The sequence below is a fragment of the Streptomyces sp. P3 genome, from assembly GCF_003032475.1.
Lineage (GTDB): Bacteria > Actinomycetota > Actinomycetes > Streptomycetales > Streptomycetaceae > Streptomyces.
In genome coordinates this window covers 3,783,980-3,895,211 of the sequence record NZ_CP028369.1, presented here as the reverse complement: position 1 = coordinate 3,895,211, position 111,232 = coordinate 3,783,980, and the positions used below count along the sequence as shown (strand labels likewise).

The 111,232-nt window shown below is 70.7% G+C and carries 113 protein-coding genes, 1 other RNA gene, 6 pseudogenes and 1 riboswitch (2 of these 121 cut by a window edge); of the genes and pseudogenes, 70 read left to right on the top strand and 50 right to left on the bottom strand.

The annotated features are described in order from the left end of the window. From C6376_RS45275 to C6376_RS17440, 18 genes and pseudogenes are all read left to right on the top strand, one after another. Positions 1–1,193, top strand: partial view of a hypothetical protein gene (locus tag C6376_RS45275; RefSeq protein ID WP_254075981.1) — the 3' portion only. Its footprint begins 334 nt before the window's first position; only the last 1,193 of its 1,527 coding nucleotides appear in the window; its start codon lies beyond the left edge, outside the window; the stop codon is at positions 1,191–1,193. A gap of 167 nt (positions 1,194–1,360) precedes the next feature. Beyond that, a complete protein-coding gene (locus C6376_RS17510) occupies positions 1,361–2,035 on the top strand; it encodes a hypothetical protein (RefSeq protein WP_107444269.1) in 675 nt (224 codons plus the stop codon). Positions 2,036–2,149: 114 nt separating this feature from the next. Continuing rightward, on the top strand, positions 2,150–3,934 hold the full coding sequence (locus C6376_RS17505; protein ID WP_173985667.1) for a type IV secretory system conjugative DNA transfer family protein: 1,785 nt from the start codon (positions 2,150–2,152) through the stop codon (positions 3,932–3,934). Further along, complete coding sequence (locus C6376_RS17500) at positions 3,931–4,947, top strand: hypothetical protein (RefSeq protein WP_107444268.1); 1,017 nt, start codon at positions 3,931–3,933, stop codon at positions 4,945–4,947. The genes C6376_RS17505 and C6376_RS17500 overlap by 4 nt, the downstream gene beginning before the upstream one ends. A 258-nt stretch (positions 4,948–5,205) precedes the next feature. Next, a complete protein-coding gene (locus C6376_RS17495; protein ID WP_254075980.1) occupies positions 5,206–5,451 on the top strand; it encodes a hypothetical protein in 246 nt (81 codons plus the stop codon). Then, positions 5,448–6,617 carry a DnaB-like helicase N-terminal domain-containing protein gene (locus C6376_RS17490; protein ID WP_107444267.1) on the top strand — a complete coding sequence of 390 codons (1,170 nt, stop codon included), beginning with the start codon at positions 5,448–5,450 and terminating at the stop codon, positions 6,615–6,617. Before C6376_RS17495 ends, C6376_RS17490 begins: the two co-directional genes overlap by 4 nt. Before the next feature lie 55 nt (positions 6,618–6,672). Further along, positions 6,673–7,257, top strand: a complete 585-nt coding sequence (locus tag C6376_RS17485) for a hypothetical protein (protein ID WP_107449024.1) — start codon at positions 6,673–6,675, stop codon at positions 7,255–7,257. A gap of 1 nt (position 7,258) precedes the next feature. Beyond that, positions 7,259–7,441: pseudogene (locus C6376_RS45270) on the top strand (DNA cytosine methyltransferase); the annotation flags it as partial. A gap of 115 nt (positions 7,442–7,556) precedes the next feature. Beyond that, positions 7,557–7,835: pseudogene (locus tag C6376_RS45265) on the top strand (DNA cytosine methyltransferase); the annotation flags it as partial. A gap of 312 nt (positions 7,836–8,147) precedes the next feature. Then, the gene (locus tag C6376_RS45260; RefSeq protein WP_254075979.1) at positions 8,148–8,456 is read left to right on the top strand and encodes a hypothetical protein; all 309 of its coding nucleotides are present in this window, start codon (positions 8,148–8,150) and stop codon (positions 8,454–8,456) included. Positions 8,457–8,609: 153 nt separating this feature from the next. After that, positions 8,610–9,206 carry a DUF4913 domain-containing protein gene (locus tag C6376_RS17475; RefSeq protein ID WP_107444266.1) on the top strand — a complete coding sequence of 199 codons (597 nt, stop codon included), beginning with the start codon at positions 8,610–8,612 and terminating at the stop codon, positions 9,204–9,206. After that, positions 9,203–9,970 carry a glycosyl hydrolase gene (locus C6376_RS17470; protein WP_107444265.1) on the top strand — a complete coding sequence of 256 codons (768 nt, stop codon included), beginning with the start codon at positions 9,203–9,205 and terminating at the stop codon, positions 9,968–9,970. The genes C6376_RS17475 and C6376_RS17470 overlap by 4 nt, the downstream gene beginning before the upstream one ends. Next, the gene (locus tag C6376_RS17465) at positions 9,967–10,455 is read left to right on the top strand and encodes a hypothetical protein (RefSeq protein WP_107444264.1); all 489 of its coding nucleotides are present in this window, start codon (positions 9,967–9,969) and stop codon (positions 10,453–10,455) included. Before C6376_RS17470 ends, C6376_RS17465 begins: the two co-directional genes overlap by 4 nt. Then, positions 10,452–11,120, top strand: coding sequence for a hypothetical protein (locus C6376_RS17460; protein WP_107444263.1), 669 nt, complete (start codon positions 10,452–10,454; stop codon positions 11,118–11,120). Before C6376_RS17465 ends, C6376_RS17460 begins: the two co-directional genes overlap by 4 nt. A 177-nt stretch (positions 11,121–11,297) precedes the next feature. Then, positions 11,298–11,843: a hypothetical protein gene (locus tag C6376_RS17455; protein ID WP_107444262.1), complete on the top strand. Its 546-nt coding sequence runs from the start codon at positions 11,298–11,300 to the stop codon at positions 11,841–11,843. A gap of 48 nt (positions 11,844–11,891) precedes the next feature. Further along, positions 11,892–12,455, top strand: a pseudogene (locus C6376_RS45255) (winged helix-turn-helix transcriptional regulator); the annotation flags it as partial. Positions 12,456–12,846: 391 nt separating this feature from the next. Continuing rightward, on the top strand, positions 12,847–13,791 hold the full coding sequence (locus tag C6376_RS17445) for a DUF317 domain-containing protein (RefSeq protein ID WP_107444261.1): 945 nt from the start codon (positions 12,847–12,849) through the stop codon (positions 13,789–13,791). Positions 13,792–13,862: 71 nt separating this feature from the next. Then, the gene (locus C6376_RS17440; protein WP_254075978.1) at positions 13,863–14,186 is read left to right on the top strand and encodes a hypothetical protein; all 324 of its coding nucleotides are present in this window, start codon (positions 13,863–13,865) and stop codon (positions 14,184–14,186) included. Between the two features lie 177 nt (positions 14,187–14,363). Here the strand turns inward: C6376_RS17440 and C6376_RS17435 are convergent, their stop codons facing one another. Further along, a complete protein-coding gene (locus C6376_RS17435) occupies positions 14,364–14,747 on the bottom strand; it encodes a hypothetical protein (RefSeq protein ID WP_254075977.1) in 384 nt (127 codons plus the stop codon). 102 nt (positions 14,748–14,849) lie between these two features. Between C6376_RS17435 and C6376_RS17430 the strand changes: the two genes are divergently transcribed. The 5 genes from C6376_RS17430 to C6376_RS17410 all read left to right on the top strand — a co-directional run bounded on the left by C6376_RS17430 (position 14,850) and on the right by C6376_RS17410 (position 19,819). Next, the gene (locus C6376_RS17430) at positions 14,850–15,191 is read left to right on the top strand and encodes a DUF317 domain-containing protein (protein WP_107444260.1); all 342 of its coding nucleotides are present in this window, start codon (positions 14,850–14,852) and stop codon (positions 15,189–15,191) included. 96 nt (positions 15,192–15,287) lie between these two features. After that, a complete protein-coding gene (locus C6376_RS17425) occupies positions 15,288–15,500 on the top strand; it encodes a hypothetical protein (protein ID WP_046915963.1) in 213 nt (70 codons plus the stop codon). Positions 15,501–15,591: 91 nt separating this feature from the next. Continuing rightward, positions 15,592–15,921, top strand: a complete 330-nt coding sequence (locus C6376_RS17420) for an esterase (protein ID WP_107444259.1) — start codon at positions 15,592–15,594, stop codon at positions 15,919–15,921. Between the two features lie 221 nt (positions 15,922–16,142). Further along, positions 16,143–18,335 carry an ATP-dependent endonuclease gene (locus tag C6376_RS17415; RefSeq protein WP_159083221.1) on the top strand — a complete coding sequence of 731 codons (2,193 nt, stop codon included), beginning with the start codon at positions 16,143–16,145 and terminating at the stop codon, positions 18,333–18,335. After that, positions 18,332–19,819, top strand: coding sequence for a UvrD-helicase domain-containing protein (locus C6376_RS17410; RefSeq protein WP_107444257.1), 1,488 nt, complete (start codon positions 18,332–18,334; stop codon positions 19,817–19,819). Before C6376_RS17415 ends, C6376_RS17410 begins: the two co-directional genes overlap by 4 nt. A 285-nt stretch (positions 19,820–20,104) precedes the next feature. Here C6376_RS17410 and C6376_RS17405 read toward each other — a convergent pair whose 3' ends face one another. The 9 genes from C6376_RS17405 to C6376_RS17365 all read right to left on the bottom strand — a co-directional run bounded on the left by C6376_RS17405 (position 20,105) and on the right by C6376_RS17365 (position 27,173). Next, the gene (locus C6376_RS17405; RefSeq protein ID WP_107444256.1) at positions 20,105–20,509 is read right to left on the bottom strand and encodes a hypothetical protein; all 405 of its coding nucleotides are present in this window, start codon (positions 20,507–20,509) and stop codon (positions 20,105–20,107) included. A 105-nt stretch (positions 20,510–20,614) separates the two neighbouring features. Beyond that, positions 20,615–22,384, bottom strand: coding sequence for a relaxase/mobilization nuclease domain-containing protein (locus C6376_RS17400; protein ID WP_107444255.1), 1,770 nt, complete (start codon positions 22,382–22,384; stop codon positions 20,615–20,617). Then, complete coding sequence (gene mobC / locus C6376_RS17395) at positions 22,384–22,842, bottom strand: plasmid mobilization relaxosome protein MobC (protein WP_254075976.1); 459 nt, start codon at positions 22,840–22,842, stop codon at positions 22,384–22,386. Before mobC ends, C6376_RS17400 begins: the two co-directional genes overlap by 1 nt. Positions 22,843–23,045: 203 nt before the next feature. Beyond that, positions 23,046–23,270, bottom strand: coding sequence for a hypothetical protein (locus C6376_RS17390; protein WP_107444253.1), 225 nt, complete (start codon positions 23,268–23,270; stop codon positions 23,046–23,048). 105 nt (positions 23,271–23,375) lie between these two features. Continuing rightward, positions 23,376–24,443, bottom strand: coding sequence for a DUF2637 domain-containing protein (locus C6376_RS17385; protein WP_107444252.1), 1,068 nt, complete (start codon positions 24,441–24,443; stop codon positions 23,376–23,378). Continuing rightward, on the bottom strand, positions 24,440–25,006 hold the full coding sequence (locus tag C6376_RS17380) for a WhiB family transcriptional regulator (protein ID WP_107444251.1): 567 nt from the start codon (positions 25,004–25,006) through the stop codon (positions 24,440–24,442). Before C6376_RS17380 ends, C6376_RS17385 begins: the two co-directional genes overlap by 4 nt. A gap of 118 nt (positions 25,007–25,124) precedes the next feature. Then, positions 25,125–25,832 carry an ATP-binding protein gene (locus C6376_RS17375; protein WP_107444250.1) on the bottom strand — a complete coding sequence of 236 codons (708 nt, stop codon included), beginning with the start codon at positions 25,830–25,832 and terminating at the stop codon, positions 25,125–25,127. Next, the gene (locus C6376_RS17370; RefSeq protein WP_107444249.1) at positions 25,832–26,851 is read right to left on the bottom strand and encodes a hypothetical protein; all 1,020 of its coding nucleotides are present in this window, start codon (positions 26,849–26,851) and stop codon (positions 25,832–25,834) included. The genes C6376_RS17375 and C6376_RS17370 overlap by 1 nt, the downstream gene beginning before the upstream one ends. Before the next feature lies 1 nt (position 26,852). Beyond that, entirely contained in the window at positions 26,853–27,173 is a 321-nt protein-coding gene (locus C6376_RS17365; RefSeq protein WP_107444248.1) for a transcriptional regulator, read from the bottom strand. A 388-nt stretch (positions 27,174–27,561) separates the two neighbouring features. Here C6376_RS17365 and C6376_RS17360 point away from each other — a divergent pair, with 388 nt between their 5' ends. From C6376_RS17360 to C6376_RS17345, 4 genes are all read left to right on the top strand, one after another. Continuing rightward, entirely contained in the window at positions 27,562–28,002 is a 441-nt protein-coding gene (locus C6376_RS17360; protein ID WP_107444247.1) for a helix-turn-helix domain-containing protein, read from the top strand. 354 nt (positions 28,003–28,356) lie between these two features. After that, on the top strand, positions 28,357–28,827 hold the full coding sequence (locus C6376_RS17355) for a hypothetical protein (protein ID WP_216825590.1): 471 nt from the start codon (positions 28,357–28,359) through the stop codon (positions 28,825–28,827). A gap of 12 nt (positions 28,828–28,839) precedes the next feature. Beyond that, positions 28,840–30,033 (top strand): MAB_1171c family putative transporter, encoded by a 1,194-nt coding sequence (locus tag C6376_RS17350; protein ID WP_107444246.1) that lies wholly within the window; start codon positions 28,840–28,842, stop codon positions 30,031–30,033. Next, positions 30,030–30,608, top strand: coding sequence for a phosphatase PAP2 family protein (locus tag C6376_RS17345; RefSeq protein WP_107444245.1), 579 nt, complete (start codon positions 30,030–30,032; stop codon positions 30,606–30,608). Before C6376_RS17350 ends, C6376_RS17345 begins: the two co-directional genes overlap by 4 nt. 15 nt (positions 30,609–30,623) lie before the next feature. Here C6376_RS17345 and C6376_RS17340 read toward each other — a convergent pair whose 3' ends face one another. Next, positions 30,624–31,400, bottom strand: coding sequence for a phytanoyl-CoA dioxygenase family protein (locus C6376_RS17340; RefSeq protein WP_107444244.1), 777 nt, complete (start codon positions 31,398–31,400; stop codon positions 30,624–30,626). Between the two features lie 108 nt (positions 31,401–31,508). Continuing rightward, positions 31,509–31,904: pseudogene (locus C6376_RS45250) on the bottom strand (GNAT family N-acetyltransferase); the annotation flags it as partial. 148 nt (positions 31,905–32,052) lie between these two features. On the opposite strand from C6376_RS45250, the gene C6376_RS17330 reads away from it, so the two are divergent. Beyond that, the gene (locus C6376_RS17330; RefSeq protein WP_107444243.1) at positions 32,053–33,561 is read left to right on the top strand and encodes an AAA family ATPase; all 1,509 of its coding nucleotides are present in this window, start codon (positions 32,053–32,055) and stop codon (positions 33,559–33,561) included. 47 nt (positions 33,562–33,608) lie between these two features. Further along, positions 33,609–34,460 carry a hypothetical protein gene (locus C6376_RS17325; RefSeq protein WP_254075975.1) on the top strand — a complete coding sequence of 284 codons (852 nt, stop codon included), beginning with the start codon at positions 33,609–33,611 and terminating at the stop codon, positions 34,458–34,460. A 221-nt stretch (positions 34,461–34,681) separates the two neighbouring features. Here the strand turns inward: C6376_RS17325 and C6376_RS17320 are convergent, their stop codons facing one another. The 11 genes from C6376_RS17320 to C6376_RS17270 all read right to left on the bottom strand — a co-directional run bounded on the left by C6376_RS17320 (position 34,682) and on the right by C6376_RS17270 (position 46,489). Then, positions 34,682–36,652 carry an ABC transporter ATP-binding protein gene (locus C6376_RS17320; RefSeq protein ID WP_107444242.1) on the bottom strand — a complete coding sequence of 657 codons (1,971 nt, stop codon included), beginning with the start codon at positions 36,650–36,652 and terminating at the stop codon, positions 34,682–34,684. A gap of 198 nt (positions 36,653–36,850) precedes the next feature. Next, positions 36,851–37,897, bottom strand: coding sequence for a phosphotransferase enzyme family protein (locus C6376_RS17315; protein ID WP_173985666.1), 1,047 nt, complete (start codon positions 37,895–37,897; stop codon positions 36,851–36,853). Positions 37,898–37,902: 5 nt separating this feature from the next. After that, the gene (locus C6376_RS17310) at positions 37,903–38,715 is read right to left on the bottom strand and encodes a trans-aconitate 2-methyltransferase (protein ID WP_254075974.1); all 813 of its coding nucleotides are present in this window, start codon (positions 38,713–38,715) and stop codon (positions 37,903–37,905) included. Beyond that, positions 38,703–39,590 carry an aminoglycoside phosphotransferase family protein gene (locus C6376_RS17305; RefSeq protein WP_107444240.1) on the bottom strand — a complete coding sequence of 296 codons (888 nt, stop codon included), beginning with the start codon at positions 39,588–39,590 and terminating at the stop codon, positions 38,703–38,705. Before C6376_RS17305 ends, C6376_RS17310 begins: the two co-directional genes overlap by 13 nt. A 136-nt stretch (positions 39,591–39,726) precedes the next feature. After that, complete coding sequence (locus C6376_RS17300; RefSeq protein WP_159083220.1) at positions 39,727–40,227, bottom strand: LuxR C-terminal-related transcriptional regulator; 501 nt, start codon at positions 40,225–40,227, stop codon at positions 39,727–39,729. A gap of 34 nt (positions 40,228–40,261) precedes the next feature. Next, positions 40,262–41,593 (bottom strand): glutamine synthetase family protein, encoded by a 1,332-nt coding sequence (locus tag C6376_RS17295; RefSeq protein ID WP_254075973.1) that lies wholly within the window; start codon positions 41,591–41,593, stop codon positions 40,262–40,264. Positions 41,594–41,685: 92 nt separating this feature from the next. Further along, positions 41,686–43,215, bottom strand: a complete 1,530-nt coding sequence (locus C6376_RS17290; protein ID WP_107444238.1) for an amino acid permease — start codon at positions 43,213–43,215, stop codon at positions 41,686–41,688. A gap of 74 nt (positions 43,216–43,289) precedes the next feature. Further along, positions 43,290–44,294 (bottom strand): hypothetical protein, encoded by a 1,005-nt coding sequence (locus C6376_RS17285; protein WP_107444237.1) that lies wholly within the window; start codon positions 44,292–44,294, stop codon positions 43,290–43,292. Positions 44,295–44,507: 213 nt separating this feature from the next. Next, positions 44,508–44,702 (bottom strand): hypothetical protein, encoded by a 195-nt coding sequence (locus tag C6376_RS17280; RefSeq protein WP_107444236.1) that lies wholly within the window; start codon positions 44,700–44,702, stop codon positions 44,508–44,510. After that, positions 44,702–45,142, bottom strand: a complete 441-nt coding sequence (locus C6376_RS17275; RefSeq protein ID WP_107444235.1) for a hypothetical protein — start codon at positions 45,140–45,142, stop codon at positions 44,702–44,704. The genes C6376_RS17280 and C6376_RS17275 overlap by 1 nt, the downstream gene beginning before the upstream one ends. Positions 45,143–45,250: 108 nt before the next feature. Further along, the gene (locus tag C6376_RS17270) at positions 45,251–46,489 is read right to left on the bottom strand and encodes a helix-turn-helix domain-containing protein (protein WP_107444234.1); all 1,239 of its coding nucleotides are present in this window, start codon (positions 46,487–46,489) and stop codon (positions 45,251–45,253) included. 741 nt (positions 46,490–47,230) lie between these two features. On the opposite strand from C6376_RS17270, the gene C6376_RS17265 reads away from it, so the two are divergent. The 9 genes from C6376_RS17265 to C6376_RS17230 all read left to right on the top strand — a co-directional run bounded on the left by C6376_RS17265 (position 47,231) and on the right by C6376_RS17230 (position 55,147). After that, positions 47,231–47,665: an NUDIX domain-containing protein gene (locus C6376_RS17265; RefSeq protein ID WP_107444233.1), complete on the top strand. Its 435-nt coding sequence runs from the start codon at positions 47,231–47,233 to the stop codon at positions 47,663–47,665. A 35-nt stretch (positions 47,666–47,700) separates the two neighbouring features. Further along, complete coding sequence (locus C6376_RS17260; RefSeq protein ID WP_107444232.1) at positions 47,701–49,590, top strand: radical SAM protein; 1,890 nt, start codon at positions 47,701–47,703, stop codon at positions 49,588–49,590. Next, positions 49,587–50,228 carry a hypothetical protein gene (locus C6376_RS17255; RefSeq protein ID WP_107444231.1) on the top strand — a complete coding sequence of 214 codons (642 nt, stop codon included), beginning with the start codon at positions 49,587–49,589 and terminating at the stop codon, positions 50,226–50,228. The genes C6376_RS17260 and C6376_RS17255 overlap by 4 nt, the downstream gene beginning before the upstream one ends. Beyond that, positions 50,225–50,953, top strand: coding sequence for a hypothetical protein (locus C6376_RS17250; RefSeq protein ID WP_107444230.1), 729 nt, complete (start codon positions 50,225–50,227; stop codon positions 50,951–50,953). The genes C6376_RS17255 and C6376_RS17250 overlap by 4 nt, the downstream gene beginning before the upstream one ends. After that, positions 50,950–51,594 carry a hypothetical protein gene (locus tag C6376_RS17245; protein WP_159083219.1) on the top strand — a complete coding sequence of 215 codons (645 nt, stop codon included), beginning with the start codon at positions 50,950–50,952 and terminating at the stop codon, positions 51,592–51,594. The genes C6376_RS17250 and C6376_RS17245 overlap by 4 nt, the downstream gene beginning before the upstream one ends. An 11-nt stretch (positions 51,595–51,605) precedes the next feature. After that, positions 51,606–52,502 (top strand): protein kinase family protein, encoded by an 897-nt coding sequence (locus C6376_RS17240; protein WP_107444228.1) that lies wholly within the window; start codon positions 51,606–51,608, stop codon positions 52,500–52,502. A gap of 112 nt (positions 52,503–52,614) precedes the next feature. After that, positions 52,615–52,764: a hypothetical protein gene (locus C6376_RS44460; RefSeq protein WP_173985664.1), complete on the top strand. Its 150-nt coding sequence runs from the start codon at positions 52,615–52,617 to the stop codon at positions 52,762–52,764. A gap of 104 nt (positions 52,765–52,868) precedes the next feature. Next, the gene (locus C6376_RS17235) at positions 52,869–53,789 is read left to right on the top strand and encodes an HEXXH motif-containing putative peptide modification protein (protein WP_159083218.1); all 921 of its coding nucleotides are present in this window, start codon (positions 52,869–52,871) and stop codon (positions 53,787–53,789) included. Next, the gene (locus C6376_RS17230; RefSeq protein WP_159083217.1) at positions 53,786–55,147 is read left to right on the top strand and encodes a serine hydrolase; all 1,362 of its coding nucleotides are present in this window, start codon (positions 53,786–53,788) and stop codon (positions 55,145–55,147) included. The genes C6376_RS17235 and C6376_RS17230 overlap by 4 nt, the downstream gene beginning before the upstream one ends. Positions 55,148–55,291: 144 nt before the next feature. Here C6376_RS17230 and C6376_RS17225 read toward each other — a convergent pair whose 3' ends face one another. Continuing rightward, positions 55,292–55,858, bottom strand: a complete 567-nt coding sequence (locus C6376_RS17225) for an ATP-binding protein (RefSeq protein ID WP_107444225.1) — start codon at positions 55,856–55,858, stop codon at positions 55,292–55,294. A gap of 249 nt (positions 55,859–56,107) precedes the next feature. Here C6376_RS17225 and C6376_RS17220 point away from each other — a divergent pair. Beyond that, positions 56,108–56,327: pseudogene (locus C6376_RS17220) on the top strand (IS5/IS1182 family transposase); the annotation flags it as partial. Here C6376_RS17220 and C6376_RS46405 read toward each other — a convergent pair. Next, positions 56,272–56,619 (bottom strand): transposase, encoded by a 348-nt coding sequence (locus C6376_RS46405; protein WP_159083216.1) that lies wholly within the window; start codon positions 56,617–56,619, stop codon positions 56,272–56,274. The pseudogene C6376_RS17220 and the gene C6376_RS46405 overlap by 56 nt on opposite strands. A gap of 6 nt (positions 56,620–56,625) precedes the next feature. Between C6376_RS46405 and C6376_RS43850 the strand changes: the two genes are divergently transcribed. Beyond that, positions 56,626–56,829 (top strand): hypothetical protein, encoded by a 204-nt coding sequence (locus C6376_RS43850; RefSeq protein ID WP_159083215.1) that lies wholly within the window; start codon positions 56,626–56,628, stop codon positions 56,827–56,829. A gap of 58 nt (positions 56,830–56,887) precedes the next feature. Here the strand turns inward: C6376_RS43850 and C6376_RS17210 are convergent, their stop codons facing one another. Both C6376_RS17210 and C6376_RS43845 read right to left on the bottom strand, forming a co-directional pair. Then, positions 56,888–57,322 carry a hypothetical protein gene (locus C6376_RS17210; RefSeq protein WP_107444223.1) on the bottom strand — a complete coding sequence of 145 codons (435 nt, stop codon included), beginning with the start codon at positions 57,320–57,322 and terminating at the stop codon, positions 56,888–56,890. Continuing rightward, positions 57,319–57,747 (bottom strand): hypothetical protein, encoded by a 429-nt coding sequence (locus tag C6376_RS43845; RefSeq protein WP_159083214.1) that lies wholly within the window; start codon positions 57,745–57,747, stop codon positions 57,319–57,321. Before C6376_RS43845 ends, C6376_RS17210 begins: the two co-directional genes overlap by 4 nt. A gap of 261 nt (positions 57,748–58,008) precedes the next feature. On the opposite strand from C6376_RS43845, the gene C6376_RS17205 reads away from it, so the two are divergent. After that, the gene (locus C6376_RS17205) at positions 58,009–58,269 is read left to right on the top strand and encodes a hypothetical protein (RefSeq protein ID WP_107444222.1); all 261 of its coding nucleotides are present in this window, start codon (positions 58,009–58,011) and stop codon (positions 58,267–58,269) included. Positions 58,270–59,023: 754 nt separating this feature from the next. Here the strand turns inward: C6376_RS17205 and rnpB are convergent. The 5 genes and pseudogenes from rnpB to C6376_RS17170 form a co-directional block, all read right to left on the bottom strand. Continuing rightward, positions 59,024–59,424: RNase P RNA component class A (gene rnpB, locus C6376_RS17195), an RNA gene on the bottom strand. 145 nt (positions 59,425–59,569) lie between these two features. After that, a pseudogene (locus C6376_RS46400) lies at positions 59,570–60,397 on the bottom strand (DMT family transporter); the annotation flags it as partial. A 25-nt stretch (positions 60,398–60,422) separates the two neighbouring features. Next, complete coding sequence (locus C6376_RS17180; protein WP_107444220.1) at positions 60,423–61,244, bottom strand: AraC family transcriptional regulator; 822 nt, start codon at positions 61,242–61,244, stop codon at positions 60,423–60,425. Positions 61,245–61,474: 230 nt separating this feature from the next. Beyond that, positions 61,475–61,996, bottom strand: a complete 522-nt coding sequence (locus C6376_RS17175) for a TetR/AcrR family transcriptional regulator (RefSeq protein WP_107444219.1) — start codon at positions 61,994–61,996, stop codon at positions 61,475–61,477. Continuing rightward, positions 61,989–62,444 (bottom strand): DUF4260 family protein, encoded by a 456-nt coding sequence (locus C6376_RS17170; RefSeq protein WP_107449019.1) that lies wholly within the window; start codon positions 62,442–62,444, stop codon positions 61,989–61,991. The genes C6376_RS17175 and C6376_RS17170 overlap by 8 nt, the downstream gene beginning before the upstream one ends. Positions 62,445–63,007: 563 nt before the next feature. Between C6376_RS17170 and yaaA the strand changes: the two genes are divergently transcribed. After that, positions 63,008–63,790, top strand: a complete 783-nt coding sequence (gene yaaA, locus C6376_RS17160) for a peroxide stress protein YaaA (protein ID WP_107444218.1) — start codon at positions 63,008–63,010, stop codon at positions 63,788–63,790. A gap of 212 nt (positions 63,791–64,002) precedes the next feature. Next, positions 64,003–64,728 (top strand): bifunctional 4-hydroxy-2-oxoglutarate aldolase/2-dehydro-3-deoxy-phosphogluconate aldolase, encoded by a 726-nt coding sequence (eda, locus tag C6376_RS17155; RefSeq protein WP_301554698.1) that lies wholly within the window; start codon positions 64,003–64,005, stop codon positions 64,726–64,728. Between the two features lie 39 nt (positions 64,729–64,767). Here the strand turns inward: eda and C6376_RS17150 are convergent, their stop codons facing one another. Genes C6376_RS17150 through C6376_RS17140 form a run of 3 tightly spaced genes read right to left on the bottom strand, consistent with a single transcriptional unit; the run spans position 64,768 to position 68,064 of the window. Continuing rightward, positions 64,768–66,447 carry a bifunctional RNase H/acid phosphatase gene (locus C6376_RS17150; protein WP_107444217.1) on the bottom strand — a complete coding sequence of 560 codons (1,680 nt, stop codon included), beginning with the start codon at positions 66,445–66,447 and terminating at the stop codon, positions 64,768–64,770. Positions 66,448–66,466: 19 nt separating this feature from the next. Then, complete coding sequence (locus C6376_RS17145) at positions 66,467–67,210, bottom strand: zinc ribbon domain-containing protein (RefSeq protein WP_107444216.1); 744 nt, start codon at positions 67,208–67,210, stop codon at positions 66,467–66,469. Further along, on the bottom strand, positions 67,207–68,064 hold the full coding sequence (locus C6376_RS17140; RefSeq protein WP_107444215.1) for a Nif3-like dinuclear metal center hexameric protein: 858 nt from the start codon (positions 68,062–68,064) through the stop codon (positions 67,207–67,209). Before C6376_RS17140 ends, C6376_RS17145 begins: the two co-directional genes overlap by 4 nt. Before the next feature lie 176 nt (positions 68,065–68,240). On the opposite strand from C6376_RS17140, the gene C6376_RS17135 reads away from it, so the two are divergent. Together C6376_RS17135 and C6376_RS44455 are read left to right on the top strand one after the other, a co-directional pair. Next, positions 68,241–70,103 carry a hypothetical protein gene (locus tag C6376_RS17135; RefSeq protein WP_319594046.1) on the top strand — a complete coding sequence of 621 codons (1,863 nt, stop codon included), beginning with the start codon at positions 68,241–68,243 and terminating at the stop codon, positions 70,101–70,103. 97 nt (positions 70,104–70,200) lie between these two features. Continuing rightward, on the top strand, positions 70,201–70,368 hold the full coding sequence (locus tag C6376_RS44455; protein ID WP_173985663.1) for a hypothetical protein: 168 nt from the start codon (positions 70,201–70,203) through the stop codon (positions 70,366–70,368). Between the two features lie 152 nt (positions 70,369–70,520). On the opposite strand, the gene C6376_RS17130 is transcribed toward C6376_RS44455, so the two are convergent. From C6376_RS17130 to C6376_RS17120, 3 genes are all read right to left on the bottom strand, one after another. Continuing rightward, complete coding sequence (locus C6376_RS17130; protein ID WP_107449018.1) at positions 70,521–71,459, bottom strand: 3-oxoacyl-ACP reductase; 939 nt, start codon at positions 71,457–71,459, stop codon at positions 70,521–70,523. 42 nt (positions 71,460–71,501) lie between these two features. Continuing rightward, the gene (locus tag C6376_RS17125; protein WP_107444214.1) at positions 71,502–72,578 is read right to left on the bottom strand and encodes a Zn-dependent alcohol dehydrogenase; all 1,077 of its coding nucleotides are present in this window, start codon (positions 72,576–72,578) and stop codon (positions 71,502–71,504) included. A gap of 182 nt (positions 72,579–72,760) precedes the next feature. After that, a complete protein-coding gene (locus C6376_RS17120; RefSeq protein ID WP_107444213.1) occupies positions 72,761–73,618 on the bottom strand; it encodes a MaoC/PaaZ C-terminal domain-containing protein in 858 nt (285 codons plus the stop codon). Between the two features lie 500 nt (positions 73,619–74,118). On the opposite strand from C6376_RS17120, the gene C6376_RS17115 reads away from it, so the two are divergent. The 3 genes from C6376_RS17115 to C6376_RS17105 are packed head-to-tail and all read left to right on the top strand — an operon-like array spanning position 74,119 to position 77,870. Continuing rightward, a complete protein-coding gene (locus C6376_RS17115) occupies positions 74,119–75,621 on the top strand; it encodes a sensor histidine kinase (RefSeq protein WP_107444212.1) in 1,503 nt (500 codons plus the stop codon). A gap of 29 nt (positions 75,622–75,650) precedes the next feature. After that, complete coding sequence (locus C6376_RS17110; protein ID WP_107449017.1) at positions 75,651–76,283, top strand: response regulator transcription factor; 633 nt, start codon at positions 75,651–75,653, stop codon at positions 76,281–76,283. A gap of 30 nt (positions 76,284–76,313) precedes the next feature. Next, complete coding sequence (locus C6376_RS17105) at positions 76,314–77,870, top strand: hypothetical protein (protein WP_254075969.1); 1,557 nt, start codon at positions 76,314–76,316, stop codon at positions 77,868–77,870. A gap of 112 nt (positions 77,871–77,982) precedes the next feature. On the opposite strand, the gene C6376_RS17100 is transcribed toward C6376_RS17105, so the two are convergent. Further along, complete coding sequence (locus tag C6376_RS17100) at positions 77,983–78,633, bottom strand: class I SAM-dependent methyltransferase (RefSeq protein WP_107444211.1); 651 nt, start codon at positions 78,631–78,633, stop codon at positions 77,983–77,985. A gap of 212 nt (positions 78,634–78,845) precedes the next feature. Then, on the bottom strand, positions 78,846–80,588 hold the full coding sequence (locus C6376_RS17095; protein ID WP_107444210.1) for an MFS transporter: 1,743 nt from the start codon (positions 80,586–80,588) through the stop codon (positions 78,846–78,848). 254 nt (positions 80,589–80,842) lie between these two features. On the opposite strand from C6376_RS17095, the gene C6376_RS17090 reads away from it, so the two are divergent. The 6 genes from C6376_RS17090 to C6376_RS17065 all read left to right on the top strand — a co-directional run bounded on the left by C6376_RS17090 (position 80,843) and on the right by C6376_RS17065 (position 85,766). Then, on the top strand, positions 80,843–81,385 hold the full coding sequence (locus tag C6376_RS17090; RefSeq protein WP_107444209.1) for a SigE family RNA polymerase sigma factor: 543 nt from the start codon (positions 80,843–80,845) through the stop codon (positions 81,383–81,385). Beyond that, the gene (locus C6376_RS17085; protein ID WP_107444208.1) at positions 81,385–82,212 is read left to right on the top strand and encodes a hypothetical protein; all 828 of its coding nucleotides are present in this window, start codon (positions 81,385–81,387) and stop codon (positions 82,210–82,212) included. The genes C6376_RS17090 and C6376_RS17085 overlap by 1 nt, the downstream gene beginning before the upstream one ends. Positions 82,213–82,395: 183 nt before the next feature. Then, on the top strand, positions 82,396–83,274 hold the full coding sequence (locus tag C6376_RS17080) for an N-acetylmuramoyl-L-alanine amidase (RefSeq protein WP_254076388.1): 879 nt from the start codon (positions 82,396–82,398) through the stop codon (positions 83,272–83,274). A gap of 178 nt (positions 83,275–83,452) precedes the next feature. Next, positions 83,453–84,298 carry a DUF5336 domain-containing protein gene (locus tag C6376_RS17075; protein WP_107444207.1) on the top strand — a complete coding sequence of 282 codons (846 nt, stop codon included), beginning with the start codon at positions 83,453–83,455 and terminating at the stop codon, positions 84,296–84,298. A gap of 102 nt (positions 84,299–84,400) precedes the next feature. Continuing rightward, positions 84,401–85,411, top strand: a complete 1,011-nt coding sequence (locus C6376_RS17070) for an LLM class F420-dependent oxidoreductase (protein ID WP_107444206.1) — start codon at positions 84,401–84,403, stop codon at positions 85,409–85,411. A 64-nt stretch (positions 85,412–85,475) separates the two neighbouring features. Beyond that, complete coding sequence (locus C6376_RS17065; RefSeq protein WP_057583141.1) at positions 85,476–85,766, top strand: hypothetical protein; 291 nt, start codon at positions 85,476–85,478, stop codon at positions 85,764–85,766. Between the two features lie 64 nt (positions 85,767–85,830). Here the strand turns inward: C6376_RS17065 and C6376_RS17060 are convergent, their stop codons facing one another. Genes C6376_RS17060 through C6376_RS17050 form a run of 3 tightly spaced genes read right to left on the bottom strand, consistent with a single transcriptional unit; the run spans position 85,831 to position 89,101 of the window. Next, positions 85,831–86,901, bottom strand: a complete 1,071-nt coding sequence (locus tag C6376_RS17060) for a prenyltransferase/squalene oxidase repeat-containing protein (RefSeq protein WP_107444205.1) — start codon at positions 86,899–86,901, stop codon at positions 85,831–85,833. Beyond that, positions 86,898–87,632, bottom strand: a complete 735-nt coding sequence (locus tag C6376_RS17055) for a class I SAM-dependent methyltransferase (protein ID WP_107444204.1) — start codon at positions 87,630–87,632, stop codon at positions 86,898–86,900. The genes C6376_RS17060 and C6376_RS17055 overlap by 4 nt, the downstream gene beginning before the upstream one ends. Next, entirely contained in the window at positions 87,626–89,101 is a 1,476-nt protein-coding gene (locus C6376_RS17050) for a glycosyltransferase family 4 protein (RefSeq protein WP_107444203.1), read from the bottom strand. The genes C6376_RS17055 and C6376_RS17050 overlap by 7 nt, the downstream gene beginning before the upstream one ends. A 241-nt stretch (positions 89,102–89,342) precedes the next feature. Between C6376_RS17050 and C6376_RS17045 the strand changes: the two genes are divergently transcribed. Next, positions 89,343–89,972, top strand: coding sequence for a TetR family transcriptional regulator (locus C6376_RS17045; RefSeq protein WP_107444202.1), 630 nt, complete (start codon positions 89,343–89,345; stop codon positions 89,970–89,972). A 329-nt stretch (positions 89,973–90,301) separates the two neighbouring features. On the opposite strand, the gene C6376_RS17040 is transcribed toward C6376_RS17045, so the two are convergent. Both C6376_RS17040 and C6376_RS17035 read right to left on the bottom strand, forming a co-directional pair. Continuing rightward, positions 90,302–90,535, bottom strand: coding sequence for a ferredoxin (locus tag C6376_RS17040; protein WP_107444201.1), 234 nt, complete (start codon positions 90,533–90,535; stop codon positions 90,302–90,304). 6 nt (positions 90,536–90,541) lie between these two features. Continuing rightward, positions 90,542–91,999 (bottom strand): aldehyde dehydrogenase, encoded by a 1,458-nt coding sequence (locus C6376_RS17035; protein ID WP_107444200.1) that lies wholly within the window; start codon positions 91,997–91,999, stop codon positions 90,542–90,544. Between the two features lie 326 nt (positions 92,000–92,325). On the opposite strand from C6376_RS17035, the gene C6376_RS17030 reads away from it, so the two are divergent. The 4 genes from C6376_RS17030 to C6376_RS17015 all read left to right on the top strand — a co-directional run bounded on the left by C6376_RS17030 (position 92,326) and on the right by C6376_RS17015 (position 95,479). Next, positions 92,326–93,273 (top strand): DUF1648 domain-containing protein, encoded by a 948-nt coding sequence (locus C6376_RS17030; RefSeq protein ID WP_107444199.1) that lies wholly within the window; start codon positions 92,326–92,328, stop codon positions 93,271–93,273. A gap of 2 nt (positions 93,274–93,275) precedes the next feature. Next, positions 93,276–93,668, top strand: coding sequence for a GntR family transcriptional regulator (locus C6376_RS17025; RefSeq protein WP_107444198.1), 393 nt, complete (start codon positions 93,276–93,278; stop codon positions 93,666–93,668). Positions 93,669–93,878: 210 nt separating this feature from the next. Then, positions 93,879–94,940 (top strand): MBL fold metallo-hydrolase, encoded by a 1,062-nt coding sequence (locus tag C6376_RS17020; protein ID WP_107444197.1) that lies wholly within the window; start codon positions 93,879–93,881, stop codon positions 94,938–94,940. An 80-nt stretch (positions 94,941–95,020) separates the two neighbouring features. Beyond that, on the top strand, positions 95,021–95,479 hold the full coding sequence (locus tag C6376_RS17015) for a nuclear transport factor 2 family protein (protein WP_107444196.1): 459 nt from the start codon (positions 95,021–95,023) through the stop codon (positions 95,477–95,479). Here the strand turns inward: C6376_RS17015 and C6376_RS17010 are convergent. Then, entirely contained in the window at positions 95,460–96,119 is a 660-nt protein-coding gene (locus C6376_RS17010; protein ID WP_107449014.1) for a phosphotransferase, read from the bottom strand. The two genes, C6376_RS17015 and C6376_RS17010, sit on opposite strands and share 20 nt — an antisense overlap. An 83-nt stretch (positions 96,120–96,202) precedes the next feature. Next, a riboswitch (cobalamin riboswitch) is annotated at positions 96,203–96,298 on the top strand. A 93-nt stretch (positions 96,299–96,391) separates the two neighbouring features. Here C6376_RS17010 and C6376_RS17005 point away from each other — a divergent pair. The 7 genes from C6376_RS17005 (at position 96,392) to C6376_RS16975 (ending at position 103,815) form a co-directional block, all read left to right on the top strand. After that, on the top strand, positions 96,392–97,627 hold the full coding sequence (locus tag C6376_RS17005; RefSeq protein WP_107444195.1) for a prenyltransferase/squalene oxidase repeat-containing protein: 1,236 nt from the start codon (positions 96,392–96,394) through the stop codon (positions 97,625–97,627). Beyond that, positions 97,624–98,364, top strand: a complete 741-nt coding sequence (locus C6376_RS17000) for an SCO2322 family protein (protein WP_107444194.1) — start codon at positions 97,624–97,626, stop codon at positions 98,362–98,364. Before C6376_RS17005 ends, C6376_RS17000 begins: the two co-directional genes overlap by 4 nt. Next, the gene (locus C6376_RS16995; protein WP_107444193.1) at positions 98,357–99,430 is read left to right on the top strand and encodes an energy-coupling factor transporter transmembrane component T; all 1,074 of its coding nucleotides are present in this window, start codon (positions 98,357–98,359) and stop codon (positions 99,428–99,430) included. The genes C6376_RS17000 and C6376_RS16995 overlap by 8 nt, the downstream gene beginning before the upstream one ends. Further along, positions 99,427–101,202 carry an ABC transporter ATP-binding protein gene (locus C6376_RS16990; RefSeq protein WP_107444192.1) on the top strand — a complete coding sequence of 592 codons (1,776 nt, stop codon included), beginning with the start codon at positions 99,427–99,429 and terminating at the stop codon, positions 101,200–101,202. The genes C6376_RS16995 and C6376_RS16990 overlap by 4 nt, the downstream gene beginning before the upstream one ends. Continuing rightward, positions 101,199–102,134, top strand: a complete 936-nt coding sequence (locus tag C6376_RS16985) for an ECF transporter S component (RefSeq protein ID WP_254075968.1) — start codon at positions 101,199–101,201, stop codon at positions 102,132–102,134. The genes C6376_RS16990 and C6376_RS16985 overlap by 4 nt, the downstream gene beginning before the upstream one ends. 336 nt (positions 102,135–102,470) lie before the next feature. Further along, entirely contained in the window at positions 102,471–102,893 is a 423-nt protein-coding gene (locus tag C6376_RS16980; RefSeq protein ID WP_107444191.1) for a transglycosylase SLT domain-containing protein, read from the top strand. A gap of 160 nt (positions 102,894–103,053) precedes the next feature. Then, a complete protein-coding gene (locus C6376_RS16975) occupies positions 103,054–103,815 on the top strand; it encodes a YoaK family protein (protein WP_107444190.1) in 762 nt (253 codons plus the stop codon). A gap of 85 nt (positions 103,816–103,900) precedes the next feature. Here C6376_RS16975 and C6376_RS16970 read toward each other — a convergent pair whose 3' ends face one another. Further along, the gene (locus C6376_RS16970) at positions 103,901–105,139 is read right to left on the bottom strand and encodes a cytochrome P450 (RefSeq protein WP_107444189.1); all 1,239 of its coding nucleotides are present in this window, start codon (positions 105,137–105,139) and stop codon (positions 103,901–103,903) included. Between the two features lie 193 nt (positions 105,140–105,332). On the opposite strand from C6376_RS16970, the gene C6376_RS16965 reads away from it, so the two are divergent. Continuing rightward, positions 105,333–106,502 carry a steroid 3-ketoacyl-CoA thiolase gene (locus tag C6376_RS16965; protein WP_107444188.1) on the top strand — a complete coding sequence of 390 codons (1,170 nt, stop codon included), beginning with the start codon at positions 105,333–105,335 and terminating at the stop codon, positions 106,500–106,502. Between the two features lie 63 nt (positions 106,503–106,565). Here C6376_RS16965 and C6376_RS16960 read toward each other — a convergent pair whose 3' ends face one another. Beyond that, complete coding sequence (locus tag C6376_RS16960; RefSeq protein WP_319594058.1) at positions 106,566–106,727, bottom strand: hypothetical protein; 162 nt, start codon at positions 106,725–106,727, stop codon at positions 106,566–106,568. A 31-nt stretch (positions 106,728–106,758) separates the two neighbouring features. After that, the gene (locus C6376_RS16955) at positions 106,759–107,538 is read right to left on the bottom strand and encodes a hypothetical protein (protein WP_107444187.1); all 780 of its coding nucleotides are present in this window, start codon (positions 107,536–107,538) and stop codon (positions 106,759–106,761) included. Between the two features lie 517 nt (positions 107,539–108,055). Between C6376_RS16955 and C6376_RS16950 the strand changes: the two genes are divergently transcribed. Continuing rightward, positions 108,056–109,192 carry an acyltransferase gene (locus C6376_RS16950; protein WP_107444186.1) on the top strand — a complete coding sequence of 379 codons (1,137 nt, stop codon included), beginning with the start codon at positions 108,056–108,058 and terminating at the stop codon, positions 109,190–109,192. A gap of 6 nt (positions 109,193–109,198) precedes the next feature. Here C6376_RS16950 and C6376_RS16945 read toward each other — a convergent pair whose 3' ends face one another. Next, on the bottom strand, positions 109,199–109,630 hold the full coding sequence (locus C6376_RS16945; RefSeq protein ID WP_107444185.1) for a hypothetical protein: 432 nt from the start codon (positions 109,628–109,630) through the stop codon (positions 109,199–109,201). Between the two features lie 222 nt (positions 109,631–109,852). Here C6376_RS16945 and C6376_RS16940 point away from each other — a divergent pair, with 222 nt between their 5' ends. Together C6376_RS16940 and C6376_RS16935 are read left to right on the top strand one after the other, a co-directional pair. Further along, on the top strand, positions 109,853–110,251 hold the full coding sequence (locus C6376_RS16940) for a hypothetical protein (protein WP_159083213.1): 399 nt from the start codon (positions 109,853–109,855) through the stop codon (positions 110,249–110,251). Further along, a protein-coding gene (locus tag C6376_RS16935; protein WP_107444183.1) for a hypothetical protein crosses the window boundary here: on the top strand, positions 110,248–111,232 show its beginning. It continues 1,148 nt past the right edge of the window; 985 of the gene's 2,133 nt are visible here — the first part of the coding sequence; it begins with the start codon at positions 110,248–110,250; the stop codon falls past the right edge of the window. The genes C6376_RS16940 and C6376_RS16935 overlap by 4 nt, the downstream gene beginning before the upstream one ends.

Below are 111,232 nucleotides of genomic sequence, written 5' to 3'. Positions count from 1 at the left end.
ACCACACCAACCCCCGCCTGATCGCGGGGGACGGCCACGGCGCCCCGATCGAGATGCTCGCCCAGACCGACGCGCCGGCGTACCTGGCCCACGCCCTCGACGCACCCGTCGAGCGCCTCGGGGCCCGAGCTCCCGAGCGGCCAGTGTGGGTCCGCTCCGATCCCCGGCACCCCGACCTGACCGACTCGCAGTGGGCCTGGGTGGCCCGCCGGGTGGTGGCGGCCACCGGCATCGCCCGGGAGGGCGATCCGGACGCCTGCCGATGGATCGCCGTGCGCAACCAAGCACGGCAAGTGCACGTCGTGGCCACCCTCGCCCGCGAGGACGGCAGCCTCCACAAGGCCTACCGCGACGCCTTCCGTCTCCAGACCGAGTGCCACCGCATCGCCACCGAACTCGGCCACCTGCCCCCGGCCCCGCGCCCGACACCCCGCGCCCAGGAGACCCACGTGCCAGCCCCCTACATCACCATCAGCGCAGAGCCCAGCGGCAGCGTCTCAGCGAAAGGCGCCAGCGACGACCTGTCCGCCACGCTCCTCAAGCACGCCGGATTCCAGCAGATCGAGGACTGGTACGGCCGCCGCCACCGCCTGGCCACCACCACCCCGCAGGCAGAGCGCGTCGCCATCGCCTCCCACGCAGCCGAGATGCTCCGCGCCGCCCGGTACAGCGTCGATCTGGACCCCCACCTCGACACGAGCCGGTTGACCAGCCCGGCCAACCCTCTCGGGCTCTACACCGCCGGAGCCGAAGTCCTGCGGCTGACTGACCAGATCAGGGCCGCCGAGAACGGTGCAGGCCTTGCCCAGGCGGTCGATCACCTCCTTCATCCCGAGCACGGCGTCCTGGAACGCCTCCGGGAAGCTCTGGAGACGGCAGGCGAACAGATCACCGACCTCGACGACGAGGCATACGCGCTCGCCGACCGGTTCGGCTTCGCTGCGGAGTTCGTCAGCGCGGCGCAATCAGAACTCGTCGGAGCGGGACGCGAACTGCACCGTGTCAACGAATCGCGGCAGGACCACGCCGGGGCGCAGACGCAGTCTCCCGCCCCACCCGACGCCCGGAGCGCGGCTCTCGCCACGTCGCCCGCGGCGGACAGGGCCAAGGCGTCTTCGGCGCTCGGAACTCCGCCTCCGGAGGTCGGTACCGCCGTAGGTGCGCCGCAGGTCGCCAGCCCTCGGACCCGTTGATCCCGATCCTCTCCTCTCGTACCCCTCCGGCGGTCTGACGCGCACCGGCCTCATGCGGACAGCCATCGACGCGCTGGCCAGCGCATCCGCCGTCAGACCGAACCAAGTTCCGAGGGGTCTGTCCCACCCACCCGGCACCGACCCAACACCGCGCCCAAGGAGGAACAGTGCCCGAGTTCTACCCGAGCATCGGGGAGGCCGTAGGCGCCGCGATGCAGCACAACATCCGGCTTGCCTACGGTGACAAGGCGCCCGGCTCCGACACGCCCCTGCAGGTCCGACACCTGTCCCACCCGTCGGCCGACCCGTACTCCGTCCCGGGGATGATCTCCCGGCTCACCGAGACGGCAACTCCCCATGAGGTCGCCGGAATCATCGAGGAGGTCAACGGAGCGCTCGGGGCCCTCCCCCAGCTGACCGAACTCGTAGCCGCAGCGGCCGACTGGACCCGAGCCCGGCTGACCTTCGAAAACCCGCACCACAACCCGACCTTCGAGACGTGGACACGGCTGGCCGCCGCCACCCGCATGCTGCGGGACGTCCAGGAGGAATTGGCGGTCGCCGAGGACATGATCGGCGCGTGCCCTGTGCAACTCAGCGACCCCAAGTACCGCGACGAGGTGCCCGCCCTGCGGACCAAGGAGCCGCTCAACGATGTCCTCGGCAACGACACAATCGCGGACAACGAGCCGCCCGCCGCCCAGAACCCGGAAGCGGACCGGCGCCGAGCCGCCCGCGCCTCCTCCCCACACGCCGGCAAGCAGCGGATCGCGCCCTCCGTCGGCGCGACGTCCGAACCACCTGCCAGCGCCCCGCCACCCCGGTCGCCGCGGTCCCGATGACCTCGGCCTGACGCGGCTGTCGCCCCATCCCTGAGCAGGAGCTGCCCCGATGACCACCAGCAGAGCACCGCGCACCCCGCCTCTCCTTGTCCGCTCTCCCTCCTTGGACCCGCCATGCCCGCACCGCGCACCAGCGCGCCCTCGACCACCACCGGCTCCGACGCGCTCCTCTACCTCCTGTTTGGCGTCCTCGGCGTCGGCATCGCCTTCGGCTCCCTCGCCTGGCTGACCGGCAACCTCACCAACTCTCTCGTCGGCACCGGCACCTGGGCGCCGTTCGAGGCCACCAACGCGCTGTTGCACCCCGACGTGCTGTGGCCGCACCTGAGCCCCACCGCTCTGCTGGTTGGCGCGCGGCTCGTCCCCGGGCTGCTCTCCGTCTGCCTCACCGTCACCGTCCTGGTTGTGTGGCTGCGGCTGCGCGGCGGTGCGAAAAACGGCCTCGCCTGCAGGCGGGATCTCGCCCCGCTGCTGGACAGGGAGATCGCCGCCAAGGCGAAGAGCCTGCGGCCGAGCCTCTCCGGCCTCAAACCGAAGGAGGTCGATCCCGCGGACCGCGGGATCCTCGTCGGCACGCACTCCCCGGGCCGGGCCGAGGTCCGCGCCTCCTGGGAGGACGTGATCGTCGCGATCATGGCCCCGCGCTCCGGCAAGACGTCCGGGCTGGCGATCCCGGCGATCCTCGCCGCTCCCGGCCCGGTACTGCTGACCTCGAACAAGGCGGCGAACGACGCCTTCACCGCGACAGTGGACGCCCGCGCCGAGGTCGGCACGATCTGGACGCTCGACCCGCAGCAGATCGCCCACCACCCGCGCGAGATGTGGTGGGACATCCTGGCCGACGCACGCGACCTGGCCGGGGCGAAACGTTTGGCCGGGCACTTCGTCGCCGCCAGCGTCGACGAGTCCAGCGGCGCCGACTTCTGGTCCACCGCCGCGAGCAACACGCTGGGCGCACTGTTCCTGGCCGCCGCCAGCGACCGGCGCCCGATCACCGATGTCCTGGCCTGGCTCGCCTCCCCCGCCGACCGCACTCCGGTGGACCTGCTCACCGATGCCGGCCACGAGGCGGTCGCCGCCCAGCTCCAGGGCACCGTCAGCGGGGCCACGGAAACGCGGGACGGCATCTATGAGACCGCACGGCAGTACGCGAGCTGTCTGCTCGACCCGGACATCGCCGCCTGGGTCACACCCGACAAGCGCCTTCCCGAGTTCAAGCCCTCCGCGTTCGCCACCTCCCGCGACACGTTGTACCTGCTCAGCAAGGACGGCGGCGGCTCGGCATCGGCGATCATCGCCGCGGCGGCCGACGCGGTGATGCGCGCGGCCGTGGTCGTCGCCGAGCGCTCCGGCGGGCGGCTCGACCCGCCTGCCCTGTGCGTCCTCGACGAGGCCGCCAACGTGTGCAAGATCTCCGATCTCCCCGACCTGTACAGCCACTTGGGCTCACGGGGCGTGATCCCGATGACGATCCTGCAGTCCTACCGGCAGGGCCAGCGATGCTGGGGCGAGACCGGCATGGACGCACTCTGGAGCGCCGCCACGGTCAAGATCGTCGGCTCCGGCATCGACGACATCGACTTCGCCGACAAGCTGAGCCGCGCGATCGGGGAGCACGAAGTACGGACCGTCTCCGTCTCCCACTCCGACAGCGGCAAGTCGACCTCCGTGTCAATGCGCACCGAGCGGATCCTCGCCCCCGACGCGATCCGTGCGCTGCCCAAGGGCAAGGCACTCCTCCTGGCCACCGGCCTACGCATCGCGCTGCTCGACCTCAAGCCCTGGTACAAGGAGCCGTCGGCGAAGACCATCGCGCCTGCCTCCGCCGCCGCCACGGCCACCATCACCGACCGCGCACTCGCGAAGGCGAACAACTCCGGCCTCAGGCGTGCGGCATGAGCGGGGTCTGGGACGTCCCCGCCGCCGAACGCGTCGCCGCCCTCCGGGGCGAAGCAGCCCACCACCCCGAGTCCGGAGCGCAGGAACTGTCGGATCTGGAACTCCTCAACCGGGCCTACGAGTCCGTCGTCCGCGACCGGATCGACATCCACGACGCCTACATGCGCCTGCTCACCGATCTACGCCACCACGACGACCAGGTCCGCGCCGGGGCCGTGGCCGGCTTCCGCCCCCAGATCGATCGCATCGCCCGCCACGTCGTCAGCGAACACCTCAAGCCCTACTGGCAGTTGGTCCACCGCGTGGAACAGCTGCCGGAACGGCTCTCCGCCGGGGACATCGAATCGCTGCGGTCCCAGGCGGCGTCGGTGCGGCACTGGCTACGCCAGGACGGGCCCGCCGAGGACCGGCTCGACCCCGGCGACGCCCGGGAACACCTCAGCACCCTGCGCACCGTCCTCGCCGCGCTCAAGGGACGCCAGGACGTCCCCACGGACGACGCGCTGCGGCTCATGAACGCGGCTCTCAACGACGGACCGCTGCTCGACCTGTTCGAGGTCGGCACACCCGAACTGCTGCCCGAGCCCGCCCCACCCGCCTTCGCCGGACCCGGCTGGACAGTCCGCGCCCACATGTGGACCTACCAGCCGGCACCCGACGACGGCTTCGTCACCGCCGTCCGGCTCGGCGACGAATGGCGCATCGACCTGTGGTCCCCCGCCGGTCCCCTCCTCGCCCGAGGCACCGCACCCGAGAACGACGTCGCCGCCCTCGCCGAAGCCCTCGTCGCCCGGGCGCCGACCTGGACCGCGGACCGCTCCGACTACGCCTGGCGCCGCTTCACCGACACCGCCAACGCCCTCCAGCACACCGACGACACCTCCCCACGAGTCCGAGCCGCCACCGCACGCACCACGACACCCCACCGCCCCACACCGCACACTCCACCGCCCGCCACGTCGTCCCTCCCGGCGTCCGCGCAGACGGCTCTCGACCGCAGCCGTCGCCGCTGACGGAGGGCACGCCGCTGCTCAGCCAGGCGTATCCGCAGCGCAGTCGCCAGCCTCTGGACCGGGCACCGATCGACCGGGTCACCGGCCACGAGTGGTCCGGACATGAGGGCGACATCTTCGACGCGCTGGCGGACGCCGAACTGGAGAACGGCGACCCGGACGGCTGCCCGCCCTGGTCCCGCCGCTCCGGCACCCCCGTCCAGGCCGACGTCGACCCCACGGCCTGCCCCTCCCCTCTACCTGCTCAGGAGTCCCCTCGTGTCCTCGCGCACTCCGTCCCCTCCTCTGGCGCGTTCCGAACGCCTCGCCCGGTCACCGGTCGTCCGACGCGGTGGCCAGTGGTGGCTGGTCACCGGTTCCGGATCGATCCTCGCCACCGATCCGAAGTTCACCGGCGAGCTGGACCGCTTCGCCGACGCGATGACCGCCGCCGACCAGGCCGTCGCCAATCTCCGCTCGCAGCAGGACGACCCGCCGTCTCCCCGCCCCGGGCGGCAGCGATGAACCCGCTGCTGAGTGCCGAGCAGGCGGTGCTCGGCTCGGTGCTGCTCGACCCCGGCCAGCTCACGCACCTGGACTGGCTCGCGCCCGATCACTTCTACCGGCCCATCCACCAGGCGCTGTTCGCCGCCTTGCGCAAGCTCCGGACCGAGAGCCATCCCGCCGTAGCGACCGGAGAACGCGTGCCGCTGTCCTGGGTGATGGACGCCGTCGCCGAGGCCAGCAACCATGTCCGAGGGCTGACCGCCGTGTATCCCCACATCCTGATCTCAGCCTGCCCGCGACCCGAGCACGCCCCGGTGTACGGCCGGATGGTGCTGGAGGGAGCGATCCACCGCAGCGTGACTGCGCACGCGATCCGCCTCCACCAGGCAGCCCGCGCCGCCGCCCTCCAGGGTGAGGTGGAAGGAGCGCTGCACCACGCGGACGTCCTGACCGGGGTGCTCGAAGACCTCGCACGCCGCTGGGGGTCCGAACCGCGCCCGGTCGCCCCGGCGGCACCGCCCACCACAGCTCCCGTCGCGCCGCCGCCAGCACGAGCGGACCAGGTCGCCGAGGACGAGCAGTTCCTGCTGGCGGTCCTAGTCGAGCAGCCGAAGGCGATGGACGAAGTCGTCGGCTGGCTGCGACCCGGCGACTTCGCCGATCCCGCCCACGGCCAGCTCTACCGCTGCCTGGGAGCGCTGCACCACCGCGGCGAACCCATCGACCGGATCACCGTGCTGTGGGAAGCCCAGCGGCGCGGTCTGCTCGCCGACGGCACGCTGACCACCGAACAGGTCACCGCCATCTGCGACGGCGTCGGCCCCGGCAGCGCCGCGTGGCTCGGCGAGCAGATCATGCGCTTCTCCGTCGCTCGTACGGCCGCCGCCTCCGCCCGCGCCATCCGCGCCCTGGCCGAGAACGAGACCCTGGCCCCCGGACGGCTCATCAGCCACGCCCTGCACGCGCTCGGACCGCTCGACAACGTGCGCGCTCGCTGGCAGACCGCGAACGGCCACCTCGCTCCGGCGCCGCCCCCTGCGCCGTCGGCCGAGGGGCCCCCGACGGCGCAGGTCCACGCCGCCCTCGCCCGCAGCACGGCGCGACCGGCCGCACGGCCCTCGGAATGCCCAGGCTCTGCCTCCACGCCATCAGCCGCACGACCGCCCTCACGCACCCACGGCTGAACCGTCCTCGCCCACCAACCCAGCCCATCCGACTGAACCCACCTTGGAACGCCCCGTGGACAACACCCCACTCTCCGACGCCCTGGCCCTGCGCGCCATGGCCTCCGCCTTCGACGCCCAGCGCGGCAAGCTGCCGGTGCCGGGAGACCCCCACCGCTCACCCGATGTCGTCGCCGTCGCCCGCCAGATCTCCGAGCTCGGAAAGCTGGTCACCGATCTGGGCGACGAGGTCCTCTTCCGTGCCGCCGGCCAGGACCAAGCGCCCCACACCGCTCGCGTGATCACCAACTTCGCCGCCGCCGTCGAGCCCGCGAGCGAAGCGGCTTCCGCCCTGGGAGCGGTGGCCCACCAGGTCGCCTTCCTGAACCAGCCCGAGAGTCTGCGCGACCAGCCCGACGCCAGGGATGCCCGGGAGGCAGCAATACGGGTGATGGAGGAAGCACTCGCCACCGCCGGCGCGGCACTGCACGACGGGGCCAACTCCCTGCACGCCGCGTCGGCAACGATCTCTCCCCCGTCCGCGCGGCTCCAGGCCGCCCGTAGCCGATCCGCGACCACCGCGCGTTCTCCGGGGCCTCCGCCGCCCAACGTCACCACGGCGGTGGCGGCCCCCTCAGACCGAATCGCACGTGGCCGGTGACATGGAAACCACCACCGCGCGAACGCCGTTGATCGGCTCGCTCTGCTCGGGTTACGGCGGTCTGGACCTCGGGGTCCAGACCGCGCTCGGCGGCACCGTGTCCTGGCACGCCGAGATCAACCCCGACGCCGCGCGCATCCTGGCCCGGCACTGGCCCGGCGTGCCCAATCTGGGGGACATCACCGCCGTCGACTGGGCCGATGTGCCTCGGGTGTGCGTCCTGACGGCCGGTTTCCCCTGTCAAAGACGTCTCCGTCGCCGGCCGCCGGGCCGGACTCAACCCCCACACCCGCTCGGGGCTGTGGCTGCACGTCGCCCGTGCGGTCGAAGCCCTCCGCCCCTGCTTGGTGGTGATCGAGAATGTCCGAGGTCTCCTCACCTCGCCCGCCGGTTCCCCTGGCGACGTGGAATTCTGCCCGTGGTGTCTGGGAGACGACCCAACCCAGCCTCCTGTGCGGGCACTTGGTGCCGTACTCGGATCCCTGGCCGATATCCGGTACGACGCGAGGTGGCTCGTGCTTCGTGCCTCCGACGTCGGAGCCCCCCATCGACGCGAGCGCACCTTCCTCGCCGCCTGGCCCGCCGAGCACCCTGCTCAAGACCCCGACGAGCAACATCGGCAAGAACGGCGGCTCCCAGCACCCGTCGAAGAGGAAAAGCGGCGGCCACGGCCCGAACCTGGCCGACGAGGTGGAGTGGCTGCTGCCCACGCCGAAGGCGTCGGACGGGATCAAGGGCTCGCCGAACCAGCGGCACGGCAACGGGGACATGACGCTGCCGAGTGCGGCAGCGTCGCTGCTGCCCACCCCGAGGGCGAGCGACACCGGCACCCCTGGCCGCCGTCCGGGCAAGGGCTGGCGTCCGCCCCTGTCGGCGGTGGTCCTGCCGCTGTGGGCGGAGGCGGCCCCGGAAGCGGAGGTACCGACGGGCGATGGGGAGCGTACGCCTCCGCCATCGCCCGATGGGAGAACCTCACCCGCCCCGCGCCGCCGCCCACCGACGCCGCCGGACGCCTGCGCGCCGACTTCGTGGAGTGGATGCAGGGCCTGGCTCCCGGCTGGGTGACCGCCACTCCGGGACTCGGCCGACCGGCTCAGCTCACCGCGCTCGGCAACGGCGTGGTCCCCCAACAGGCCGCCCGAGCCGTGCGGTTGCTGGCACCTCCCTTTCCGGGCTGCCCCCGCTGCACCGCGCCGTAGCGCCCCATTACCCGGTTTCCCCGGCCGCGCCAAATCGCGGAATCTCCGCATCCTCCTGCCCATGCCGACCTGCGAAGGGAGCACCGCCGTGACCTCCAGAAGAGCGCGCCGCACTTCGCCCCCGCCCTGCTCGCTCACTCCCTTGGATCCGCCATGTCCGACCCCAGCAAGGCCACCCCCGAGCCCGAGCCGTTCCGCGTTCCCGACGGCGACCTCGACGATCTCGCCAGCACCCTCGCCAAGACCATGGCGGAGGTACGCCAGCACGGCGTCATCCTCGACCGCCTCGGCTCCGAGCCCGTCCCCACCCCTCAGCCCACTGCGGACACCTCCACCGCAGGCGCCGCCGACGCCGCCAAGGCCGCCGCCCCGGCCTCGGTGTTCATCCTCGCCCTGGGCGGCGAGGCGTACGCCGTCGAGCTGGCCGCGCTCAGCGACTGGGTCAACTACCTGTTCCTGCCCGTCTACGGACGGGAGATCAGCACTACCCGACCGTGGTGCGACCAGTGGCACGAGCACCCCGAGGCCGTTGCCCGGCTGCACGCGCTCTGGCTCGCGTGGCAGCAGCTCACCGACGCCGAGGCCGGCCTGTCCGGTCCCTCGACGTGGCACCGCGATCACCTCGACCAGGCCCTGGTTCATCTCCGCGCCCCCGACGGCCCCTTCGCCGCATGCACGACGAGCCCGACCCGGCCCAACCACCGCGTGCTGGCCACCCCGGCGCCCGAGCTGACGGGAGCCACCCAGTGATCGCCGAACCCGACTTCCGCCTCGCCGACTTCGAGCCTGCCGACGCCGCCTCCGAACTCGCCGAGAGCAGCATCTGGGCCGGAGACCTGACCGTGCTGGCCGAGCACCACACCACCCCGGAGGGGACGCACAGCTACCTCGTCGCCCACGACAGGTCGATGACCTGGGGCGTCCCCGGTGATCCGGCACTCGTCGCCATCAAGATCACGCGGGACCTGCGCGAGCGCACGTTCACCTTCGAGACCGCGAACCACGCCAGCCTGGCGTTCGCCCAGAACTGGCTGATCGAGCATGGCTGCCCGCCCGAGCGGATCGCCCAGGCCAAGGGGGACTCCCTGAAGCCCGCCGACGATCTCACCCTCTGGGTCGAGCGGCAGATCCGGGAGTCAGGCTCTCGTTACAAGGTCCTCGACAGTTGGACCTCGGACTTCGCCCCGTACGAGACCTGGACGTTGACCCGTGACTCCAGCGCCGCTCAGGCACCGATTCGTGTCTTCCTCGAAGAGGGGAACCCCGACGCCCACACGTACACGATGCGCGAGGGCGCCTTCACCGACGACGCCGCCGCCCGCCACTGGCTGGAGCACCGCGGCAGTCCGCTGCCGCAGCCTCCGGACTACCGCGGTGAGGCCGCCGCCCGGCTGACCCGCGCCGCCCTCACCCGGTCATCGGGTGCCTCCGCGATCCCGAAAGCCGGCCGCGACACGGGCAACACGCCGTCGGCAGGAACGGGTCAGCGCCCGACCCCCCGGAGGCCGATGTGAGCCGCGCCCGCTTCGCCTTCGCCGCCCACACGGACGCCATCGCGGACCTGCGCCAACTCCCCGACGAAATCCGCGACCTGGCGCTGCTGGAACTGCAGAACCTGGTCCACGGCAGCGACGACTGCCTGCCGCTGACCGGCCGCCTCGCGGGCTTCCACAAGGTCTACGTCGACCCGGCCGTCTCCTACCGGATGGTCATCCAGTTCCGCCCGGCCCCGCCCACCTCGACCCACAAGCGCGAGATCTACCTCGTCGCGGCCGGTGCCCGGGAGGACTACGCGGTCTACCGCACGGCCCAGCTCCGCACCAACCGCACCGGCCTCAACCGGCACGAGGGCACCGACGCGGCGGCCGAGGCACGAGTCCAGGCTGCCCGGTCCCGATCCCCCCACGCGATCGACCCGACCGCATCCCTCCCAGCCACCGCACCGGCGGCAGCCAGCCCCTCCGCCCCGGCCACCTCCCGAAAGGCCTCCATCCGATGACCGCCGACCGTGCGTCCCTCGACCGCACCGAACTGGCCGGGCTGCTCACCGACGCCGCGCGCAGCGTCTCGGAGGTCCTCACGACCGAGTACCCCACCTCCGCCGGCCGCTCCTACCTGCATCCCGTCCTCGGCGCACTGTCCGCCGGTCCCCGGGTGGTCCGCGAACTGAACGACCGGCTCGAAGAGTTCGTCGCCGAGGAGCCGCTGCCTTCCACCCCCGCCGGTCTGTTCACCCTGGCGTCCTACGCTTCCGCGCTCGGCTGGCTCACCGAGTCCCTCGCCGAGCTGACCGCCTCCGTGGACCAGATCTGCACGCGCGTCGGCATCCCGGCCGAGCTGCCGGACCCGGCCTTCGTCGCGCCCTCGCCGACGGACCAGGACGACGAGTTCGACTTCGCGTTCAGCGCGCTGGAGTTGGCCGCCATCCGCACAGCCGCCGAGGCTGCCGACCTCAGCCCCGGCGACTACGTCGAGGTGCTCTCTCGGTCCCTGCTCGCCGCTTCCCGGATCACCGACGCCTGCATGGAGATCTCCAGCGGCCTCCTCGAAGACGCCGCGTACGTCCTCGGCGAAGCAACCGATCACGTCCGAATCGGCGAGGGCCCCGACAGCCTGCCCACCCTGGTGCGCTCCCTGCTCGCCCGGATGAACGCTGCCGAATGAACCCCCACGACAGGGCGAAGCGGCCCGGCGCGCACCTGATCGCCGAGGAGTTCGGCGTCGAAGACCCCTGGGCGCTGAGCGACGACCGTCTACCCCGCGACCCGCGTTCCCTCACCGGCCCGACCGCCAAACCCTCCCGCTCCCGCTCCCGCTTAAATCCCCAGGAGGAAGACCCCCATGTCCACCGTGAACTACACCCGCCATCTGGTCGAGCACCGGTACGGCCGCCCGTTGGAGGACCTCCAGCGCCACAACGCGCATGGCGGTTCGGGAGATCCCGTTCTGCCCATCGTGCTGCGGCGGCTCGACGGCCTGGCCACGACGAACGCCCATGCCCGTGCCGCCCGCCGCAATCTCGATGCTGCCTGGCAGCACTGCCGCTCCGGCGAACACGCCCTCGACGACCTCGTGCTGCGGTACGCGGCCGAAGTAGTGGACCTCGAACGCCGCGAGCAGTCGGAAGCCGAGGCAGTCTGGGACCTGCTGGACGTCCGCCTACTCCTGGACCAGCCTGCCGCCCGCCGGCCTTCGACCGTCCGGCGAACCGGCCCCGCGCCGGGCGACGAGGACCTCATAGCCGTATCCCGCCAGGTCGCCGCCCGTCTGCCCCGGCTCAACCGCGAAGCCTTGCGCCAGGGCCTGCGCGCCCGCGGCATCCACGTCAGCAACCGCCGCCTCGGCACGGTGCTCCAGCGTCTCCGCGCCGAGCGCGACCTCCACTGATCCGCACCCCGCCGCCCGATTCCCCTTCGCCATAACGGAGTTAGCGCCATGTCCGCCCCTGCACAACCCGCAACCTCCCAGATCGGCTTCGTCGACGCCCAGCGCGTCGAGGAGGCACTGTCCCTGATAGCGCCGAAGTGGACCACCTGGTCGTCACAGACCCTGGCCCAGCAGGACGGCCCCATGCGTGTGCGTGATGTCGCCGCCCGTCTCCCCTTCGTCAGCGAGCAGTTCGTCGGCAAGCGGCTGGCCCAGATGCACGATGACGGGCTGGTGATCCGAGCCGGTGATCGCCACGGTGCCCCGTACCAGCTCAGTGGGTTCGGCGACGCCCTGTCCCCGGTACACCGTGCGCTGTCCGACTGGTCCCACGCGCACCTATCGCTGGGCAAGGTGGCCGGTGCCGAGCGCGTCGAGGACGCCGTGCGCCGACTGCACCTTCGCCACTCGACCGCTGTGATCCAGGTCCTCGACGCGGGCGGGCCCATGCGGTTCGTCCACATCTCCGAACAGGCAGGACTGGACAACAGCTTCACCCGGCAGCGCCTGATCCGGCTTCAGCTCGACGGCCTGGTCACCCGCACCGGACCGCGCCACGGCGATCCATACGTCCTGACCGCCGCCGGACGGGCGCTGGGCCCGGTCTACGCAGCCGTCGAGCACTGGAGCAACCCCGTCGCCGCACCACGTCCCGCCCCTGTCCGGGTCGCGGCGGCCACGCACCCTCACGGGCATCCCGCCGGGATCGGACGGCATCCGTACCTCAGCGGCCCTGCGGCGGAGCACCGCCGCGCCCAGCTCCCTGTTCAGCCATGCCCCGCAGCCACAACCGCGGGTGCCGGTGGCCGTGGCCGCTCAGTCGGCCTCCTCCCGAGGCCGGTGACCCGGGTGGCGCTGAGAGTCAACCGCTTCACGCCGTTGCCACGGCGCCCCCGTGCGGTCCAGCCGTTCGTTCCTCTGCGCACGCGGGCGCGTTCCCCTCCTACACCTCGGAGTCTCGACCGTGAACACCCAGCCCTACGACCAGCATCCCTATCAAGAGGTACTGGTCAGCCCCATGTACCTGGCCGGCTCCAACGGGACCGGGGACGCTGGCTTCGCCCCTGTCAGTCACTGGCCGCACCACTATCTCGACGAGGGCCCCTGCCAGCTCCTCGTCACCTCGCCCGACCAGCGAATACGGATCGGCTGGTTCGGCGACGACTTCGAACTGTGGAAGATCACCGCCGCCGAGGACGCCGTCTCCGCACCCCGCTGGACGGCAACCTTCAACCACGTCACCCCGGCCGAGATCGTCGCCGGGCTCACCAGCGCTCTGGCCCGCGACTACGCCGAATCCGAGGCCAGCGAAGGCAACGCGCGCTTCTTGACGAACCCGTCGTTGTACTGGGCTGGTGCCGTCCGGCCGCTGACCAATGCCGGCTGGACCCGCGACGAGGCGGCCGAGCGCGGCACTGTCGAGATCATCGCCCCCGACGGACAAGCAGGCGTTCTGATCGACAACCGCCTCTCTGACTGGGACGACGAAACCGTCAGGCTGTGGGCCGGTCCTCCGGGTTGGGGCACGCGCGCGGAAGCGGTCTTCACAGCCCGCACCCCGACCCACCTGATCGCGGCGACCGCAGCCGCCATGTCGGACTCAGCCCCGGCGATTCGTGAGCGGCACCAGATCAACCGCAAGGTGGAGCACCTGGTCACGCTGGCCCCGATCGGCCAAGCCGCCGATCCTCAGATCTCTCGTGCTCCGACCCCACTCGACGTGCGCCGCACCGCTGTCGCCCAGGCCGTCCACCGCGCCGCACGCGCCCCGCAGACAGCAGCCGACCTCCGCGTGGTGGCCGCTCGCAGTCGCACCGCGACTGCGGCACAGAATCTGTCGGGCAACCTCGCACACGCAGCGGCGGCCAGGCCGCCGGCCAGCCCGTCGGCCCCACGGCACAGCCGCTGACTCCCGCCCCCAGCCCCTCCGAGACGTCGCCTCTGACCGAAGCAGCACCTCCGAATACCGGGAGTTCCGCCATGCCCGACGCCACCGCACTCGACCAGGCCGACGCGATGATCGAGAAAGCCTGGGGCCGCCCTGGCCGCCCCATCGAGGCGCTGGAAACCCTCGCGGTCCGCCGCCCCGTCGAGGATCCGCTCCTGCGCTCGGCGATGCATACCCGTTCGAGCCTCGTCGTCTCGAACAACGCGGTCGCCGTCCACCAAGACCGCCTGCACGCCATAACCCGGCCCGGTCATGTGCCGGCCTTCCACGACCTGGAGCGGATCACCAGCTCTGCGGTGGACCTGCGCGTCGCGCAGGCCGAGAGCCGCATAGCCTGCAGGCGATCAGCCACGTGATCCAGGCCCGCGAAGCCGCCATGACCACGGACCGCGCACCGTCACTCAGCCTGGCCCAGGCCGCTGTCGCCCGCTCCGCGCACGCACCGCGCGCCCTGGGCCAACCACCGGACCAGCCCGCCCCGTTGGCCGCTGTCCGCCCCACGGTGGCCACGACCGGGCCCGGACGGTAACCGGTCAGCAGGAGCCTTCGTCGCGATGGGCCGCACCGAACCGGGGGTCCATCGCGCGGGCCAGCTCCACGAACGTCAGCTCGACGCGCCGCCCGTCCGCGATCCGACGCTCCACCGCGGCTTCACCGCCACGCTGCCTCCGGGCCTGGATGCCCACGGCCCACTGGCCGTCGGCCACCATCGCTATGTCGCCCACCGTCCACGGCCGCCCGGCGCCACGGATCTTGCGCTCCAGCCCGGCACCGTCCCAGTGTCTGCTCGACTCCGCCATGGCCTGCCCCTTCTGCTCCGTACGGCCCCGCGCCGCAACCCGGTTACGACAACCGATCGCGCCGATCCATTCCCCGGCCCGCAGGCCTCCTCCCCCCTCGGCGGCCAGTTCGCCCACGGCAGACGTCACCTTCCCGGAAACGACTACGTACTTCGGCACACCGCATGTCAACGTACGGACGTCGGGAATACCCGCAGGTCAACGAAGGGACGCCCACTCGTGAACGCCTCCAGCACCCTCCTGCCAGCCGTCGTCCGCCCCGCCGTGGAGGAACGCGTCTGGCTCTCCAGCGACCACTGTGCGAGCCCGGTACTCGAACTGCTCGGCGGGCTCGGCTGGGCGATCGTCGACACCCCGGAGGCCAACGTGCACTGCACCAGCCCGGACGGGCGCGTCTACGTCGGCTGTCTCCCCGAGGACACCACCGCTTGGAAGCACGGCATCGTCTGGCAGGTCCGGGTCCACCCCTCCGACGCCGAGCCCTGGATCCAGGAGTTCGGCCCCGACACCCCTTCCGAGGCCGTGGCCGGGTTCCTCGCCGCGCTCATCGCTGGCCGCTGAACCACCCAGCAGACGGTCTTGCGCGACCAACTCTGCCTCGACGCCCCTGACGCTCTATCACCACACCGCTTCACCCTCGATCCCGGAGGCTCCCCGTTGCCCCAGCACCTGACCGTCGGCCACCTGCTCCGCCAACTTCAGAACCTCGACCCCGACCTGCCGATCCGCCTGGCCGTCAACCCCGACTGGCCCTTCGCCCACTACGTCGGCACCGACGTCGTCGTGGGCGACGGCATGGCGTTCATCGCCGAAAACGGCCAAGAGGGCTACCTCCCGGCATCGGTCCGCAACGCCCTCGCCTGGGCCTGACCCACCGTACGGACCTGTCCAGGAGGCCCCGATCTCACCGCGACCCCGCCCTTCCACCGCCCACCCGCTGCACGCCCTCGCCGTGCGGCCCATGCCGTCGGGAGTGCGCGGCGCAGTGGTCCAGCGCGTCTCCGCCCTCCCGGAGGGACCGCTCGACGTCTTCTGGCTCCCGGCGGGCACCCCTGAACTCCCGCTCGGCCGTATCCGCCTGCACTGGGAGCCCGCCCCCCACGGGAGCTGGGACGTCACCGCCCACCTCGGCCTGGCCACCACCGAGGTTCTCCTCGCCTCCTGGCCCGCCGCCCCCGACGACTGGCCGCGCCTGGTCCGCCCCACCCTCCACGAGGTGACCGGCCTGTGCACCGCCCTCGCCATCGCCACCAGCGCCCTGGACCTCTCCAACCGCCTCGCCGAGGTCTGACCGCCACCGCAGAAGGTCGGGGAGCCCGAGGGGATCTCACCCTCGGGCTCCCACAGATCCGTACGTGACAGTCTCCCGTCATACGACTCTTGTCGTTCTGGTCACCTGACTGTCGGTTTCGCCCAGGCCCACATTCGGACTGCAAGTGAGCACAAAAGGCCGGGTGTTGTCAGTGTCGGGGGCGATGATGACTACTGACGTACTTCTTGTCCATGGGGGGCATGGTGCACCTGAGTCGTATCGCGGTGAGCGGGTTCCGGGCAAGTACGGAGGGCGAGATAGTCTGCCACTTGCCCGGCCGTTTCGGCGTGCTGATCGGAGCCAACGGCGCCGGAAAGACGACCCTCACGGACGCGCTCTACCTCGCTCATCCCGGTTCCCGCTTCCCGGTCCTGCCGAGGTACGGATCTGCCACGCTCGCGCCCGAAGGCTCCAAGCGCACTATCGAGGTGGCGTACAAGCTGGCCGACAGTCTCGCCGAGGAAGGGCGCCTCGGACGCCAGCTGCACAGGGTCGGCCATCAACGGCTCGGTGAAGTCGCCCAGAGATGGGGCGTCACGCTGAGCCGCAGGCTCGGCAGCGTCGCCACCAAGATCGAGGCGGCGCACGGCAGGTCTCTGGACTTGGACCCGTACAAACTCATCTACCTGCCGGCCTGGCGTCATCCGCTGGACGAGCTGGCCCGCCGAGAGACACGGATCCTGGTGGAGCTACTCCGTGCCGAACAGCAGCGCCAGAGCGGCACCCGGAACCTGGTGGGTCTCCGGGCGCGGGCCTCCCAACTGTTGGAGGATCTGGCCAAGGAAAACATCATCGATGCGGTCGAGGCGCGGATCCGCGGCTACCTGACAGATCTGTCGGCTGGGGTGAATCCCCAGTGGCCGTACATACGTGGCCAGGTCATCGACGACACCTACCTCGCCCGCGTGTTGGAGCTCATGCTCGCCGTGTTGGAAGGACGCGCCTTCGCCCGGCCTCTCGAAGTGTCCGGCCTGGGATACGTGAACCTGTTGCACATAGCCGTGACCCTGGCGGCGATACCTGACTCCACCGAGCTTCCGCAGGACACTGCCCGGCCTCACTCGGAGTTCGCTGATCGGCCGCCCCTCACGGTGGAGGAAGAGATCCAGCAGGCTATCCGGAACCTCGAACAGGCCCAGGCCGACGCCGAGTCGGAGGAGGATTCCTTCTTCGGTACGAAGCCCTTCCACGCAACGGTCGTCATCGAGGAGCCCGAGGCGCACCTCCATCCGCAGCTGCAGCACGCCCTTGTCCGATACTTGCGCAAGACTGTCAAGGAGCGGCCGGAGCTACAGGTCATTCTCTCCAGCCACGCGACGGACGTGATCACGTCCTGTGCCCCGGAGGAACTCGTCGTCGTGCGCCGGACGGCGCAAGGAAGGGTGTGCCGCACCGTTGCCGACGTCGTGCCGGCCGAGCACCGTGACGTCACCCTGCGGAAGACCCGGCTCCATCTGGATGCGAGCCGGTCCGCCGCCCTCTTCGCGGAACGTCTCGTCCTCGTCGAGGGTGTTACCGACGCGGCTGTCCTCCGGGAGTTCGGCAGGACTTGGGCCGGTCAGGACACACTCAAACACGCTTTCATTGACGCACTCAGCATCGTGCACATGGGATGGAAAGTCGGCCAGTGGCCGGCGCATCTCCTGGCGACCCGAGGCAGCGAACTATGCACCAAGCTGGCCGTCCTCGTCGACAGCGACCTGCCCTTCGAGAGCGAGGAGCGCAAGAAACCGGGATGGCTCTCCGAACACGACCCCTCGGTCGTCGACGCCTTCGTCAGTCACCCGACCCTGGAACCGTCCATCACCAAGGGCAATGAGCGCTTGATCGTTGCAGCTCTGCGCGAGGTCGGCCTAGATGGCGAGGAAAACGTGACGGCCCGCACGATGCACGAGCTGTTTCGTAGCGCGAAGAAGGGCACGAAGGAGGAGCCCGCGATCAAGGCAGGCCGGGGCTCCAGCAAGAAGGGCGAGTTCGCGCTGGCCTTCGCCTCTCTGCTTGCGGAGGCCAACGAGGCGGACTCTGGGGAGGTGCCCGACCCGCCAACAGTCCCCGAGCACATGCGGCAGCTCTTCGACTTCCTGTACCCGTCCGATCCGGCAGCAGATGGCGCCGCGGCGGACGGCAGCGAACCTCTTGAGGCTCACGACGAACCGGACTGGTTCATGACGGCCGGCGAACGGGACACAGACGACGTCCCGACTGCTGACGTCGAAGGACTTTTCTGGCCAGACGAGTTGGAGAGCCCCGAGTGGGCCGACGAGACGACGTACGAACCGGATCCCGATGGACCAGAGGCAGAGGATCTGCCCTGGGAGAGTCTCCAACTTCAGCGTCGCTCACCCGGCGCCCTGGCCCACGGCCGCCATACAGCAGGCGACGGGCGACCATGAGTAACTTTGGGCCCCGCACCCGCATTCTCACACCCGAGCAGGTCCTCGCGGCAGCGAGCCCGCACCGCCTTCTCTACGTAGAGGCTTTTCCTGGTTCGGGGAAGACGACCGTGTCGAACCAGCGTTTCGGCCTGCACCGCTACGCACGTACGACCGATCACCGGGCGGTCGTGGCGGTCAGCTTCACCCGCTCGGCCACCGAGGAGATACGCAGCCGCGTGTCCCGGCAGTGGGGCGCGTCGGCACTGGCATGGCCTCACCGCATCGTCACGCTCGACACGATCCTGAACGATCTCCTCGCCCACCTCCTGCGCTTCGGGATCCTCCAGTGGCCCGGCGGCCACCAGGAACTCGAGGTGCTGGACACATGGCGTTCCCATCTGCCGACCACCTATACCCTCGACAAGCCGGTCCTCACCCTGAATGGCACGCGTATCGTCACCGACTCCGTACGGCAAGCGAGACGGGAGAGCTTCGTGAAACCGGACTGCTTCGCCTCGGCCGTCGGTGAAGGGCGGTGTACGCACGACAACGTACGCGAAGTACTGCAGGTTGCTCTTCGCATCGAGGGCGTCCGCGCCTGCGTGATGGCCTACTTCGCCACGACGATCCGATCCCTGCTCGTCGACGAGGTCTATGACGCAAACGACTTGGACCTAGGAGTCATCCGCCTTGCGGCAGACGCGGGCCTCGTCATCACCCTGGTAGGAGACCCCTGGCAGGCTCTCTACGGCTTTCGCGGTGCACGCCCAGAGAATGTCCCCCGCCTCCTAAGCCGACTGGGCTTCGAGCGCAGTGAACTCCAGACCTCGTTCCGCTGGCGTGGCAGCGCAGCTCAGACATCGTTGGCACGCCAGCTGCGCCGCAAGGAGAGGGCAGTCCTTCCCACAGGAGAGGCACGCGACGTCGATGTCGTCCTTGCACGGCAGTGGAGACTTTTGTGGGATGCCGACCCTCATATCCTTCCTCTGGCCGTCAGGACCAAGACAGGCCAGTTCCAGGAAGCGGTCTGCACCCTGCTCCTGAACGAACTCGCCCAGAGCACCTTCGGCCGGCCGGGCATCGACCTCGTCGATGCCCGGACCAGCCTGGGCATCATGGAGAGCGACACCCTCGCACAGCTGCGTCCGTATCTGCGTAACGCCCTTGAGCGCCTGGCAGGTCAGGGCAATCTCACCGGAATCTGGACGGACTTGGCATCCACAATGGTCGCTATGACGCCCGTTGAGCCGTCGGAAGGCCAGAAACGGACACCCCGGGCCGCCCTCTCCAAGCTGCGCACGAGGCTCGAGGTCGCCCGTGAGGGGCTGGTCCCCGGCATGACCTGCCACCAGGCGAAGGGGCGGGAGTGGAACCGGGTCGGGGTGAGGCTGGAGGAGACCGACGAGGCCGCTCTCCTGAGAGGTCTCAACCCCACTAACGAAGCCCACCGCGCGCTCTACGTCGCGCTCACCAGGGCACGGCACCTCAGTCTCGCGGTGTGAGCGGTCCTGACAAAGGCGTTGGACGTGAGGCAGGTCGCGAGATCGGTGGAGGCTTCACGGACGTCGTCGAGTCGTTCTTCTCTGTCTCTCGGCCTGAAGTTGGGCACGGCACCGACGTGTGCCAGCTGGGCCTCGTACTTGTGGGCCCAGCCGCCGCGATACTCCATCCGCAGTCGGTCGACCGTGGTCGCATCCCTGAGAACACGGCCGATGATCGACTGCCGGTGTCGCCCGATCAGGGCCGACGGCCGCCAGCAGGGTGGCCGGGCCGGCAGCGAGCACCAGTTACTCCAGGTAGGTGCCAGCGAAGGCGCCGTCGAAGCCGAGTGCGATCAGGCCCTGCTCGACACTCGGGTACGTCGTCCCGTCCGGGATGGCGATCATGGCGTCGAAGTCGGCGCGGTTGATCTCGGGCTCGAGCCACTGGTTGCTGCAGCGGCAGCGGACCCAGACGTCGCGGCCGTGGTTGATGAGCAGCCAGTCGCGCCGGGCCCGGCAGGCCGAGCACAGCACGGGGATGCCGCGCAGGGACAGCTCCGGCGAGTGGCTGAGGCATCGCGTCGCTCCCGGTCCGCTGGGTGGCTGCGTCTCGTACTGGAGTTGCAGTAGCGGATCACTTGCGGCGGGGGCGGCGGGCAGGATTGGGGTCGGCTCTACGTGGTGGTCGGTCGTTCTGAGCACGAGCGTCATCTCCCGGTCGAGGGCCTTCTCTGCATCCGTAACAGCCGGTGGTGCGGGTTGTCCAGGTGTTTCGTGCAGTCCGGCAGGCCGGTGGCGGGCCTGCCGGACTGCTGGTCAGCGGCGCGGCGGGCGGCTGCGCGGGTCCGGTGCGGCGGGCCTCGGCGAGGCCGGGGGCGCGGTCCGGACGCTGGCCGGGTTGGCGGGAGGCGTGGCGCGACCGGCGCCAGCCTGCGGGCGTCGAGTGGCTTCGCCCGGGTGGGCGGGGAGCTGGGCAAGGCGGCGCAGTCGCCAGACCAAGACGTCGTTCACGTCCTCGGCCGTGTCGAGTTCGCGCATGGCGATGGCCTCCTGCAGGAGGGCCTTCGGGTCGTGGCCTGCCTGCTCGGCCTGAGCCAGGGTGGCGGTCAGGGCGTCGTTCTTCGTGCTCGTGCCCGGTCGGGTGCGGTGCTCCGGCAGGGCGGCGCGGATCGTGGTCTCGTAGGCGCGGCGCTGGGCTTCGGGCAAGGCTCGGCCCTGGTGGCGCAGGGCCTGCATGGGTGCGGCAGCGGCTTGGCGGTAGGCGGCGCGAAGGTGCTCGGCGGTCTGACGGGAGGCTTCGGCCTGCTGGGCGTGACCGCGTGCGGAGTGCCAGCGTGCTGCGGCCAGCGCCACCAGGACGAGAGTGGAGACGAGCATGGCGGTGGTGCCGCCGTCTTCTCCTCGGCCGAGCGCGCCTCCGGCCTGGATGATGCCCCGGGCCGCCGAGCGGATCGCCCGGGTGCCGGCGCATTCGGCTCGGATGTGGCTGCGGGTGGCGCGTTCGAAGGAGCGAGCGGCGGCGCTCAGTTCGGCTCGTGTGGCGGCCGGAGAGGTCTGGGCGACGGCGTCGAGGAGTTCGCCGACTCCGACGAGTTGGGCTGCGGCTTCGTCGTCGTCGGTGTCCAGGAGGACTGCGGCGCGCTCGGCGATCCCCGTGGCGGTGCGTCGCCCCCGCGCGGGCAACGACCAGTCCGAGCGGCCACTGTCGGCTTCCGGCAGCGGGGCCGTATCGGGGCTTCCGTCGGCAAGGCGGCGCTGGATCTTGGGATAGGAGAGGTCGGGGGCCAGGGTCGAGCCCGCGAACCAGACCGGCTCGCGGTCACGGTTGCGGTCACCGGGCAGCGCGACCGTGTAGCCGAGGATGTCACCGGACGGGGCGTGCCTGAGCTTGACGCGCAGGCCCGCCTCGCGAAGGCGGGTGAAGAACTCGGCTTCGCTGGCGACTCCGGCGACGGCCTGGCGGATGGCTTCGCGCAGCGTTTCGCGCGGTGTCTCGGGTCGGCCGGTCCGCTCGGCTTTGAAGCGCTCGGCGCTGGTGGGCGTCTTGGCTCCGGTACCGTCGCCGGGCTTGAGCCGGCGCAGGCCCATCTCCTGTTCGATGCGGCGGCATTCGGCCTGGGCCTTCTTGAAGTCGTAGTTCATCCTCGGGCGGCGCAGGTCACCTCGGACCATGGTGGCCACGATGTGGATGTGGTCGTCGGCGTGCCGCACCGCGACCCAGCGGCAGCCGTCCGGATCGCCTTCGGGGGCGAGGTTGACGGCGTGGACCAGGCGGCGGGCGACGGTGTTCCACTCGGCGTCGGTCAGGGTCCGGTCGCCCGGGTCGGTACGCACCGAGCAGTGCCAGACGTGCTGGGCCGGCGCCTCGTCGCCGGCCTGCTTGACCCGCAGGTCCAGGGCGGCGGCGAGCCGGGCAAGGGTGACCTTGGGGTCGGGGTCGGGGCTGGTGTCGCGGCCGGGGTCGGGGGCGAAGCCGTCCCAACTGCCGACGAGGTGGGGGTCGGTGTGCTCGTCGCGCTTGCCAGGTCCGTACAGGTAGACGAGCAGGCCGTGGGTGCGCGAGCCTCGTCGGATCTTGGGGACCATCAGAGGCGCTTCTCCACCAGAGTGTCGGCCGCGTTGTCTACGCGGGCCAGGACGCGGTTCACGGTCGTCAGGGCGCGGTCGAGTTCGCCGGGGCGGGGCTGTCCTCCGGCGTTGTAGACGAAGGCGATCTGGTTGATGTTGTTGCCGACACGGGAGATGGCGGTGCGCAGGGCGACCAGCTCGTCGATGGCGGCGTCGAGCTGTTCGTTGGTGTGCACGGTGGTCGAACCGCGGGCGACGGCGAGGCCGGCGGCGGCGAGGAATCGGGCGACGGTGACGGCGCGCTGCTTGGCGGCGGCGGCGATCTCGGTCTTCTCGGTGTCGGACAGGCGGGTGGTCGTCTTGTGGGTGCGCTGGCTCGGGTTGCGGGTGCGGCGGCGTGGCTTTCGGTCGGGGAACGCAGGTTGGCTCGGGCTCTGCTGCTCGCGCGGCGCGCGGACGTCTGCTTCTCCTCCCACGACAGGCGCCCCCTGGTGCCGGGAGTCCGGCTGGTCACCGTGCGCCCTCGCTCGGGGACCAGCCGGACTTTCCCCGCCCCCCTGGGCGGGGGCAAGTGCGTACGACGGGCCGTAGGACCGTCGTACGCGACAACTTGCTCCGCCTGGAGCCGAGTTGGAGCCACGCGGCGGTCCGGAGGTGCTGGCCGCCGGGTCGTTGGCGGTCACCGGCCCGTCTCCGCGTCCTGCTGGTGGATGTCGCGGACGATGTCCTCGATCCAGTCCATGGCGAGGACCGGGTGGTGCAGGGTCCAGGGGCGGCTGTGTCGATGTCGTTGCACGGTCCAGGTGTTGTCGGGACCGGATTCGGCGCGGTGGAGGTGGCCGCGCTGGTGCAGGACGGTCAGCCAGGTGTCCACCTCGGCGGGTGTCGCGGGTTTCGTGCGCATGGCGGTGCTCTCCGGTTCACGGGAGGACGTCGTGGGGCGGGCTGTCCGGGGCGGGTGACCGGCCGAGGTGTCCGACCCCGGTCACCCGCCCCATGGGGTGTGCGGTCAGTTCCGGGGGGTGGTGACCGACTGTCCGTGCTGCTGGCGGAGCTGGACCATCAGGGCGGTCAGCGTGTCGCTGGACAGCGGGATCTGCTGACCGCGGATCGCCTGGGCGACCACCTTGCGGGTCAGTTTGTCCTCGGCCCTGACCGCTGACCGGGCGATCTCCAGCAGCTCCTCGGTGTCCGGGTCAGGTCGCCGGCCACCGGTTGCCCGGGGGGTGCCGTCAGTGACCGGTGCCGGAGTGACCGGCCGGTCGTTAACCGGCGAGAGGTTGTTCGGGTAACCAGTGACCGGCTCGGTGACGGTCTGTCGGTCACTGACCGCCGGGGTGGTGTCCGGCTGTCCGCCCAGGTCAGCGGCCTTGGGCTCCCGGCCATGGTGACCAGTGTCCGGACTGCTGCTGTCCGCCGGGGTGCTGTCCCCGCTCGGTGTCCGGGCATCCGGGGTTTGCTTGTCCAGCGACAGGCGGGGCCGGTCGGTCAGGGCGGTGACCGGCTGTCCGGCGCCGACCTGACCGGGCTGCGGCTGCTGCTGACCGGCCCAGTCAGTCCGAGTGACCGCGTTGAGCTCGGGCTGACCGGGGTGACCAGCCTGACCGAGGTCGTCGCGGTCAGGCCGGTCGCTGTCCTTGACCGGCCCCCGGGCGATGAGGATGTACAGGTGCACCGCTCCGGCCAGTGCCAGCGGGGCGATCGTGGACAGCACCGCGACCACCGCGTCTCCGAGCCGCAGCCCAGTGACCGAGGTGTTCTCCTCGTTGAGCCTGACCGCGTGCAGCGCGTTGGCCCAGATACTGGCGGCGGTAGCCGTGCCGAAGAGCGTCCACACGTAGAACCGGGCTCGCAGGGGGGCGTTGCGCAGGACCAGCAGGGCACGGATGCCGTACGCGATGAACCCGTCGATCACCAAGGGGAAGAGGTAGGTCAGCAGACCCCGCACGTGGATGGCGACGGCCATCTGCTGCAGGGCGTCGTAGGACAGGGCGCATCCCGCGCCGCCGAGGGCTATGACGACCGCGCGGTCCCAGCCGGTGACGTGCGCCGTACTTGGCGCGCCCGCGATACTCACGCCGCCGTCCCGAAGTCGTCGCGGCCCAGGTGCTTGCCGTCGGTCTCAGGGGGTGAGGCGGTCTTCGTGTTCTGCTCCAGGTCGCGGTTGCGCAGGGCCCGGCGGGTCTCGCGGTAGAGCTTCTGGGCGTGCTCCTCGCTGATCTTCAGGAGCCAGGCCAGACGCTGTTCGGTGAGGCCGTGGCGGTAGGCGGCGCGGACGACCGCGCGGCGCTCGGCCTTGGTGAGGTGCACGTCCCGTCCGGCGATGGTGGCGTTGACCCGGCTGTAGTCGAGGCGGCTGGCGATGTTCTCGTGCAGCGGCTCGCGCTCCTCCTCGGTCATACCGCCCCGGATGCCGTGGGTGTCGCCGCCTTCCAGGGCGGCGTCCAGGCAGGTGCGGCGGACCGGGCACTGGCCGCACAGCGTCTTGGCGGCTGTGATCTTGACGGTCTCGTCGGGCTCGGGGAAGAAGATTTCGGGGTCCACCGGGTTGTACTCGGTGCTCTGGCAGACAGCCTGGTCCTGCCAGGTGTGGTCACCGAGTGAGCGGTGGCGGGCAGGGCTGATCGTCGTGGTGGTCATGCGGGTTGCTCCGATCGCTCTCCGCGCGCAGGGGCGTCGGCGGAGGGGTGCGCTTGGTCGGGAGGTGCATGGGGGGGGCGCGCTGGAGGCGCGGCCCGGCGGTACGGCCGGCGGTGGGTCAGGCGGCGGGGCGGTGGCGTCTGCGGTCGACCGGCTCGAACTCGACCCGGGTGGTCATCTGCGCGAGCCGGGAGGTGACGCGGTCGCCGAGGTAGGCCCGGAGGTCCTTGATCGCGAGGTTGGTGGTGATCAGCGTCGGGAGCATGTGGTTGTACCGGCGGTTGATCAACCGGTAGGTCACTTCCTCGACCCACTCGGACGCCTTCGCCGCGCCGAGGTCGTCGATGATCAGCAGTGGGCACCGGCTGACCGCCGCCAGCTCCTGCTCACTGTCCGCCCCGGGGCGAGGGCGCAGGTCGGCGTACAGGTCGGCGGCCGTGGTCGCGCGCCACCGCACGCCCACTCCGGTCTGCACCAGCTGCCGGACCGCCCCGTACGCCTGGTGCGTCTTGCCCGCGCCGACCACCCCGGCCATCAGCAGGCTCGGGCCGGTGGTGACCTGCCGCCGGGCTCCCCGGCTGGGGGCGACGGCCTGCTGCGCGACGTCCCGCGCCCAGGCCAGGACCTGCGGGTGGTCGGCGACCGCGCCCTGATAGCGCGGGGGCATCGTGACCAGCAGGGCGTCCAGCGGGGAGAAGGGTTCGGGCTCGTCGGCCAGGGCAGCGACGGCGGCAGGGTCGATGTTGCGGGCGGCCAGGATCCGGGCCATCCGGTCCAGGGTGCCTGCGCCGCCGAGGGTCTGCGGGTCGCGGGTACGGGTGCGCATCACAGCTCCTCGGCGTAGGCGGCGGCAGCGTCGACCGGGTTGGTCCACGCCTGGTGAGCGGGCACGTTAGGCCGGATTCCCGGCCGCACCAAACCAGCCGATCGAGCGTTCATGGCGTCGTTGACCAGGCTCGGCAGGCGGCTGGGGTGGCCCTGGATCTCCGCGAAGCGCTTCAGCCCGGCGCGGACGTACTCCGAGGCAATGCCCTCGCCGAGGAGCTTCTTCGCGATGCGGCCAAGGTGTCCGATCACGTCGCTGGGCGGACGCTCGGCGCATGCGGCGACGTACTCGCCGATCAGTTCGTTGGCCGAGACGGTGGTGGCGGGCGCTGTGCGCCCCGTAGGGAATGAAGATCCAGGATCCAAGATCCTTGATCCAGGCGCCGAGCCCTCCGCGAGACTTCGGGGAGGCTTCGGGGAACCTTCGGCGGATGCCTCCCGACCTGCAGCTTTCTTGTCACTGCGATCAGGGGTCCCGGCGAGGCCGACCAAGGGGTCCTGCCGGGCGGCCGGGGCCCCGCTTCGGGGTATGGGAGGTGTCGGAGGGGGCTGCGTGGGCGGGTCGAGGGTTCGGGAAGCGTTCGCCGAAGTCTCGGCGACTTCTCGGGTAGGGGTGGGCGCCGCTTCGGGGTGCCGAGCGCAGGCCCCCTTGCAGGGACCACACCGGTCCGCCGCGTGGTGCTGCGGGCAGGAGGGCAGTCGGGACTGGCTGGGCTTGTCGATCTTCTGGTGCTCGGACCAGGTCACGACGTGGAGGTAGCGGCGGCCGTCGCAGCCGGTGTATCGGCAGAGCAGGCCGGCGTTGGCAAGCTGCTGGAGGTCGTCCTCGACGTGGACCGAGGTGTGCTCGGCCCGCAGGGGCCAGAGCAACCCCGCGATGATCGCGGCGTTGTCGCGATGGCGGCCGTGGTCGTCGGCCTGGGTGAGGAGGCCGAAGAAGGTCCGCTCTGCCTCGACGCTCACCTCGGCGAGCGACTCGGAGAAGAACGCCTCCGGCTTGACGGTCCGGATCCGTGCCATGTCAGCGGCCCCCGCCGACGAGGTCGCTGCGGGTGAGGGTCGCGGTGGCGATGCCGAAGGTGTGAGGGCGGGCCCAGTTCACGTCCGGCCAGATCCGCATGATCCAGCGTGCCGCGACCCTGGCGGTCGTCCGGCTCAGCTCGACCGTTGCCCCGCCCGCGCCCTTGGCGATGGTGTGGGGGTGGGGCCACGTCTGGGTGGGATCGGTGAGGCTGACGCGGATGGCGGCCGCCCCGGGGATCATGTCGGCGAGCTGGGCCGCCAGGCGGTGCTGACGGGCTGTGTCCGGGCATGCCAGCGTTTCGCTCGGCGTGGCGAGCATGCGATACTCCGTTGTTCGTAGGAGTGCGGTGCGGCGGTTCTCGTGCAAAAGCCCCGCCGCCCGCGAGATGTGAATCGGTGCCCTTCGGGGCGCTGGCCCGGCGCTTGGGAGTTGGTAGCTCCCGGGCGCCGGTTTCATGTTCGGCTCACACTGCGGCCTCACGGCCCTCTGAGCGGCGGCGTTCGCACCCGATTCCCCCTTCGCTTCGGTCTGCTCCTCGGAAGGCCACAGCCTCCTCATTCGCGCCAGTCGATGGCGACGCGACGACACTAGACCAGCAAATATGGATCACGTCAACTGAGGAGAATGGAACGGCCACAGCAGGACGTGTATCGTCCACAGCAGTCGATGCAACAAGAAACCAAGCGAGCTACCGAAGGACCCCGAAATGAGCGACGGAGCGCCCACCGAGCCGCGCACCCTCGCGCAGAAGCTCGACCATCTCTTCAAGACGGTCCACCCGAAGAGCCGCGGTGAGTACACCTACGAAGAGGTGGCGCAAGCGATCCAGGAGTCAGGGGGGGCAACCATCTCGGCGAGTTATATCTGGACCCTCCGGAAGGGCAAGAAGGACAACCCGACCATGAAGCACCTGGAGGCTCTCGCCGGCTTCTTCGGTGTCGCCCCCGCCTACTTCTTCAATGACGAGTCGTCCGAGCGGATTGCGGCCCAGCTGGAACTGATCGAGACCATACGAGACAACGATGTGGTCGAGGTTGCCACCAGGGCCTCCGGCCTGTCGGTGGAGACCCTCAAGACGATCAAGGGATTCATTGAGCGGGCCCGCCAACTGGAGGGGCTGACCGACAGCGAGGCGTCCGGCCAGTGAACGCGGGGTGACGCCAAGTTGTCGAGGTGCCGCCCGGCGCAAGGTGTGATGCAGGTCACCCGCGGGGTCCACCAGCACATTTCACGGAGATACCCGCACCCACGGCCGCGCAATTCAGCCTTGATCAAGTGATACGGCATCAGGCTCACCTTTTGATCACCATAGCCGTGAGCGCGTATTGGCATGCCTTTGGCATATTCTCTTGAAGGTTGCCATATCGTTCCTGTGCCGGAATGTTGGATTCCGGTGCTGCCTGTCGCGGACAGGTACAGGGCCACCTGCGGAGCTGAGTTGCCTTTGCGTAGTCGAAGACAGCAGTCGGACGACGGACACGACCGCCCGGACATAGGGGTCGTGCTGGCCTCGATTGACATCCCGAACCCATTCGACGTCCAGGTCCTCTGCGATCGGATCGCGGCACAACGCGGTCGTCCGCTCCATCTGCACAGTGTCCCCGGCGTCTCCGGCACCGACGCCCCGTGCGGGGTATGGATCGCCACCGAGAAGGCGGACCACATCTTCCACGAGGCGGCGACAAGCCCACTGCACCAAGATCACATCATCCTGCACGAGATCGGTCACATGCTCCTGGGCCACCGCTCGATCCTCGACGGCGTCCAGACAGACGGCGGCGGCCTGTTCCCGGACATCGACCCTGCCACCGTGGTCAGTCTCCTCACCAGGGCCAGCTACGGCACCGAGGACGAACGGGACGCCGAACGTCTCGCAGGACTGATCGCTGGCAAAGCCGCCGCCTCGAGCACCAGCAAGACCCCGCGCAGCAGTGTCCTGCGCCGCCTGGGCGACGCGCTCAGCGACTCGTAAGAGCGTCCCGGAATGATCGACGTACTTCCCGCGGTCCTGCTGTGGCTGGTCACGGCGTGGCGTACCCCGGCCGCGTGGCGCGATCCCAGCAAGAGAGTCCTCTGGATCGCCTTTCTCGCTCTCGCCGTCGCCATCACTCTCAGGGTGCCCTCCGTCGCCGCCCCGATGGACGCCGCGATCGGAGTCAACAACCTGAGCGCCCTGGGCAAGCACCTCGGCTGCATCGTTGCCGCACATGCCGTGCTGACCTTCGTCCACGACATGGCCCAGGAGAATGCATCCGGACTGAAGTCCTCCCGCCTGCACCTCGTCTCCCCGTCGGCCGCGGCATGCATCGTCACGTTGCTGTTCTTCGCCACCCCGCAGCCGCGCGAAGCGGTCGACCTGCTGACCGAGTACGCCTCCGACTGGCACATCGCCGCCTACGGAGGGGTGTGGACGGCGTACCTCGGAGCGGCCCTGTTCAGCGCCTCCCGGCTGTGCTGGCGCTGGGGCCGACAGCCAGACGCCGGCCTCCTCGGCCATGGCCTGCGTCTCACCGGCATGGGCACCACCATCGGCATCGTCTACGCGACGCAGCGCGTGGTCGTCATCGTCCTGGGATTCCTGGGGTTGAGCCCCGTTCCGGCCAGCACGAACGAGACGATCGGCGGCCTTCTGCTCTTCGGTGCGCTGCTCTTCATCGTGACTGGCAGCACGCTGCCCGCCGCCGGACGACTGCGCCGCTGGAGCCGCGAGTACCTCGACCTGCTGCAGCTGTACCCGCTCTGGCTCAGCCTCACGGAGGCCGTGCCCTCCGTACGCCTCGACCCGGCGCGACGCAGAACCATCGAAATCGTCCACCCCCGCCGCGTTCACGACCGGCTGTATCGCCGCACCATAGAGATCCGAGACGCCGTCCTCACCCTCAGTGACCACGCCCCCAGCAGCCTGCGTGCCCAGGCCCGCGCCCACGTCGCGGCCTCCGGCCTCATCGGGGCCCAGGCAGACATCGCCGCCGAAGCCTGCTGGATCATCGGCGCCCAACAAGCCCGGCAGCACAACGAGCCCTTGTCCGGTGAGGCTCTCCCGCCGGCCAGCGGCGGCCGAGACCTGCCCAGCGAAATCCATGCGCTCAAGCAACTCGCCGAGGCCTACGCCTCCGATCTCACCCGCGCCTTCGCCACCAAGCTCGACGATGCCCGAACACTGGAGACGACGCAGTGACCCTGTCCCGCACGGCCCGCCTCATCACCGACACCCTCGCGCCGGCCAACCTCGTCATCGCGATACTTCTGATCATCGGCTGGCACAGCACAAGCAGCGTCACGGGGCTCGGGTGGGGCGTGCTGGCGGCGCTGTTCTGTGGCGGTATCCCGTTCGCCGTCATCATGCTTGGCGTGAAGCGCGGCAGCTGGACCGACAAGCACATACGAGTCCGTGAGCAGCGCGCCGTCCCCCTCCTCGCCACGATGACGTCGGTGGTCGTCGGCATCTCGCTGCTTGTTGCCTTCAAAGCGCCCCGCGAGGTGTTCGCCCTGGTCGTCGCCATGCTCGTCGGCCTCATCGTGACCATGATCGTGACCGTCTGGTGGAAGGTCTCGGTGCACACCGCCGTCGCCAGCGGGGTGGTCGTGATCTTGTTGCTCGCCTACGGCATGAGCATGGCGCCGTTGCTGCTCGGAATCGCCGCCATCGGCTGGTCCCGTGTCGCCCTCCGCGATCACACCCCCGCTCAAACCGCCGTCGGCGCCCTGCTCGGCGGGCTGGCAGCTGCAGTTGTGTTCAGCCTGATGCGCTAACGAGCCCGTCGTCCCTCAGCCTGACCTCTGCATTGCTTCTGATGAGCGGAATTCGGCGAGCGGATTGGTGACGACCTCCCGCCATCGCTCCCGGTGACCGCTGGCGTGGAGCCGGTAGTACAGCGTCTCGCGTCGCCCCTCGTCGGCCACGCCGTCGTGGCCGCCGATGTTGTGAGCAAGCAGGTAGTGGGCGAACAGGACGCTGCCGGCGGGACCGACCGCCTGCCTCGGCTCGCCGAGCTCGATCTTCGGATACGGGCCCGGATTCATCTCCTCGACGCGCGCGAGAGCGTCGGCGCCGCGTTCGGCGAGGTACTGACCGAATCGTAGATGGGTGCCCGGCCACACCCACAGGTTTCCCCGGTGCCGGTGGTCGTGGCCGGTGAGCCACACGCCGGCCAGCAGCGAGAAGGACCCGGGACGTCCGTCCGGTTCGGTCGGCGTCAGGCCGTCGACGTGTGGGCCACCTGGCCGATGCGGCCAGGGCGGAATCGTGGTGGCCACCTGCGCGAAATCAGGGTCCTGCACATCCAGATCCGAACCCAGCAGCTGGCCGGCGAGGTCCCCCACGCCCGTCTCCCGGTAGAAGTCAAGCAGTTGATGGCCCTCCGCGGCGAAGCGCGGCCACAGGAAATACGGTCCGACGTAATCGTCGGCGTGAGGCTGCTGCTCCAGCAGCGCCGCGACCAGTTCGCGCCCCTCGGCAATCTGCTCGGCGCTGAGAACCTCGGGAATCACGACGAACCCCTGCTGGCGGAACGCGGTCCTCTGCTCAGCGGTGATGGTCACCATGCGGTTCAGTGCAGCAGGCGGCTCCTTCTCCAGCAATCGAATTATCGAGTGGGCGCTACCCGCTACGGGGCCCTCCGCAGCTCTTCGCCGGCTCTCCCGAGCGGCGCACTAGAAGTCGTACACCGCGAAGTCGGCGACAGGGCGGTACCCAATCCTCTGGTACAGGCCATTGCTGGTGGGGTTGGCTAGGTCCGCGAACAGGATGACCTCCGCCGCGCCCGCGGCCAGCGCGGCCCGGCTCACCTCGACTGTCGCGGCGCCCGCATAACCGCGGCCTCACAGGTGGGCCGGGGTATAGACGGGGGCCACCCGGATCTGGCCCGCCACCATCGGGGTCCTGCCCGCCATGGAGACGGGGGTGCCGTCCGGGGTTTCCCAACGCGTGACGCGTTCGTCGGCGATGCGCGTGTCCGCCCACGAGCTGTTGTCCGCAGAGGGGGCTCCTCCGATGTCGGTGACGAACTCGCGGTGTCAGAGCATGAGTCGCTCGCGGTCCTGCTCACCCACTGTTCGGGGTGGGAGAGCGGCCAAGGCACTGGGTCGAGGGGCGGTGCCACCGCGCAGCCCAGATTGCCCAGTCTGCTGATCCGTACTTCTGTCCGGTCGGGGGCAGTCGCCCGTACGGCGGGAGTGTGTTCGGTAATGTGACGCGGTGCACTTCACTACGGCGCCCAACGCGCGAGAATCAGCGCGCACTCGTCCCGGCATAGCCTGGCTCGGAAGCGACAACTGGGATGACTACGGGTTCAAGACAGTCTTCCAATTGCGTTGCTACAACGGTAGCCGGGGCGTCAACGTCGGTGCAGTGAAGATCGGCTCCTTCGGCATGGAGCCCGGCCGGACTTCCCTGCCCAAGCACTTCGAAGCCCTCGAGCCAGGGTTCTTCTCCCTGGGGATCGATGAGAGCTATTACGCCACGCTCCGTGACGAGTTCGATGACGAGACGCGCTTGGCCGTCCTCTCCGGTCTGCACGATGTCGCCTACGACGCCGAGCTCTTCGAACAAGCACGCAACGAGCCCGTCATGCGGGAATCGCTGCTGCGCGGCATCGATGCCGATACGGTCCGTACGCAGTACCGCAGGATCGTCAACGGCGGACCCACACTCTCGCGCTTCCTCATCCGCTACCGGCAGGAGGCGCTGTCCGAGAGAGCCCCGACACTCACCATCGAACTGACGGTGGACCCCGAAAAGAACCCTCCCAGCAACATCCATGCGGTCATCGGAAGCAACGGCGTAGGCAAGACGCGCCTGCTGCACAACATCGCCCAGACCACACTCACCCCACGCGGCATGCGGCGCCACAGCTCGCTGGAGGACAGGCTCGACCACCGCCAGCATCCCTTCACCAACGTCGTGTACGTATCGTTCAGTGCATTCGACTCCCAGGGCCCGCACCAGGTCAGCAAAGCTCCCAACCGCGTCGGTGACAGCGTCGACTACCAGTACGTCGGCCTGAAAACGACCGATGGCGCGGGAGTGAAGAGCTACGCGGCTCTGGGCTCCGAGTTCGCGGAGTGCACACAGAGGTGCGTGGAGGATCACCCCGCGAAGGCTCGCCGCTGGAGCGACGTCCTGACCAAGCTCGAAGAGACGGATCCCCTCTTCCATGACCTGGAGATCACGCGGCTCGCGCGCGCCCAGGACCGGCCGGACCCCGAGCAGGTCTTCGACGGACTCAGCTCGGGACACAAGATTGTCCTGCTGACCCTGGCCCGGCTGGTGCAGCACACCACCGAACGCACCCTCGTCCTGATCGACGAACCGGAGGGCCATCTCCATCCCCCGTTGCTGTCGACGTTCGTGCGAACCCTGTCCGAGCTGCTGAAAGACCGCAACGGCATCGCGATCATTGCCACGCACTCGCCCGTGGTGCTCCAGGAGACCCCGCGTGAGGCAGTCTGGGCCCTGCGTAGGGCGGGCGATGATCTGCGCGTCGATCACCCTGAGATTGAGACGTTCGGCGAGAACGTCGGAGTGATCACCCGGGAGATCTTCGGATTGGAGGTGCGCCGCACAGGGTTCAACCGACTGATCCAGTCGCTCGCCGATGGCGGCATGTCGTTCGAGGACATTCTCAACGAATTCGATGACCAGCTGGGCGCTGAAGGGCGAGCACTGGCCCGCTCCGCGACCCGCCGCCGCGAAGGCGGGCGCTGATGCGCCGACTCGACCCTCCTCAAATCGGAACGCAAGAAGCGTTCCGCATGTGCATCAGCACGAAGATCAGTCTGTCGATGCGGACTCTGCTCAACAGTTACGAGCTAAGAGTTGTGATCGCCGCCGGTGCGTATGAGCAGGCGTGCCGGACTTCCACGCTTCACCACCTGCATCCTGCCGCGTTCGCTCCCCTTCCGTCTAAGAAGCGCGACAGGGACGCGCTGATCGCCATGTACGAACGGCGGATGGGGCCGCATCATCCTGGCCGCCCCGTGTACGAAGAAGCCCGCAACCGCAAGACCAAGTGCCCAATGTGCGGTGTCGGTGCAGTGCGCCAGGTCGATCACCACATGCCCAAGTCGATCTACCCCTACCTTGCCGCCGTACCGATCAACTTGCTGCCCATCTGCTCGGACTGCAACTTCGAGAAGAAGGACCGTGCACCGACCTGCTACGCGGAACAGACCCTCCATCCCTACTTCGATGACGTCGACGACGACCGATGGCTGAGGGCGCGGCTCATAACGTGCTCGGCTGATGGCCGGGCCTATCAGGCAAAGCCCCTGGACAGCCCGGCGAGTTGGGTGATCGAGTTCTACGTGGATCCACCCTCATCATGGGATGAGAAGCTCGCGGAGCGCGTCAGATATCACTTCGATACCTTTAAGCTGGCCCGGTTGTATGAGGAGCAGGTCGCCGACGACCTGCCAGGTATCGAGCTGTCGATCGAGGAAGCCTTCCTGGCCGGCGGAGCACCAGACGTCCGTGCGCACCTGGAGGGACTCGCACGCTCCCGTGCACGTCGGCACAAGAATTCCTGGATGGTGGCCCTGTACGAAGCGCTCGCTGCCAACGACTGGTTCTGCCGCGGGGGCTTTCGCCAGGTAGCGGCCGGCTAAGAGTTCCCGATCACCCCCACAGCGTCGCACCAGAGCCACCAACCTGACGAACTACACCTCGTTAAACCCGGAGTATGGCTCGATCCACTTCGGGTGATCCACTGAAACCACCCCACCCATGCCGGGGCAAGGCACCAATCACCCCACCGGTTACGGGACTTCCTCTAGAAGCTGATCGCCGTGGGTGGACTCCGTCACATCTCCTGACGATCCGCTCCGTCTCAGAAGAGGGCGTGCTGATCCGGCGAGACGACCTCAACCGACACGGTGGGGGCGGGGACGCGTCCCGTGCGCTCGTTCTGCAGATCCCACAGTTCGCGGAACAACCCGTCGCGCTGGGCGAGGAGTTCGTCGAAGGTGCCATCCTGGACGACGCGTCCCTTGGCCAGGACAACGATGCGGTCCGCGATCGCCACGTTGGTGAGCCTGTGGGTAACCAGGACCACGGCCCGGTCAGCGGCGAGGCGGCGGAGGCCGGTGAAGATGCGGTGCTCGGCCCGCGGGTCGAGGGCGGCGGTCGGCTCGTCCAGTACCAGGAGCCCGGCCGGGCGGTGGAACGCTCGGGCGAGCGCGATCCGCTGCCACTGCCCGCCGGAGAGTTCCTGTCCACCCCACCATTCCTTGGCGAGTAGGGTGTTCAGGCCGTTGCGCAGACCGTCGACGACCTCGTCGGCGCCCGCCGCGTGGGCTGCGGCGAGTACGGCGGCGTCTCCCTCCTTGGTGGGCTGACCCAGGGTGATGTTCTCCCGTGCTGACAAGGGCCAGTTCGCGTAGGACTGCGGTACGACGGCGACCCGCTCCCAGGCTGCATGCGCGTCCAACTCCCGTGCGTCGGCGCCGTCCCACGTGATCGCTCCGTCGTCGGGGAGGTACAGCGAAGACAGAAGCTTGCTGAGCGTGGTCTTGCCAGAACCGTTCTCACCCACGAGGGCGACGACCTCGCCCCGCCGGACTTCCAGGGATACGTCACTCACGGCTGGACGATCGGCGCTCGGATACTTGAAGGTGACGTTCTCGGCGCGCACGACCGTGGGGCCAGTCGGCTTCCGGGTGCCGCGGTCGATGCGGTGGCCGCCGGCTTCGTCGATGAAGTCGGCCCAGTCGTCCAAGTACATGCCGGTACGGAAGAGTTGGGCGCCATAGCCGACGATGCCGTCCAACCCGGCACTGACACGCCCCAGTGCGAGGAACGCAGTGCCGAGGGCGGCGACCGAGATCTGACCGGCGGACACCAGCAGAACCAGGGCCGCCCAGACCACGGCATGGGCGAGGCCTCCCGTGGCGCCGCCAACCAGGGAAATCCGAGCAGCGCGCCAGGTGGCCTGGTCGGTCGTCCTGTCGATCCGCGCGCCGGCCGTGCGGTACTTGTCAAGCAGGAACGGGGCCATGGTGCCGGAGCGGACCTGGTCGGCGGTCTGCTTGTCGACCAGGTACCAGCGCAGCATCCCCAGCAGTCGACGGTCCTTCGAAGTCGCGAGTGAGGCGATGTAGCTGATGCGGGCCGCTCGCACGCTGGCCACACCCTTCGGCAGCGCGGCAAGGACGAGCAGCGGCAGCAGCACCGGGTGCACGGCGGTCAGGACGCACGCGGAGGCGATCAGCGATGCCGACGCCGCGAGGATGTACTGGGTCTGCGTCAAGAGGTCCCGGGAGACTTCCACGCCACGGTCGGCCGCATCCCACCGATCGTTGTATCCGGGGTTGTCGTACGCGGAGAGTTCCGCCTTGGTCGCGGCAACAAGGAGCTTGAGTTCGGCTTCGCGGGAGATACGGGGCGCCAGCCGGGCCGACAGCGAGGACGAGGCGATGCCCAGAAGAGCGCGCAGACCGATGGCCCCGGTCAGCACTGCCAAGGACGGTGCGGCGTGCGTGAGTTGATCACTGCTGATGTGCTGGGAGGCGATCAGCGGCTTGATCGCTCCGGTGGTGGCCATCAGTCCGAACGCTTCCAACACCCCGGAGAGGACCTGTACGACCAACAGGGCGATGACCGCGTTGCGGTCCACCTGCCAGCCCAGCGCGAGGGCGCGGCGGATCAGCTGGGGTAGACGACGAGCCATGGAGCGGCTGGTGATGGCGTTGGCGGCCTCGATACGGCGGTCGCCGGGGATGGCGAACCTCAGCTCCTCGTCTGATACCTCCGCGTCTTCGGACGGCGCGGCTTTCTGGGCACTTTTCGCAGCGGTCGTCATCGGCTCCGTCCCTCCACCGCCATCCGTCGCCGGGCCCGGACAGCCCCGGCCGCGGTCGCGACGTACGGCGCGACCGCCTCGGCCGCCCGGTGCCGACCGATCAGTGTGCGATACAAGACATCCCCCTGTAGGTGAGGTGCGGATGGGCCCACGGCTGGGTTGCCGTGCGTGCTGGCACGGTCTGAATGAGTGGGCACGTCACGTGCCGCCTCCGTCCGCCCCGAGGCGGGCGAACGCGTCGTCGAGGTCGCCCATGTGGTTCAGCAGGCGGCGGATGGTGGTCTGTCTCTCGCTCCAGTGCTGCTTCAGGTCCGTTTCGGCTTCCTGCGGAAGGTCGTATTCGGCCGTCGTGGCGCCGTAGAAGCTGAACAGCATGTACAGGAGCGCGACCCTGGCGCAGGACTGCACTTCCGCCAATGGGAGGCCGGGGTTCTCCGCGTGGTATGCCCTCAACATCGCCAGCGCGCAGGCAGCCCAGTCCGGGCTGTTGGCGACGGTGCGCGGGTCGAACGCCGCCCGGCCCAACTCCCAGACCGGCATTCCGGTCGCGCAGCGGAAGTCGATGACGCCGGTGACGGCATTGGCGAGGACGATCAGGTTGGTACGGGTGAGGTCCGCGTGCAGAGCCTGTTCCACCAACGCGTCGGGCAACTGCTCGCGCAGTCGGCAGACATGACCGTGCACGTCCTCACGCCGGTGATCGAGGTCGACCCGCAGTTGCCCGAGATCGTCCTGTCCCTGCCTCCGGGCCATGGCCATCACGCTGTCGCACTTCGCGACCGCGTCCTCAATGGCACCAGCGCGCCAACGCGACTGCTGAACACGCTTCGGCAGCGGATACGCGGCCAGCACGCGGTGCATGCGCCCCATCACGACACCGATGTGTTCGGCGAGGGAACCCGTCATCGCCGAGGTGGCCACACGACCGGGCGCCTCGTCAACGACCGCCCATACTCTGCCCTCCGAAATCGTGACGAGGTTGCCGTCCACGTCGGGCCACACTCGCGGTACGGGAAGCCGTGCAGCACGGCAGTACTCCGACATGTCCAACGCGGCCCGTGCCGCATCGACATCCGCGAGCGACCGGTACTCCTTGACGAACAACCGCAAGCCGTCCGCGGTCAGAACCCGCCGATTGATCGTGTCCGTGCCCATGGGCACCGGCTCGATCACGTCGACAACGAACCCGTACCGGTCCTCCAACACGTCAGCCGTCAACTCCCTGCCCCAGTCCGCCTCGCTCATCCCCGTCACCTCTCTCGGCGCGCGCCGGTACGGCGGGCGGTGAGCACGGTGAAGGCGTTGTCCTCCGGGAGCCGCCCACCCTCGGCGAAAGGGGCAAGGGCACCTGTGAGAGCCGCCTCGAAGGCATCCTGGCGGTCGCCGAACAAGTGTTGGGCCGCGAACGACGTCGAGTACAGGTAGCCGATGACCTGATCGACGCTCCACCTGCGGTGGACGGGCACGATCGTGGAGGTGACATCGCGGAAGGCGGACGCGCGCAGCACCTCCTCATAGGGTGGTCCCACCGTGCTGAAGAAGCCGTCGCCCGCGCGCCGGCGTTCGCCAAGGAACTCCTGGACAACTTCTCGCGCGGCCTGCTGCCAGGGGCAGTCACCTGTCCACAGGCTGCGATCGCTGAACACCGCGACGACACCATCCGGTGTGACGTACTCACTGATCCGGTCGAGGAAGCGGGGCTGGTCAAGCCAGTGGAAGACCCGACCGCAGGTCACGAGATGCGGCCGCCATCCCTCCGGGGGCACGAAGTCCTCCGCCAGCGCGTGCCGGGTCCGCAACCGGTGGTCGGTGGAGAGCACGGGGCGGAGGACGGTTTCGGCTTCAGCGAGCATCGTCGGCTCGGCATCCACCGCGAACAGATCGTCGAAGTACGGCAGGAGCGCGCGGACAACGAGCCCGGGGCCGGTACCGATGTCCACAAGGCGCCGCGGAGAACCCGTGGGAGCCGCTTGGTCGAGAAGGGCGGCGAGATCATTCGGGATGCCGGGGCGAAAGCGCCGGTAGTACGAGGAGGTGCCGGCAAAGGCGTTCACGAACTCCACCCGCCCCACGCGCGAGTGCGGTTCTCCAGGCGCAGGTTCTCCAGCATGGTGTGGGCCTCGTCGACAAGACCGACGTCGTGATGCCTGATCCCCCAGGACAGCGAGTCGAGCACGTCCAGAGCCCCGTACGCCCGGCACGCCGCCAGCTCATCCTCGGTGAGCTGACGGCCGTACCCCTGGTGGACGGCGGCATTGAGGTCGGGACGGTGGAGCAGAATCCTGTAGCGCAGGCGACTGAAGTCCCGCCGGGCGGCGGCCTGGAGTTCAGCCCGCTCGAAGTCGATGATCCGTAGCCACTGCTCGTTCTCGTCCCACACCCAGTTCTTGGGCATGTAGTCGCCGTGCGCCGCGACCTGCGGCAGACGCGGCGGAACCTCCCGGAGGAGGGCACGCACCAACGTGATCTCATACTCCGGCACGTGCCGTGCGGCACCGTCGAGCAGCTTCGCGACCGTCGCGCCCCACGCATCGTCGGTCAGGTCCGCGGTCATCGGCCCGTCCGCCGCCGCGGCGTGGTGCCGGGCAAGGAGTTCTCCGGCCTGCTCGTAGGCCTTGCGCTCCTGCTCGGCCGGAAGGCGGAGCGTGTCCAGACTGCGCCCGGGCACCCCGGTGACCAGGATGGCGCGTGTCTCCGCGTCGGAAGCGACCAGCTCGGGCGCACGGTCGGCGCCGAGGGAGATCGTCCACTTCTGGTAGGCGTCAACCTCGCGTCGGTGGAGCTTGGGGCCGGCATGTTGCTTGGCGAACCACCGCTCACCGCCGGGTTCGTTGACCTCCCAGACCGACGGCCGGATGTCGCCGGGCCGGGGATGTTCGGCTACGACGGTGTACCTGTCGGTCACCGATCCCACCAACTCGTGGAGTGCGCCGGGCATATCGGTCACGTCGCTGCGCCCTTCCGCTGGCCGAGTCGCCCAGCCGAGCCACAGTATGTGACCGGATGGGCGCGCAGGGTATTCAAGTGTGGGTGTGTAGCTTGCCAAGTGCCACTGACAATGCGCTCTGAGCTGGTCATTTGCCTGCCCGGAGGCGAAGGACGGCGCCGGAGGCCAACTCGAGGAGGGACTCGCTCAGAACTCCGTACCTCCAGCCGAGCGTCACCAGGTGCGGGTCGTTTTCCGCCTCGACGCGCTGCCGCAACGCCCGTACTCGTCCCAGGGCTTCTTCGTGGCTGATGCGGGCGCGCGCCGCGTACTCCTTTGACGTCGCACCGATGGCGACCATGCGCCACGTCTCGATCACCGCCTCCGCGAAGGCTCCCGGGAGGATGGCCATCTCGGGGCGCCGGAGCTGCTCGGTGACAAAGCAGGCGCGGACGACTGCGGCCCGGCCACGGGTGCCGAACTTCTGTCCGCAGTGCTTCAACTGCACGTTGATCGTGCCAGCCGTGATCGTGAGGTCGGAGGCGATCGCGTCGGTGCTCTTGCCCTCCGCGACCTGCTGGACGATCCGGATCTGCGCTGGTGTCAGGTCGAGCGACGTCGGGGACGGGCGCGCCTGTCGGGCACTCACGGGAGCTCTCGATCCTTTCTGGGAGGATTGGCGGTCAGGCGCGGGCCAGCCACCGACGCCGCTCGGTATCGGTGACCAGACTCCGCTCGTGGTCGAGTTCCAGCTGGGCAAGACGGGTGTAGTGCTCGACCACATCGGTTCCGAAGGCTTCCTGCGTGAGGGCGCTTTTCTGGAAGGCGACGAGGGCGTCGGCCAGGGTGGGCGGGACGGATGTGCCGCCCACCCGGTAGGAGTTGCCCGTCTCCGCCGGACCGGGGGTGAGTTTCTGTTCGATGCCGTGGTCGATGGCCGCCAGGACCGCGGACAAGGCCAGGTAGGGGTTGGCATCCGCGCCCGGCACCCGGATCTCCAGATGGAGGCCGTCGCCGTGGCCGACGACGCGGACGGCACAGGTGCGGTTGTCGTAGCCCCAGTTGAACGTGGTTGGCGCGAACGAGCCAGGCGTGAACCGCTTGTAGGAGTTGGTGTTCGGGGCGTAGAAGGGGGCCAGCTCCGGCAGGCCGGCGAGCAGGCCGGCGATGGCGTGTTGCCCTGTCTGGGACAGCCCGCCACCGGGCTCGACGAGCTGGCTTATGGCCTTCGACCACAGCGACACGTGCAGGTGCAGACCGTTGGCCCGGCCGGTTTCCGGGGCTGCCATGAAGGTGGGCGCCAGTCCGGTACGCGAGCCGAGGGTGCGTACCGCGTGCTTGAAGAGCAGGTGCCGGTCGCAGGCGGTGAGGGCGGGCCCGTACGGGAAGGTCACCTCGACCTGGCCGGGCCCGGCCTCCGTCTTGATCGCTTCCACAGGCATTCCGGCGCCCGCGAGCGCGCGCTGAAGGCGGCGGAAGAACCGGTCGGAGACCGGATCATGGTCGAGGGCGTAGTCGAGGTTCTCCGTGGCCAGCGGCTGCAGGCCCTGGTATCCGGCCTGCTCCGCTTCCGCGTATGTGCCCCTGTAGAGGACGAACTCGGCCTCGATCCCCGCCTTGGGGTGCAGCCCGTGGCGCGCCATCCGGGTCAATTGCCGGTGGAGGATCTCGCGGGGCGCGATCTCGATGGGTGTTCCGTCGTGGGCCACGGCGTCGCCGAGCACGACGGCGGTACGCGCCAGCCACGGCACCACCCGCAGTGTCGACAGGGCCGGCTGCACCGACAGGTCCTGATAGCCGGTCTCCCACGAACTCAGCGCGAAGCCGTCCGCCGGGCTCATGTCGACGTCGGTCGCCAGGACGTAGGCACACACCTCGGCGCCGTGATGCGCGACGCGCTTGAGGAAGTGGTTCGCGTCGTAGCGCTTACCCTTCAGCCTCCCCTGCAGATCGGGGATGGCCAGCAGTACCGTGTCGATCGCCCCCGCCTTGACCAGGCTTCGCAGGTCAGTCACGGAAAATGCCTTCTCGGAGCGTCCGCCCTGCTCGGGGGTGGACGGGGCAGCCAGGCGTGGCACGGCGTCGTTATTGATCGTGGATCTCGTCATCAGACGACCTCGTCTTCGTACGTGGCCGCCGAGCGGTCGAAGTTCTGGGCCGGCACTTCGTAGGAGCTGCCCTGTTTCCGCCACCAGCCCCAGGCCAGGGCGAGGACGACGAGCAGGGCGATCGGCGCGTAGTTGAAGGTCTCGACGGACAGAAGGCCGCTGTCGGCCGGGCGCGTCTGCGGCAGGCAGAAAAGGACCGTCACGAACACCACCCAGACAACTGCGATCGTGCCGACGGTCACGCCCCAGTTGCCGAGGTTCCAGGGTCCGGGCCGGAACCGGTGGCGGTTCTTGATGCGCAGGTAGATCGGGATCGCGTACGCCGGGGTGATGCCGACGACGTTGATGCTGGTGATCGCCGCGTACGCGACCGGGCTGTACAGGCTGGGCAGGGCTAGCACGGCGGCGCACACGACGGCCAGCAGCACGGCCATGCGCGGGGTGCCGGTGCGACGGTCAACCTGCCGCCAGAGGTGCGAGCCAGGCAGCGCCCCGTCACGCGAGAACGCGAACACCATCCGGCTCGCCGCGGCGGTCTCGGCGTTGCCACAGCACAACTGCGCGATGATCACCACCAGGAGCAGAGCCTTCGCCCCCGCCACGCCCAAGGCATCGAGGAAGATCTGCGCCGGCGGCACTCCTGTCGCCGTGCCGACGGTGCCCGCGTAGTCCTGGATCGCAAAGGTGAGCCCGGCAAGCAGGACGAACCCGGCCAGCCACGACCAGCCGATCGCGTGGATGATCCCGCGGGATGCGGACACCTGGGCGTCGGTCGTCTCCTCCGACAGGTGCGCGGAAGCGTCATAACCGCAGAACGTGTACTGGGCCAGCAGCAGACCGAGCACCGACGCGTAGAGGGGGCTCCAGCCGGTGTTGTTGACGAACTCGCCGAACACGAAGTCCGAGGATTGATGGTGGGAGGGGACAATCGCCAGAGCGCCGACGATCACCGTGACGCCGCCGAGATGCCACCAGACGCTGATGCTGTTGAGGATGCTGACCAGCCGGACCCCAAACAGGTTCAGGGCGAGGTGAAGGGCGAGGATGCACAGGAAGATCATCATGATCTTGCCCGGGGTAGGCACGAATCCCCACTGCAGGTTGAACAGGGCGCCTGTGAACAGCGCGGCCCCGTAGTCGATGCCGGCGATCGCCCCGAGCAGGCCCAGCAGGTTCAGCCAGCCCGTGTACCAGCCCCACTTCCGGCCGCCGAGCTGCTCTGCCTGGTAGTACAGGGCCCCGGAGGTCGGATAGGCGGAGGTCACCTCGGCGAGGGCGGCACCGATGAACATCACCATGGCCCCGACGATGAGCCAGCCCCACAGCATCACCGGAGGGCCGCCGGTGTTCAGGCCGAAGCCGTACAGGGTCATGCAGCCGGACAGGACGCTGATGACGCTGAAGGAGATCGCGAAGTTCCCGAACGGCCCCATGCGCCGGGTCAGCACGGGCTCGTAGCCCAGCTCCCGCAGGTACGCGTCATCGGATTTCCGGGACGTCGCATGGTGGTTCGGACTCAAGCGAGACACGGGTCAGCCTCCAAACTCAGACAACAAATGGACAGGTTTATGCCAAATCGGACTTGATGGGCAGCAGATGCGGGTCATGGGTGTGGCCCGGCGCGCGATCTACGGGTACGGGCGTAAGAGAGGGACTCGGCGCGCGCTCGAAGGAGCAGCGCCTCACCCGGGTCTGGCCCTGCGGCCCCTTCGTGCACCGACGCCCACGGCTCGCGGGCCGCGTACGGGCCCATCGCCTCGAACACCTCGGCTGCTTCCAGATACTGGTGGCCGGCCCACAATGCGTAGGCAAGAAGGCTCAGGTCAGCCACTGAGCGCTGCTCGCCATGCGTCTTGTGGAACCAGTCGTGGAAGGCGGTCAGCGTGTAGTCGAGCGTCGACTCCTGCGCCCACTGCCGCCGCCACAGCGGATCGGCGCGCAATTGCCGTCGCTGCTCGACCTGCGAGTACGCGGGCAGAAGCAGCAGTGACGATCCGACAGGCCGCTGTGAGGCGACGGACCGACCGAAGTCGAAGACCGCGGCCAGGGAAGCACCCGACGGGCCCTCCAGGGAGAGCATGAACTGCAGCACCCGGTGGTAGGCCTCCCGGTTGTACGGATCACGCTGGTTGACCTCGTACAACAGCCCCCACGGACCGCTGGGCAGCATCGGCTCGCCGGGGTTCACGCGGTGTTCCTGGCGTAGCTGCCGCGTGTCGATCTGCGCCAAAGCCAGGAGACATACCCACGGCACGGGATCATGCGGCGCGCGACGAGCCGCCAGCAGCGCATCACGGCGAGCCCTGAACTCGAACTCCATTGCCCATGGATGCTGTTGCCTGTGCGCGCGCAACGCCCGCTCGACGGCCACGCGGGCACCCATCAACTGCGCGTCGTAGCTGCCAGGCTCTTCGTCGAGCCACACGCCCAGCACGTCCGACCGGGCGGCTGCCACCGCCAGCAGTTGGGTGCGCGACGTTCGCAGTGCCCAATGCGTGCCCGTGGCCAGCAGCAACTCCCGTGCCGTTCTCCAGCGGCCCGCCTGTAACTCGACCAAGGCCACACCCAGGTCGTCGTCGTGGCCGGCGGGGTGGTACACGAGACGCATCAGCGTCCCTCGCAACGAACAGGGCGGCAACGGGACGCGAGGCCGAGGCTGCTCATCCTTTGCCTTCGGGCCATGCAAGGGGGCGTCGTGCTCTCTGGGTTGAACGTCGATGTCATCAAAGGCCTCAGGCAGGTTGGGGGGATGGCGCTGCGAAGTGGGTGGGATGCCCCACCGCCGACAAGTGAGGGGGACTCGCTGACCGAGTCGGGCGTCCTAGAGGCGAATCTGGCCGATCATGTCCGCGACGCTGGTGACGAAGCGGTTGATGCTCGGGGCCATAGACGTGCTCGCCAGGAAGAAACCGAAGAGCACGCAGACGACGGCGGGGCCGGGCTTCACGGACTTGCCTCGGATCAGGACGACCACGAGGATCCCGAGCAACAACACGAGGGAGATGCTCAGAGCCATCAGGAGGCCGCTCCCTCCGCGGGCCCGCGTCGTTCCCTGCGTGCCTGGCCCAATGCCCGGCACAGGGCGTCCGGTCGGGTCAGGGTTCGAGGACCAGGGGGATAGACGTGCCAGTGCATCCCCGGGGGCGTCGTGCTCTCGGCGGACGGCACGACGACGTGACACTTCTGCCCGAGCGCCACGGTCCCCGGTTCCTCCCAGCGGACCGCGGTGCCCACCGGGACCAGGAAGTACAGCCGGGGCTCCGGTCCTCCGTGGTCAAGGATCACCGGGCCGACCGGCTCGCCGCCCTCGCCGAGGATCTCGATGGCGCGCCGGCCCGCGGCCTCGACGGCGCGTACGGCATCCCACCACTCACCCGCCGAGCACAGTTCGGGCTCGTCGCCGATGGGCATCCAGCGCGGCGGGAGCGCGCGAGCTGTGGGATTGTCGTCGGACATGGAAAAGGCCTCCTCACCACTGCGTGTGAGGAGACCATTCCACTCAGCAAGCTCTCTGCGCGGACAGATTGTCCGTGGGGTTCACCTGCCAAAGCCCTTGACACAACGTCACATTGTGCTAATTCCCGTCCAACTGCCGAACGCAGACAGCTCGTTGGAGGGATGCGTGTCCATCCTGAGCAACGCCGCAGTGGTCTCACGAACGGACGGATGGAACCGCGTGTGGTTCGGTGCGACCTTGCGCGCCCGCTTGAGATCGGCGAAGGAGCCACCCCTGTCGCCCACAGCGAGCTTCGCGGATGCCACGTCGATGAAGTGGTGGCTCGACCGCTCACCGACGGTCGTCGCGGGCGGCGCCCACTCGCCACCGGAGACCGGGGACCACTCGGCCAGGCGGGCGAGAGCCTGCTCGGTGTCGCCCATGTCGATCATCGCGTGCACCTCGTGAATGCGGATGTTCGTCGGGCCGAACGACATCTCGTACGCAAGGGAGTCGCGGTTGCCCCCCATGCGCGCCACCTGCTCCGCCTCCCGCAGGTACGCCTCGGCACGATTGGAGTTGTTCTCGCGAGCTTCCAGGACCGCGAGCTTCAACAGCAGAGCGCCGTCGACCGCGAGCGCGTCCTCCGTGAAGGAGCGTTCCGGCTGCAGCCGCTCCAACTCGGTACGCAGCGCGACGAGCCTACGGCGTGCCGGCGAGTAGGCACCCTGGCGGAGCATCGCCCCGGCGACCAGATAGCCGGCCGTGAACTGCATCAGGGGGTCGCCAGAGCGGTCGGCTGCCCACCGGACACGCTCCAACGCGGTGTTCGACAGGTCGTGGTGGCCCATCTTGTGGGCGAGAGAGTTCACGGCACGGTAGGCGCGCGCGAGATGCCAGAACGCCTTGTTCCTGTCGCCGTTGCTGCCGCCAAGGGCCACATGCGTCAGCTCAGTGATGATCGGCGGCAGCAGGGGGCCCATCGGGGCGTAGCGGGCGTCGCGACGCAGGGCCGCCACTTGGTCGACCTCCGAGGCGAGCACGGGAAGCGCGCGCGGGGCGATCTCCAGGTCGTCGGGGGTGTCGTAACAGAGCAGGAGGCGGCGCAGTTCGGGAATGACGGCATGAACGCCGTCCTCGGCTTCCGGCTCACCGTAGTACGGCTGCCCGGTCAGGACCTCGGGGCCGAAGCGCAGTGCCTTGGCAAGCGCCAGCACCAGCGACGGTGAAGCCTTCCGCGCGCCGGACTCCAGCTTCTGCACGTAGCTCGGGGAGACTGCGACCTTCTGTGCCAGCTGGGCGGCAGACAGCTTCCGTGTCCTACGTGCCGTACGGAGACGGTCTCCCAGCGTCAGGTTTTCACTCATCGGTGGATCTGTCCCTTCGCGATGGAGCACTCGGTTCAGGGTACGGAAAAGGCCTTGGACCGCGACCGTGGTCGCCAAGTGTTAACAGAGCCGGAAGCGCCGCGACCAGCGGGCGAAGCCTGCTGGTGCCACGTCTGAGGCCTCCAGTAAAGCCTTTGGACTGGTGCAAATATGGGCATTTCCCTATCAAAGACCAACGCCTGGAAGCCGTTACAGCACTGCTGTCAAGAGCTCCCAGAGAAGTACCTATGGACAAACTGTCCGCGTCGCTCCAGCCCGCGACAGCCTCAAGGGCGCCGACAGCCGACCGGCAACAGGTCCATCGACACGTCACCCCGGTGCACCCGGGGCCCAGTAGACCACGCTCACGGACGCAACCTCATCCGGATGACGAAGCCACAGCCAAAGTCCCCGCCATGTATCACAACTTGACTCCAACGTAGTCGAGTTCACCAAGAATTCCTACGGACAACCTGTCCGCTCACTGTCCGCGCAGAGTTGGAAGACTCTTCGCATGGCCACCGCCCTGGGCGGTCAGGTCTGTACCGCAACTCCCGTAAGCCGTAAGTGAGTTCGACCGGTTCAGGAGTGTGCCGTGACGTCCAGTCACAAGATCTAGACTCAGGGTCGCGCACGGGCATTGAGCGGCCCGCCACACGGCGGTTCACGCGTCTGTGCACCATGACCTCGGGCGTTGCCGCGTTCACGCCCGGTTCCAACGAGTTGAAGAGGGGTGTTCCCGTGCCCGAGAAGGTCACCAAGGACAAGGTTCTCTGCTACGTCGTACGCGACGGCAAGCTGCTGGTGTTCCGTCACACCGACTACAGCTACGAGGAAGTCGGCATCCAGGTCCCAGCCGGCAGCATCCGCGAGGGAGAGACGCCGGAGGCGGCGGCCCTGCGTGAGGCCCGCGAGGAGACCGGTCTCAAGGACTTCAAGATCGTGCGAAAGCTCGGCGAAACCGAGTACGACATCAGTCCGTACCGGTTCGAGATCCAGCGCCGCCACGTCTTCCACCTGGAGCTGACCGAGCCGACCCCGGAGCGGTGGACCAGCCAGGAGGACCACGACGGCGAGCAGGAGCCCACACACTTCGAGTGCTTCTGGGTCCCGCTGGAGGCCGCCCACATCCTCCAGTCCGGCCAGGGAGCCCTGTTGGGACGCCTGTCCGACTGATCCCCTTCCGGTCTCGGCCACCCAGGAGGCAGCCGATGCGCCACACCACCGAACAGCACGGCCCGATCGCCCAGCTGTATCGCGGACTCGACACCGAGGACACCGCCAGCGCCGTATCGGTGATCCTGAAGCTACGCGGTGACACCTGCGACATCGACTGCCTCTACTGCTACGAGAAACGCAAGGAGGCCCCGGGAGGAGCCCGGATCGACGCCGGTCAGGTACGCCGGCTCGCCGAGCTCTTCCGGGGGCGCCGCCTCGCCGTCGAACTGCACGGCGGGGAACCGCTGACCGCCGGCCGCGATCACATCGCCGACGTCCTGCGTGAACTAGCCTCCCAGCCCAATGTCGTCCGCGTCTCGCTACAGACCAACGGCGTGCTGCTGGACGAGCAGTGGCTGGACCTCTTCGACTCCCTGTACCCCCGCCTACAGATCGGCATCTCCCTGGACGGCGACGCCCGGGGCAACGCCTGGCGGGTCGGCTACGACGGCAAGCCCGTCTACCCGCGCGTCACCAACGCCCTGCAGCTGCTGGGGAGTCGTGGGCGGAAGGTGGGCGTGATTGCGGCGGTTACCCCCGCCGTGCTCGGGCGCGCCGAGGCCGTCCTCGATCACCTCGCCGGCTTCGAGGCGGTGAATGCGGTCAGCTTCGTTCCCTGCTTCGACACCTCGGTCCGGCGTCCGACCGCTATCACGGGGCGCCGCGTGCCGGCGAGCCGTCTTCTCCAGCAGGCTGCCGTAGGCGACGCCGATGGTCCCGGCTGGGCCATCAGGCCGCACGAGTACGCGGAGTTCGTACTCGCCGCGACCGCCCACTGGATCAGGGCCGGTCACTTCGGCCGTGTGAAGCTGGAACCGGCCGTCTCGACCATCCGGCGGCTGCGCGGGCTGGACTCCGGCTTCTGCCACTTCTCCGACATGAAGTGTGACCACGTCTTCACCCTCTATCCCGACGGCCGACTCGGCAGTTGCGACGAACTTCCGTGGCCGCAGGCCCGACTCACCCTTCTCGACGAGAGCTCGGTGGAGTCCGGCGTCGTCAAGGCCCAGCGGGGCTCGAACCTGCTGAACCAGGGAAAGGCCCTGATGGAGAAGTGCGTCACCTGCGACTACCGGTCAGCATGCGGTGGCGGCTGCGTCGCCACGCGGTGGCGCTATGACCAGGCCGGGGACCAGGACGCCTACTGCGACTACCGGATGCGGTTGATCGACGGTATAGCCGCGCTCCTCGCTCAACCCTCGCACCCGACGGGTGTCTGGTGCCGCACGGCGCGCTGGCGTCCACGCACACCGAACAGCATGCGCGACGTCAGCGCCTTCCTCGCCCGCTGGAACCAGGCCGGCTCGTTCAGGGCCCCGGTACGCGTCCGCACCAGCGCGCACGGCAACATCAACACCGTCGGCCTGCCCGGAGTCCACGAGGCCGACGACCTGGACCCGGCCCACCCCCAGTGGCACGAGGCGATCGAGCCCGGGGTCCGGCCCTTGGTCGACGCCATCACCCGGGACTGGCAGCTGGTCACGTACGACAGCTGCCAGGGGCACTCCTACGCCGACCTGGAACTACGGCCCACCGAGCGTCGGATCGGCGTTCTCCCTCGCACCCCGGCCGAGTACGCCGCGACCGCCGCCGCTATGTGCAGGGCCGTCACCGTGGCCGCCACTTCCCTACCACCGGCGGTGCGAGTGACCATCGGGCGCGCCGAACTGACGTGCGAGACAACGAGCCGGACAACGCCCGTGTTGGACCTGACTCTGCTGCCGGCCCCCGGCCACGACTGGTCGGTGTACTTCGACACCGTGGACGCGGCCACCGCGGTCATCGCGGAGGCCTTGCGCAGCAAGCAGCCCACGGCACAGGGCGGATGCTCCTGCCCGGTGCCGCAGGCCGCCGCAGGCCCTGTCGAGGGAGTGCTGGCGTGATCAGCGCCGCGGACACGCAGACCGTTCACCAGTTACTGGGGCGGATCGTGTACTTCCACGCCCTGTTCATCGAGCCCGCGCTCCAGCCGGGTCCGCGGCCGGAGCCAGGTCCGGCGTGCTGCAACCACGGCAGCGCGGCCCACGGGCTCCGCCGCGCTGTCGACGAGCTGCTGCCCGACTCCGCCTGGGCCGCCCTCGGTGACGTCGCCGCCACGCTCCCGGATCACCATCGGCCTTGTCCCAGCGCCACCGGGGCATGCTGCGCCACCTGCTACATCGCCTCGGCGTCCGCGGCCGTGGCAGCCGGATGGGCTCAGGCCGAGTGCCGCGGATACCGGCGCAAAGATGCCACGGAAACGCTCCTGCGCGTCTGTGGGAATGCGGCGGCCGTCAGACTCGGGCGGGTCTTCGCCGTCCAGCACGAGACCCCATGCCCCACCCTGAACGGGTTCGACGAGGTCCTGGCCATGCGGGAGGCACTGCCCGGCCCGGAGCAGCTGCCGCTGACCGGCGAGCTCCTGGCCCTGTGGGCCGACCCGACCGTGACCACCCGCCAGCCCGTGGCCAGTTGGCTCAATCACTGCACCGGCCTGGACGACGTCCGCCGTGCGCTCGACACGAGGAGGACCGGCACGTGATCCACATAGCCGAGACCGTCACGGTCGGCAGCGTCGAGGGGTTCCTCAACGACGACGAGCGAGCCCGACTCGCCACCGTGATGAGCGGCTTCCTCGCAGACAAGGGGCCTGCCCACTTCGACACGGGGCGGACGACCTCCATCCACGAGATCCCCGGCCACTCCCACGAGCAGGCGATGGCCGTGTACGAGCCAGCCGGGCGGGTGGAAGTCCCACAGGTACCCGGCGAGGCCGAGAAGCTGCTGCAGCACGCCTTCGACCGCGCCCGCCCGGCCCTGTCTCGTGTCATGCCGTCGATCACCACCTGCCGCCCTTGGACGTACGTCGAATACGGTCCTGGCCAGCACATCACCGGCCACGTCGACGGCATCGCCCCCGACCCGCTGGCTTGGCCGCGGCAGATCGCCGGAATCAGCGTCGTGATCAGCGAGGCGGAGGCCGGTGGCACGTTCTACGTCGAGAGTTGCTCCAGCGACCATCTGTGGAACACCCGCCTGGAATACGGGAGAGACGGCTACGCGGATGGCATGTGGCTGGCCCACGACGGAGCGGACCACTCCGCCGACTGGTTCACGGCGATGCCTCGCACCCGGTGGAACGTGAGCCCCGCGCCGGGCACCGCGCTTCTCTACGGCTCCCAGCTCACCCACGGCACGGCGCCGGTGACCCATGGCCGGGTCTCGAAGTTCATCAGCTGGCTGATCGCCGAGAAGCCCGGGGAGTGAGCCTCGTGTTACTCGCCCTGGAGGGCATCGCAGGAGCGGGAAAGAGCACGTTACGTGACCGACTCCTGCGCTCGACCGCGGCCGAGGGCATCCACGTCGGCCATATCGGCCAGTTCTCGTGGCTGTCCTTGGACGCGACCCGGACCATCATCGGGCTGCGTTCCGGCCGACCGGCACAGGACAGCGACCAGGCGGTGGCCGCCGTCCGCCGAGATCTTGAGCTCCATGCCCGCCACAATCTCGTCCCCGCCAGGTCCGTCGGGCCACTGATCGCCGACAGACTCACCCTGTCGACGGCGTGCCTGCTCGCCCTCCTGCATGATCGTCCTGTTGCCGACTACGTACGGGAGTTGGCCGGTGTGACGGCAGCCCGGGCCGAGCTGACCGTGCTGCTGACCACCCCACCCGAGCTCTGCCGCATACGGCTGTCCCGCCGGTCCACGCCGCGCCGCTTCGGCGAGGACCTGCCGACCGCGGCCCGGCTCACCGAGCTGTACGAGGCGGCCGCCACCCCGTGGTCCGAAGCGACAGGTCTGCCCGTGCTGCGGCATTCGTGCGCCACCGAGTCAGACCTCGACCTGCTGGTTGCCGCCTGCGTGGACCGGCTGCGTGCAGCCGTCCCGCGAGCGGCCCGAACGTGAGGAGCCGCACCATGCGACTTCATCCGCTGCATCCCGCTTCCTGGGTTCTCGACCAGATCCGTTCCGCCGGGTGGGAGGTGCACGACCTGCTCTCGTTCACCCGGGCCAGCACCTTGGTGCTCGTCAGCCACGGCAGTGCGGCTCCGGTGGTCCTCAAGGCCGGCTTCGGCGGCAATCACGTCCTGGCCGAACTCGACGAGGAGGACCGCAGAGCTGCCTATGGGTTCTACTGGTACGCGGCGATGACCGAGGCCGAACGGGCTCTGACCCGGGAGGACTTCCGCCACGAGATCGACGTCGCCCGGGCCGCCACGAACGCCGACCACGTCGTGCCACTGCTGGAGGAGGGCAGCGCCGATCGGTTCGACTGGTACACGATGCCCTACTGCGCCGACGGCAACTTCCAGCCCAGACTCGCCGCCGCCACCGCTGGCCTCGGCGAGAACGTGGCCTTCGGCCTGTGCGTCCTGGCCGACGTCGCCGAAGGGCTGCGGACCCTTCACGAACGCGGGATCGTGCACCGCGACGTTTACCAGGAGAACGTACTCGTCCGCGCCGGCCACGGACTGATCACCGATCTCGGAGCCGCTCGCCGAGTCGACACTCCGCGCGGGCCGGCCAGGCGGGGCCCGGAGGTCCACTGGCCGCCGGAGTACTCGACCTCCTACGACCGCGCCACCCCCGCCGCCGACGTCTTCAGCCTCGGGGTTCTGGTCTACCGCTTCGTATGCGCTGACATCCCCCGCCACGGCCACTCGCAGCTCGACGCCGCCCCCGCCACCCTCCGATCGGTGATCTCCGCAGCCCTCGCCCACGCGCCGGAGGACCGGCCGACGATGAGCGATCTGCGCGATGCCCTCCGGCGAACAGCCACCCCAGCCACCGCGCTTGCCCAGCGCGGTCACTGACCCACTCTGCAGGAAGGAGAGCGCAGTGCCCACCGCCCGCTCGCCGCCGCACCACGCGGTGCCACCCAGTGCACGGTCCCAACATCTCCGTCTGGAAAGGACAAGCACCCTCATGGACAACGACCAGATCAGCGCCTTCCTCGCCGCCGTGGACGACCTGCGCGGCGAGGACGAGACCGTCCGCACCACCGCTCACACCTCCAGCGTCTCCGCCGAGGGATGGCCGACCACCGAGGCCTCCGCGGTCTCCGACGCGGCCTGAGCTCCACGCACCACACCGGCAGCAGAGCACAGGTGAGCACCATCTGGGGCCGGGCCACCACTTGGTCCGGCCCCAGGCCCAGCCCCGTCGGAAGGACCCGCCCCGTGGACGCATCCACCATCGACTTCTCGTTCGCGCCGATCCGGACCCTGCACCGCGACCGCACCCGCCAGATCCGCACCCTCATGCAGTCCGCCGCTCAGCATCCGGCCGAGACAGAGGTGCCGTCGGCGGTCGCCGTCGACTACTGCCTGGCCCACCACGTCCTTGAGGGTGCCGAGGCCGCCGCCCGAGCGCGCGACGTCGCCGTCTTCGACTGGTACGGCACCCGCCCGGACGCGGACACCCAGGCACTGTCCACGCACACGGTCGTCGGCCCGCGCGTCGTGGTCGCTCCCGACCTGGACCGCTTGCCTCGCTCGGGGGTCTCCGAGACCCCGTACTACGTGCTGGGCCCCGACACCACCGCTGCCCCGCCGGCCCTACGGGAACTGGTCACCGCCGCGTGCGCCGCCGGCTCCCGGAGCGGATTCGCTTCCCTGCTGGCAGACCACGCCGTCGTCGTCTGTCTGCTGCGCCGCAAGAGGATCGGCGACACTCTCGACAGTTGGACCATTACCCGTCTTCCCGGCACCATCTTCTGCGACCACGTCGGCGACCCCGTCGTCCTTGCCCGCGATCTCATCCACGAGGCAGGCCACAACTGGCTCAACGACGCCCTGGCCGCGACCGCCTGCAAGATCAGCGACGAGGCGCGGTTCCACTCCCCGTGGAAGAAAACGATGCGCCCCGCCTTCGGCTTCCTACACGCCTGCTGGGCCTTCCCCCTGACCATGATCTACACCGCCCGTGTCCTGGAGGAGACCACCGGGGACGTACACCGTTTCTTGGCCGCCTATCTGAACCAGCAACGCGGACTCCTTTCCACGACCGCCAACGACCACGCCGACGCGCTCTCCCTCGTCTCGGACCCCGGCCTGCGGCAGCGTCTATACGCCGTACACCAAGAGGCCCTCGGCCTGTGAACAACTCCCCCTCCCTTACAGCCTCCACAGCCATCAAGCCCGCAGACGGAACGTCGGAACCTGGTCTCGTCCTGCGCATCCACCCAGCCGACGAACCGGCGATGCAGGCGCACGCTGGGGCAGCCAGTCTCGAACTGGACACGCCCATCGCAGAGAAAGCCGCCTTCAACGTCGGCTCTGTCGCCAAGCAGATCACCGCGTACCTGTGTGTGCGCGCCGCCCGTGACGGGCTCCTCCAGCTCGACCGCGCCGTGGACAGCGTCCTGCCCCGCTTCCGCGTCCCCGGCGTGACCGTCGCCGAACTCATCCAGCACCACGGCGGCGTCCGCGACGCCGAATCCCTGCTCTCCCTCGCCGGCTTCCGTGACCTCGACCACTACACCGCCGACGACCTGCTGCAACTGGCCTACCGCCAGCGCGACCGGGCCGTGGAACCGGGCCGGTTCCTCTACAGCAACACGGGTTACCTCCTAGTGGCGGAGGTCCTGAGGCACGTTCACGGCGCCTCGCTGCAGGAGATCGCCAAGCAACAGGTCTTCGCCCCGCTCGGTATGTCCTCCGCCCGCTTCAAGAGTGATCCGCGTGAGGTCATCCCCGGCGCCGCGTCCAGCTACCGACGCACCGCCACCGGTTGGGTCCACCAGCAGCGCCCGGTCACTCTGCCCGGCCCAGGCTCGCTGTGGTGCACCGCCACTGACCTGGACCGCTGGCTCGGCCACCTCTGGCACGAATGGCAGACGACACCGGAAAGCACGCTCCCGTTCGGGCAACACCTCAGCTACCGGCCCAGCGACCACGCCCCGTTCACGTACGGAGCCGGCCTTTACGCCGATGGGCGCCCCGGCCGCACCGCCGTCTTCCACTACGGTCACGAGCAGGGCTTCTCCGCTGCCGCCCGCCTCACCAGCACCGGGCTCCGCATCGTCTGCCTGTCCAACCACTCCGGCGTCGCAGCCGACCACGTCACTGCCACCGCCATGGCCGACCTCACCCGCCACCCCAGGACCGCCCCGAGCCAACTCCTGTCCCGTGTCCTTCGCGCCCAGTCGACGCCGAAAATTACTGCGGCGGATGACCGCAAGGCTGAGCAGGATGCGCCGCATACACCGGTCGGCACATACGCCTGCGGGGAGGTACCTGGCACCGTGCGCCTGACCAGCAGCGGAGGATCCCTCTACCTTTGGCGGCGCGGCACCCGCGACCGTCTGGCCCGCACCAGCTCCACGACGTACACGGCGGACGGCTACACACTTGCACTGCCAATCAAACCGAGGGGCGACTCCGGGGCATTGATTGACAGTTTCATCCTCAACCTCGACCGCGCCCCCGGGCTGCACTACGAGCGGTGCCCGGACTGACTTCGTCGTTCAGAGGTCAGGCCCCGTCGTAGTGGATGATGGCGCACCTCCCCACACACGGAGGCCGCTCAGTGGCGGCGATGCGCGCCCAGCCTTCGGCGATGGCGACCGGACCGCAGGGTTCGCCCGTTTCGGACCACGGCCTCAGGCAGCTTGGCGCCGCTTCCCAGGGGCTGCTGGGACGAACGACGACCCCGAGCTGGTCGGCGACGTCATACGAGCCTGGCACTCAGTTCGTCGCACGGCGGCTTCATCCGCACGAGGCGAGGGCGGTGCATCGACGGAGTTGTCGCCCAAGCCGTCGGTCGACGGCTCCAGCATGATCTCGAACCATGTCGTCTTGCCCGGCGGTTCCGGTCGCGTCCCCCAGGCGTCTGACAATGCCTTCACAAGCTGAAGGCCCCGACCGCTTTCGTCATTCGGTCCAGCCTCAACTACGCGCGGCAACGATGCGTCCGTGTCCGTGACCTCGACACGAAGCCGCTCACCGGCCGAGGTCACAGAGACCTCACATGGAGCCTCCGTGTACAGGACGGCATTGGCGATCACCTCGCCAGCCAGCAACTCGACGGTCTCCAGGATCTGGTCCGACAACGGAAGACCCAAGTCCTGTGCCAGCAAGACAACTTGGCGACGTGCAGCCGGGACAGCGCCGACAGCAGCCGCAACCGTGAATCCGTACACCGGACGTTCGGGATTGCGACGCGCCATGACGACAACCTCACCTCGGTAGCGGCCTCAGTGGAAAGAAGCCTTCCACGCGACAAGAGCCGCGTGAGGACAGTCCGTCCGCAGGCACGTCCGGCAAGACGCCTCGACGCTTCAGCGAGTTGTGGTACGCGGGTCGACTTCTACAAAAAGGCCGCGCAGATAGAGCTGGAGGTGCCACCCCGGCTGCAAGACAGGCACAGGTCTTGGCGATCATGGAGTTGCGACGCTCTGTGATCAACGGGGAGACCTGTGCCTGTACTGCCATCATGGCTGACCGAACCACTCTGGGGCCAATTCGCAGCCCTGCTGCCCCAGCGGCCGGAGTATCCCCTGGGCTGCCACCGCCCACGCATCAGTGACCAGATCGTCATGGACAAGTGCTGCAGCTCCTGCGCTCGGCATCTTCGCCCGGCTCAAACAGATCGCGCTGGAGTCCTACGACCGGATCGTCGGCCTCCTCCTCGACCAGACTCGGCGTTCTCTTTGCGAAGTTGCTTGAGTTCTTCGAGTTCCGCCGTGCTCAGCCGGTCGTCCCGTTCCCCGGCGTCCGCCTCGGCCTGGCGGATCCACTGTCGCAGGCCCTCCTTGTGGACGCCGAGGTCCTTCGCGACGTGCGCGACGAGACGACCAGTGGCGCGGACCTCGCGGATCGCGCGCTCACGCAGCTCGTCGGGGTACTTCCGCGGTGCTGGCGACGTGGTTCTCCTCGCCAGGATCGTAACCCTGGCATCAGGGACTCTACGAAACAGGGTGCAGCTCACGCGCGGGTGTGCCGCCTGTGCGAGCGCGCCGAGCGGCTCAACACGGCCCGCGCGGACGAGAACGCCACGCTCACCGCCGACCCAGTCCCCACCGAGTCCAACACCTGGCAGGCGGCCGAGTGGCTGTGGAGCGAGGGCGGCCAGCAGCTCACGCTCGGCGGAGCGGCTGATCAGCGAACAGGCTTGCGCCGTTACCGTTCCGTGATCTAACGTTGGAGGCGCTTCCGGCGTGCGCAGGCACTTCTACTGACTCCGCACATCGCCCGATTCAGCGAACCTCGTCACTAACCTCGAAGGGGCGCGTTTCTTGGAGGTCATCGGGAGTGAGTGCATTCGCGGCGGCGATCGTGGGATCCAGGAGCTCCTCAAGCTCACTATCCACGCGATAGAGCTCAAGCGGTCGCGAGAAAACACATCGGCGCACAATCCGCTTACCCATGCTCGCACCGATCCAAAATTCGGCCGAGTCGATCGAGCCGTCGACTTTCACCAGCAAGGCCAACGAGACATGCCTATGAAATCCAGCGCTCTCGTCCGCGTCATTCTCGCGATGCCAAGTCCATTGCGTGGCGCCATGACGCTCAGCCGCTTCACTCGTTAGCTCGTACTCGTGCTTCTTAAGCATGTCACGAGGAATAGCGTTGTGCACGGTCTTTACCGTTTCCGCGACACGCTCTTCGAGATCCGCGGTGCTGCCGGTCACGTTACCTCCAGATCGAACCCTGGGTTCGCAATTGCCTCAGCCGAAAATCCTTCCGGCAGAACGTACTCGATCCCGAAACCGCCCGCGATGGCCCGAGGTCCTCGAACAGGTCTGTCGATTTTTTTGGGATCGATAAGCAGGACGTGTCTCCTCAAAATCCAAGGGAAGACAAGTGCAAGCCACCTCGACGCCTCATCCGGCGTGTACGCGGTAGGTGTCACATACTGTTTTCTACTGGTGCCAGCAAAAAATGACCCCATCTGCTCAGGGCGAAGGTACCGCAGCAGACACCTGCCGCCGATTTCATTGGCCACATCTTGACCGGATATTTCTCGCAGCTTTTCGTCCGAGATCCAGTCGGGAACGATCAATCCAGCGAGCATTTTTGCATCCAGTGTGGTGGCCGTTCGGCTGCAAGTCAACATCTTCTCTCCTCACGGTCCGACAGTTCCAGTCTCACTCAGAGTGCCCCCCTGTGCCACCGGAGAGAAACGCGTGACCATAGCCGACCGCTTGGAGGTGCCTCATAAAAAATCCGATTACCCATCAAGAGCTGGTCAGATTAAGAGAGTTGCATGCTGCCGGCCACAGCCGTAATGCCATGGCCAACGCGCTCGGACGCAGCGGGTCGACGGCTTCGAAGATCGCCATCGAATTGAGGCTGACGTTCTTCGGCGGCGCCCGAGTTGTCGCAGCCAACGTCCGCCGAGCGGCGCGAACTGCTCGCCGACGAGGCACTCGACGGCGCCCTCGGCCAGGTCGCCCGCGCAGCTGGCGCTGAGACCGCGCGGGACCATTCCACCGCCGCACGCGCACTCACCGAAGTGCTCGCCCGGGTCACCGAGTTGTCGCGCGGCAGCGGCCACGCCAGCGCGGGCGGATCGATGCTCGACAGCCTCGCCGACGCCCTGCTCGGACCGGCCGGAGGTGACAGCGGGGAGGGCTGACCGTGTCCGTGCCGCCCCGCTGTCCACCAAGCAACTCGACTCATCCGGCAGGCAACCGCCCGCATCAACCTGGGGCACGACTCCGTACGGTCCCGAAGACCATCGCCTCACTGCTGGCGTTCCTTCTTGCGGTCCGCCCCGCGCCGGCGTCCGGGCTGGTCCTGATTGCCGGGCGGTCACTGCAAACGATCGAGCGGAACATCGTCGAGCCGTTGCAAGACCCGGCGTTGTTCGGCGCAGCGGCCGGCACACCCGCGGCGCCACCACCGCGAGTACTCTCGGCCGGACCGTGCACACCGCCGCGGTCCCGCGGGCCCCCGCCCCGACTCCTGGGCTCACTTCGGGCTCACAGGAGGGCGTGAAGATCATCGCATTCCGGCCTCGCAAGGTCAGCGCATAACCCCAGGTCACGGCGATTGAGTCCCAGGGTGAGCCGCCTTCGGGATTCGAACCCGAGACCTACGCATTACGAGTGCACAGGCCCCAGACCACGAACACTCCACCGCAGACCACCTCCTACCTCACGGCAGTTGCAAACTGCGGGGTAGAGCGACAGCGTGACGTCCCATCGACCCGAACCAGCTCAGAGGCGTCATCCACCCCTCCGCTCCAGGGACTTTTCAGGGACTTTCAGCTCTGTCTGAGGGACTTCCGAGGGACTTTTTGCCGCCTAACGCGGCAAGCTCCTGAAAGATCAGAAAGGGCCTCCGTCGCAGATCAGAGGCCCTTTCCAAGGCAAAGCCCCAGGTAGCGACAGACGAGTCGGGCTGTACGCCGGGTTCTGTGCCGAGGTCTCTCGCGAGGGCCTCGGTGACGGCCATCCATCTAGGGCCGGCGTTGCCGCCGGCCTCGTGCGGTCTACCCGCAGACTCGGGCGGGCAGCCCTCGAACGTCCGCGCAGAAACACCGGGGTGCTTCCTTTTGACCTTGCTCCGGGTGGGGTTTACCTAGCTGCCCAGGTCGCCCTGGGCACTGGTGGTCTCTTACACCACCGTTTCACCCTTACCGGGGACCGAGGTCCCCGGCGGTCTGTTTTCTGTGGCACTGTCCCGCGGGTCACCCCGGGTGGCCGTTAGCCATCACCCTGCCCTGTGGAGCCCGGACGTTCCTCGGGAAGTCCCGTGAGGGACTCCACGCGGCCGCCCGCCCGGCTCGTCTGCCGTGTCGACCATGGTACCGGGCGACGGCCGCGCTTCGGGCCCGAGACCGCGTCGCGCACCTCGCCCGAGGCCACCTCTGGCCTCGGCCTCGGCCCCGGGGCCGCGTCGCGCTTCGGGCTCGACGCCGTCGCCAGGACGGAGCCCGCCAGGATCAGCGCGAACGCGGCGAGGATGCCGGCCGTCAGGCGCTCGTTCAGGAAAAGGGCTCCTGCCGCCACCGCGACCGCCGGATTCACGTAGGTGATGACCGTCGAGCGGGTGGGGCCTATCTCCCTGATCAGTTCCAGGAAGCCGACGAAGGCCACCGCCGTGCAGAGGACGCCGAGACCCGCGAGCGCCGCCAGCACCGACGGGGCAGGGAGTTCGGCGGGCCGGGTGGCTGCCGCCGCCGGGGCGTAGACGAGTGCCGCCAGGGTCAGGCAGGGGACGATGAGCTGGAGGGTGGGGACGTCCTTCAGCCGGCGGGCCGCGATCAGGGGGGCCGTGGCGTAGCCCAGCACCGTCAGCAGGACCTCACCGAGTGAGCGGGCGTCCCCTCCCGTCAGGTGCGGGACCGTGAGGACCCCGACGCCGGCCAGGCCCAGGGCGAGGCCCGCGACACGGCGTACGCCCAGCACCTCCGCGTCGCCGAGGAAGCGGGCGGCCAGCACTCCGACGATCGGGACGCCCGCGATCAGCAGGCCGGCGGTGGAGCTCGACAGGTGCCGTTCGGCGTCCGTGAGGGTGAACCACGGGCCGATGATCTCGATGCACGCGAAGGCCAGCATGGGCGCCCAGTGCGTCCGCACGGTGCTGATCAGGCCGCCCTGGCGGAGTGCGAACGGGAGCAGGAGGAGGGCGCCGAGCGCACAGCGCACGAACACCACCATGGACGGGGAGAGGTCCTCCACCGCAACCTTGATCAACAGATAGGGGATGCCCCAGATCACTCCCATCAGGGAGAACAGGAACCAGCCGCGTGCAGTCATGCCCGCAGTGTCGACGCGGCCCGGGTCAGGTGTCTTGAACGCTGTTGCGGTACGCCGCCGGGGTGACGCCTAGGACGCGACGGAACCAGCGGGTGAGGTGTGCCTGGTCCGCGAAGCCGACCAGGCCGGCGACCTCCGCGGGGCGCAGCCCCGACTCCAGCAGGCCACGGGCCCGGGCGACCCGGTGCTGGGCGAGCCAGGCGTACGGCGGCATGCCGGTCGTCGTACGGAAGGCGCGCAGGAGCTGGTAGCGGGACAGGCCCAGGTCCGTCGCCAGGTCGGCCAGTGAGGGCGGGGCGAGGAGTTCGTCGGCGAGGCGGGCCCGCACGGCGCGGGCTATGTGCTCGGCGCCGGGGATCGCGTCGCACACCGGACGGGCCGTGGAGTGACGGCGGGCGAGGGCCGTCAGCAGCCACGGGAGGCGCGACTCGGCCTCCAGCGGGTCGGGGCAGGCGGACAGGTCCGTGTGCGCCCGGCGCAGAGCGGTGGCCAGTTCGGGGTCGTCGAGGAGAGGCTCACGGAAGTGCGGCACACCGCCGAGGGTTCCCTCGGTGAGGAGGGCGGGGCCTGCGTACAACGCGCGGTAGGCGTAACCGCCGACGGCGTCGCCCGGGCCGCCGGTGTGCGTCTCGCCCGGGGCCAGGACGACGACGGAGCCGGGACCGGTCCGGATGTGGCCGCCGCGGTAGTCGATGATCTCCGAGCCGCCCACGCAGACGCCGACGGTGAACTCCTCGTGGGCGTGCGGGGCGTAGACGTGCCGCTCGAAGCGGGCGGTGAGCAGGTCGAGGGGCGGCCCGTGACGGCCCAGCCGCGCCCTGGTCCACGACGCCTGTTCACGGCCCATCCGACACCCCCTGCGTACTCTCGCGGCCCGCGCCTTCGCGACCTCGTACCTCTTGGGTACCGGGACTCCTGGGCTCCTGGACTCCAGGACTCCTGGGCTGCCGGCTCTCCCTGGCACCTGGTTTTCCCGGCTCCCCGGCACCTGGACTTCCTGGCACCTGGGCTTCCTGGCACCTGGGCTTCCGGGCCACCCAGGCACCCAGGCACCCAGGCACCCAGGCACCCAGGCACCTAACGCTGCAACGCCTTCAGGCCGCGTGTCCATGCCGCCGGGAGGTCGGCGTCGTCCGGAAACCGGCCGTGGATCTCCAGGACCACCATGCCGTGGGCGAAGGCCCAGATCGCACGCGCCAGGTCCAGGTCGCCGTCACAGGCCAGCAGCAGGGGCATCGCGGCCCGGTCCTCCAGGCCGGTGGGCAGGGCCGCGCGCGGCAGCGGGCGTTCCGTGGCCAGGCAGTAGAGGTGGGGGTGGGCGAGGGCGTAGGCGCGGTACGCCTGTGCCAGTGCGGGCAGGGAGCCCGGCTCGCGCGTCTGGGCCGCCTCCAGCGCCGCCGCCGACTCCTGCAGCATCTGCGCGACCAGTTCGACCTCTACGGCGTGCTTGTCGGGGAAGTGCTTGTAGAGAGAGGGTGCCTTGATGCCGAGGTGGTCGGCGAGCGCGCGCATCGTGAGCGCGGCGGGCCCGGAGTCCTCCAGGAGGGTCCGGGCGGCCGCCGCGATCTCGCGGGCGCGGGGCGTGAGCCGCTCAGTCACCCTGGAAGCCCTCCTTGGTGCGCAGTCCGTAGCCGAACGCGCGGTCGTACGAGATGTGGGCGAGCCAGCCGCACAGGGCCGCGAACAGCGGGGGCCAGGCGACGAACGGCCCGAATGTGTAGAGGACCATGAGAGCGAGCGGGACCACGGCGCGGTGCATCGTGTTGTAGTACGGCACCGCCCGAGGCGGGAGCTGCCCTTTCGCCATGCGGGGCGCGTCGCCGAGGCCGATCAGGAACATGAGGTCCGGCAGGATCAGGAAGACGAGGGCGAGACCGCCCGCGAGCCAGCCGTGGTTCACGGACTCCAGTACCGCGAACGCCGACCAGAACACGGCGTTCGCCAGCCAGGCCGCGCGTCGGACGCTGCGGAAGCCGGAGCCGGTGCGCAAGTTGCTGCGCGAGCCGGTGCGCGAACTGATACGCGTGCTGGTGGTGGCCGTGCTCATGTCTGCCCCCTGGACGTCGTCCACTGAATCTCGGTGGTGCGAACCATCGGGCTAACGATGTTAGCCGACTCGATGTCACGACCATACGGCTAACGCCGTTAGCCGTCAAGGGTGAGCGCGGCGAGTGGCCCCCGGAGATGCCGGGACGCCCCCACATACCTCGAACGCGGCACTGGTCCGCACCCGATGGCCGTCGGGCGGTGGGCGTCGGGCGGTGGGCGGTGGGCGTCAGGCGGTGGGCGTCAGGCGGTGGGTGGTGGGCGTCAGGCGTCAGGCGACAGGCGACAGGCGACAGGCGACTCCACCACCGATATCTCCTCGTCGACACCCCCTTCAGCCCGCAGCCGGGGCTGGCGAGCGCGGGCGATGGTGTCGGCGGGTGGTGCGGGGAGAGGGGGCAGCAGTCGGGCGACGACGGCTCCCCGCGGGACAGCACCTCGGGGAGCCGTCGTCGCCCACCCGACTGCGACTGCGACGGCGATGCGGGCGTCGAAGCGGGGCGAAGGCCGGTGTGCGGCACGCCGTACGCTGGCGCAGCAGAGCTCTACCGAAGGAGATGTCCCGTGCTGGTCCTGCTGCCGCCATCCGAAGGCAAGGCGTCCTCCGGACGCGGTGCCCCGCTCAAGCCGGAGGCCCTGTCACTGCCGGGGCTGGGCGCGGCCCGTGAGGCAGTCCTCGACGAGTTGGTCGAGTTGTGCGCGGCCGACGAGGAGAAGGCGCGCGAGGTGCTCGGACTGAGCGAGGGGCTGCGCGGCGAGATCGCGAAGAACACGCGACTGCGGACGGCGGGGGCGCGCCCCGCCGGGGAGATCTACACCGGTGTCCTGTACGACTCCCTCGGGCTGGCCTCCCTCGACGCGGCGGCGAAGCGGCGCGCGGCCAGGTCGATCCTCGTCTTCTCCGGGCTGTGGGGCGCCGTCCGCGTGACGGACCGGATCCCGTCCTACCGCTGCTCGATGGGCGTGCGGCTGCCCGGGCTCGGTCCGCTGGGCGCGCACTGGCGCACCCCGATGGAGTCCGCGCTGACGGAGGCCGCCGCGGGCGGACTGGTGCTGGACCTGCGATCGGCGGCGTACGCGGCGGCGTGGAAGCCGAGGGGCGAGGTCGCGGCGCGGACGGCGAGCGTGCGGGTGTTGCACGCGCCGACGCGGAAGGTCGTCAGCCACTTCAACAAGGCGACGAAGGGGCGGATCGTACGGAGCCTGCTGACGGCGGGGATCGCCCCGAAGGGTCCGGCGGAGCTGGTGGAGGCCCTGCGGGACCTCGGGTACGTGGTGGAGGAGCAGGCCCCCGCCCGGACGGGCACGGCCCGGACGCTGGACGTCCTGGTGGACGAGGTGCACTGACCGAGGGCCGCGGCAGCCGTGTGCCGAGAGCACGGCAGCGCGCGGCACGGCGCACTCGTCCACCCATCGCCGTCCACCCGCGGCCAGCAGACCGCGGCCCGCAGCCCACGGACCGCAGCCCTCAGCCCTCAGCCCACGGACCGCACTTCGATGTATTGCGGTATGCGCAACGACCTTTGCGCGTGCTGCATGCCGGGAGCAGGATGAGGCGCGTGACCTCGCCTGCGCCCCCCGCTGTGGCTGCCTCGGTACTGGATCTGACCCCGGCCCCCGTCGTGCCCGTCGTGGTGGTCGAGGACGCCGCCGACGCGGTGCCGCTGGCCCGGGCGCTGGTGGCCGGCGGGCTGCCCGCCATCGAGGTCACCTTGCGGACGCCGGCCGCGCTCGACGCGATCAGGGAGATCTCCGGGGCGGTGCCTGAGGCCGTCGTCGGGGCGGGCACGGTGATCACGCCGGAACAGGTGACGGCGTGCGGGACGGCCGGGGCCCGGTTCCTGGTGAGCCCCGGCTGGACGGACGTCCTGCTGACGGCGTTGCTCGCGTCCGGGCTGCCCTTCCTGCCCGGGGTGTCGACGACGTCGGAGGTCGTGGCGCTGCTGGAACGGGGCGTGCGGGAGATGAAGTTCTTCCCGGCACAGGCGGCGGGCGGCACGGCATATCTGCGTTCGCTCGCCGGACCGCTCCCCCAGGCCCGTTTCTGCCCGACGGGCGGCATCGACCCGAAGAACGCGGCCGAATACCTCGCGCTGCCCAACGTCGGCTGTGTGGGAGGGAGTTGGATGGTTCCGGCGGACGCGGTCGCGGACCGGGACTGGCCGCGGATCGAGGGGCTCGCCCGCACCGCGTCAGCCTTCAGGACCTCGTCAGCCCCCCGGTCCTCGTCAGCCTTCAGGACCGCGTCAGCCCCCAGGTCCTCGTCAGCCCTCAGGTCGTCGTGAGCCCTCGGTACCTCGTCCGCGCCGAGGACCGCGCCCGCCTCAGGACCGCAGGTGGGACGTGTCGTTGAAGAGCCGGACGCTCGCGTTCCCGTCCGCGTAGTAGGCCACGGCCGACAACGAGGCCGCCGACAGTTCCATGCGGAACAGGGACTCCGGCGGTGCGCCGAGGGCGAGCCGCACGAGGGTCTTGATCGGGGTCACATGGGTGACCATGAGGACCGTGCGGCCGGCGTACGCGGCGACCAGCCGGTCGCGGGCCGCGGCGATCCTGACGGCGGTGGCCGCGAAGCTCTCGCCGCCACCGGTCGGCTCGGCCTCAGGGTCTGCGAGCCAGGCGGTCAGGTCGTCCGGGTGGCGTTCGCGGACCTCGCCGAAGGTCAGCCCCTCCCAGGCGCCGAAGTCCGTCTCGATCAGCCCGCCCTCGACGGTGACGTCCAGGCCTAGGCGGGCGGCCACGATGCCGGCCGTCTCACGGGTACGGGCCAGCGGGGAGGCGAGGACGTGCTGGACCGTGCCGCGCCGGGCGAGCGCGGCGGCGACCCGCTCGGCCTGTCCCCTGCCGACGTCCGAGAGCGAGGGATCGGTACCGCCGCTGCCGGAGAACCGCTTCTGCGGAGTCAGGGGCGTCTCACCGTGCCGCAACAGCACGAAGGTCGCCGGTGCCCCGAGATCGGGAGCGGCACCCCAGCCGACGGTCGGGGCAGCGGCGGGGCCGACGGGGGCGGAGGTTGCAGCTGCGGGTACGGCTGCGGCTGCGGTGGACCGAGCGACCGCGCGGGCGGCGCGCACGTCGTCGCCGGTCTTGGGGCCAGGCTTGGCAACGGCTTCCACAACGGTTCTCCGCACATCTTCAGCAACGGCTTCCACACGCATTCCCGGCGCGGTGCCCTCGCGGCCTCGGGCAACCGCTTTCGAACCCGTTTCCCGGACGGCTCCAGAACCGCCTCCCGCAACCGCTTCCGAACCCGTTTCCCGGACGGCTCCGAAACCGCCTCCCGCAACCGCTTCCGAACCCGTTTCCCCGCAGCCTGCGGAACGACCTTCCGCAACCGCTTCCACGCGGCTTCCCGCGGCCGCACTCGCGCCGCTTTGCGCAGCGCCTTCCGGAACCGTTTCCGCTTCGCTGCCCGGCGACGCGTCCGCAGCACCTTCCGAAATTCTTTCCGCCGCCGCCCGGCTCAGGGCCTCGCGGGCCTTCGCCGCGCCCGCGACGGCGTCGCCGGGGGGCCCGGACGGCACCGGGACGGCCGGGGCGACGGCGGACCGGGCGTCGAGCGCGGCTCGTGACGCGCCCTCGTTCCACTGTTCGCCCCGCCTGCCCGCGTCCATCGCCTCGTTCGCGAGGCGGTCGGCGTGCTTGTTCTGCTCGCGCGGGATCCACTCGTAGGCGACCTGCCCGGACGGCAGCACCCGGGCCGCCTCCGCCGCGAGCGGCTTCATGTCGGGATGCTTGATCTTCCAGCGGCCCGACATCTGCTCGACGACCAGCTTGGAGTCCATGCGGACGCGCACCCTCGCCGAAGGGTCGAGTTCGCGGGCGGCGCGCAGTCCGGCCAGCAGCCCCCGGTACTCGGCCACGTTGTTGGTGGCGACGCCGATGAACTCGGCCCGCTCGACGAGCGTCTCCCCCGTCGTCGCGTCGATCACCACGCTGCCGTAGCCCGCGGGCCCCGGGTTGCCCCGGGACCCCCCGTCTGCCTCGACGATGAACTCCCGCACGATGCAGGCCCCTTACCGGTTACAGCCCCGACTCGGACGTGCGCACGAGGATGCGGCGGCAGTTCTCGCACCGTACGACCGTGTCGGGCGCGGCCGAGCGGATCTCGTTGATGTCGGTGATGGCCAGCTCCTGACGGCAGCCCTGGCAGGTGCGCTGGTGGAGTCTTGCCGCGCCGATGCCGCCCTGCTGCTCCCGCAGCTTGTCGTAGAGCTTGAGCAGATCGGCCGGCAGGGAGGCGGCGACGACCTCGCGCTCCTTGGTGACGGTGGCGGCCTCGCCGTCGAGTTCCTCGAAGGAGGCGTTCCGGCGCGCGGTGGCGTCGTCGATCTTCCCCTGCACGGAGCCGACCCGCTCGGTCAGCTCGGCGACCCGCTCCTGGGCGCTCTCGCGGCGCTCCATGACCTCCAGGACGACGTCCTCGAGGTCGCCCTGGCGCTTGGCGAGCGAGACGATCTCCCGCTGCAGGTTCTCGAGGTCCTTCGGGGAGGTGATGGCGCCGGAGTCCAGTCGCTGCTGGTCACGGGTGGCGCGCTGGCGCACCTGGTCGACGTCCTGCTCGGCCTTGGTCTGCTCGCGGGCGGTGTCGCTCTCCTCGGTCTGGGCGGCCACGAGGAGGTCGCGCAGCTGGGTGAGGTCCTTGGTCAGCGACTCGATCTCGGCGTGCTCGGGAAGAGACCTGCGCTTGTGCGCGAGTTGCTGCAGACGGACGTCGAGACCCTGGACGTCGAGGAGTCGGATCTGGTCGGCGGGCGCGGCGTTCAGTTGGGGGCTCCCATTGAGCTAGAGGTGGCGGTGGACGCCGCGTGGGCGGTCCAGGGGTCGGTGACCGTGCGGGAGACGTGGACCCGCAGGTCCCATCCCTTCCGGTCGGAGATCTCGTCGAGCTGGGCGGCGGCCAGCTCGCACCAGGGCCACTCGGTGGCCCAGTGCGCCGCGTCGAGCAGCGCGAGAGGACTGTGGGCGCGGGCCTCGGAGACGGGGTGGTGGCGCAGGTCCGCGGTGAGGAAGGCGTCGACGCCGGCGGCCCGGACCTGCTCGAAAAGGCTGTCCCCGGAGCCGCCGCTGACGGCGACGGTCCGCACGAGCGCCTCCGGATCGCCCGCCACCCGGATGCCCTGCGCGGTGGCGGGGAGCCGTTCCGCGGCCCGGGCGGCGAGTTCGCGGACGGTGAGCGGGTGGTCGAGCTCGCAGACGCGGCCGAGACCGCGCCGCCCCGCGGGGTCGCCGGGATCGGGTACGAGGGGCCCTGTGACCCGCAGTCCGAGCGCGCCGGCGAGGGCGTCGCTCACCCCGGGATCGGCGCTGTCGGCGTTGGTGTGCGCGACGTGCAGGGCGATGTCGTTCTTGATGAGGGTGTGCACGACGCGGCCCTTGAACGTGGAGGCCGCGACGGTCGTCGTTCCGCGCAGATACAGCGGGTGGTGGGTGACGAGCAGGCCCGCGTCGAGCTTCACGGCCTCCTCGACGATCTCCTGGACGGGATCGACGGCGAAGAGGACCCGGGAGACCTCCTGGTCGGGATCGCCCACGACGGTGCCGACCGCGTCCCAGGACTCGGCCCGCTCGGAGGGCCACAGATCGTCCAGCGCGGCAATGACTTCAGACAGACGGGGCACGAACGAAAGGCTACCTGGCCGTTCTGCGGGGAGGTACCGCCGCCTCGGCATGCACACGCCTTCCGTGACCCTCAGGAGAATCGCTTCTGCACCACTCTTACGAGGGAAGAAGACCGCCCGTGGGTCCCACGCCTGTGCGTGCGAAAACTAGCTTCGTCGCCGGAGGTGGCGGAACTATGACGATGCCGGCCTGTGTGATCGAGCCCACCGCGGCGGACGGGGAGGACCGGGAGGACCCGGAAGAAGAGGCTGACCCGAAGGGCGGGGAGGGCCCCGCGGACGGGGAGAGCCCGGAGTCCCTGAGGGCTTCGGAGCCGTTGCAGCTCCCGGAGCCGATGGAGCCTCCGGAGGCGTTGGGGCCCACGGAGCCGTTGCAGGGTCCGGAGTTCCCGGACGCTCCGGATGAGCGTGCCGCCGACCGGACGCTGTATGCCGCGGGACCGGCCGAGCCCGCGGGGCGCGTGACGGCGTCCTCGGACGTCGCATCGGCGACACCCGTGCGACACGTGGCGCCGCCCGCGAACGCCGTGGCGGGGCGCGTGACGGCGTCCGGGGCGCGCGTGATCACGGCGATGACCGCCGGGACGACGCCCCTCCTGCCCACGCGACAGGCCCAGCCCGCGCGGCAGACCCAGTCCCTGCGGCACGCCCAGCCCGCCCGACACGCCCAGCCCGCCCGGCACACGCAGCGCACGCAGCACCCGGCGGCGGCACCGGCCGACGGTTACGGCGCCACACCCCCCGCGCCCTGTGTGCTGACCGCGAACGGCGCCTACGCCGCACGCCTCGCCGGGGACGGTGACTCGCTGTTCCCCGAGCGCTGGACCCTGGACGGCCCCGAGCCGTACGCCGTGCCGCTGCCCGGCAACCAGCCGGAGGAGCCCGGCACGGAGGTCCAGCCGATGGCCGACGGCCGGGTCCTGATCCGGCGGCCGACCGACGGACGGCACGCCTTCTCCCTGCTGTACCCGACCGGACCCGGCACCGGGGAGCTGCCGCTGGGCGCCGTCGAGTGCCCGGACGACGGAGTCGAGCTGCGCCTGCTGCCGCCGGCACCCTGCGGCGAGCGCGCGTACGCCATCGCCGTCGGCCGCTGGACGACGGCCGTGTGGCTGGTCGCGGGTGGCGCCTTCGGCCCCGAGCACGTGGCCGACATCCCGGGCCGGTGCTCCGGCGGCGTGTGGCTGGACCGCACCGGCCGCATGCTCGCGCTGGACCGCGAGGCCGACGGACGGACCAAGACCGTCGCGGTGGACCTGGAGCGGGGCGGTGAGGTGTCGCCGCTGCTGCAGATCTCCGCCGACAGCGACGACCGTCTGCTGCTCGCCGACCCGGACAGCGGACTGCTGCTGATCAGCTCGGACGCCGCTTCGCCGGGAGAGGCCCGGCTGGGCTGGGGGGTCGTGGGCAGCATGCTGCCGGTCCGCTTCCCGGAGTCCCTGCGGCTGCCCGGCTTCGCGCTGACGCCCTTCGCGATCCAGCCGGGTCAGGTCCTCGTGCCGGAGGCGTGCGCGGTGGCGCTGCGCATCGACGGCCCCTTCGGCGCCTGGGTGGGCGTCTGGCGTCCCACGGAACGCCGACTGCACCAACTGGCCGCGCCTGAAGGCTGGCTGGCGGGCAGTGGACTGTGGACGCCGGACGGCGTGCTGCGGCTGCCGTACACCACGGCGGCGGAACCCTGCGGGGTGGCTCCCCTGGCGGCTCCGGCCACACCCACACCCACACCCACACCCACACCCATGACCGCCGAGGACGCCGCACCCGGGTCCCCCCGACACCCCGGTGTGGCGACGCCGTACGGGGCGATGCTTTACGGGGCGACACCGCACAGCACGGCACTGCACAGCACGGCACCGCCTGACAGGACACCGCCTGACAGGACACCGCCTGACGCGATTCCGCCGTACTGGGCGTCGTCGTACGAGGCGGAGGCGTCCGGCGGGGTCGCGTCCGGCGGGCTCCCGCCGGAGCCGGAGGCCGTCGCCGCCCGTCCCGTACCCCTGCAGCAGGCCCCGCTCAGCCGACTTGTAACGAAGTAGCGGCGGTTGGCGTGGCTGCCTGGATTCGCCCCGCGGTGTGCCGGATAAAATCGCCCGGCTGTAAAGAAAGATCATGTTGACGGGGTGAATTCTTCCGATGAGCGACACAAGCACCATGCAGGCGCCGACCGCCGATTTCCAGGAGACGGCCGGACACGGCCGCCACCGGGGCCCGGTCTCGGCCCACGAGGCCGATTCGGCCCCTCACGGCAGGCATCGCAGGCCGGCCGACAACAGGGCCGACGACACCGAAGCGGCTGCCTGACAGTACGCCGTGGGGGCCCCGCCGTCCATGGACGGCGGGGCCCCCACGCATGTCGTGGGCGTTCAGGCCCGCCCCCGCACCGGCCGGCGCGGGGATGCAGGCATCCGCGGGCATGCCCGGGCGTCGTGCGCACCGCTTCTCGACGTGGCCGGCTAACCGCGTCGCAGGCCCAGCACCTCGGCCGCCGCGAACGTCTCGCCGTCCGGCCGGTCCGCGTAGTACCCGCCGAGGACGGCGTCCAGCTCGTCGAAGCTGAAGGCGTCCTGCTTGCTGTCGAACTTCGCCGCCACCCGGGGCCGTTCGACGACCGCAACGACGCCCCCGTGCACGACGAGCAGCTGTCCGTTGATCCGCGCGGCGGCCGGTGACGCCAAGTAGCCGACGAGTGGCGCGACATGCTCGGGGGCGAGGGGGTCGAGCCCGTCGGCCGGCTGCTCGAACCCGGCGAAGACGTCCGCCGTCATCCGGGTGCGGGCACGCGGGCAGATCGCGTTGGCCGTCACGCCGTACTTGGCGAGCGCGAGGGCCGTGGAAGTCGTCAGGCCGACGATCCCGCCCTTCGCCGCCGCGTAGTTGGGCTGCCCCGCGGAGCCGGCCAGGAACGCCTCCGACGAGGTGTTCACGATCCGCCCGTACACCGGGGCGCCGGCCGCCTTGGAACGCTCACGCCAGTGCGCGGCGGCGAAGCGGGTGGTGTTGAAGTGGCCTTTGAGGTGGACCCGGATCACCGAGTCCCACTCCTCCTCCGCCATGGAGAAGACCATGCGGTCGCGCAGGATGCCCGCGTTGTTGACGACGACGTCCAGCGTGCCGAACTCGCCGATCGCCGCCTGGACGAGTTCGCGGGCCTGCCGGAAGTCGGACACGTCCCCGGTGTGGGCGAGCGCGGCGCCACCCGCGGCCCGGATCTCCGCCGCGACCTCCTGAGCCGGCCCCGCCGACGCCTCGCCGGAGCCGTCACGGCCGGGCTGTCCGTAGTCGTTGACGACGACGGCCGCGCCGAGCCGGGCCAGTTCCAGCGCCTCGGCCCGCCCGAGCCCGCGCCCGGCGCCCGTGACGATGGCGGTCAGTCCCTCGAGTGGCGGTGGCAGTGGCGATGACGGCGATGACAGTGACATCCGGACGACCGCCCCTCAGATCTCTATGCACGTACGGAGTGCCGCACCGGTGCGCATCTGGTCCAGTGCCTCGTTGATCTCGGTGAGCGCCACCCGGTGGGTGATCAGGCCCTCGAGGTCGATGCGGCCGGCCCGCCACAGGGCGATCGTCCGCTCGTAGGAGCGCAGGACGTCTCCGCCGCCGTACATCGAGGGCAGGATCCGCTTCTCGTCGAAGAACAGCTCGAACATGTTGAGCTGGAGGAAGTCGTCCAGGGCGCCCGCTCCGACGACGACGAGGGTGCCACCGCGCCGGGTGTTCTCGTAGGCGGTGCGGGCGGTGGCGGAGCGGCCGACGACCTCGAAGACGTAGTCGAACCCCTCCCCACCGGTGACCAGTTGCTTCGTCCCGGGCAGCTCGTCCGGCGAGACGGCCTTCGTGGCGCCGAACCGCAGGGCGGCCTCCCGGCGCGAGGCGACCGGGTCGACGGCGACGATCTCGGCGGCGCCCTTGAGCCGCGCGCCCTGGATCGCGGAGACGCCGACGCCTCCGCAGCCGATGACGGCGACCGACGAACCCGCTTCCACGTCCGCCGTGTTGAGGGCGGCGCCCAGTCCCGTGGTCACCCCGCAGCCGATGAGGGCGGCGATGTCGAAGGGGACGTCGTCGGGGATCGGGACCGCGCAGCCGGCGTCGACCACGACCTCCTCGGCGAAGGTCCCGGTGCCGGCGAACCCGAACACGTCGCCGCCCGGGCGGCGGAAGTTGGGGGTGCCGGCGTTCATGAAGCCGGCCAGGCACAGCTCGGTCTGGCCGCGCTTGCAGGCGGGGCAGGCGCCGCAGGCCGGCAGCCAGCAGACCACGACCCGGTCGCCCGGCTTCACCCGGGTGACGCCCTCGCCGACCTCCAGCACTTCGCCCGCACCCTCGTGGCCGGGCACGAAGGGCGCGGGCTGGGGCAGCACCCCGCCCATCGCGGACAGGTCCGAGTGGCACAGCCCGGTGGCCCGTACCCGGATCCTGACCCGTCCGGGGCCGAAGCCCACCGCCTCGACGTCGTCGTGGACCTCCAGCTTGTCCTGGCCGATCTCGTGCAGTACGGCTGCGCGCATGGTGCGGCTCCCCTCGGACCCCTGACGGGCGGTGTGACAGGCGGTGTGCTGACGGGCGGTTCCCCTGATGTGCGACGGGCGGGTGCTCTGCTGCGTGGTGGGCGGGTGCTCTCCTGCGCGACGGACGGTCCCCTGCCGGGCGAGCGCTGGGAGTGCTATGAGCGCTGGGAGTGCTATGAGTGCTATGAGTGCTGGACGACGGTGTCGGCGAGGACCGGCGCGTCGTCCCGCTCCACCGCGCTCACGGCCGCGCGCACCTCGCCCGCCCCGCGCCACATCCGGATGCGCAGGGTCTCCCCGGGGTACACCACTCCGGCGAACCGCGTGGCGTAGGAGCGGACCCGGCCGACGTCGCCGTCGAGCAGGATGTCGACGACCGCCTTCAGGGTGACGCCGTAGGTGCACAGGCCGTGCAGGATGGGCCGGTCGAACCCGGCGAGCTTCGCGAACTCGGGATCGGCGTGCAGGGGGTTGTAGTCGCCGGAGAGGCGGTAGAGGAGCGCCTGGTCCTCGCGCAGGCGCCGCTCGAGCGTCCTGTCGGGTTCTCCGGCGGGCGGTTCGAGCCGGGCGGACGGGCCGCGGTCCCCGCCCCAGCCACCCCCGCCGCGGACGAAGATCTGGGCGTCGTTCGTCCACAGGGGCCCGTCCTCGTCGGCGACCTCGGTGCGCATGACGAGGACGGCGGCGCTGCCCTTGTCGTAGACGCCGGCGATGCGTCCGGTGGCGGTGGCCCGGCCCTCGGCGGGGATGGGACGGTGGATCTCCAGGCGCTGGCCGCCGTGCAGGACCCGCGCGAGGTCGACCTCGACGCCGGGCATGGACAGCGAGCTGATCACTCCGGGCGAGCCGGAGCCGGCGACGGTGGCGAAACTCGGCAGGACGTGCAGCCGGGATTCCAGCGTGTAGCGCAGTTCGTCGGGGTCGGTGGCCGGGACGCCCGCGCCGATGCCGAGGTGGTACAGCTGGACGTCCCGGCGGTCCCAGGTGATCTCGCCGGTCCGGGGTTCGGCGGCGAGCGCCTTGGCTGCGTCGATGGGCATGAAACTCCTGATCGTTCGGATCCGTCGTGATCACCGGATCGCATCGCATCGGGTCGCGTCGGATCGGTCCTGATCGATCGAGTCTGGCCGGTTCGATCGCGTCTGGCCGGTTCGATCGCGTCGTTCGGAGACCTCGGCACGGCCGTCCGCACCGATCGGCCGCACCGAGGTCGTCACGGGGCCGCGGAACCCGCCCGAGCGAGCAGATCTAGAACGCGTTCCAGCGCGGCGACCCCCTGTATAGCCCAGGCCTCCGGAGTTGTGAAGACAACTGACGGTATGTCAGATGTGATGGCGGTGCGACGGTCGAGCCGCCGGGCGCAGGCCGTCGGCGTCTCGGGCACGGCGTCTCGGGCACCGCGACCGATGACATTTGTCCCGCCCGGGTCCGTACATCCGGCTCTGCCGCCGGCGGCCCCGGAAACGTAGCGTCGACGACGACAGGCCCGCCCCGGTGGAGCGGGCCGGACCACGAAACCAGCGGACCGGGGGACACCATCATGACGAGATCACCGGCGCAGTGGCGGCGCGCGATCGCCTGCCGGACGGCCGTCCGGCGCTCGGCGCCGCGGACGGGAAGCGAGCGGCAGCAGTACCGGAAGGAGGACGAGAACCGCCGCCGGGCCGAGCAGAAGGCCGCCCGCGAGGCCGGGCAGATCCCCGAGGACCCCGGTCCGCCGCCCAACGGCTTCTCCCTGCTGCCCTGGCTGCTGATGGGGATGGGCGCGCTCTCCCACCTCTTCCAGGGCGAGACGCCCAACCCGTGGATCGGCGGCGTCGGGCTGCTGACGTTCAACTCCCTCTACATCTACGTCGCCTTCCGCGCCTTCGTGAAGGAGACCCGCGACGCGGTGTCCACGCGGGTGGCGCTGGTCCTGCTGGGCCTCGTGACCTGCGCGCTCGCCCTCGGCTACGGCGGCAACTGGCTCCTCTTCTTCCCGCTGCTGGGCCTCGCGACGGGCGCGGTCCTGCGCGGGCCCCGGCTGCGCGGTCTCGGCATCGCCGTGGCCGTCCTGGCGGGTGTGGTCTCCTCCGTCCACGACGGCTGGGGCGCACTCACCATCGCCTACGCCACCTGGATCTCGACGATGGTCACAGCCGCGATCCTCTCCCTCTCCGAGGCGGTGCGGGAGCTGCGCGCGGCCCGCGAGGAGCTGGCCCTGCGCGCGGTGGAGGAGGAACGGCTGCGCTTCTCCCGTGACCTGCACGATCTGCTCGGCCACACGCTCTCCGTGATCGTGGTGAAGTCGGAGGCGGCCAGACGGCTGGCGCCGCGCGACATGGACGCGGCGCTCTCCCAGGTCACGGACATCGAGGCGGTCGGCCGTCAGGCGCTGACCGAGATCCGTGAGGCGGTCACCGGCTACCGCGAGGGCAGCCTGGCCACCGAGCTGGAGCGGGCCCGCTCGGCTCTGACGGCGGCGGGCGTCGTACCGACGGTGACCCGTTCCGGGCCTCCGCTGGAGTCGCAGACCGCGGCACTGCTGGGCTGGGTGGTACGCGAGGCGGTCACCAACGTCGTGCGGCACAGCGGGGCCACCCGGTGTGCGATCACGGTGTCCGGCGCCCCGGACCGGGTCCGGCTGACGGTGACGGACGACGGGGTCGGCCTCGGCGAGGGCGAGGACGTCGAGGACTGCTGCGCACGCGGCGGCACCGGACTGACCGGGCTGCGCGAGCGTCTGGCGGCGGCGGGCGGCTCGCTGACGGCGGACCGGGGACCGCGCGGCGGCTTCCGGATCACAGCGGAGCTGCCGGCGGACGCCAGGGTGGGGGCCGACACCAGGGTGAAGGCTGACACCAGGGTGGGCGAGGACGGCCGGACGGACGAGGACGCCGACGGAGGCGCGGACAGGCGGGCGGCCGAGCACGGCGACCGGGGCGCGGCGGGGGCCAGGGCCGGCGACGGCACGCGAGGCCGGGACGACGTCCGGTCCTCCGTGACTCCGGAAGCCCCGCACGGGGCGCGGTCCGTGGCCGGCGGGCCTAATCTTGGGCCGTGACCGAGACGCCGGGTGGGCCCGTGAACGAGATGCCCCGAGACCGACGCCCCGCCAAGTGCATCCGGGTGCTGCTGGCCGAGGACCAGGGCATGATGCGCGGGGCGCTGGCACTGCTGCTGGGCCTGGAGGCCGACATCGAGGTGGTCGCGCAGGTCGGCGCGGGCGACCGGATCGTGGAGGCGGCGCTGCTCCACCGCCCGGACGTCGCCCTCCTCGACATCGAGTTGCCCGGCATCAGCGGCCTGGACGCCGCCGCCGAGCTGCGCGAGCAGTCGCCCGACTGCCGGGTGCTGATCCTGACCACGTTCGGCCGACCCGGATACCTGCGCCGCGCCATGGAGGCCGGGGCCGCCGGGTTCCTGGTCAAGGACGGCCCGGTGGAGGAGCTGGCGGAGGCGATCCGGCGGGTGCTGGCGGGTGAGACGGTCGTGGACCCGGCGCTCGCCGCGGCCGCGCTGGGCGCCGGCCCGAACCCGCTCACCGCCCGCGAGCGCGACGTCCTGAACGCCTCCGTCGACGGTGCGACGGTCGCCGACATCGCGGCCCGGCTGCACCTCTCGGAGTCCACGGTCCGCAACTACCTCTCCTCCGCCATCGGCAAGACGGGCGCCCGCAACCGTATGGAGGCCATGCGCGAGGCCCGCCAACAGGGCTGGCTGTAGGGTCCGGGCCGCCGCTGGCATAGTGCCCGCATGTCCTTACCGATACGGATGGCCAGGCGTGCGGCCGTACTGACGGCGGTGGTCACGGCGATGTTCACCACGACGGTGTTCATCACCGCGGTGTCGACCGCCTCGGTCGCGCCCCCGGTCGCGGCCGCCGGAGCTCCCGCGCTCGCGCCGACCGTCGTACCGGCGGTCGCGTCGGCGGCGGTCTCCGCCGAGGGGTCCGGCCGGGTCGCGATGCGGTTCGAGACCGTGCAGACCTACGTCATGTACAGCGCCGACGAAGGGGCCGGGGCCTCGAACGACGACTTCGTCGTCCCGGTCTACGTCCTGCCGAGCGAAGGCGGCGAACCGGCCCGCAACGTCAGGGTCGTCGTCGACGCGTCGGGGCTGGCGGGCGTCGCCCGGTTGGGTGACACGCACACGTGCGAGGCCGAGGGTCCGGTCTTCACGTGCGTGTACGGCGACCTGCAGAACGGCGACGGCGAGAGCTACTCCCCCCTCTCCCTCCGTGGCGTGGACGGCGTCGAGCCGGGCGACAGCGGGACGGTGACGTACACCGCGACCGCCGACAACGCGCCCGCCGTCACCGGCACCACCCGGATGACCGTCGGCGGTCCGAGCCTTTCCGCGCCCGGGCAGGAGGAGAACGTGAGCGGGCTGGCTCCGGGGAAGTCCGCGGCCCTGACGGCGCGTCTGGCCAACAACACCCGTTTCCCGGCGAACCAGGGCGTCGCCCTCCGGGTCGACGCGTCGGAGGGACTGACGCTCACCGCGCTGCACAGCAACTGTTTCTACGCGGGGTCCGCGCCCACCTCCGCATGGTGCGCGTTCCCGACGAAAGCCGCGCCGGGTGCCGCCTACGCAGCCGACGCCCCGCTGGTCTACACGGTCACCGGGCCCAGGACACTGACCGGCGAGGTGACCTACACCTGGTCGTCGGCCCCGTCCCGACCCGCCGGCCACACGGTGCGGGGCGTCGGCCCCCCGCTCGGCCTGGTCCGTGCTCCCGCCCGGGGGATCGGCGAGGGCAGGGGCAGGGTGGCCGTGACCACCACCGTCCAGGTCGACTACCGCCCGGTCACCGAGACCGTCCGGGGCCGCGTCGGCGACACGGTGCACGTACGGCTCGGGCTGGAGGACCTCGGCCCCGGCCGGATGACGGGCGACGAGGATCCGGGCCGCTTCGAGGTGGTCCCACCCGAGGGGACCACGGTCACCTCCGTGCCGTACCGCTTCGAGGAGGACGGCGGGAAATGGGCCTGTGTCCGGCCGGAGAAGCCCGGTGGGGCGTTCGTCTGCGAGATCGGCCGCGACCAGTTCTACGAGGTGCGGCACGAGGGGGGCACGACCGCCATCGACTTCCACATCCGTATCGACCGGCAGGTCGCGGGCGCGCGGGGCACCATCCGCACGGTCAACCCGTACGACCGCACCCCGGGCAACGACGTCGCCGTCATCCCGCTCGACGCCTCGCCCGCCCCGCCGTACCGGTACGCCTGGACCTGGGCCGCGGGCGCCCTGGCCGTCGTCCTCCTGGCCGCCGTGCACCTCCGCCGCCGCCGACGGGCCGCGTCCTCCTGAACACGGTTACCGCACCCCCGCGCGTGCGCCCCGCTCACCCACGCCGGGGGCCTGACTTCCCGCGCCGGGGCCTGACTTCCCACGCCGAAGCCTGGCTTCCCGCGCCGGGTCCTCAGATCCCCGCGCCGGTCCGTCGCAGCACCCGCAGCGAGCCGGTGTCCGAGACCTCCGTGAAGGCCCCGGACGCCAGGGCGCGCAGGTAGACGCGGTAGGGAGCCTGGCCGGTGAACTCGTCGACCGGGTCGGGGAAGACGTCGTGGATGACGAGGAGCCCGCCCTCCACGACGTGCGGCGCCCAGCCCTCGTAGTCGGAGCCGGCGTGCTCGTCGGTGTGACCGCCGTCGACGAAGACCAGGCCGAGGGGCGTGTTCCAGAACGCGGCGATCTGCGGCGACCGTCCGACGAGCGCGACGACGTGCTCCTCCAGACCCGCTCGGTGCAGGGTGCGGCGGAAGGCGGGCAGCGTGTCCATGAGGCCGATCTCGGGGTCGACCGTCTCCGGGTCGTGGTACTCCCAGCCGGGCTGCTGCTCCTCGCTGCCCCGGTGGTGGTCGAGGGTGAGGGCGCTCACCCCGGTCCGGCGGGCCGCGTCCGCGAGCAGGATCGCGGAGCGTCCGCAGTAGGTGCCGATCTCCAGCAGCGGCATCCCGAGCGCCCCGGCCTCGACGGCGGCGGCGTACAGCGCGAGCCCCTCGTCGACCGGCATGAACCCCTTCGCCGCCTCGAACGCGGCCAGGATCTCGGGCTGGGGCACCGCGGGCATGGGGGTCCTTCCGACGGACGTACGAACGAGCCCGCCCATGCTGCCCCACCCACGGGCGGCGCCGACGACAGGGGTGCGGAAAAGCCGGGAACCGCTTCCACGGCCGCGTCTTCCGGGCACGCGGCAGGGCTCCACGGCCGCACCCCCTGCCGGTCGGCGACAGGGGGTGCGGAAAGTGCGCGCCGAGGTGCCGGCGCGCGGGGGCGGAGCGGTCAGGCCGTGACGGTCTCGCCCGGGAGGGCCAGGTCCAGGTCCACCGGGCGGGCGTCGCCCGCGTGGGTTGCGGAGCTCGCCAGGGGGCCGTGGCCCACGGCCTTCGCGGCGAGGACGTAGGGCCCCTGGGCCGGGACGGCGAGGGCGTAGCTGCCGTCCGGCTCCGAGAGGGTCGCGCCCGCCTGACGGCCGCGGCGGTCGATGAGGGTGACCCTGGCGCGGGCGACCGGGACGCCGTGGGCGTCCAGCACCCGGCCGCGGAAGCCCCGCAGTGCCTCCTCGGCGCGCTGCAGTGCGGCGTCCTCCTCGCTGCTGGCGCGCAGCTGCGGCGCGTCCGAGGGGCGCTGCTGCCGGGGCAGGAACAGTGCGAGGACCAGGCCGATCGCGACGGCGGCGGTGGCGATCAGGAAGGAGACGCGGAAGCCGTGCATGGTCGGCACGGCGACGCCGCCGACGTCGTTCGCGGTGTTGGCCAGCACCATGCCGATGACGGCGCTCGACACCGACGTCCCGATGGACCGCATGAGGGTGTTGAGGCCGTTGGCCGCGCCGGTCTCGGAGGCCGGGACCGCGCCGACGATCAGCGCGGGCAGTGAGGAGTAGGCGAGGCCGATGCCCGCGCCGAGGACGACGGCGATGACGAGGCTCTGCCAGGCGGCGCTCATCAGGCCGAGGCCGGCGCCGTAGCCGATCGCGATGATCAGCATGCCGAGGATCAGGGTGGCCTTGGGGCCGTACTTGGCGGACAGCCGGGCGTAGAGCGGCGCGGTGACCATCATCGTCAGGCCGAGCGGTGCGACGAGCAGGCCGGCGACGACCATCGACTGGCCGAGGCCGTAGCCGGTGGCCTTCGGCAGCTGGAGCAGCTGCGGCAGGACCAGGGAGACGACGTAGAACGAGACGCCGACCATGATCGAGGCCAGGTTGGTGAAGAGGACGGCCGGGCGGGCCGTGGTGCGCAAGTCCACCAGTGGCGCCTTCACCCGCAGCTCCATGACGCCCCACAGGACGAGGACGACGGCCGCGGCGGCGAACAGACCGAGGGTGGTGCCGGAGGTCCAGCCCCAGTCGCTGCCCTTGGTGATGGGGAGCAGGAACAGGACGAGGCCGGCGGAGAGGCCGATCGCGCCGAGGACGTCGAAGGTGCCCTCCGCGCGCGCCGGGGACTCGGGGACGACGAGGAGGGTGAGGACGATGGCGAGCGCGCCGAGGCCGGCGGCGCCGTAGAAGAGGGCGTGCCAGTCGGCGTGCTGGGCGACCAGGGCCGCGAGGGGCAGGGCGAGGCCGCCGCCGACGCCGATCGAGGAGCTCATCAGGGCCATGGCCGAGCCGAGCTTCTCGCGCGGCAGCATGTCCCGCATCAGGCCGATGCCGAGCGGGATCGCGCCCATGGCGAAGCCCTGGAGGGTGCGGCCGGCGATCATCGTGATCAGGTCGCTGGTGAGCGCGCTGACCAGGGCTCCGACGACCATGACGGCGAGGCTGGCGATGAGCAGGCGGCGCTTGCCGTACAGGTCGCCGAGACGGCCCATGATCGGGGTGGCCACGGCGCCGGAGAGCAGGGTCGAGGTCAGGACCCAGGTGGCGTTGCTGGGCGAGGTGCCCAGCAGCTGGGGCAGGTCCTTGATGACCGGGACGAGCAGGGTCTGCATCACCGCGACCACGATGCCCGCGAAGGCGAGGACCGGGACCACGGCTCCGCTCGTTTCACGGGTGGGCCGGTCGGTCGTCGTGTGCGTCATGAGGGGGTGCCTCCGGGCGGGTGGTTCGGCGATTACATGGGAGCTGAACCTGTATGCACGGGCAACTATTCCGATGCTTCGGCGTACTAACGATTTCTTTGTCTTCTCTTGACTCCGACCGGCATCCGCTCTCGACTCCGAGCCGTGCCCGCTGTCGACTCCGCCCCGCGTCCGCTCCCGACCGGAGAATCCCGGCCCGCCGAGGCAACGATCCGGGCCTCTCGTGGCCTCCTTTGAACATCTAGGAGGTGCCCATGGGGGATCGGGAACAGGACGGGGACACGGAGTTCCAGGCTTTCGTCGTCGGCCGCTGGCCGCGGCTGATGCGCACGGCGTTTCTCCTCACGGGGGAGCAGCACGCCGCTGAGGACCTGGTCCAGTCGACGCTGGAACAGGTCTACGTCGCCTGGCGCAGGGTGCGCGCGGCGGACGAGCCGGAGGCGTACGTACGGCGAGTGATGATCAACGCTCACGCCCGCAGGCACCGCAGGAAGCTCCGCGAACTGCTCGCCCCCAGGGACGACGGGCCGGGCCTCGCCCACGAGACGCCGGCCCCCGGCGACCTGATCGCGCGGGCCGACGACCGGCAGACCCTTCTGCGGGCGCTGGCCGCGCTGCCGCCACGGCAGCGTGCGGCGGTGGTGCTGCGCTACTGGGAGGACCTGACGGAGACGCAGACGGCCGAGGCGATGGGCTGTTCCGTGGGCACGGTGAAGAGCAACGCGGCCAAGGGGATCGCGAAGCTCCGCGCCATACCGGAACTGGCGGACGGCGTGATGCACGGAGGGCGGAAGTGATGGGCGCGGACCGGGAGACGAACCACGACATGGCGGCACACGACATCGCCTTCCTGCTGGCCGACGCCGCGGGCGAGGTGGAGATCGGCATAGCCCCCACCCAGGCCCTGATCCGCGGCGGCCGCCGTCGCAGAGCCCGCCGCTGGGCGGTCGCGGCGGCCACCGCCGTGGTGGTCGTCGGCTCGACGGGGGCGCTGGCGGTCACCGGGCTGCCGGGCGGTGACGGGGACCGGGCGACGCCCGCGGCGACGCAGCGGGTCACGGAGTCGCCGACGCCGTTCCAGCCGCACAACCGGGTCACCCTCGCGAGCGGCACGGACGGGGGCCGGGAGTGGCGGGTCACCCTCGACGTCTGGCCGGCGCCGATCGACGTTCAGGACGCCAGGGCCACGATGAACGCGATGGCGGAGTACGCCCAGTTTCCCGCGGGTGTGCGCACGCCCGTCGACCTGGTCGGCAAGAGCGCCTACTTCGTGCACCGCAGCGTCGGTGAGGAGGCGACCGCCGTGCAGGTGATGACCCTGCACGGTCTGACGGGCCCGGGCGACTCCCTCACCGGCAGGAGGATCTACGCCCTCGCGGACCAGCTCACCCCTTACGGCCGGGGTCCCGCCCGGCTGGTGATCGGCCAGGTGGCCAAGACCGCCCGACAGGTGACGTGCACCTGGAAGAACGGCACGAAGACCGAGGTCGACAGGGTCCCCGCGACCACCGGCGTGCGTGCCGACGCCCCGGCCGTCCGCACGATCGACGACTCCCCGTACAACTGGTTCGTCTGCCTGGCCCCCCAGGGCACCGAGTACGCCTCGGCGGAGGTGACACGGTAGGGCGTGCCCCGAAGGCAGCGCCGTCTGCCCGAAGGGCGGACGGGACTTTCGGAACACGCCCCGGAGGGGGCCGCTAGGGTGGCGGGCGTGTCGTACCCAGGCCCGCACCACGACCCCTCCGACCCCGCCGACCCCTTCGGGCCGTCCGGCTCCTTCGGCTCCCCACAGCCCCGCCGTCCCCGCCTGCGGCGTCCGCTGACGGTGGCGCTGGCGTTGCTGGTGCCAGGGGCGCTGCTGGGCTGGCTGGCGTACGAGGCGCTGGGCGCCCCGGGGAGCGCGGGAGACGGGGCGGCCGGGGCCGGCGCCTCCTCGAGCACCGGCGCCACGGTCCCGGGCGGCGGGGATGCCAAGCCGGACACGCTCGCCGCGTCGCCGAGCCGGGCCGCCGCTCCCCTCGAGGGCAAGGTCGTCGTCATCGACCCCGGGCACAACCCCGCCAACGTCGAGCACACCTCCGAGATCAACCGCAAGGTGGACATCGGCACCAACCGGAAGGAGTGCGACACCACGGGCACGTCCACGAACGCCGGTTACAGCGAGGCGAAGTTCACGCTGGACGTGGCGCACCGGCTGCGCACGCTGCTCCAGGAGCAGGGCGCCACGGTGAAGCTGACGCAGGACGCGGACCGGCCGTTCGGCCCCTGCGTCGACGAGCGAGCCCGGATCGGCAACGCGGCGCACGCCGACGCGGTCGTCTCCATCCACGCGGACGGCGCCGGGGCCGGGCAGCGCGGCTTCCACGTCATCCTGCCCGGCGCGGTGCACCAGGGGCGGGCGGACAACCGGGCCGTCGTCGCCCCGTCGAAGGAGCTCGGAAAGCTGATCGCGGGCGACTTCGCCCGCTCCACGGGCACGTCGCCGTCCAACTACGTCGGCGACGGCACCGGTCTCGTCACGCGTGAGGACCTGGGCGGTCTCAATCTGTCAACGGTTCCCAAGGTGTTCATCGAGTGCGGCAACATGCGCGATACCAAGGACGCGGCACTGCTGACCAGCGGTGCCTGGCGGCAGAAGGCGGCGCAGGGGATGTCTGAGGGAATCGTGAGTTTCCTGCGCGGGTAGTGATCAGGGCGCTGATCCCGGCGGACAGTGCGATCGTGCGGACGATAATGTCGCCCCTACGATGAGGGGCCACCCCCGCGCTTCACACCGGGGCCTGACGGCGACATGGTGACAGCGACGCCTCTACCGCTATGTGTTTGCGTGTACCGACGACGAGACGACTGACGAAGGACCTGAAGTGAATATCCGCTCCCTCACTCGAGGCGACGGCGTGGTGATCGGAGCAGCGGTATTGCTGTTCATCGCGTCGTTCCTGGACAACTACTCGATCGACGGGATCCCCGACAGCTACGATCTGCCGAACCTCTGGGGCAGCGGGCCGGTCCTGTTCAGCGTCGTCCTGGCGGGACTGATCGGCGCCGCACTCGTGGTCGTCAGCCGGGCGCTTCCGCAGCCGCCGAAGGTCGCCGGTCTGGAACTCGGCCAGTTCGGCGTGGCCTTCACGGTCTTCGCCGCCTGGAGTGCGCTCGGCAACATCTTCGACCCGTCCGGCGGTTACGACAACGTCGGCGACAGCTCGAACAGCCCCGACGCCGGCGCCGGTCTGATCCTGGCCCTCGTCGCCACTCTGCTCCTCGCCGCCGTCGCCGTCGCCACCCCGCTCGTCCCGGCCCTGCAGGCCGCTCTCGTCCCGGCGCCCAGGCCGCAGGCCCCGCAGCCGTACGGGGCGCAGCCGCCCGCCGGTTACGGCTACCCGGGCGCGCAGCAGCCGTCGGCGTTCGGCGGTCAGCCGCAGGGGCAGCCCGGCCAGCCGGGCCAGCCGGGCCAGCCGGGTCCGCAGTCGTTCGGCGGCGGTCAGCCGGCTGTGGCGCAGCCGTCCGGCGGGGACTTCTCGCCGTTCTGGTTCGCCGTGCCGGTGCCGCGTCCGCTGTACGCGGAGGACGGCGCGCCGACGCCGATCGCCGAACTCGCCCCCGGCACCTGGTACCTGGCCGTCGAGCAGGGCGCCCAGGGTCTCGTCGCCCAGACGCAGGACGGCCGGCGCGGCGTCCTGCGGGACTCCTCCGGCATCCAGCGCGGCTGAGCCCCGCTCCGCACCACGTGTGCACGGCCCCTCGCCCTTCCGGGCGGGGGGCCGTTGCCGTACAGTCGCCCTCTCTGTCTGACACACCGTCAGGAGGTGGGCATGCGGCTCGGTCTGGCGCTCGGCTACTGGGGGCGCGGCCCCTCCCCCGACCACGTGGAGCTGGCCCGCGAGGCGGAACGGCTCGGTTACGACTCCGTGTGGACGGCGGAGTCGTGGGGCTCGGACGTCTTCACCCCCCTCACCTGGATCGCCGCCCGGACGTCGACGATCAGGCTGGGCACCGCCGTAGCGCAGATGGCGGCCCGCTCCCCCACCACGACCGCGATGCACGCACTGACCCTGGACCACCTGTCAGGCGGCCGGGTGATGCTCGGGCTGGGGCTGTCCGGCCCGCAGGTCGTCGAGGGCTGGTACGGCCGGCCGTTCCCGAAGTCGCCCCTGACGGCGACCCGGGAGTACGTGGACGTCGTGCGGCAGGTGCTGCGACGGCAGGCGCCGGTGGAACTCGACGGCCGCTTCCACACGCACCCCTACCGCGGCGCCGACGCGACGGGCCTCGGGCGGCCGTTGAAGTCCATCACCCATCCCCTCCGCGCCGACCTGCCGGTGCTGCTGGGCGCCGAGGGGCCGAGGAACGTCGCCCAGACGATCCGCATCGCCGACGGCTGGCTGCCCCTGTACTGGTCGCCGAACCGTCCGGACGCGTACGGGCCGGCGGTGGCGGAGCTGCCGGAGGGCTTCCGGGTGGCCCCGCTGGCCCGGGTCAAGGTCTGCGACGACGTCGGCGAGGGCCTGTTGGGCGTGAAGGCCATGCTCGGCTTCTACATCGGCGGCATGGGCCACGCCACCCGCAACTTCCACGCCGACCTGATGGCGCGCATGGGCTACGAGGAGGAGGCCCGGCGCGTGCAGGACCTGTTCCTGGCCGGCCGCCGCGAGGAGGCCGTGCTCGCCGTGCCGGACGCCTTCGCCGACGAGATCTCCCTCGTCGGCCCGCGCGAACGCATCGCCGAGCGGCTGGAGGCGTGGCGCAAGGGCCCGGTGACGGATCTGCTGGCGGTCGCACCGGACCCGGTGACGCTGCGGGTGCTGGCGGAACTCAACACCTGACGCGGCCACTTCCGCGCCGAACGGGCCGAGGTTTCATCCGGAGTCGAACGGCAATCCGGAGAACATGTCTCGATATCGCAGTGGTTCCAACTCCGCCGGAACGGTCATCGCGGTGGTAGCGGACGTCATGGCCGTCATCCTCGGCCTGTGGATCCTGATGTACCTGCTGGACGCCAACCGGGGCAACGACCTCGTCCAGTTCGTCCATCACGCCGCCAACTGGCTGGCCGGCTGGTCCCGTGACCTCTTCACGTTCGACGAGGCGTGGGCGAGGGTCGTGGCCGGCTACGGTCTGGCGGCGGTGGTGTACCTGTTCGTCGGCCACGCCATCGCGAACCGCGTCCACCGCCACTGACGTCCCCGAGCGCCCTCTCCCCCGGGTGCGGCATCCCGAACCCGAGGTGCGGTACTCCGCCCTCTCAGGCGCAGCAGTCCGCTTCGAGTCCTGTGGGAAGCTGCTCGCCGCCGAACACGGCGCAGGTGGCCTCGTGGCCGCCGAGGGCCGCGACCGCGAGCAGCAACGACCCCGCGGTCCAGGTGGTGAGTTCGCGGGGCCAGATCTCCTCGTCGCCGAAGACGAACCCGGTCCAGTACAGCCCGGAGTCGGCGTCCCGCAGGTGCTGGATGGACTGCAGGATCTCCAGTGCCCGGTCGGACTCGCCCATCACCCACAGGGCGAGGGCGAGTTCGGCCGACTCTCCGCCCGTCACCCACGGGTTGGGCACGACGCACCGCACGCCGAGGCCCGGCACCACGAACCGCTCCCAGTCGGCCTCGATGCGGGACTTGGCCTCCGTGCCGGTCAACGCGCCGCCCAGCACCGGGTAGTACCAGTCCATCGAGTAGCGGTCCTTGTCGAGGAACCGCTCGGGGTGCCGTCGTATCGCGTGCCGCAGCGTTCCGGCCGCCAACTCCCAGTCGGGCTGTGCCTCTTCGCGCTGCTCGGCGATGGCGAGCGCACAGCGCAGCGCCTGGTGGATCGAGGAGGAGCCGGTGAGCAGCGCGTCGGCCGTGGGCGTTCCGTCGTCGTCGCGCCGCCAGCCGATCTGGCCGCCGGGCTGCTGGAGCCGCAGCACGTACTCGATCGCCGCGTACACGCTCGGCCACATCCGGTCGAGGAAGGTGTCGTCGCCGGTGGAGAGGTAGTGGTGCCAGACGCCGACCGCTATGTAGGCGACGAAGTTCGTCTCGCGGCCCCGGTCGGTGACGTCGTCGTGGGCGCCGTCGGCATAGGCGGCGTACCAGGAGCCGTCGTCGTTCTGGTGCCGGGCCAGCCACGCGTAGGCGCGGTCGGCGGCCTCGTGCTCGCCCGCGGCGTCCAGGGCCATGGCGGCCTCGGTGTGGTCCCAGGGGTCGAGGTGGTGGCCCCTGAACCACGGGATGGCGCCGTCCTCCCGCTGCACGGCGAGGATGCCGGCGACGGTCGCGGCGGCCTGCCCTGCGGTGAGGACCCCGGGCAGGACCAGGTGTTCTGTCCGGGGAGTGGTCACCGCGCGTCCACCGCGGGCAGGTGCGGCTTGGTCGCGTAGGCCACGAAGCTCTTGCCGATCAGGGGGTTGAGGGCCTGCTCGGCGACCCGGGTGGCCAGCGGCTTCTTCATGATGTCCCAGACCAGCAGCTTGTGGTACGCCCGCACCGGCAGCGCCTTGTCGTTGTCGACGCCGAACGCGCACTTCAGCCACCAGTACGGCGAGTGCAGCGCGTGGGCGTGGTGGGTGCCGTAGGGCTTGAGGCCGGCCTCGCGGATCTTCTCGAGGAGTTCGTCCGCCCGGTAGATGCGGATGTGGCCGCCCTCGACCTCGTGGTAGGCGTCGGAGAGGGTCCAGCAGACCTTCTCGGGCCCGTAGCGCGGGACGGTGATCGCGATGCGGCCGCCGGGCTTGAGCACCCGCACCATCTCGGCGAGGACTCCCTTGTCGTCCGGGATGTGCTCCATGACCTCGGAGATGATCACGACGTCGAAGGAGTCGTCGGGGAAGGGCAGCGCGAGCGCGTCGCCCTCCATGGCGGTGGCGGTGGCGCCCTCGGGGGCCTCGCCGGCCTCCTTCATCGCCGCGAACCACTTGGCGACCTCGCGGATCTCCTCGGCGTTCTGGTCGAGGGCCACGACCTGCGCGCCGCGCCGGTAGCACTCGAAGGCGTGCCGCCCGGCCCCGCAGCCGAGGTCCAGGACTCGGTCGCCCGGGGCGAGCGGGAACCGGGAGAAGTCGACGGTCAGCACGTGGCCCTGCTTTCGCGATCGGATGCTTCGGATACGACGTCGGCCGTCGCCACGGCCTCGACGCTCTCCGCGGCCTCGGGGCTTTCGGCGGCGAGCGGGGCCGGGGAGGCGTCGGGGGTTTCGGTGGTGCCGTGGGCGTCGATGGCCGGGGCGACCCGTGCGCGGCCGCCGTCGGCTATCGCCTCTCGGTAGCGGGCGACGGTCCCCTCGGCGGCTCGCGCCCAGGTGAACCGCTCCAGCACGCGTTGCCGTCCGGCCGTGCCGAGCCGGGCCCGCAGGGCGGGGTCGCCCAGCAGGCGGCTCAGGCCCGCGGCGAGTGCGCCCGCGTCGCCCGGCGGCACGGCCAGGCAGGTGTCGCCGTCGCGCCCGGCGACCTCGGGGATCGCCCCGCCGGTCGTGGCGAGCAGCGGCGTGCCGGTGGCCATGGCCTCGGCGGCCGGCAGGGAGAAGCCCTCGTACAGCGACGGCACGCAGGCGACCTCCGCCGAGCGCACCAGGTCGACGAGTTCGGCGTCGGAGATGCCCTTGACGAACTCGACGGCGCCTTCGAGGCCGTACCGCTCGATCGCCTGGGCGACCGGCCCCTCCTGCGGGCGCTTGCCGACGACGACGAGGTGGGCCCCGGAGTGCTCCGTGCGCACCTTGGCCAGCGCCTCGACGAGGAAGACCAGGCCCTTGAGCGGGACGTCCGCGCTGGACGTCGTCACGATCCGGCCCGGCACGACGGCCACGGACGGGTCCGGCGAGAACAGGTCGGTGTCGGCGCCGATGTGGACGACGTGGATACGGTCGTCGCGGACGCCGAGGTGGTCGGCGATCTCCTGCCGGGAGGTGCCGGAGACGGTGAGCACGGACGGCAGTCGGCGCGCCACGCGCTTCTGCATCCGGGTGAACGCGTACCAGCGGCGCACCGAGAGGCGGCGCCGTCGTCCCTCGGCGGCGTCCAGCTCCAACTGCCGGTCGACGGTGATGGGGTGGTGGATGGTGGTGACCAGCGGTGCGCCGACGTCGCCCAGCAGGCCGTAGCCCAGGGTCTGGTTGTCGTGCACGACGTCGAACTCCCCGCGGCGGGCGCGCAGATGGCGGCGGGCGCGCAGGGAGAACGTCAGCGGCTCGGGGAACCCGCCGGTCCACATCGTCGCCACTTCCAGGGCGTCGATCCAGTCCCGGTACTCGTCCCGTCCGGGCGTGCGGAAGGGGTCCGGCTGGCGGTAGAGGTCGAGGCTGGGCAGCTCGGTGAGGGTGAGGCGGTCCTCGAGCCCCGGGTCGAGCACGGGGTAGGGCTGGGAGCCGATCACCTCGACGCTGTGCCCGAGGCGGGCGAGCTCCCTCGACAGATGCCGTACGTAGACGCCCTGGCCCCCGCAGAACGGGTTCCCCTTATAGGTGAGGAGTGCGATCTTGAGCGGTCGCTCGCCGTCGGAAGCACGGTCACTCCGGGACCCCGCCTGACTGGCCTCAGCGGTCACTCCGGGCCCCCTTCTGCCTGCATTGTCCCGCGACACTACGACGGGACGCTAATCTAGAACAAGTTTCAAACTTGATCGTTCGGGAGGCTCTGAATCTACCGGCAGGTAGGAGCGCTGAGAGCAGTGGATCAGGTGATTCACGCCACGACCGGCACGGGCCGGCCGCTCTGCCGAGCCGCATGATCACCGCCCCCTCACCGACGGTCACCACGACCGTCACGGAACGGACCGGAGCGGGACCATGTCTGCCGATGCCACCCCACAGCGCCCGGCGCACTCGCCTCTCACCGAGCGTCAGGAGGCGCGCCGTCGCCGCATCCTGCACGCGAGCGCGCAGTTGGCCAGCCGGGGCGGCTTCGACGCGGTGCAGATGCGGGAGGTCGCCGAGTCCTCGCAGGTCGCCCTCGGCACGCTCTACCGCTACTTCCCCTCCAAGGTGCATCTGCTGGTCGCCACGATGCAGGACCAGCTGGAGCACATGCACGGCACGCTGCGCAAGAAGCCCCCGACCGGCGAAGGCGCCGCGGAGCGCGTCGCGGAGACGCTGATGCGCGCCTTCCGCGCCCTGCAGCGCGAGCCGCACCTGGCGGACGCGATGGTGCGCGCGCTGACCTTCGCCGACCGCAGCGTGTCGCCGGAGGTGGACCAGGTGTCCCGGCAGACGACGGCGATCATCCTGGACTCGATGGGGCTGACCGACCCCACGCCCGAGCAGCTCTCCGCGGTCCGCGTCATCGAGCACACCTGGCACTCGGCGCTGATCACCTGGCTGTCCGGTCGCGCGTCCATCGCGCAGGTGCGCATCGACATCGAGACGGTGTGCCGGCTGATCGACGTGACCGACCCGAAGGCCCCCCGGACGCACCCGTAGGGCGGGACGCACCCGTAGAGCGCGTCAGCGTCCAGGAAGCGGGGGAACTCCTCCGGGAGGAACTCCTCCAGGAGCCGAGGCGTGCGGGAGCGGCGGCCCGCGTACGCACGCACGAGAAGACCTACGAGACGACCGGGGTTCTCCGTCAGGCCCTGGCCTGCGGCCTTCCGGTCCCTCAGTCCGTCCGTCGACGTCGGCCCCGGCGGATGCCCTGTCATACGGCGTCACGCCCGAGTCGGCTACTCCGGTCGAACTCCCTCACTCGCCTCGTAGGCCTCTACCAGCATAGAACACCTGAACCAGAATGAAACCCCCAAATCAAACATTTCTCACTCGTCGGGAGGAAAGACCGCCTCGCCGTTCCCCACCAGCGTTATCATGATCGCCTCCACCGGACAGCTCTCCGCAGCGGCCAGCACCCGCTCGTTGGCGTCCATGTCCGGATCGACCGGATGGGACTGCCGTGCGGTGTCCAGCCGAAAGCCGCCGGGTGCGTGGTGGACGCACTGGGCGGAGCCGATGCACAGGGAGCGGTCCACCTCGACGTGCCAGCGGTCGCCCATGGCGGCTCAGCCCTCCCAGCCCGCCGGCAGATGGATCATCTTGTGCTCCAGGTACTCGCCGAACCCCTCCGGCCCGAACTCCCGGCCCAGGCCGGAGTTCTTGTAACCGCCGAACGGGCCGAGCATGTCGAGGCTGAAGGTGTTCACGGAGTACGTCCCGGTGCGGACCTGGCGGGCGATCTCTATGCCGTGCTCGACGTCGGCCGTCCACACGCTGCCGCTGAGCCCGTAGTCGGAGTCGTTGGCGATCTTGAGGGCCTCGGACTCGTCGCCGTAGGGCAGCAGACAGATCACCGGGCCGAAGATCTCCTCGCGGGCGATCCGCATCGAGTTGTCCACGTCGCCGAAGAGGGTCGGCTCGACGTACCAGCCGCGTTCCAGGCCCGGCGGACGCCCTCCGCCCGTGAGGATCTTCGCGCCCTCCTCCTGGCCGATGCGGATGTAGTCGAGGTTGCGGCGCTGCTGACGCTCGGCCACCAGCGGACCGACCTGGGTCGCCGGGTCCAGCGGGTCGCCGACGACCAGCGCGGCCGCCGCGGCGGCGAAGGCGTCGGCGAACTCGTCGTAGCGCGAGCGCGGCAGCAGGATGCGGGTCTGGGCGACACAGGCCTGGCCGTTGTTCATCCAGGCGGCCGAGACGATCCCCGGCACGGCGGTGGCGATGTCCGCGTCCGGCAGGACGACGGCCGCCGACTTCCCGCCCAGTTCGAGGGTGACCCGGGTGAGGTTGCGGGACGCCACCTCCATGACCCGCTTGCCGGCCGCGACGGAACCCGTGAAGGAGACCTTGTCGACGCCGGGATGCCCGACCAGGTACTCGCTCACCTCGCGGTCCGCGGGAAGGATCGACAGCACGCCCTCCGGCAGCCCCGCCTCGCGCGCGATGTCCGCGAGGACGTACGCGTCCAGCGGCGTCTCCGGCGACGGCTTGAGGATCACGGTGCAGCCGGTGAGCAGCGCGGGCGCGAGTTTGGCGGCGGCGACGAACTGCGGGACGTTCCAGGGGACGACGGCCGCGACCACGCCGACCGGCTCGCGCCGCACGAGGATCCTGCCGAGCACGCCGTCACGCCGCTCCTCGTAGGTGAAGTCGCCGGCGACCTTGATCGCCGAGTCCCACACCATCATCGCGCCGAGGGCCTGCGCGAGGACGCTCCAGGAGTACGGCGAGCCGTTCTCGGCGGAGATCACCCGGGCCAGCTCCTCGTGACTCGCGAGGATGCCGTCCTTGATCCGGGTGACGACCGCGATCCGTTCGTCGAGCGGCAGCCGCGGCCAGGGCCCCTCGTCGAAGGCCCGCCGGGCGACCGCGACGGCACGGTCGACATCGGCCCGCGAGGCATGCGGCACCCGTCCGATGACCTCCTCGGTGTGCGGCGAGATCACCTCGATGACGGCATCGCCCAGGGGGTCCGTCAACGCGCCGCCGATGAACAGCTGTCCGTGTTCCACGAGTTCGGCCATGGCCACTGCCTTCGTTTCTGACGGTATTTCAGAAACTGATACCAGTTCTCGTCACACTAAGCCAGGGCCGCCACCGAACCCGCCCTCACCAGCGGCTTCTTCCTACCGGCCGGCCGCCCGTCGCGCCATCACGGTCCATCCCGGTCCATCCCGCGCCATCAGCCCGTCCAGTCGCACCAGCAGCCCCTTCGGTGCGGCGATCCGCGGAACCGACGCCCGGGAACCCTCTTCGGACACCGTCCGGATGGAGGGCCTTGCAGGCGGGCGGGCCCGAGTATTCTTCCATTGTTCTATTTCAACGCAAACAATCGGGGCTGGGGAGTCAGATGAACGCCATCCGTAGGGGCACCTTGACGGCCGTGCCGTTCAGCGTCGCCGCCGCCGTCTACGTCGGACTCTTTCTCACGCGCTACGACCGGCTGCCCGGGCGGATCGCCACCCACTTCTCGGCGGACGGCAAGGCTGACGACTTCGTGAGCCGGGCCGCCGCGCTGTGGTTCGGCGGGGGCCTGCTCGTCGGCCTCGGGTTACTTTTCACGGTGCTGACCGTGCACAGCAAGGACGGTGCGGGTTCAAGGCTGACTGCCGCGGCCGGCGTCGGCACGGCCGTCACGCTCGGGTATCCGCTGGTCGTCACCGTTCTTGTCAACACGGACGTCCAGGACCCGGCCGAGGTGCAGCTGCCGATGTGGCACATGGCCGTGCTTCTCCTCGCGGGGGTGGCCGCCGGCGCCCTGTCCTGGTGGCTGATCGGCGCAGGGCCGCGCCCGGCCCCCGTGCCCCCGACCCCCTCACTGCCGCTGGCGGAGGGCGAGGCGGCGACCTGGAGCCGAGCCGTCTTCTCCCGCACGCTGCTGTTCGCCTCCGGCGCCCTCGCGGTCTGCGGGCTGTTCGCTCTGGCAACCGGCCCCTGGTGGACGGGTTTGCTGCCTCTCGTCTTCAGCCTGGCCTGCTGCGCGTTCGCCAGTATCCGGGTCACCGTCGACCGGCGCGGACTCACGGTTGCCTCGACGGTACTGCCCAGGCCGCGACTGTCCGTGCCGCTCGGCAATATCGTCGGAGCCGACAGCGTCGAGGTGAACGCCGTGGGTGACTTCGGTGGTTGGGGCTATCGAATACGCCCGGACCGACGAGGCATGGTGCTGCGTTCCGGAGAGGCGCTGTCGGCCCGCACGGCGGGCGGACGCGAGTACGTGGTCACCGTCGACGACTCGACCACCGCGGCCGCGCTGCTCAATGGCCTGGTGGACCGTCATGCGAGGGAGCGCGACTAGCAATGTTGTTCCGGGTGCTTCCCGGCTCGCCTGTGCCGCTGGGCGAGCAGATCGCCGCCTGTGTACGGGGGGCGATCGCCAACGGCACGGCGTCACCGGGCGAGCGACTACCGCCCGCCCGCGAGGTCGCTGAATCGCTGGGCGTCAACGTGCACACGGTTCTCCGCGGATACCAGCGGTTGCGTGACGAGGGCCTGATCGAGCTGCGCCGTGGTCGGGGCGCAGCGATCACCGCAGCACCCGGCGCCGCGCATCAGGCCCGCCTCACCGAGGCCGTGCACCGACTCGTCACCCAGGCGCGCGAGCTCGGCCTCACCGACCAGGAGTTCCTGGCCCTGGTGCGAAACGGCCTCAACAACGCACCTGTCGCCACGCCACCCTCCCCCTCCTCCTGAGGCTGAACGCGCCGGCACGGGTTCTCACCTCCGGACGGCGCCGGCGCGGGTGCGGCCCCTGCCTCCTGGGGGCATGTCCCGCAGTCGGCGACGGGTTGCGCGTGCTGCACCAGCGCAGGTCAGCCCAACGCCCCACGACATCAGTCGACTTGGGCATCCTTTGGAACGAGTTCTAGTTATAGTGGGCGATGGCCGGGCGACGGAGGGCAGATGAAGCGCAGTCAGGACGGACCCGCCGACGGACCCGGCACGTTCGACCATGGCGGTGGTGTCCGCTCGTTGCGGGTGCCGATCCCCGACAACCCCCTCGGCCACACCCTGGTGTACGTCGTCGACACCGACCGCGGGCCGGTGCTGATCGACACCGGCTGGGACGACCCGTCCGCCTGGGAGGCACTGACCTCGGGGCTGACCGCCTGCGGCACGTCCGTCGAGGCCCTGCACGGGGTGGTCGTCACCCACCACCACCCCGACCACCACGGTCTGTCCGGGAAGGTGCGGGAGGCCTCCGGGGCGTGGGTGGCGATGCACGCGGCGGACGCCGCGATCGTGCGGCGCACCCGGGGGACGCGGCCCGAGCGCTGGTACACGTACATGGCGGACAAACTGACGGCCGCCGGCGCCCCCGAGGAGCACATCGCGCCCCTGCGCACGCCCACGGTCCGCCGCCGCACCCTGCCCGGCCTGGCGCCGGCCCTCCCCGACCGGGAGATCGTCCCGGGCGAGTTCCTCGACCTGCCCGGCCGCCGGCTGCGCGCGATCTGGACCCCCGGCCACACGCCGGGCCATGTCTGCCTGCACCTGGAGGAGGAACACCCCGCCCGGCTCGGCGGCCACGGCCGCCTGTTCTCCGGCGACCATCTGCTCCCGGAGATCACCCCGCACATCGGCCTCTACGAGGACCCGGACGACGACACCGTCACCGACCCCCTCGGCGACTACCTGGACTCACTCGAACGCGTCGGCCGCCTCGGCCCGGCCGAGATCCTGCCGGCCCACCAGTACGCCTTCACCGACGCCCCCGCCCGCGTAGGGGAGTTGCTCGTCCACCACGAGGACCGTCTCACCGGCCTCCTGGCCCTGCTCTCCACCCCCCTCACCGCCTGGCAGGTCGCCGAACGCATGGAGTGGAACCGACCCTGGGACCAGATCCCCTACGGCTCCCGCAACATCGCGGTCTCGGAGGCGGAGGCGCATCTGCGCCGACTCGTGAAACAGGGCCGGGCGGAAGCGGTGACGGGGAGCGATCCGGTGACGTACGTGGCGGTGTGACTCGTAAAGCCGATCGCCGCCGACGGTGTGACGCCGGTAATGCCATCGCCGTCTCACGGTCGCGCCTGTTAGACAGGCATATGGATCCTCTGGAGCGCCTCCTCGCCGAACGCGCCTGCGAGCGCCTCGTCGTCGACTTCGTCCACCGTCTCGACCTCGGCGAACCCGCCGACGTGGCCGGGCTGTTCACCGACGACGGCCGCTGGGAGTGGCCGGCCGGGAAGCGGCTGGTCGTGGGGTGCGCGGCCCTGCGGGAGTACTTCGGCTCGCGTCCCCCAGACCGGCTGTCCCGCCGCCTGATGGCGAACATCCTGGTCACGGTGACCGGGCCGGACACCGCGCACGCGGTCTCGTACTTCTCGACGTACCGGGTCGACGGCTACGGGGGCGGCGTCGTCCCCGCCGGCCCGCCGGTCCAGGTCGGCCACTACCAGGACGCGTTCCGGCGGGTCGACGGCGAGTGGCTGCTGGAGCGACGGGTCCTGTTCCTCCCGTTCGGAGGACCGACGCCGCGCGCCGCTACACCGTCAGGGACCTGATCAACTCAGCGGCCGGCGCGAGGAGTTCCGTCTCCTGCGGGCTCATCGTCGGGTTGGCGGCCCGTCGCCGCAGCGCCTGCGCCAGCCCCTCCTCGGTGAGGTCGGACGGGTCGGCGAGGAGCGCCGTCAGCATCGCGCGGGCCGGCTCCGCGACCGGCTCGGCGGATACGGCGGCCTGGGCGAGGATCACCGCCGACGTCCCCCAGTCGAGCCCGGGGTCGCCCTCCTCCGCGTTCGTCCAGTCGATGACCCTCGGGCCGTCGGGGACGAGGACCACGTTGTCGGGGTGCAGGTCGAGGTGCAGGACGCGGGTGCCTTCCGAGACCCGCCCCGGTACCGCGTGCAGGGCGCGCAGCAACCGGGCGAGCATCCTGCCCGCCTCTCCCGCGTCCAGCGCGCCCGCCGTGAACGCCTGGAGCATCGTCGGCCCGTGCAGCCGTTCCATCACCAGGTCGGCGCGCGAGACGGGAGGCCGGACGGCGGGCGCCGGGTAGCCGTGCGCCCGCACATGCGCCATCACCGCCGCCTCGGCGACCGCGTCGCCCCAGCCTTCGCGGTCCCGGCGCAGCACCCAGGCCTCGTCGATCTCGTACACGTCGGCCGTGCGGCCCGAGCCGAGCAGTCTCCCCACCATTGGCATGAGCATGAATTTACGCTCCCCGGGGACCCCCTCGGGCCGGTTCCTACCTGCCGGTAGAGTGGCCGCGTCGTCCACGCCCGTACAGGGGGAAGCCGGTGTAATTCCGGCGCTGACCCGCAACCGTGAAAGCCGGATCGCCCGGTACGGGGCGTGACCGGCTCGCGTGCGTCGGCAGGCCCGCCGTCGCACGGCACCGTCGAGGCATACGGAGCCGAGCCGCCGGGGTGTCCCGTGCTGCCCGGCTCCCCGACCGGGAGAGGCACCCGCCGATCATGAACGTCCGCCGTAGCGCCGCGGCTATCGCCGCCGCCACCGTCGTGCTGGGCGCTGCCGTCCCCGCCGTGGCCGCCACGCCGTCCCCCGCCCCGTCGACGGCGAGGCCCACCGGGCTGTACGGGACGTCCGACCCGACGTACGACGGTGTCTGGCGTCAGTCGCTGGCCCTGCTCGCGCAGCACACCGTGGGCGTAACCCCCGCCGACGCGGCCGTGGCGTGGCTGGCCGGGCAGCAGTGCGCGAACGGCGCCTTCGCCGCCTTCCGCGCCGATCCCGTAGAACCGTGCGACGCGAAGCTGATGACCGACACCAACAGCACGGCCGCGGCCGTCCAGGCGCTGGCCGCCCTCGGCGGTCACCGGGCCTCGGTGGAGAAGGCGGTCGGCTGGCTGAAGTCCGTCCAGAACGCCGACGGTGGCTGGGGCTACGCGGCGGGCGGGGCGAGCGACGCGAACTCGACGTCCGTCGTGGCGGGGGCGCTGGCGGCGGCCGGGCAGCAGCCCGCGCAGGTGCGCAAGGCCGGGAAGTCGCCGCTCGACGCGCTCGGGAAGCTCTCCCTCCCGTGCGGCGGGGACGGCGGCGGCGCGTTCGCCTACCAGCCGGACAAGAAGGGTGCCCTCGCGGCCAACGCGGACGCGACGGCGGCGGGCGTGCTCGGCGCCCTCGGCGAGGGCTTCGCGGCGACGGCCGGAAAGACCTCCGCGGCGCCCGTGTGCGGCGGTACGCCCGGCACGCTCGCCCCGGCCGACCTCGCCCGCAACGGCGCGGCCCACCTCACCCAGGCGGTCGCCGCCACCGGCCACCTCACGTCGGCCCTGCCCGGCGCCGAGGACCAGCCCGACTACGGCAACACCGCCGACGCGGTCGTCGCGCTCGCCGCCCAGGGCTCGGCCGAGCAGGCGAAGAAGCCCCTCGCCTGGCTGCGGCAGAACGCGGCGGCCTGGGCGAAGCAGAGCGGCCCGGCCGCCTACGCCCAGCTGGTCTTCGCCGCCCACGCCACGGGCACCGACCCACGCGCCTTCGGCGGCACGGACCTGGTCGCACAGCTCAACGCGACGGGACCGACCCCGCAGGCCGGCGCGAAGGCCGACGCGAAGGCCGGCGCCGACGCCGACAAGAAGAGCGACTCGGATTCCGGCTACAGCGTCTGGTTGATCGTCGGCGTCTTCCTCGTCGCCGGCATCGGCATCGGGTTGCTGATCAGCGCCCGCGGCCGGAAGCGGCAGCCGTGACTCGCCGTCGCGTCGTCCTCGTCCTCGCCGCGCTGTCACTCGTCCTCACCGGCGCGATCGGCGTGGTCGGCTCGGCCGGCCCGGCCCGGGCGGCGGGCTATCGCTACTGGTCATTCTGGGACCGCGTCGGCGACCGATGGACGTACGCGACACAGGGGCCGTCCACCGCCCGCCCGGCCGACGGCGACGTGCAGGGCTTCCGGTTCGCCGTGAGCGCGGACTCCCAGGACGCGTCGCAGCCGCGCGGCGCGGCCTCTTTCGCGGCGATCTGCACCAGGACGCCCGCGCAGGACGGCACCAAGCGCGTGGCCCTGGTTCTCGACTTCGGCACGGCGGCGGACGCCCCGGGCGGCGAGACCCCGCCGTCGCCCTCGCCGCGCACGGCGTGCGCCCGGGTCTCCCCCGACGCGACGACGGCCGAGGCCCTCGCCGCCGTCGCCAAGCCCCTGCGCTACGACGCGAACGCCCTGTTGTGCGCGATCGCCGGCTACCCGGAGAAGGGCTGCGGGGAGCAGGTGTCGACGGACCGGTCGGCAGACGCCTCGGCCGACGGGGCGACAAAGCCGACGCAGCCGACGGACGGGACGAAGCAACCCGCGGCGCAGGCCAGGGGGGCCGACGACGACAGCGGCGGCGGCCCGTCGCTCGGCGTCTACGGCGGCGCGGCGGCCGTGGCCGTGCTCGCCGCGGCAGCGGTGTGGCAGGCACGGCGGCGGGGTTCGCGCCGGAATGGCTGACCGCCGCTCCCGCCCGCACCTCCACCCCGCCGCCTGGTGGCTCTGGGCCCTCGGTCTGGGCACCGCCGCCACCCGCACCTCCAACCCGCTCCTCCTCGGCCTGCTCCTCGCCGTGTCCGCCTATGTCGTCGCCGTGTGCCGCCCGGACACTCCCCGGGCCCGCTCCTACGCGGCGTTCCTCAAACTCGCCCTCGCCGTGCTGGTCATCCGGATCTTCTTCGTCGTCGTGCTGGGCTCCCCGATCCCGGGCACCCACGTCCTCGTCACGCTCCCCGAAGTCCCGCTTCCGCACTGGGCGCAGGGCATCCGGCTGGGCGGCGCGGTCACGGCCGAGGGCCTGCTCTTCGCGCTCTACGACGCCCTGCGCCTGGCCACCCTGCTGGTGTGCGTGGGCGCGGCCAACGCCCTGGCCAGCCCCTCCCGCCTGCTGAAGACCCTGCCGGGCGCGCTCTACGAGACGGGGGTCGCGGTGGTGGTGGCCATGACGTTCGCCCCGAACCTGGTCGCGGACGTGCACCGGCTGCGGGCAGCCCGCCGGCTGCGTGGCCGCCCGGACCGGGGTCTGCGCGGCCTGCTCCAGGTGGGCCTGCCGGTCCTGGAGGGCGCGCTGGAACGCTCGGTGGCCCTGGCCGCCTCGATGGACGCCCGCGGTTACGGCCGTACCGCCGACGTCGCCGCCTCCGTCCGCCGGACGACCGCCGCCCTCACGCTGGGCGGCCTGCTCGGCGTCTGCGCGGGAACGTACGGCCTGCTCACCGCGGCCGGCGGCACATACGGCCTGCCGGTGCTGCTGGCCGGGGTCGTCGCCGCCCTCGCCGGGCTGCGCCTGGGGGGCCGCCGTTCCCCGCGCACCCGGTACCGTCCGGACCGCTGGACGCCCCGTGCCTGTCTGGTCGCCGCCTCCGGCGTCACCGTCGCGGCTCTCCTCGTCGTCGTCGCGTCCGCCGATCCGGAAGCCCTGCGTCCCGGGGTGGTGCCGCTGACCGCGCCCGCCCTTCCGCTCTGGCCGGCGGCGGCCGTCCTGGTCGGCCTGCTGCCCGCGTTCGTCTCCGAGGAGCCGTCGTGATCCGTTTCGAGAACGTCTCCGTGACGTACGACGGCGTCGCCGAACCCGCAGTCACCGGCGTCGACTTCGAGATCCCCGAGGGCGAACTCGTGCTGCTGGCGGGCCCGTCGGGGGTGGGCAAGTCGACGCTCCTGGGCACGGTCGGCGGCCTCGTCCCGCACTTCACCGGCGGCACCCTGCGGGGCAGGATCACGGTCGCCGGCCGCGACACCCGCACCCACAGACCGCGTGAACTCGCCGACGTCGTCGGCACGGTGGGCCAGGACCCGCTCTCGCACTTCGTGACGGACACGGTCGAAGAGGAACTCGCCTACGGCATGGAGTCGTTGGGCCTGTCGCCGGAGGTGATGCGCCGCCGCGTCGAGGAGACCCTCGACCTGCTCGGCCTGGCCGGCCTGCGCGACCGCCCCATCGCCACCCTCTCCGGCGGCCAGCAGCAGCGCGTCGCGATCGGCTCGGTCCTCACCCCGCACCCCCGGGTACTGATCCTGGACGAGCCGACGTCCGCGCTCGACCCGGCCGCCGCCGAGGAGGTCCTCGCCGTCCTGCTCCGGCTGGTCCACGACCTGGGGACGACGGTGCTGCTGGCGGAGCACCGGCTGGAGCGCGTCCTGCAGTACGCCGACCAGGTCGCCCTGCTGCCCGCCCCCGGCGCGGCCCCGGTGCTCGGCGCGCCGGCGGAGGTCATGGCAGTCTCCCCGGTGTTCCCGCCGGTCGTGGCCCTGGGCCGACTGGCGGACTGGTCGCCGCTGCCGCTGACGGTGCGCGACGCCCGCCGAAGGGCCGCCGACCTGCGGGAACGCCTCACCGAACGAGGAACACCCCGAAACACCGGCAACGCGCCGGGCGACGCTCACACCGGGTCTGCGGCAGCGACCGCGAAACATGCGATCGCGCTTGCCCCGGGCGTGGAGTCCCCGGCTCAGACGCCGTCCGCGAGGCTCTGGGCCCGCCGCCCGGCCCACCGCCTCCTGCGCCGCGCTCTTTCCGCGTCCCCCGAGGCGCCCACCGCTCCTCCCGCGCCCCCCGCCGAGGCCCGTTCCGTGGGCGTCCGCCTGGCCGGCGTCCAAGCCCTGCGCGACGTCGACCTCACCGTCGCGCCCGGCGAGACCGTCGCCCTCATGGGCCGCAACGGGGCCGGCAAGTCGACGCTGCTCAACACGTTCGTGGGCCTGGTCGAGCCGTCCTCCGGGACGGTCCGCGTGTCGGGGACCGTCCCGCACCGCGCCTCGCCCCGCGACCTGGTCCGCCACGTCGGGCTGGTCCCGCAGGAGCCGCGCGACCTGCTGTACGCCGACACGGTCGCCGCCGAGTGCGCGGCCGCCGACCGGGACGCGCGGGCCGAGCCCGGCTCCTGCCGCGCCCTGGTCTCGGAGCTGCTGCCCGGCATCGCGGACGGCGTCCACCCCCGCGACCTCTCGGAGGGCCAGCGCCTCACCCTCGCGCTGGCGATCGTCCTCACCGCCCGCCCGCCGCTCCTCCTCCTCGACGAGCCGACCCGCGGTCTGGACTACGCGGCGAAGGCCCGCCTGGTCGCCGTCCTGCGCGGGCTGGCGGCGGCCGGTCACGCGATCGTGCTGGCCACGCACGACGTGGAACTGGCCGCGGAACTGGCCCACCGGGTGGTGCTGCTCGCCGAGGGAGAGATCATCGCGGACGGCCCGACGGCCGAGGTCGTGGTCTCCTCGCCGTCCTTCGCCCCCCAGGTGACGAAGATCCTGGCCCCGCAGCGGTGGCTCACGGTCACGCAGGTGAGGGAGGCGCTGCGATGACGGCCCCACCCGGACGGCGCCCCCGTCCCGGACGGCGTCCCCGGACGGGACGGTGCCCCGGACCCGAACGGCCTACCCGGCCCGGACAGACTCCCCGGGCCGGGCGGCGGCCCCGTCCCGTCCGGCTGGGCCCGCGCTCCCTCGCCGCGCTGACGCTGGTCGGCGCGGTGGGCGTGGTCGCCTTCGGATGGCCCTTCCTGGCCCCGCCCGCCTCCGCACTGAACGCCCACGCCCAGGACGCCCCCTGGCTCTTCGCGGGCCTGCTGGTGCTGCTGGTGGCGGTGGTGGCGGCGACGATCTCGGAGTCCGGGCTGGGCGCGAAGGCGGTGGCGATGCTGGGCGTGCTGGCGGCGACGGGCGCGGCGCTGCGTCCGCTCGGCGCGGGGACGGCGGGCATCGAGCCGATGTTCTTCCTGATGGTGCTGAGCGGGCGGGTTCTCGGTCCGGGTTTCGGCTTCGTCCTCGGCTCGGTGACCATGTTCGCGTCCGCGCTGCTCACCGGCGGGGTGGGCCCGTGGATGCCGTTCCAGATGCTGGCGATGGGCTGGTTCACCATGGGCGCGGGCCTGCTGCCGGGCGGCGACCGCCTGCGCGGCCGTGCCGAACTGCTCCTGCTGGCGGTGTACGGCTTCCTGGCCGCCTTCGCCTACGGCACGGCGATGAACCTGGCCGGCTGGCCCTTCATGGGCACGCTGGCCTCGGGCGTCGCCTTCGATCCGGACGGGACGGTCCCGGTGAACCTGGCCCGCTTCGTGGCGTACTGCGTGGCGACGTCCCTGGGCTGGGACCTGGGGCGGGCGCTGGTCACGGTACTGCTGACGTGCACGCTCGGTCCGGCGGTGCTGAAGGCACTGCGCAGAGCCACCCGCCGGGCCGCCTTCGAGACCGCGGTCACATTCGAGGCCCCTCGGACGGCCCCCGAGCACCGTTGACCGGTGAACCACCCCACATGACCCACATCACCTACTAACCTGACTAGTCGAGCAAAATGGATGCCATGTGCATGCCATTTAGGCTCCTGACCTGCGCATTGAGAGCCACGCCACACCGGCGGCCCGCATCCGACATACGACGTCCACTAGCAAAAGGGGTCTTTGCGGGCAGCGGCCGATCCTGTTTCTCTGGATGACGTCGCACGGCGCCGACGAGCCCACGGGCCTCGGCGCCGCGGCATGCAGCCACTCACCGCACACCACGCGGTGCGGCCACGCACCGCGTGACTCCGGCATGCAGGCGACCGCCACCGTTCCCGAAAGAAAAGGTTCTTCGTGTCCGTCTCCGTCATCCGTCGCATCGCTTCCCCGAAGAAGGCCCTCACCGGCGTCGCCGTGGCCGCCGCCGCCGCGGGTCTGGCACTGTCCGCCGCCCCGGCCCACGCCGCGACGACGTCGGCGTCCTCCGCCTCCAAGGCCCAGGCGATCGCGCACAAGATGATCCCGGACGCCGCGCAGTACGAGGCCTTCTCCAACATCGTCAAGCACGAGAGCGGCTGGGACGTCGACGCCACCAACGCCTCCTCCGGCGCCTACGGCCTCGTCCAGGCCCTGCCCGGCTCCAAGATGGCCTCGGCCGGTTCCGACTGGAAGACCAACGCCAAGACCCAGATCAAGTGGGGCCTGGACTACATGAACTCCCGCTACGGCAGCCCGGTCGGCGCCTGGACCTTCTGGCAGGCCAACGGCTGGTACTGAGCCACGCCGACCGCACCGCTCGAACCGCCTGCACCAACCGCTTGAGCCTCACTGCGTGACCGCGCTTCGCGCGCCCCGATACGCGCCGAAGGCGGCGGCCCCCGATCCCCCGGGCCGCCGCCTTCGGCGTTTTCTCACCTCGCCGTGCTCCACTGAGCGAATGACCGGCACCGAGCCCCCGACCGACCCCCCGGAGCCCTTGCAGCCCCCGGGGGCGGCACTGCCCTCGGAGCCGGCCCAGCCCGCGCCGCAGGTTCCCGAAGGACGCGGCGGCGTCCGTCTGGTCCCCGTCCTCCTCGTCCTGACTGCCATGAGCGGCCTGATCGACGCGGTCACCTATCTCGGTCTGGGGCATGTCTTCACCGCCAACATGACCGGCAACGTCGTGGTGCTGGGTTTCGCCGCAGCCGGCGCCCCGGGCTTCTCGGTCCCGCACACGGCGACGTCGCTCGTCTTCTTCCTGGCGGGCGCCGCGACCGGCGGCCGGATCGCCCGGCGGCTCGGCGAAGGCTCGCGCCGCGCGCCGGCGCGCGCGATGCTGGCCACCGAGGCGCTCCTCCTCGCGGTCGCGGCGACCGTGGCGTCCGCCACCTCGGACCACGCCCCGGTCACCGTCTACGCGGTCATCACGTTGACCGCGTTCGCGATGGGCCTGCGCAACGCGACGGTCCGCAAACTGTCGGTGCCCGGCATCACCACGACCACCGTCGTGACGATGACCCTCACCGGCCTGGCCGCCGACTCCTGGGCAGGAGACGGCTCAGGCGGGGGATCGCCCCGCCGCGCCGCGGCCGTGACCGCGATGTTCTCGGGCGCGGTGCTCGGCGCGGCACTGGTGCTCCACACCGACCTGGCGATTCCGCTGCTACTGGCCTCCGTGACGTCGGCGGCCCTGGCCTGCACGGTGTCCGGCGAGGACTGACCGCGGGCGAGGACCGACGGCAAGCGGCACCGACCACGAGCGACGGCCGAACGCCGTCCCGACGTGCGGGGACGGCGCCGCCGGGTCACCCCGCGCTGACCCTCAGCTCCTTCACCCCGTTGATCCAGGCGGACCGCAGCCTTCGTGGGTCGCCCACCAGCTTCATGCCGGGCATGGCGTCGGCGATGGCGTTGAAGATGAGGTTGATCTCGAGGACGGCGAGTGACTTGCCGAGGCAGAAGTGCGGTCCGCCCCCGCCGAACCCGAGATGCGGATTGGGGTCGCGGGTGACGTCGAAGGAGTCCGGGTTCTCGAACACCTCGGGGTCGCGGTTGGCGGAGGCGTAGAAGATGCCGACCCGGTCCCCCTTCCTGATCGGCTTGCCGCCGAGCTCGGTGTCCTGGGTGGCGGTCCGCTGGAAGGCGACGACGGGGGTGGCCCACCGCACGATCTCCTCGGCGGCGGTGTCGGGCCGTTCGCGCTTGTAGAGCTCCCACTGCTCGGGGTGGGTGAGGAAGGCGTGCATCCCGTGGGTGGTGGCGTTGCGGGTCGTCTCGTTTCCGGCCACCGCGAGCATGAGGACGAAGAACCCGAACTCGTCGGAGTTGAGGTTGCCCTCGTTCTCGGCGGCCACCAGCGTGGAGACGATGTCGTTCGCCGGGCACTGTTTGCGTTCCGCGGCCATGCCCATCGCGTACGCGATCACCTCGGCGGCCGACTGCTGGCCGACCTCGGCGGTGATGGCGTACTCGGGGTCGTCGTACGCGATCATCTTGTTGGACCACTCGAAGATCTTCGCGCGGTCGTCCTGGGGTATGCCGATCAGCTCGGCGATGGCCTGCAGCGGCAGCTCCGAGGCGACGGAGGTGACGAAGTCGAAGGAACCGCCACCCTGTTCAAGCGCCCGCTCGACGATGTCGACGGCCCGCGCCCGCAACCGCTCCTCGAGGCCCCGGATGGCCCGCGGAGTGAACCCCCGCTGCACGATCTGGCGCACGCGGGTGTGTTCGGGCGGGTCCATGTTCAGCAGGATGAACCGCTGGGCGTCGATCGAGGCGCGCTCGATGTGCTCGTTGAACCGGATGATCGCGGTGTTGAGGTAGGAGGAGAAGAGCTCGGGGTGCGTGGACACGTATTTCACGTCCGCGTGCCGGGTCACCGCCCAGTACCCCTCGTCCTGGAAGCCGGCGACATTGCCCGACTGAGGGATCCAGCGGACCGGTTCGGCCTGCCGCAATGCGGCGAACTCGGGCAGGGGCACGTGGTGTTGCAGCAGGTCGGGGTCGGTGAAGTCGAACCCGTCGGGAAGCGCTGGACAGTGCATCGGCGGCTCCAGCCATCTGACGACGCCGGCTACGTCGGCATCCGCAGAATCTGACGTGTCATCAGAAACAGATTGCCGAGAAGGTAGTTCAGGAGCCTTGAGGCTGCAAGACCCTTGCGGTGACGCACATCACGTCAGCAGACTGCACAGAGCAGAACTAGAACACGTACTAGTTCCGAAGGGATCCGCACCCATGGCCGCCGAACCCGTGATCGTGGAAGCAGTCCGCACCCCCATCGGCAAGCGCGGCGGCGCGCTAGCCAACCTGCACCCCGCCTATCTCCTGGGCGAGACGTACCGCGAACTCCTCGGCCGCACCGGCATCCCCGCCGACGCCGTGGAACAGATCGTCGGCGGCACGGTGACCCACGCCGGCGAACAGTCCATGAACCCCGCCCGCACCGCCTGGCTGACGATGGGCCTCCCCTACGAGACGGCGGCGACGACGGTCGACTGCCAGTGTGGCTCATCGCAGCAGGCCTCGCACATGACGGCGAACATGATCGCGGCGGGCGTGATCGACGTCGGCATCAGCTGCGGCGTCGAGGCGATGAGCCGTGTCCCGCTCGGCTCGGGCTCGAAGCACGGCCCGGGAAAACCGTTCCCGGACGAGTGGAACGTCGACCTCCCCAACCAGTTCGAGGCGGCGGAACGCATAGCGCGCCACCGCGGCCTGACGCGTACGGACGTGGACGAGCTGGGCGTCCTCTCCCAGACCCGGGCGGCGACGGCCTGGTCGGAGGAACGCTTCAAGCGCGAGACCTTCTCCGTGCAGGTCCCCACCACGGAGGACGAACAGGCGGCGGGCCAGGGCATGTGGCGCCTGGTCGACCGCGACGAGGGCCTGCGCGACACCTCGCTGGACGCTCTGGCGGGCCTCAAGCCCGTGATGCCGACGGCGATCCACACGGCCGGCAACTCGTCGCAGATCAGCGACGGCGCGGCGGCGATCATGTGGGCGTCGAAACGGATGGCACGCGCCCTGAAGCTCAAGCCGAGGGCGCGGATCGTCGCCCAGGCCCTGGTGGGCGCGAACCCCCACTTCCACCTGGACGGCCCGATCGACGCGACGAGGGCCGTCCTCGGCAAGGCGGGCATGACCCTGAAGGACATCGACCTGGTCGAGATCAACGAGGCGTTCGCGTCGGTGGTGCTGAGCTGGACGAAGGTCTTCGACGCCGACCTGTCCAAGGTCAACGTCAACGGCGGCGCGATCGCCCTCGGCCACCCGGTCGGCGCGACGGGCGCCCGCCTGATCACCACGGCCCTGCACGAACTGGAGCGCACGGACAAGGAGTTCGCCCTGATCACCATGTGCGCAGGCGGCGCCCTGGCAACAGGCACGATCATCCAACGGCTGTAACCCACCCCAGAAACACCGAGAACCCGGCGGGCTCAGCCGCGAGGATCGGGCCCGCCGGATTCTTCATGCCGACCGAGTAGGACAGCTCTCCTTGAAGGCGCGGCTGTAGAGGACGTGTTCGGCGGCTGCCTGGTGCCTGGCTTCGCACAGCCGTCGAGCGGCGTGCGCGCGGTCCACTTCGGCCTGCTCGCGCGTCCTGGTCCTGCGGAACACGGTGAGCCGCACGACGCGACGGTCGGGTGAACGTGCCGGGAACTCAGCTGTGCTGTGCTTCACCGAGGGCGTCGGCTTGACGTTTCAATAGCTGCTGGTCCAGCTTCGGAAGGAACGCGCGTTTCTTCGCGTCAGAGAGTTGGCTACCGAAACTGCTGTCCGTTACGACAGTGATGGTCGCTTCTCCTGAGCGGACAGTTGTGACCAGGGAATACGTCTCTGACTTGAACCCGCCGATATTCAAAGCCCAGTGCATCCGGAAGCTCACCGAGGCGTCACCCACCGATACCTGGTCCTTGACTCGTTCGACGCCTGCATTCACGCGGTCGCCGTCGCGGTCCAGCAAGGACAGCGACGGACATGCGTCGAGCGCCGTGTCCAAGGAGGCAAGGTACGCGCCAGCGCCTCGGGAGCGATAGCTGGTGAAGGTAAGCCTCTCGGTCGACGGAGCAAACCCCGGGGCGGATATGTTGACCCAGGCACTGGCCACTGAGTCGGCAAAGACGCCAGACCTGGCGTCCTCAAGCAGTTGGCATGCCGCAGGCCGCACGCTGTGATCGGACTTCTCGCCGCCGGTTTTCGTCTCAGGAGTGCTGATGACGCTGTAGCCCGGCAGAGCGCCTTCTTCGGGAAGCGCCGCCGCCAACTCCGCAGCGGTGAGGGGCCGCCCCACCGTCGCCGACGGCCTCGGCGACAGGGCAGGAGTCGACGACGCGGACTCGTCAGCCGTGTCGTCCCCTCCTGAAGCGCAGCCGCCGACAAGAGTGAGCACAGCACCGACGGCAGCGGCAATGCGGGAGCGACTGCCCCGGTTGGACGACATGACACTCCCCGCGCTCGAACAGCGAATCGCACGGAGTGTAGTCGGTGATCGTCTGCGTCTGTGCCGGTGAACCTTCGCGGTCACAGCACCAGTGACCGCCGTGCTCCTCGAGATGCACGACGAGTGGATCGCCTTTCCCCGCCGCTACCCACCCGAAGGCAACATGGATCAGATCTACCCCACCCAGCCGGTGAAAGCGCCCCCGCACTCCCCAACACCACCGAGATTGATCGCCTGCACCATGTCAGGGGACACGACCGCACGATCACTCCCTGGTACTCCACCCGACTGGAATTCGCGTCGAAAAAAGCGGACAAGTTCGAGCACAGGCACTGTCTGACGGCGGCCCGTTGGCCGAAAGTGCGCTGAGTGGGCTGCGGGCGTCGGCGGCGGGTTCTACTCAGTGCCGGTGTTAGCCTCAGCCCTTTGTGTCGGGGCTCCTTGTGTCGGGGTGGGGGGTGTCGTCCGAGTAGGTGCCTCGCGCCTGTGCCGCCAACCCGTCGACGAAGGACCGCCGTTGATCTCCATACCGGGAGCCGGTCGCGATCGGCTGCCCTCGCTCACGGGGCTGCGTTTCTGGGCGGCTCTGCTCGTCGTGCTCTACCACCTGTCCCGGCAGGCGGGGAAGGTGCCGGGGGTGAGCGACGCCGTCTGGTACGGGCGCAGCGGCGTCACGTTCTTCTTCGTGCTGTCGGGTGTCGTCCTCGCCTGGACGTACGACGGCGCGAACGTGCCCGCCCGGGTCTTCTTCTGGCGGCGCTTCGCCCGGATCTGGCCGCTGCTCGTGGTAGGCGTCGCGGCGTCCGTGGCCGCGTACCTGTACATGGACCGCGCCGTGTCGGCCAAGGCCGTGGTCGCGAACCTGCTGCTGGTGCACGCGTGGTTCCCGCAGCGGGTCATCAACGCGGGCGGCAACCCGGCGGCCTGGTCACTCAGCGACGAGGCCTTCTTCTACCTGGCCTTCCCCGTTCTGCTGACCCTCCTCGCGGGCCGGCGTGCCCGGGTGTGGGTCTGGACCGCGGTCGGCGTCACCTGCGCGGCCCTCGTGCTGTGGCCGGTCCTGTCCGGTCTGCCGCCCGCCACCCGGAGCTGGGCGCTCGACTACCTGCCGCTGACCCGTTTCCTGCAGTTCGTGCTGGGCGTGGTGGCCGGGCTGGCGCTCAAGCGCGGCTGGCGGCCTCCCGTGTCGCTGCCGGTGGCCGCCGGACTCGTCGTCGCCTGGCACCTCGTCCTGCTCCCCTGGTCGAGGGCGGTGCCGGACGCCCTCTGGTACAGCCCCTACTCCGCCTCCCAGTTGCTCTCCGCGCCCGTCTTCGCGGTCCTGATCTGCGCCGCCGCCCGTGCCGACCTGGACGGCCGGCGCACGGGGCTGGGCGGGACCTGGATGATCAGGCTCGGGCACTGGTCGTTCGCCTGGTACCTCCTCCACGAGATCGTGCTCCGCCTGGCCGTCTTCCGCTGGGGCAAGCCCGCTCCCGGCGGCGACACGCTCGTGTTCTGGGCCGGTGTCCTGGTCACCAGCCTGGCCCTGGCCGCCGTGGCCTACCACTGCGTCGAGCACCCCGCGGAACGCCGGCTTCGGCGTCTCGTGGGGGGCCGGCCCTCCGCACCCGCCCGCCCGTCCTCGGACGTGGCGGGGACCGCCGCCCGCTGAGCGACGTCAGCGGGCAGTCCGCCGCGTCCGCCAGAACCGCCGGACCCGGACGAACGTCGTCCAGCAGGCCGCAAGGAGGCTGCCCACGGCGACGAGGGAGAAGAGGACGAGCGCCGGGTTGACCCAGACCGGGACCAGGTCGTAGGACGCGTTGCACTTGTCGTGCAGGGGGAAGAACCGGCTCGGCTCGCGCCAGTGTTCGCTGCGGTAGGCGTCGTCGTAGGTCTGTCCCCGCAGGGCACACGTCTCTCCCACGTCCAGGCCGCCGGAGAAGATTCCGCACAGCCAGACGAAGAACGTCACGGCGCCGGACAGTGCCGAGAGCAGGAACCACAGGACAGGGTGATGGCGGCCGAGTCGCGCACCGACGGCAGCGGCGGTGGCAGGGATGCGGTCGGGGACACCTGCGGCGCACCCGGCGGTCTCGCCGTCGCTCATACCGCCGCCCCCTCGAACTCCCCCCGCCCTCCCCGCACTCACCCGGGCGAGGGTACAGGGGTGGGCGGCGTCCGGCGGGCGGCGGTCCCGGCGGGCGTCCGGGCTCCGTCCGAAGTCGGCGCCCTCTCCAACTCAGCTCTGTAGCATGCCGTTTCACACGGACCAGGGGAGGGACCGGGAATGCTCGGCGAGGCGTTGACCGCGGCTGCGGCCGGTGGGGGGATGGCCGTGGTGCAGGCGGCCGGATCGGACAGCTGGGCCTGGTTCCGGGCCCGGTGTGCCCGGCTCGTCGGGCGGGGGGACGGCGACGCCGAACGCGAGGCGCTCGAGCGGCTCGACCGGACCGCAGCCGTCCTGGACGCCGCCGACGAGAGGGAACGGGCACGCGTGCGGGCGGTGCACGCCGTGCTGTGGCAGGGCGAGTTCGCGTCGCTGCTCGAAGCGCTCGGCGAGGCGGAACGCGAACGGCTCCTCGATCAACTCGCCCGGCTCACCGCGGATGTCACGGCGACCGACGACATTTCACGCGGCGTCGTCACCGGGAACACCTTCCACGGGCCCACCGCCGTGCAGACCGGCGATCACAACCGGCAGGAGAACCACTTCGGGCCGGGGAGATGACCGAACCCGACGGCAGTGGTCCCGAGGTCTCCGGCAACGTCTTCCACGGGCCCGCCGCCCTCCAGGCAGGCGACCACAACGTCCAGGTCGTCCATCATCACGCCGTCCTCACCGCCGGGGACGTCCTCGACACCGCCGCCGACGAACTCGCTCGTGTGGTCGGCGCGCAGTGGCAGGAGGAGGCCGCGCTGCGGCGGTTGACGGATCCCGCGCCGCTGCCCGTGCGGTGGCGGGTGAGTGAGCGCAAGGCCGCGGGACGGGTCGTGGCGGCCACCGGAGAGGGGGCGGCCCGGGCGCGGTTCGGTCCCCTGCCCGGCATCGGGCCGACCACCCGCGCCGGGGTCCGCGCCGGCGGCGGGCTCGCCGAACTGCACGCCGTCTACGGCGGCCTGGCCTCGGGACGGCTGCTGCTCGTCGGGCCGCCCGCCGCCGGCAAGTCCGCCACCGCCGTCCTTCTGCTGCTGGACGCCCTCGCGCACCGGGCGGCGCGGCCCTCGGCCGCCGACCGCGCCCGCGTCCCCGTGCCCGTTCTGCTGTCCCTCGACGGATGGGACCCCGCCGAGGAGAGCGCCACCGACTGGGCCGCGGACCGGCTCAGCCGTCAGTACACCCTCTTCCACGGGCGGGGCGGCCGCGCCCGCGCCCGGCGGCTCCTCGAACAGGGACGGGTCGCCCTCTTCCTGGACGGTCTCGACGAGGTCACCGGCAGACTGCGCGGGGCCATGGTCAGCGCGCTGGAGACAGCGCCCTTCCGGCTGGTGCTGGTGTCCCGGGCGAAGGAGGCGGTGCTCACCGCGAAAAAGGCGCGGCTGGGCGGCGCGCTCGCGCTGGAGATCCAGCCCGTGCGGCCGGCCGACGCCGCCGAGTACCTGCTCGACCGGCTGCCCGCCGCGCCCTCGCCCGCCTGGCGGGCGCTCACCGGGCGGCTCCTGTCGGAGACCGGCCCCGGTCCCGCCTCTGCGGGCCCCCTCGCCGACCCGC

What these genes read in the sequence shown, in the direction of transcription:
- C6376_RS17505 (WP_173985667.1), top strand. Translation starts at nt 2,150, where the DNA reads ATGCCCGCACCGCGCACCAGCGCGCCCTCGACCACCACCGGCTCCGAC.
- C6376_RS17500 (WP_107444268.1), top strand. Translation starts at nt 3,931, where the DNA reads ATGAGCGGGGTCTGGGACGTCCCCGCCGCCGAACGCGTCGCCGCCCTC.
- C6376_RS17490 (WP_107444267.1), top strand. Translation starts at nt 5,448, where the DNA reads ATGAACCCGCTGCTGAGTGCCGAGCAGGCGGTGCTCGGCTCGGTGCTG.
- C6376_RS17475 (WP_107444266.1), top strand. Translation starts at nt 8,610, where the DNA reads ATGTCCGACCCCAGCAAGGCCACCCCCGAGCCCGAGCCGTTCCGCGTT.
- C6376_RS17460 (WP_107444263.1), top strand. Translation starts at nt 10,452, where the DNA reads ATGACCGCCGACCGTGCGTCCCTCGACCGCACCGAACTGGCCGGGCTG.
- C6376_RS17455 (WP_107444262.1), top strand. Translation starts at nt 11,298, where the DNA reads ATGTCCACCGTGAACTACACCCGCCATCTGGTCGAGCACCGGTACGGC.
- C6376_RS17440 (WP_254075978.1), top strand. Translation starts at nt 13,863, where the DNA reads ATGCCCGACGCCACCGCACTCGACCAGGCCGACGCGATGATCGAGAAA.
- C6376_RS17420 (WP_107444259.1), top strand. Translation starts at nt 15,592, where the DNA reads ATGCCGTCGGGAGTGCGCGGCGCAGTGGTCCAGCGCGTCTCCGCCCTC.
- C6376_RS17415 (WP_159083221.1), top strand. Translation starts at nt 16,143, where the DNA reads ATGGTGCACCTGAGTCGTATCGCGGTGAGCGGGTTCCGGGCAAGTACG.
- C6376_RS17410 (WP_107444257.1), top strand. Translation starts at nt 18,332, where the DNA reads ATGAGTAACTTTGGGCCCCGCACCCGCATTCTCACACCCGAGCAGGTC.
- C6376_RS17405 (WP_107444256.1), bottom strand. Translation starts at nt 20,509, where the DNA reads ATGACGCTCGTGCTCAGAACGACCGACCACCACGTAGAGCCGACCCCA.
- C6376_RS17400 (WP_107444255.1), bottom strand. Translation starts at nt 22,384, where the DNA reads ATGGTCCCCAAGATCCGACGAGGCTCGCGCACCCACGGCCTGCTCGTC.
- C6376_RS17390 (WP_107444253.1), bottom strand. Translation starts at nt 23,270, where the DNA reads ATGCGCACGAAACCCGCGACACCCGCCGAGGTGGACACCTGGCTGACC.
- C6376_RS17380 (WP_107444251.1), bottom strand. Translation starts at nt 25,006, where the DNA reads ATGACCACCACGACGATCAGCCCTGCCCGCCACCGCTCACTCGGTGAC.
- C6376_RS17375 (WP_107444250.1), bottom strand. Translation starts at nt 25,832, where the DNA reads ATGCGCACCCGTACCCGCGACCCGCAGACCCTCGGCGGCGCAGGCACC.
- C6376_RS17370 (WP_107444249.1), bottom strand. Translation starts at nt 26,851, where the DNA reads ATGGCACGGATCCGGACCGTCAAGCCGGAGGCGTTCTTCTCCGAGTCG.
- C6376_RS17365 (WP_107444248.1), bottom strand. Translation starts at nt 27,173, where the DNA reads ATGCTCGCCACGCCGAGCGAAACGCTGGCATGCCCGGACACAGCCCGT.
- C6376_RS17360 (WP_107444247.1), top strand. Translation starts at nt 27,562, where the DNA reads ATGAGCGACGGAGCGCCCACCGAGCCGCGCACCCTCGCGCAGAAGCTC.
- C6376_RS17350 (WP_107444246.1), top strand. Translation starts at nt 28,840, where the DNA reads ATGATCGACGTACTTCCCGCGGTCCTGCTGTGGCTGGTCACGGCGTGG.
- C6376_RS17340 (WP_107444244.1), bottom strand. Translation starts at nt 31,400, where the DNA reads ATGGTGACCATCACCGCTGAGCAGAGGACCGCGTTCCGCCAGCAGGGG.
- C6376_RS17325 (WP_254075975.1), top strand. Translation starts at nt 33,609, where the DNA reads ATGTGCATCAGCACGAAGATCAGTCTGTCGATGCGGACTCTGCTCAAC.
- C6376_RS17320 (WP_107444242.1), bottom strand. Translation starts at nt 36,652, where the DNA reads ATGACGACCGCTGCGAAAAGTGCCCAGAAAGCCGCGCCGTCCGAAGAC.
- C6376_RS17315 (WP_173985666.1), bottom strand. Translation starts at nt 37,897, where the DNA reads ATGAGCGAGGCGGACTGGGGCAGGGAGTTGACGGCTGACGTGTTGGAG.
- C6376_RS17305 (WP_107444240.1), bottom strand. Translation starts at nt 39,590, where the DNA reads ATGCCCGGCGCACTCCACGAGTTGGTGGGATCGGTGACCGACAGGTAC.
- C6376_RS17285 (WP_107444237.1), bottom strand. Translation starts at nt 44,294, where the DNA reads ATGCGTCTCGTGTACCACCCCGCCGGCCACGACGACGACCTGGGTGTG.
- C6376_RS17280 (WP_107444236.1), bottom strand. Translation starts at nt 44,702, where the DNA reads ATGGCTCTGAGCATCTCCCTCGTGTTGTTGCTCGGGATCCTCGTGGTC.
- C6376_RS17275 (WP_107444235.1), bottom strand. Translation starts at nt 45,142, where the DNA reads ATGTCCGACGACAATCCCACAGCTCGCGCGCTCCCGCCGCGCTGGATG.
- C6376_RS17270 (WP_107444234.1), bottom strand. Translation starts at nt 46,489, where the DNA reads ATGAGTGAAAACCTGACGCTGGGAGACCGTCTCCGTACGGCACGTAGG.
- C6376_RS17260 (WP_107444232.1), top strand. Translation starts at nt 47,701, where the DNA reads ATGCGCCACACCACCGAACAGCACGGCCCGATCGCCCAGCTGTATCGC.
- C6376_RS17240 (WP_107444228.1), top strand. Translation starts at nt 51,606, where the DNA reads ATGCGACTTCATCCGCTGCATCCCGCTTCCTGGGTTCTCGACCAGATC.
- C6376_RS44460 (WP_173985664.1), top strand. Translation starts at nt 52,615, where the DNA reads ATGGACAACGACCAGATCAGCGCCTTCCTCGCCGCCGTGGACGACCTG.
- C6376_RS17225 (WP_107444225.1), bottom strand. Translation starts at nt 55,858, where the DNA reads ATGGCGCGTCGCAATCCCGAACGTCCGGTGTACGGATTCACGGTTGCG.
- C6376_RS43845 (WP_159083214.1), bottom strand. Translation starts at nt 57,747, where the DNA reads ATGTTGACTTGCAGCCGAACGGCCACCACACTGGATGCAAAAATGCTC.
- C6376_RS17180 (WP_107444220.1), bottom strand. Translation starts at nt 61,244, where the DNA reads ATGGGCCGTGAACAGGCGTCGTGGACCAGGGCGCGGCTGGGCCGTCAC.
- C6376_RS17170 (WP_107449019.1), bottom strand. Translation starts at nt 62,444, where the DNA reads ATGAGCACGGCCACCACCAGCACGCGTATCAGTTCGCGCACCGGCTCG.
- C6376_RS17135 (WP_319594046.1), top strand. Translation starts at nt 68,241, where the DNA reads ATGACGATGCCGGCCTGTGTGATCGAGCCCACCGCGGCGGACGGGGAG.
- C6376_RS44455 (WP_173985663.1), top strand. Translation starts at nt 70,201, where the DNA reads ATGAGCGACACAAGCACCATGCAGGCGCCGACCGCCGATTTCCAGGAG.
- C6376_RS17125 (WP_107444214.1), bottom strand. Translation starts at nt 72,578, where the DNA reads ATGCGCGCAGCCGTACTGCACGAGATCGGCCAGGACAAGCTGGAGGTC.
- C6376_RS17120 (WP_107444213.1), bottom strand. Translation starts at nt 73,618, where the DNA reads ATGCCCATCGACGCAGCCAAGGCGCTCGCCGCCGAACCCCGGACCGGC.
- C6376_RS17115 (WP_107444212.1), top strand. Translation starts at nt 74,119, where the DNA reads ATGACGAGATCACCGGCGCAGTGGCGGCGCGCGATCGCCTGCCGGACG.
- C6376_RS17110 (WP_107449017.1), top strand. Translation starts at nt 75,651, where the DNA reads ATGCCCCGAGACCGACGCCCCGCCAAGTGCATCCGGGTGCTGCTGGCC.
- C6376_RS17105 (WP_254075969.1), top strand. Translation starts at nt 76,314, where the DNA reads ATGTCCTTACCGATACGGATGGCCAGGCGTGCGGCCGTACTGACGGCG.
- C6376_RS17100 (WP_107444211.1), bottom strand. Translation starts at nt 78,633, where the DNA reads ATGCCCGCGGTGCCCCAGCCCGAGATCCTGGCCGCGTTCGAGGCGGCG.
- C6376_RS17095 (WP_107444210.1), bottom strand. Translation starts at nt 80,588, where the DNA reads ATGACGCACACGACGACCGACCGGCCCACCCGTGAAACGAGCGGAGCC.
- C6376_RS17090 (WP_107444209.1), top strand. Translation starts at nt 80,843, where the DNA reads ATGGGGGATCGGGAACAGGACGGGGACACGGAGTTCCAGGCTTTCGTC.
- C6376_RS17085 (WP_107444208.1), top strand. Translation starts at nt 81,385, where the DNA reads ATGGGCGCGGACCGGGAGACGAACCACGACATGGCGGCACACGACATC.
- C6376_RS17070 (WP_107444206.1), top strand. Translation starts at nt 84,401, where the DNA reads ATGCGGCTCGGTCTGGCGCTCGGCTACTGGGGGCGCGGCCCCTCCCCC.
- C6376_RS17065 (WP_057583141.1), top strand. Translation starts at nt 85,476, where the DNA reads ATGTCTCGATATCGCAGTGGTTCCAACTCCGCCGGAACGGTCATCGCG.
- C6376_RS17045 (WP_107444202.1), top strand. Translation starts at nt 89,343, where the DNA reads ATGTCTGCCGATGCCACCCCACAGCGCCCGGCGCACTCGCCTCTCACC.
- C6376_RS17040 (WP_107444201.1), bottom strand. Translation starts at nt 90,535, where the DNA reads ATGGGCGACCGCTGGCACGTCGAGGTGGACCGCTCCCTGTGCATCGGC.
- C6376_RS17035 (WP_107444200.1), bottom strand. Translation starts at nt 91,999, where the DNA reads ATGGCCGAACTCGTGGAACACGGACAGCTGTTCATCGGCGGCGCGTTG.
- C6376_RS17030 (WP_107444199.1), top strand. Translation starts at nt 92,326, where the DNA reads ATGAACGCCATCCGTAGGGGCACCTTGACGGCCGTGCCGTTCAGCGTC.
- C6376_RS17025 (WP_107444198.1), top strand. Translation starts at nt 93,276, where the DNA reads ATGTTGTTCCGGGTGCTTCCCGGCTCGCCTGTGCCGCTGGGCGAGCAG.
- C6376_RS17020 (WP_107444197.1), top strand. Translation starts at nt 93,879, where the DNA reads ATGAAGCGCAGTCAGGACGGACCCGCCGACGGACCCGGCACGTTCGAC.
- C6376_RS17015 (WP_107444196.1), top strand. Translation starts at nt 95,021, where the DNA reads ATGGATCCTCTGGAGCGCCTCCTCGCCGAACGCGCCTGCGAGCGCCTC.
- C6376_RS17010 (WP_107449014.1), bottom strand. Translation starts at nt 96,119, where the DNA reads ATGCCAATGGTGGGGAGACTGCTCGGCTCGGGCCGCACGGCCGACGTG.
- C6376_RS17005 (WP_107444195.1), top strand. Translation starts at nt 96,392, where the DNA reads ATGAACGTCCGCCGTAGCGCCGCGGCTATCGCCGCCGCCACCGTCGTG.
- C6376_RS16995 (WP_107444193.1), top strand. Translation starts at nt 98,357, where the DNA reads ATGGCTGACCGCCGCTCCCGCCCGCACCTCCACCCCGCCGCCTGGTGG.
- C6376_RS16985 (WP_254075968.1), top strand. Translation starts at nt 101,199, where the DNA reads ATGACGGCCCCACCCGGACGGCGCCCCCGTCCCGGACGGCGTCCCCGG.
- C6376_RS16975 (WP_107444190.1), top strand. Translation starts at nt 103,054, where the DNA reads ATGACCGGCACCGAGCCCCCGACCGACCCCCCGGAGCCCTTGCAGCCC.
- C6376_RS16970 (WP_107444189.1), bottom strand. Translation starts at nt 105,139, where the DNA reads ATGCACTGTCCAGCGCTTCCCGACGGGTTCGACTTCACCGACCCCGAC.
- C6376_RS16965 (WP_107444188.1), top strand. Translation starts at nt 105,333, where the DNA reads ATGGCCGCCGAACCCGTGATCGTGGAAGCAGTCCGCACCCCCATCGGC.
- C6376_RS16955 (WP_107444187.1), bottom strand. Translation starts at nt 107,538, where the DNA reads ATGTCGTCCAACCGGGGCAGTCGCTCCCGCATTGCCGCTGCCGTCGGT.
- C6376_RS16945 (WP_107444185.1), bottom strand. Translation starts at nt 109,630, where the DNA reads ATGAGCGACGGCGAGACCGCCGGGTGCGCCGCAGGTGTCCCCGACCGC.
- C6376_RS16940 (WP_159083213.1), top strand. Translation starts at nt 109,853, where the DNA reads ATGGCCGTGGTGCAGGCGGCCGGATCGGACAGCTGGGCCTGGTTCCGG.